The 113,481-nt window shown below is 68.1% G+C and carries 116 protein-coding genes, 3 tRNA genes and 1 pseudogene (2 of these 120 only partly in view); 86 read left to right on the top strand and 34 right to left on the bottom strand.

Going from position 1 to position 113,481, the window contains the following annotated elements; all coding sequences use genetic code 11:
- Together recC and ACIUM1_RS10620 are read right to left on the bottom strand one after the other, a co-directional pair.
- Positions 1-3,128 carry the 5' portion of an exodeoxyribonuclease V subunit gamma gene (gene recC, locus ACIUM1_RS10625; RefSeq protein WP_406817112.1) on the bottom strand. It extends 169 nt beyond the left edge of the window, so the window shows 3,128 of its 3,297 coding nt (coding positions 1-3,128); its start codon is at positions 3,126-3,128; its stop codon lies off the left edge, out of view.
- Positions 3,129-3,211: 83 nt separating this feature from the next.
- The gene (locus tag ACIUM1_RS10620; protein WP_406817111.1) at positions 3,212-4,078 is read right to left on the bottom strand and encodes a cyclopropane mycolic acid synthase family methyltransferase; all 867 of its coding nucleotides are present in this window, start codon (positions 4,076-4,078) and stop codon (positions 3,212-3,214) included.
- 282 nt (positions 4,079-4,360) lie between these two features.
- On the opposite strand from ACIUM1_RS10620, the gene ACIUM1_RS10615 reads away from it, so the two are divergent.
- The 3 genes from ACIUM1_RS10615 to cynS are packed head-to-tail and all read left to right on the top strand — an operon-like array spanning position 4,361 to position 6,157.
- Entirely contained in the window at positions 4,361-4,876 is a 516-nt protein-coding gene (locus ACIUM1_RS10615) for a nitroreductase family protein (RefSeq protein ID WP_406817110.1), read from the top strand.
- A gap of 51 nt (positions 4,877-4,927) precedes the next feature.
- Positions 4,928-5,677 carry a class I SAM-dependent methyltransferase gene (locus tag ACIUM1_RS10610; protein ID WP_406817109.1) on the top strand — a complete coding sequence of 250 codons (750 nt, stop codon included), beginning with the start codon at positions 4,928-4,930 and terminating at the stop codon, positions 5,675-5,677.
- A gap of 12 nt (positions 5,678-5,689) precedes the next feature.
- The gene (gene cynS, locus ACIUM1_RS10605) at positions 5,690-6,157 is read left to right on the top strand and encodes a cyanase (RefSeq protein ID WP_406817108.1); all 468 of its coding nucleotides are present in this window, start codon (positions 5,690-5,692) and stop codon (positions 6,155-6,157) included.
- Between the two features lie 168 nt (positions 6,158-6,325).
- Here cynS and ACIUM1_RS10600 read toward each other — a convergent pair whose 3' ends face one another.
- The 3 genes from ACIUM1_RS10600 to ACIUM1_RS10590 form a co-directional block, all read right to left on the bottom strand.
- Positions 6,326-7,021 (bottom strand): crotonase/enoyl-CoA hydratase family protein, encoded by a 696-nt coding sequence (locus tag ACIUM1_RS10600; RefSeq protein WP_406817107.1) that lies wholly within the window; start codon positions 7,019-7,021, stop codon positions 6,326-6,328.
- Positions 7,022-7,037: 16 nt separating this feature from the next.
- A complete protein-coding gene (locus ACIUM1_RS10595; RefSeq protein WP_406817106.1) occupies positions 7,038-7,871 on the bottom strand; it encodes a hypothetical protein in 834 nt (277 codons plus the stop codon).
- Between the two features lie 70 nt (positions 7,872-7,941).
- On the bottom strand, positions 7,942-8,655 hold the full coding sequence (locus tag ACIUM1_RS10590) for an MBL fold metallo-hydrolase (protein WP_406817105.1): 714 nt from the start codon (positions 8,653-8,655) through the stop codon (positions 7,942-7,944).
- Positions 8,656-8,787: 132 nt separating this feature from the next.
- Here ACIUM1_RS10590 and ACIUM1_RS10585 point away from each other — a divergent pair, with 132 nt between their 5' ends.
- The 12 genes from ACIUM1_RS10585 (at position 8,788) to rplA (ending at position 13,847) form a co-directional block, all read left to right on the top strand.
- The gene (locus ACIUM1_RS10585; RefSeq protein ID WP_406817104.1) at positions 8,788-8,991 is read left to right on the top strand and encodes a type II toxin-antitoxin system VapB family antitoxin; all 204 of its coding nucleotides are present in this window, start codon (positions 8,788-8,790) and stop codon (positions 8,989-8,991) included.
- Between the two features lie 90 nt (positions 8,992-9,081).
- Positions 9,082-9,154 (top strand) — tRNA-Thr (locus tag ACIUM1_RS10580).
- Positions 9,155-9,206: 52 nt separating this feature from the next.
- Positions 9,207-9,280 (top strand) — tRNA-Met (locus tag ACIUM1_RS10575).
- A 41-nt stretch (positions 9,281-9,321) separates the two neighbouring features.
- Positions 9,322-9,489, top strand: coding sequence for a 50S ribosomal protein L33 (rpmG, locus tag ACIUM1_RS10570; RefSeq protein ID WP_003898538.1), 168 nt, complete (start codon positions 9,322-9,324; stop codon positions 9,487-9,489).
- A gap of 75 nt (positions 9,490-9,564) precedes the next feature.
- Positions 9,565-10,017 carry a (3R)-hydroxyacyl-ACP dehydratase subunit HadA gene (gene hadA / locus ACIUM1_RS10565; RefSeq protein ID WP_406817625.1) on the top strand — a complete coding sequence of 151 codons (453 nt, stop codon included), beginning with the start codon at positions 9,565-9,567 and terminating at the stop codon, positions 10,015-10,017.
- A complete protein-coding gene (hadB, locus tag ACIUM1_RS10560) occupies positions 10,004-10,432 on the top strand; it encodes a (3R)-hydroxyacyl-ACP dehydratase subunit HadB (protein WP_067274995.1) in 429 nt (142 codons plus the stop codon). The genes hadA and hadB overlap by 14 nt, the downstream gene beginning before the upstream one ends.
- 3 nt (positions 10,433-10,435) lie before the next feature.
- On the top strand, positions 10,436-10,936 hold the full coding sequence (gene hadC, locus ACIUM1_RS10555; protein ID WP_406817103.1) for a (3R)-hydroxyacyl-ACP dehydratase subunit HadC: 501 nt from the start codon (positions 10,436-10,438) through the stop codon (positions 10,934-10,936).
- A 144-nt stretch (positions 10,937-11,080) separates the two neighbouring features.
- Positions 11,081-11,153, top strand: a tRNA-Trp gene (locus ACIUM1_RS10550).
- A 94-nt stretch (positions 11,154-11,247) separates the two neighbouring features.
- A complete protein-coding gene (secE, locus tag ACIUM1_RS10545) occupies positions 11,248-11,694 on the top strand; it encodes a preprotein translocase subunit SecE (RefSeq protein ID WP_406817102.1) in 447 nt (148 codons plus the stop codon).
- 59 nt (positions 11,695-11,753) lie between these two features.
- Positions 11,754-12,560, top strand: coding sequence for a transcription termination/antitermination protein NusG (gene nusG, locus ACIUM1_RS10540; protein WP_406817101.1), 807 nt, complete (start codon positions 11,754-11,756; stop codon positions 12,558-12,560).
- A gap of 82 nt (positions 12,561-12,642) precedes the next feature.
- Positions 12,643-13,071, top strand: a complete 429-nt coding sequence (gene rplK / locus ACIUM1_RS10535; protein WP_406817100.1) for a 50S ribosomal protein L11 — start codon at positions 12,643-12,645, stop codon at positions 13,069-13,071.
- Between the two features lie 68 nt (positions 13,072-13,139).
- Positions 13,140-13,847 carry a 50S ribosomal protein L1 gene (gene rplA, locus ACIUM1_RS10530; protein WP_406817099.1) on the top strand — a complete coding sequence of 236 codons (708 nt, stop codon included), beginning with the start codon at positions 13,140-13,142 and terminating at the stop codon, positions 13,845-13,847.
- Between the two features lie 167 nt (positions 13,848-14,014).
- Here rplA and ACIUM1_RS10525 read toward each other — a convergent pair whose 3' ends face one another.
- The 7 genes from ACIUM1_RS10525 to ACIUM1_RS10495 form a co-directional block, all read right to left on the bottom strand.
- Positions 14,015-15,241, bottom strand: coding sequence for an RNA polymerase sigma factor (locus ACIUM1_RS10525; protein WP_406817098.1), 1,227 nt, complete (start codon positions 15,239-15,241; stop codon positions 14,015-14,017).
- Between the two features lie 3 nt (positions 15,242-15,244).
- Positions 15,245-15,943, bottom strand: a complete 699-nt coding sequence (locus tag ACIUM1_RS10520; RefSeq protein ID WP_406817097.1) for a YciI family protein — start codon at positions 15,941-15,943, stop codon at positions 15,245-15,247.
- Positions 15,944-16,035: 92 nt separating this feature from the next.
- Positions 16,036-16,932: a hydroxymycolate synthase MmaA4 gene (mmaA4, locus tag ACIUM1_RS10515; RefSeq protein WP_406817096.1), complete on the bottom strand. Its 897-nt coding sequence runs from the start codon at positions 16,930-16,932 to the stop codon at positions 16,036-16,038.
- A 196-nt stretch (positions 16,933-17,128) separates the two neighbouring features.
- Complete coding sequence (locus ACIUM1_RS10510; protein ID WP_406817095.1) at positions 17,129-17,989, bottom strand: cyclopropane mycolic acid synthase family methyltransferase; 861 nt, start codon at positions 17,987-17,989, stop codon at positions 17,129-17,131.
- Between the two features lie 88 nt (positions 17,990-18,077).
- On the bottom strand, positions 18,078-18,926 hold the full coding sequence (locus tag ACIUM1_RS10505; protein WP_406817624.1) for an alpha/beta fold hydrolase: 849 nt from the start codon (positions 18,924-18,926) through the stop codon (positions 18,078-18,080).
- Between the two features lie 68 nt (positions 18,927-18,994).
- Complete coding sequence (locus ACIUM1_RS10500) at positions 18,995-20,341, bottom strand: ABC1 kinase family protein (protein ID WP_406817094.1); 1,347 nt, start codon at positions 20,339-20,341, stop codon at positions 18,995-18,997.
- Positions 20,342-20,381: 40 nt separating this feature from the next.
- Complete coding sequence (locus ACIUM1_RS10495) at positions 20,382-20,996, bottom strand: DinB family protein (RefSeq protein ID WP_406817093.1); 615 nt, start codon at positions 20,994-20,996, stop codon at positions 20,382-20,384.
- A 66-nt stretch (positions 20,997-21,062) separates the two neighbouring features.
- Here ACIUM1_RS10495 and ACIUM1_RS10490 point away from each other — a divergent pair, with 66 nt between their 5' ends.
- The 3 genes and pseudogenes from ACIUM1_RS10490 to ACIUM1_RS10480 all read left to right on the top strand — a co-directional run bounded on the left by ACIUM1_RS10490 (position 21,063) and on the right by ACIUM1_RS10480 (position 26,800).
- A complete protein-coding gene (locus ACIUM1_RS10490) occupies positions 21,063-25,259 on the top strand; it encodes an NEW3 domain-containing protein (protein WP_406817092.1) in 4,197 nt (1,398 codons plus the stop codon).
- A complete protein-coding gene (locus ACIUM1_RS10485; protein WP_406817091.1) occupies positions 25,256-25,873 on the top strand; it encodes a malonyl CoA-ACP transacylase in 618 nt (205 codons plus the stop codon). The genes ACIUM1_RS10490 and ACIUM1_RS10485 overlap by 4 nt, the downstream gene beginning before the upstream one ends.
- 5 nt (positions 25,874-25,878) lie before the next feature.
- Positions 25,879-26,800: pseudogene (locus ACIUM1_RS10480) on the top strand (ROK family protein).
- Here ACIUM1_RS10480 and ACIUM1_RS10475 read toward each other — a convergent pair.
- Positions 26,793-27,122: a winged helix-turn-helix transcriptional regulator gene (locus ACIUM1_RS10475; protein WP_406817090.1), complete on the bottom strand. Its 330-nt coding sequence runs from the start codon at positions 27,120-27,122 to the stop codon at positions 26,793-26,795. The pseudogene ACIUM1_RS10480 and the gene ACIUM1_RS10475 overlap by 8 nt on opposite strands.
- Positions 27,123-27,193: 71 nt before the next feature.
- Between ACIUM1_RS10475 and ACIUM1_RS10470 the strand changes: the two genes are divergently transcribed.
- The 3 genes from ACIUM1_RS10470 (at position 27,194) to rplL (ending at position 28,973) form a co-directional block, all read left to right on the top strand.
- Positions 27,194-27,634, top strand: a complete 441-nt coding sequence (locus tag ACIUM1_RS10470; RefSeq protein ID WP_406817089.1) for a DUF1772 domain-containing protein — start codon at positions 27,194-27,196, stop codon at positions 27,632-27,634.
- 259 nt (positions 27,635-27,893) lie between these two features.
- Positions 27,894-28,535 carry a 50S ribosomal protein L10 gene (gene rplJ, locus ACIUM1_RS10465; protein WP_406817088.1) on the top strand — a complete coding sequence of 214 codons (642 nt, stop codon included), beginning with the start codon at positions 27,894-27,896 and terminating at the stop codon, positions 28,533-28,535.
- Between the two features lie 45 nt (positions 28,536-28,580).
- Positions 28,581-28,973 (top strand): 50S ribosomal protein L7/L12, encoded by a 393-nt coding sequence (gene rplL, locus ACIUM1_RS10460; RefSeq protein WP_406817087.1) that lies wholly within the window; start codon positions 28,581-28,583, stop codon positions 28,971-28,973.
- 49 nt (positions 28,974-29,022) lie between these two features.
- On the opposite strand, the gene ACIUM1_RS10455 is transcribed toward rplL, so the two are convergent.
- Complete coding sequence (locus tag ACIUM1_RS10455) at positions 29,023-29,694, bottom strand: TetR/AcrR family transcriptional regulator (RefSeq protein WP_406817086.1); 672 nt, start codon at positions 29,692-29,694, stop codon at positions 29,023-29,025.
- 71 nt (positions 29,695-29,765) lie between these two features.
- On the opposite strand from ACIUM1_RS10455, the gene ACIUM1_RS10450 reads away from it, so the two are divergent.
- The 9 genes from ACIUM1_RS10450 to ACIUM1_RS10410 all read left to right on the top strand — a co-directional run bounded on the left by ACIUM1_RS10450 (position 29,766) and on the right by ACIUM1_RS10410 (position 45,410).
- Positions 29,766-31,247 (top strand): carotenoid oxygenase family protein, encoded by a 1,482-nt coding sequence (locus ACIUM1_RS10450; RefSeq protein ID WP_406817085.1) that lies wholly within the window; start codon positions 29,766-29,768, stop codon positions 31,245-31,247.
- A 182-nt stretch (positions 31,248-31,429) separates the two neighbouring features.
- Positions 31,430-32,440 (top strand): ABC transporter ATP-binding protein, encoded by a 1,011-nt coding sequence (locus ACIUM1_RS10445; protein ID WP_406817084.1) that lies wholly within the window; start codon positions 31,430-31,432, stop codon positions 32,438-32,440.
- Between the two features lie 391 nt (positions 32,441-32,831).
- Complete coding sequence (locus tag ACIUM1_RS10440; protein ID WP_406817083.1) at positions 32,832-36,353, top strand: DNA-directed RNA polymerase subunit beta; 3,522 nt, start codon at positions 32,832-32,834, stop codon at positions 36,351-36,353.
- A gap of 61 nt (positions 36,354-36,414) precedes the next feature.
- The gene (locus ACIUM1_RS10435; RefSeq protein WP_406817082.1) at positions 36,415-40,365 is read left to right on the top strand and encodes a DNA-directed RNA polymerase subunit beta'; all 3,951 of its coding nucleotides are present in this window, start codon (positions 36,415-36,417) and stop codon (positions 40,363-40,365) included.
- A gap of 183 nt (positions 40,366-40,548) precedes the next feature.
- Positions 40,549-41,304, top strand: coding sequence for a deoxyribonuclease IV (locus tag ACIUM1_RS10430; RefSeq protein WP_406817081.1), 756 nt, complete (start codon positions 40,549-40,551; stop codon positions 41,302-41,304).
- A 56-nt stretch (positions 41,305-41,360) separates the two neighbouring features.
- Positions 41,361-42,989 carry an acyl-CoA dehydrogenase family protein gene (locus tag ACIUM1_RS10425; RefSeq protein ID WP_406817080.1) on the top strand — a complete coding sequence of 543 codons (1,629 nt, stop codon included), beginning with the start codon at positions 41,361-41,363 and terminating at the stop codon, positions 42,987-42,989.
- Positions 42,986-43,924 carry a crotonase/enoyl-CoA hydratase family protein gene (locus ACIUM1_RS10420; protein ID WP_406817079.1) on the top strand — a complete coding sequence of 313 codons (939 nt, stop codon included), beginning with the start codon at positions 42,986-42,988 and terminating at the stop codon, positions 43,922-43,924. The genes ACIUM1_RS10425 and ACIUM1_RS10420 overlap by 4 nt, the downstream gene beginning before the upstream one ends.
- A 2-nt stretch (positions 43,925-43,926) precedes the next feature.
- Positions 43,927-44,646, top strand: a complete 720-nt coding sequence (locus ACIUM1_RS10415) for a PaaX family transcriptional regulator C-terminal domain-containing protein (RefSeq protein WP_406817078.1) — start codon at positions 43,927-43,929, stop codon at positions 44,644-44,646.
- On the top strand, positions 44,643-45,410 hold the full coding sequence (locus ACIUM1_RS10410) for a crotonase/enoyl-CoA hydratase family protein (RefSeq protein WP_406817077.1): 768 nt from the start codon (positions 44,643-44,645) through the stop codon (positions 45,408-45,410). Before ACIUM1_RS10415 ends, ACIUM1_RS10410 begins: the two co-directional genes overlap by 4 nt.
- Positions 45,411-45,437: 27 nt before the next feature.
- Here ACIUM1_RS10410 and ACIUM1_RS10405 read toward each other — a convergent pair whose 3' ends face one another.
- Positions 45,438-45,923, bottom strand: a complete 486-nt coding sequence (locus tag ACIUM1_RS10405; protein ID WP_406817076.1) for a DUF3060 domain-containing protein — start codon at positions 45,921-45,923, stop codon at positions 45,438-45,440.
- 42 nt (positions 45,924-45,965) lie between these two features.
- Entirely contained in the window at positions 45,966-46,340 is a 375-nt protein-coding gene (locus ACIUM1_RS10400; RefSeq protein ID WP_406817075.1) for a DUF3060 domain-containing protein, read from the bottom strand.
- 200 nt (positions 46,341-46,540) lie between these two features.
- On the opposite strand from ACIUM1_RS10400, the gene ACIUM1_RS10395 reads away from it, so the two are divergent.
- From ACIUM1_RS10395 to ACIUM1_RS10355, 9 genes are all read left to right on the top strand, one after another.
- A complete protein-coding gene (locus ACIUM1_RS10395) occupies positions 46,541-47,185 on the top strand; it encodes a TetR/AcrR family transcriptional regulator (protein WP_406817074.1) in 645 nt (214 codons plus the stop codon).
- A gap of 273 nt (positions 47,186-47,458) precedes the next feature.
- Positions 47,459-47,833, top strand: coding sequence for a 30S ribosomal protein S12 (gene rpsL / locus ACIUM1_RS10390; protein ID WP_007767794.1), 375 nt, complete (start codon positions 47,459-47,461; stop codon positions 47,831-47,833).
- Entirely contained in the window at positions 47,833-48,303 is a 471-nt protein-coding gene (rpsG, locus tag ACIUM1_RS10385) for a 30S ribosomal protein S7 (RefSeq protein WP_007767793.1), read from the top strand. Before rpsL ends, rpsG begins: the two co-directional genes overlap by 1 nt.
- A gap of 85 nt (positions 48,304-48,388) precedes the next feature.
- On the top strand, positions 48,389-50,503 hold the full coding sequence (gene fusA, locus ACIUM1_RS10380; protein WP_406817073.1) for an elongation factor G: 2,115 nt from the start codon (positions 48,389-48,391) through the stop codon (positions 50,501-50,503).
- 110 nt (positions 50,504-50,613) lie between these two features.
- Positions 50,614-51,804, top strand: a complete 1,191-nt coding sequence (tuf, locus tag ACIUM1_RS10375; protein ID WP_406817072.1) for an elongation factor Tu — start codon at positions 50,614-50,616, stop codon at positions 51,802-51,804.
- A 163-nt stretch (positions 51,805-51,967) separates the two neighbouring features.
- Positions 51,968-52,726 carry a PE family protein gene (locus tag ACIUM1_RS10370; protein WP_406817071.1) on the top strand — a complete coding sequence of 253 codons (759 nt, stop codon included), beginning with the start codon at positions 51,968-51,970 and terminating at the stop codon, positions 52,724-52,726.
- A gap of 25 nt (positions 52,727-52,751) precedes the next feature.
- A complete protein-coding gene (locus ACIUM1_RS10365) occupies positions 52,752-53,564 on the top strand; it encodes an SHOCT domain-containing protein (RefSeq protein WP_406817070.1) in 813 nt (270 codons plus the stop codon).
- A gap of 91 nt (positions 53,565-53,655) precedes the next feature.
- Positions 53,656-54,483 carry a mycofactocin-coupled SDR family oxidoreductase gene (locus ACIUM1_RS10360; protein WP_406817068.1) on the top strand — a complete coding sequence of 276 codons (828 nt, stop codon included), beginning with the start codon at positions 53,656-53,658 and terminating at the stop codon, positions 54,481-54,483.
- Between the two features lie 25 nt (positions 54,484-54,508).
- Positions 54,509-55,705, top strand: coding sequence for an NAD(P)/FAD-dependent oxidoreductase (locus ACIUM1_RS10355; protein ID WP_406817067.1), 1,197 nt, complete (start codon positions 54,509-54,511; stop codon positions 55,703-55,705).
- 22 nt (positions 55,706-55,727) lie between these two features.
- Here ACIUM1_RS10355 and ACIUM1_RS10350 read toward each other — a convergent pair whose 3' ends face one another.
- The gene (locus ACIUM1_RS10350) at positions 55,728-56,555 is read right to left on the bottom strand and encodes an inositol monophosphatase family protein (protein ID WP_406817066.1); all 828 of its coding nucleotides are present in this window, start codon (positions 56,553-56,555) and stop codon (positions 55,728-55,730) included.
- Between the two features lie 413 nt (positions 56,556-56,968).
- Here ACIUM1_RS10350 and ACIUM1_RS10345 point away from each other — a divergent pair, with 413 nt between their 5' ends.
- Positions 56,969-57,829 (top strand): aldo/keto reductase, encoded by an 861-nt coding sequence (locus tag ACIUM1_RS10345; protein WP_406817065.1) that lies wholly within the window; start codon positions 56,969-56,971, stop codon positions 57,827-57,829.
- Positions 57,830-57,845: 16 nt separating this feature from the next.
- Here ACIUM1_RS10345 and ACIUM1_RS10340 read toward each other — a convergent pair whose 3' ends face one another.
- A complete protein-coding gene (locus ACIUM1_RS10340) occupies positions 57,846-58,892 on the bottom strand; it encodes a DUF2332 domain-containing protein (RefSeq protein WP_406817064.1) in 1,047 nt (348 codons plus the stop codon).
- Complete coding sequence (mftR, locus tag ACIUM1_RS10335) at positions 58,889-59,485, bottom strand: mycofactocin system transcriptional regulator (protein WP_406817063.1); 597 nt, start codon at positions 59,483-59,485, stop codon at positions 58,889-58,891. Before mftR ends, ACIUM1_RS10340 begins: the two co-directional genes overlap by 4 nt.
- A 97-nt stretch (positions 59,486-59,582) precedes the next feature.
- Here mftR and mftA point away from each other — a divergent pair, with 97 nt between their 5' ends.
- The 7 genes from mftA to mftG all read left to right on the top strand — a co-directional run bounded on the left by mftA (position 59,583) and on the right by mftG (position 66,125).
- Positions 59,583-59,672: a mycofactocin precursor MftA gene (gene mftA / locus ACIUM1_RS10330; protein WP_007773607.1), complete on the top strand. Its 90-nt coding sequence runs from the start codon at positions 59,583-59,585 to the stop codon at positions 59,670-59,672.
- On the top strand, positions 59,657-59,983 hold the full coding sequence (mftB, locus tag ACIUM1_RS10325; protein WP_406817062.1) for a mycofactocin biosynthesis chaperone MftB: 327 nt from the start codon (positions 59,657-59,659) through the stop codon (positions 59,981-59,983). Before mftA ends, mftB begins: the two co-directional genes overlap by 16 nt.
- On the top strand, positions 59,980-61,185 hold the full coding sequence (mftC, locus tag ACIUM1_RS10320) for a mycofactocin radical SAM maturase (RefSeq protein ID WP_406817061.1): 1,206 nt from the start codon (positions 59,980-59,982) through the stop codon (positions 61,183-61,185). The genes mftB and mftC overlap by 4 nt, the downstream gene beginning before the upstream one ends.
- Positions 61,186-61,187: 2 nt before the next feature.
- Positions 61,188-62,375, top strand: a complete 1,188-nt coding sequence (gene mftD, locus ACIUM1_RS10315) for a pre-mycofactocin synthase MftD (RefSeq protein ID WP_406817060.1) — start codon at positions 61,188-61,190, stop codon at positions 62,373-62,375.
- A gap of 161 nt (positions 62,376-62,536) precedes the next feature.
- Entirely contained in the window at positions 62,537-63,268 is a 732-nt protein-coding gene (gene mftE, locus ACIUM1_RS10310; RefSeq protein WP_406817059.1) for a mycofactocin biosynthesis peptidyl-dipeptidase MftE, read from the top strand.
- Positions 63,265-64,677 (top strand): mycofactocin biosynthesis glycosyltransferase MftF, encoded by a 1,413-nt coding sequence (mftF, locus tag ACIUM1_RS10305; RefSeq protein WP_406817058.1) that lies wholly within the window; start codon positions 63,265-63,267, stop codon positions 64,675-64,677. The genes mftE and mftF overlap by 4 nt, the downstream gene beginning before the upstream one ends.
- Before the next feature lie 8 nt (positions 64,678-64,685).
- Positions 64,686-66,125: a mycofactocin system GMC family oxidoreductase MftG gene (gene mftG / locus ACIUM1_RS10300; protein WP_406817057.1), complete on the top strand. Its 1,440-nt coding sequence runs from the start codon at positions 64,686-64,688 to the stop codon at positions 66,123-66,125.
- A gap of 684 nt (positions 66,126-66,809) precedes the next feature.
- Here the strand turns inward: mftG and ACIUM1_RS10295 are convergent.
- Entirely contained in the window at positions 66,810-68,399 is a 1,590-nt protein-coding gene (locus ACIUM1_RS10295; RefSeq protein WP_406817056.1) for an MFS transporter, read from the bottom strand.
- Positions 68,400-68,588: 189 nt separating this feature from the next.
- On the opposite strand from ACIUM1_RS10295, the gene ACIUM1_RS10290 reads away from it, so the two are divergent.
- From ACIUM1_RS10290 to ACIUM1_RS10230, 13 genes are all read left to right on the top strand, one after another.
- The gene (locus tag ACIUM1_RS10290; protein WP_406817055.1) at positions 68,589-69,143 is read left to right on the top strand and encodes a TetR/AcrR family transcriptional regulator; all 555 of its coding nucleotides are present in this window, start codon (positions 68,589-68,591) and stop codon (positions 69,141-69,143) included.
- A gap of 431 nt (positions 69,144-69,574) precedes the next feature.
- Positions 69,575-69,880 (top strand): 30S ribosomal protein S10, encoded by a 306-nt coding sequence (gene rpsJ, locus ACIUM1_RS10285; protein WP_003873519.1) that lies wholly within the window; start codon positions 69,575-69,577, stop codon positions 69,878-69,880.
- Between the two features lie 13 nt (positions 69,881-69,893).
- Positions 69,894-70,547, top strand: coding sequence for a 50S ribosomal protein L3 (rplC, locus tag ACIUM1_RS10280; protein WP_406817054.1), 654 nt, complete (start codon positions 69,894-69,896; stop codon positions 70,545-70,547).
- The gene (gene rplD / locus ACIUM1_RS10275; RefSeq protein ID WP_406817053.1) at positions 70,547-71,218 is read left to right on the top strand and encodes a 50S ribosomal protein L4; all 672 of its coding nucleotides are present in this window, start codon (positions 70,547-70,549) and stop codon (positions 71,216-71,218) included. Before rplC ends, rplD begins: the two co-directional genes overlap by 1 nt.
- Positions 71,219-71,521 carry a 50S ribosomal protein L23 gene (rplW, locus tag ACIUM1_RS10270; RefSeq protein WP_007773589.1) on the top strand — a complete coding sequence of 101 codons (303 nt, stop codon included), beginning with the start codon at positions 71,219-71,221 and terminating at the stop codon, positions 71,519-71,521. It begins immediately after the preceding gene.
- 27 nt (positions 71,522-71,548) lie between these two features.
- Positions 71,549-72,391 (top strand): 50S ribosomal protein L2, encoded by an 843-nt coding sequence (rplB, locus tag ACIUM1_RS10265; protein ID WP_007773586.1) that lies wholly within the window; start codon positions 71,549-71,551, stop codon positions 72,389-72,391.
- Between the two features lie 17 nt (positions 72,392-72,408).
- A complete protein-coding gene (gene rpsS, locus ACIUM1_RS10260; RefSeq protein ID WP_007773585.1) occupies positions 72,409-72,690 on the top strand; it encodes a 30S ribosomal protein S19 in 282 nt (93 codons plus the stop codon).
- Positions 72,687-73,253 (top strand): 50S ribosomal protein L22, encoded by a 567-nt coding sequence (gene rplV / locus ACIUM1_RS10255; RefSeq protein WP_406817052.1) that lies wholly within the window; start codon positions 72,687-72,689, stop codon positions 73,251-73,253. Before rpsS ends, rplV begins: the two co-directional genes overlap by 4 nt.
- The gene (rpsC, locus tag ACIUM1_RS10250) at positions 73,253-74,080 is read left to right on the top strand and encodes a 30S ribosomal protein S3 (protein ID WP_406817051.1); all 828 of its coding nucleotides are present in this window, start codon (positions 73,253-73,255) and stop codon (positions 74,078-74,080) included. Before rplV ends, rpsC begins: the two co-directional genes overlap by 1 nt.
- Positions 74,081-74,083: 3 nt before the next feature.
- On the top strand, positions 74,084-74,500 hold the full coding sequence (gene rplP, locus ACIUM1_RS10245) for a 50S ribosomal protein L16 (RefSeq protein WP_007773582.1): 417 nt from the start codon (positions 74,084-74,086) through the stop codon (positions 74,498-74,500).
- Positions 74,500-74,733: a 50S ribosomal protein L29 gene (rpmC, locus tag ACIUM1_RS10240; protein WP_007773580.1), complete on the top strand. Its 234-nt coding sequence runs from the start codon at positions 74,500-74,502 to the stop codon at positions 74,731-74,733. Before rplP ends, rpmC begins: the two co-directional genes overlap by 1 nt.
- Positions 74,733-75,080, top strand: coding sequence for a 30S ribosomal protein S17 (gene rpsQ, locus ACIUM1_RS10235; protein WP_406817050.1), 348 nt, complete (start codon positions 74,733-74,735; stop codon positions 75,078-75,080). Before rpmC ends, rpsQ begins: the two co-directional genes overlap by 1 nt.
- An 89-nt stretch (positions 75,081-75,169) precedes the next feature.
- Complete coding sequence (locus ACIUM1_RS10230; RefSeq protein ID WP_406817049.1) at positions 75,170-77,530, top strand: arylsulfatase; 2,361 nt, start codon at positions 75,170-75,172, stop codon at positions 77,528-77,530.
- 13 nt (positions 77,531-77,543) lie between these two features.
- Here the strand turns inward: ACIUM1_RS10230 and pstS are convergent, their stop codons facing one another.
- Entirely contained in the window at positions 77,544-78,665 is a 1,122-nt protein-coding gene (gene pstS, locus ACIUM1_RS10225; protein WP_406817048.1) for a phosphate ABC transporter substrate-binding protein PstS, read from the bottom strand.
- Positions 78,666-79,013: 348 nt separating this feature from the next.
- Here pstS and ACIUM1_RS10220 point away from each other — a divergent pair, with 348 nt between their 5' ends.
- Positions 79,014-79,904 (top strand): formylglycine-generating enzyme family protein, encoded by an 891-nt coding sequence (locus tag ACIUM1_RS10220; protein ID WP_406817047.1) that lies wholly within the window; start codon positions 79,014-79,016, stop codon positions 79,902-79,904.
- A gap of 253 nt (positions 79,905-80,157) precedes the next feature.
- Complete coding sequence (locus tag ACIUM1_RS10215) at positions 80,158-81,093, top strand: DUF4436 domain-containing protein (protein WP_406817046.1); 936 nt, start codon at positions 80,158-80,160, stop codon at positions 81,091-81,093.
- A 26-nt stretch (positions 81,094-81,119) separates the two neighbouring features.
- Here ACIUM1_RS10215 and ACIUM1_RS10210 read toward each other — a convergent pair whose 3' ends face one another.
- Positions 81,120-82,340 (bottom strand): IS110 family transposase, encoded by a 1,221-nt coding sequence (locus ACIUM1_RS10210; RefSeq protein ID WP_406817045.1) that lies wholly within the window; start codon positions 82,338-82,340, stop codon positions 81,120-81,122.
- A 297-nt stretch (positions 82,341-82,637) separates the two neighbouring features.
- Here ACIUM1_RS10210 and ACIUM1_RS10205 point away from each other — a divergent pair, with 297 nt between their 5' ends.
- The 11 genes from ACIUM1_RS10205 to rplO all read left to right on the top strand — a co-directional run bounded on the left by ACIUM1_RS10205 (position 82,638) and on the right by rplO (position 88,704).
- Positions 82,638-84,158 (top strand): HNH endonuclease signature motif containing protein, encoded by a 1,521-nt coding sequence (locus ACIUM1_RS10205; protein ID WP_406817623.1) that lies wholly within the window; start codon positions 82,638-82,640, stop codon positions 84,156-84,158.
- A 226-nt stretch (positions 84,159-84,384) separates the two neighbouring features.
- On the top strand, positions 84,385-84,753 hold the full coding sequence (gene rplN / locus ACIUM1_RS10200; protein ID WP_003403649.1) for a 50S ribosomal protein L14: 369 nt from the start codon (positions 84,385-84,387) through the stop codon (positions 84,751-84,753).
- Positions 84,754-85,071 carry a 50S ribosomal protein L24 gene (rplX, locus tag ACIUM1_RS10195; RefSeq protein WP_406817044.1) on the top strand — a complete coding sequence of 106 codons (318 nt, stop codon included), beginning with the start codon at positions 84,754-84,756 and terminating at the stop codon, positions 85,069-85,071.
- Positions 85,071-85,634, top strand: a complete 564-nt coding sequence (gene rplE / locus ACIUM1_RS10190; RefSeq protein ID WP_406817043.1) for a 50S ribosomal protein L5 — start codon at positions 85,071-85,073, stop codon at positions 85,632-85,634. The genes rplX and rplE overlap by 1 nt, the downstream gene beginning before the upstream one ends.
- 4 nt (positions 85,635-85,638) lie before the next feature.
- The gene (locus ACIUM1_RS10185; RefSeq protein WP_003873499.1) at positions 85,639-85,824 is read left to right on the top strand and encodes a type Z 30S ribosomal protein S14; all 186 of its coding nucleotides are present in this window, start codon (positions 85,639-85,641) and stop codon (positions 85,822-85,824) included.
- Positions 85,825-85,962: 138 nt separating this feature from the next.
- Positions 85,963-86,361: a 30S ribosomal protein S8 gene (rpsH, locus tag ACIUM1_RS10180; protein ID WP_406817042.1), complete on the top strand. Its 399-nt coding sequence runs from the start codon at positions 85,963-85,965 to the stop codon at positions 86,359-86,361.
- Positions 86,362-86,384: 23 nt separating this feature from the next.
- Entirely contained in the window at positions 86,385-86,924 is a 540-nt protein-coding gene (rplF, locus tag ACIUM1_RS10175) for a 50S ribosomal protein L6 (protein WP_406817041.1), read from the top strand.
- Positions 86,925-86,959: 35 nt separating this feature from the next.
- Complete coding sequence (rplR, locus tag ACIUM1_RS10170; RefSeq protein ID WP_007773555.1) at positions 86,960-87,328, top strand: 50S ribosomal protein L18; 369 nt, start codon at positions 86,960-86,962, stop codon at positions 87,326-87,328.
- 37 nt (positions 87,329-87,365) lie between these two features.
- Positions 87,366-88,049, top strand: coding sequence for a 30S ribosomal protein S5 (rpsE, locus tag ACIUM1_RS10165; protein ID WP_406817040.1), 684 nt, complete (start codon positions 87,366-87,368; stop codon positions 88,047-88,049).
- Positions 88,046-88,264 carry a 50S ribosomal protein L30 gene (gene rpmD, locus ACIUM1_RS10160; protein ID WP_406817039.1) on the top strand — a complete coding sequence of 73 codons (219 nt, stop codon included), beginning with the start codon at positions 88,046-88,048 and terminating at the stop codon, positions 88,262-88,264. Before rpsE ends, rpmD begins: the two co-directional genes overlap by 4 nt.
- Positions 88,261-88,704, top strand: coding sequence for a 50S ribosomal protein L15 (rplO, locus tag ACIUM1_RS10155; RefSeq protein WP_406817038.1), 444 nt, complete (start codon positions 88,261-88,263; stop codon positions 88,702-88,704). The genes rpmD and rplO overlap by 4 nt, the downstream gene beginning before the upstream one ends.
- On the opposite strand, the gene ACIUM1_RS10150 is transcribed toward rplO, so the two are convergent.
- Positions 88,705-89,631 (bottom strand): LLM class flavin-dependent oxidoreductase, encoded by a 927-nt coding sequence (locus ACIUM1_RS10150; protein ID WP_406817037.1) that lies wholly within the window; start codon positions 89,629-89,631, stop codon positions 88,705-88,707.
- A gap of 38 nt (positions 89,632-89,669) precedes the next feature.
- Between ACIUM1_RS10150 and sppA the strand changes: the two genes are divergently transcribed.
- A complete protein-coding gene (gene sppA, locus ACIUM1_RS10145; protein ID WP_406817036.1) occupies positions 89,670-91,457 on the top strand; it encodes a signal peptide peptidase SppA in 1,788 nt (595 codons plus the stop codon).
- On the opposite strand, the gene ACIUM1_RS10140 is transcribed toward sppA, so the two are convergent.
- Genes ACIUM1_RS10140 through ACIUM1_RS10130 form a run of 3 tightly spaced genes read right to left on the bottom strand, consistent with a single transcriptional unit; the run spans position 91,454 to position 94,253 of the window.
- The gene (locus ACIUM1_RS10140; RefSeq protein WP_406817035.1) at positions 91,454-92,365 is read right to left on the bottom strand and encodes a class I SAM-dependent methyltransferase; all 912 of its coding nucleotides are present in this window, start codon (positions 92,363-92,365) and stop codon (positions 91,454-91,456) included. The genes sppA and ACIUM1_RS10140 overlap by 4 nt on opposite strands.
- 11 nt (positions 92,366-92,376) lie before the next feature.
- Positions 92,377-93,291 (bottom strand): class I SAM-dependent methyltransferase, encoded by a 915-nt coding sequence (locus tag ACIUM1_RS10135; protein WP_406817034.1) that lies wholly within the window; start codon positions 93,289-93,291, stop codon positions 92,377-92,379.
- Positions 93,292-93,302: 11 nt separating this feature from the next.
- Positions 93,303-94,253, bottom strand: coding sequence for a class I SAM-dependent methyltransferase (locus tag ACIUM1_RS10130; RefSeq protein ID WP_406817033.1), 951 nt, complete (start codon positions 94,251-94,253; stop codon positions 93,303-93,305).
- 162 nt (positions 94,254-94,415) lie between these two features.
- Between ACIUM1_RS10130 and ACIUM1_RS10125 the strand changes: the two genes are divergently transcribed.
- Positions 94,416-95,648, top strand: a complete 1,233-nt coding sequence (locus ACIUM1_RS10125; protein WP_406817032.1) for a zinc-binding dehydrogenase — start codon at positions 94,416-94,418, stop codon at positions 95,646-95,648.
- Here ACIUM1_RS10125 and ACIUM1_RS10120 read toward each other — a convergent pair.
- From ACIUM1_RS10120 to ACIUM1_RS10110, 3 genes are read right to left on the bottom strand one after another with little or no spacing between them, the layout of a single operon-like run.
- Positions 95,645-96,730 (bottom strand): IS630 family transposase, encoded by a 1,086-nt coding sequence (locus ACIUM1_RS10120; protein WP_406816264.1) that lies wholly within the window; start codon positions 96,728-96,730, stop codon positions 95,645-95,647. The genes ACIUM1_RS10125 and ACIUM1_RS10120 overlap by 4 nt on opposite strands.
- A 43-nt stretch (positions 96,731-96,773) precedes the next feature.
- Positions 96,774-97,427: an L-fuculose-phosphate aldolase gene (locus tag ACIUM1_RS10115; protein WP_406817031.1), complete on the bottom strand. Its 654-nt coding sequence runs from the start codon at positions 97,425-97,427 to the stop codon at positions 96,774-96,776.
- Positions 97,424-98,404 carry an NAD(P)-dependent oxidoreductase gene (locus tag ACIUM1_RS10110; RefSeq protein WP_406817029.1) on the bottom strand — a complete coding sequence of 327 codons (981 nt, stop codon included), beginning with the start codon at positions 98,402-98,404 and terminating at the stop codon, positions 97,424-97,426. The genes ACIUM1_RS10115 and ACIUM1_RS10110 overlap by 4 nt, the downstream gene beginning before the upstream one ends.
- Positions 98,405-98,434: 30 nt before the next feature.
- Here ACIUM1_RS10110 and ACIUM1_RS10105 point away from each other — a divergent pair, with 30 nt between their 5' ends.
- Positions 98,435-99,796 (top strand): FGGY-family carbohydrate kinase, encoded by a 1,362-nt coding sequence (locus tag ACIUM1_RS10105; RefSeq protein ID WP_406817028.1) that lies wholly within the window; start codon positions 98,435-98,437, stop codon positions 99,794-99,796.
- A gap of 9 nt (positions 99,797-99,805) precedes the next feature.
- A complete protein-coding gene (locus ACIUM1_RS10100) occupies positions 99,806-100,471 on the top strand; it encodes a GNAT family N-acetyltransferase (RefSeq protein WP_406817027.1) in 666 nt (221 codons plus the stop codon).
- A gap of 3 nt (positions 100,472-100,474) precedes the next feature.
- Here ACIUM1_RS10100 and ACIUM1_RS10095 read toward each other — a convergent pair whose 3' ends face one another.
- From ACIUM1_RS10095 to ACIUM1_RS10085, 3 genes are read right to left on the bottom strand one after another with little or no spacing between them, the layout of a single operon-like run.
- Positions 100,475-101,407 (bottom strand): class I SAM-dependent methyltransferase, encoded by a 933-nt coding sequence (locus tag ACIUM1_RS10095; protein ID WP_406817026.1) that lies wholly within the window; start codon positions 101,405-101,407, stop codon positions 100,475-100,477.
- On the bottom strand, positions 101,404-102,336 hold the full coding sequence (locus tag ACIUM1_RS10090; protein ID WP_406817025.1) for a class I SAM-dependent methyltransferase: 933 nt from the start codon (positions 102,334-102,336) through the stop codon (positions 101,404-101,406). The genes ACIUM1_RS10095 and ACIUM1_RS10090 overlap by 4 nt, the downstream gene beginning before the upstream one ends.
- A gap of 35 nt (positions 102,337-102,371) precedes the next feature.
- Positions 102,372-103,286 carry a class I SAM-dependent methyltransferase gene (locus tag ACIUM1_RS10085; protein ID WP_406817024.1) on the bottom strand — a complete coding sequence of 305 codons (915 nt, stop codon included), beginning with the start codon at positions 103,284-103,286 and terminating at the stop codon, positions 102,372-102,374.
- 299 nt (positions 103,287-103,585) lie between these two features.
- Here ACIUM1_RS10085 and secY point away from each other — a divergent pair, with 299 nt between their 5' ends.
- From secY to ACIUM1_RS10045, 8 genes are all read left to right on the top strand, one after another.
- Complete coding sequence (secY, locus tag ACIUM1_RS10080) at positions 103,586-104,911, top strand: preprotein translocase subunit SecY (protein WP_406817023.1); 1,326 nt, start codon at positions 103,586-103,588, stop codon at positions 104,909-104,911.
- A complete protein-coding gene (locus ACIUM1_RS10075; protein ID WP_406817022.1) occupies positions 104,908-105,453 on the top strand; it encodes an adenylate kinase in 546 nt (181 codons plus the stop codon). The genes secY and ACIUM1_RS10075 overlap by 4 nt, the downstream gene beginning before the upstream one ends.
- A 2-nt stretch (positions 105,454-105,455) precedes the next feature.
- Positions 105,456-106,259 (top strand): type I methionyl aminopeptidase, encoded by an 804-nt coding sequence (gene map / locus ACIUM1_RS10070; protein WP_406817021.1) that lies wholly within the window; start codon positions 105,456-105,458, stop codon positions 106,257-106,259.
- 223 nt (positions 106,260-106,482) lie between these two features.
- A complete protein-coding gene (locus tag ACIUM1_RS10065; protein WP_406817622.1) occupies positions 106,483-106,974 on the top strand; it encodes a sigma-70 family RNA polymerase sigma factor in 492 nt (163 codons plus the stop codon).
- A 30-nt stretch (positions 106,975-107,004) separates the two neighbouring features.
- Positions 107,005-107,724: an anti-sigma factor family protein gene (locus ACIUM1_RS10060; RefSeq protein WP_406817020.1), complete on the top strand. Its 720-nt coding sequence runs from the start codon at positions 107,005-107,007 to the stop codon at positions 107,722-107,724.
- A 15-nt stretch (positions 107,725-107,739) separates the two neighbouring features.
- A complete protein-coding gene (locus tag ACIUM1_RS10055; RefSeq protein ID WP_406817019.1) occupies positions 107,740-108,954 on the top strand; it encodes an FAD-dependent oxidoreductase in 1,215 nt (404 codons plus the stop codon).
- A gap of 23 nt (positions 108,955-108,977) precedes the next feature.
- Positions 108,978-109,544 (top strand): DUF4389 domain-containing protein, encoded by a 567-nt coding sequence (locus ACIUM1_RS10050; RefSeq protein WP_406817018.1) that lies wholly within the window; start codon positions 108,978-108,980, stop codon positions 109,542-109,544.
- The gene (locus ACIUM1_RS10045; protein ID WP_406817017.1) at positions 109,541-110,167 is read left to right on the top strand and encodes a class I SAM-dependent methyltransferase; all 627 of its coding nucleotides are present in this window, start codon (positions 109,541-109,543) and stop codon (positions 110,165-110,167) included. The genes ACIUM1_RS10050 and ACIUM1_RS10045 overlap by 4 nt, the downstream gene beginning before the upstream one ends.
- Here the strand turns inward: ACIUM1_RS10045 and ACIUM1_RS10040 are convergent.
- Both ACIUM1_RS10040 and ACIUM1_RS10035 read right to left on the bottom strand, forming a co-directional pair.
- Entirely contained in the window at positions 110,154-112,658 is a 2,505-nt protein-coding gene (locus ACIUM1_RS10040) for an FtsX-like permease family protein (RefSeq protein ID WP_406817016.1), read from the bottom strand. The genes ACIUM1_RS10045 and ACIUM1_RS10040 overlap by 14 nt on opposite strands.
- Positions 112,655-113,350, bottom strand: coding sequence for an ABC transporter ATP-binding protein (locus ACIUM1_RS10035; protein ID WP_406817015.1), 696 nt, complete (start codon positions 113,348-113,350; stop codon positions 112,655-112,657). The genes ACIUM1_RS10040 and ACIUM1_RS10035 overlap by 4 nt, the downstream gene beginning before the upstream one ends.
- 80 nt (positions 113,351-113,430) lie before the next feature.
- On the opposite strand from ACIUM1_RS10035, the gene ACIUM1_RS10030 reads away from it, so the two are divergent.
- Positions 113,431-113,481, top strand: partial view of a thiamine pyrophosphate-binding protein gene (locus tag ACIUM1_RS10030; RefSeq protein ID WP_406817014.1) — the start only. Its footprint extends 1,695 nt past the window's final position; 51 of the gene's 1,746 nt are visible here — the first part of the coding sequence; its start codon is at positions 113,431-113,433; its stop codon lies off the right edge, out of view.

The raw sequence follows: 113,481 nt of genomic DNA, 5'->3' as shown, positions 1-113,481 counted from the left end.
TCACCGGGAAAGCGGTCATTGGATTTCCATCGGTACCGCGCCTCGGTCACCGGGTCCTCGCCGCCGTACCGGGCGGCGGCCCAGGCATATGACGTCTTGATGGGCAGCGGAATCGGCTCACGCCGGCCGGCGTCGTAGATCGCCACCAACTCGCGCAGCACCTCGACGGCCTGCGCACCGTCGCGCGGCGGCCCCAGACCCTCCACCCGGGTGCTGGCGCCGCGACGCATCCGGCCGATGCACACCGCCGACCAGTCCCGGCCGGGATCGTGAGCGATCAACGCCAGCAACGGAATCCACGATTCGAGCAGGTGCTTGCCGTCCAGCCGCGAATATGTCACCGATACCAATCGGTCGCCGTACACCGGTGAGACCGTGCCGGTGAGCCGCCGGCCGCCGCCCAGATCGACGTCGACGTCGTAAGCGGCGCCGGTGCGGTGGCTTTCCCTGTGGCGGAGCGCCTCCTGCGCCAACAGGGCGGCCTGGTCGCGAATCTCGGTGACCTTGCGCCAGCCCAGCTGCCCCGGCGGCAGCGTGCCGCGCCGCCACTCGGCTTGCCGCGCGTCGTCCGGAGTCATCCCGCGCAGCATGTCGCCCAGCATCCGGTCGCCGACCGTCCACTCCTCGAGAGCGTCGATGTCGACCGGCATGGCGTCTTGCACGCCGTCGACGTCGTAGGGCAGCGTGAATTCCAGTGCGCGGAAGAAGCCCTTCACCGGGTCTTTGAAGAAGCCGACCAGGTCGGCCAGGATGACGTCAGCGGCCGGCGGTGACGGGAGCGGCGCCGAGATGAATTTCGGTTGTTCGGCGTGTTCGCCGGTGGCCGCCCGCGCCGCGCGCAGCGCCGTCGGGTCGAAACTGAACGGCACGTCCGGGACCAGGCTGCCGGGGATGACGTTGCGAATGTCGAACGGCTGCAACGGATGTACGACGACGATGCGGTCACGTACCTTGTCCCCGGTGGTCACGTCCAGGGTGTCCAGCAATTCGGCCAGCGGCACCGCCGGTGGGCGCGGCTGCCCCGAATACTCGTTGGCGCCGGTGTAGGTGATCACCAGTTTCTCGGTGGCCGCGCCGATCGCGTCGAGCAGCAATTGCCGGTCCTCGGAACGGATGTCGCGCTCCCCGGTCATCGGGCACCGGGCCAGCACGTCGTCGCCGTCGACGATGCCGAGCCGGGGGAACAGCCCGTCGTCCAGGCCGACCAGGCACACCACCCGGTGCGGCACCGAGCGCATCGGCACCATGGTGCACACGGTCAGGGTTCCGGTGCGGAAATTGGCCCGCGTCGGGCGACCGGCAAGGCGTTGGCCCAGCAGGGCGCGAATGTCGGGCAGCCGCAGCGCGGTGTCGCCCCGGGACCCCGCCTGCCCCAGCGTCCGAGCGAACTCGCGTTGCAGCTGACCGGTCTGCCATTGGTCCGCATCGCGGACCTTCGTCAGCAGCGCAATGCCCTCGGTGAGGGCGGCCAGCCACTCGGCCAGCGGCCTGGTGCCGGTGAGCGAGCCGATCACGTGCTGCAGCCGGGCGACGAGTTCGGCGAACTGGCCGGCCAGTTGGACGCGATTGCTGCTGACGTCATCGAGCGGCAGCGTCGCGTCGATCCATGCGTTCGAATCGTCGGACATCGCGACGCCGGCCAGTATCCGGTCGATGCCGAACCGCCATGTGTTGTGCACGAAGTCGACGTGGTAGGGCCGGCGATGTTCCTGATCCAGCCCCCACCGGATGTTCGCCTGCCGCACCCAGCGGGTGATGGCCTCGAGATCGTCGTCGGTGAACCCGAACCGGGCGCGCACCGGCGGGGCCTGGGCCAGGTTGAGCACCTCGCTGGCCGTCACCCGGCCGGCGGCCAGGGCCAGCAGTTCCGCGGCCACCCCCAGCAGCGGATTGGTCTGGATCGGCGAGCGGTCCGCCAGCCGCACCCGTAGCTGGTGGGCGGGATGGGCGCCGTGCACCACGTCGCCCAGGCCGAAATCGGCCATGATCAGCGGCGCATAGGTCTCGATGTCCGGGCACATCACCAGGATGTCGCGCGGCTCGAGCGTCGGGTCGTCCTGTAACAGTCCGAGCAGCACCTCGCGCAGCACGTCGACCTGGCGGGCCGGGCCGTGGCAGTTGTGGACCTGCACCGATCGGTCGTCGGCTTTCAGCGTGCGGCCAAGTGGGCGAACGGCATTGGCGGCGATGTCGGACTGCAACCAGCCGAGCAGCGTGTCCGGGCGCGCTTCGCCGGCCAGGTGGTCGTCGGTCCGCGCATCCGCCGGCAGGGCGCGCTGCAGTTCGCGCAGGTCGCGCCCCAGCGTGGCGAGCAGCGGATGGGATACCGCGCGATGGCTGACGTCGTCGCGGCGGGGAATCGCGCCGTGCGCGCCGGCCAGCGCCCGCCACAGCGCCTCGCTCGGGTGCGGCAGCCACAGATGCAGCTCGTGGTGGGCGGCCACCGCCTCCAGCAGCTCGACATCGGTGCGGGTCAACCGGGTGTGCCCGAACAGCGAAAGCCGGGCCGGCAGCTCGCCGGGCGCCTCCCGCAGCCGCGCGACCGTCTTAGCGTGGCGAATATGCGGCGGGTCGGCGGCGACCCGTGCGACCAGCGCCCGCCACAGCTCGGGCTGCCAGCGCAGGTCCTCGTCGAGATCACCGAGCTCCCCGTTGCCCCAGTGGACGAGCAGTTGCGGGCGTTGCCGCGCGTAGGAGTCGAACAGCCCGGCCAGCCGGCGCGCGACCTGGTAGCGGCGGCCCCGGCGCAGCTCGGCCTCCGCGCCGGTGTGGAAGTGACCCATGTGCACGGCCAGCGTGCGGCACCACGGTTCGTCCAGGGAGCAGTCGATCGCCTCCAGCAGCGGCCAGGCCATGGCGTCCGGCGACCACGGATCGTTGTCGGCGGTGCCGGTGATTTCGGCGATCAGCGAGCCGGGGCTGCGGAAGGCGATCCCGGCGCACACCCCGTCCCCGTCGCGCGCGCCGAGCAGGTGCGACAGCCGCTGGGACAGCCAGCGCTCCACGCCGCGCGCCGGGACCACCACGAGTTCGGTGGCGAACGGGTCGGTCAGCGGGTTGGCCAGTAGAGCGCCGAGACCGTCGGCCAGCAGGTCGGTGCGCTCGGCACGGTGCAGATGAAGCGGCATTGCGCTGTCACGATAAACCCGAACACCGACGCGGGTGGGTGGTTAGGGCCGCGGAGTGTGTCGCCCGGCGGCCGGCCGCGGTGTTACTTCGCCAGGGTGAACTGGTTGACGTCGATGTATCCGACCCGGAACGCGTTGGCGCAGCCGGTCAGATACCGCATGTAGCGCTGGTAGACCTCTTCGGACTGGATCTCGACGGCCTCGCTGTGGTGCTCCCGCAGGGCGTCGGCCCAGTGGTCGAGGGTCCGGGCGTAGTGCAGCTGCAGCGACTGCCTGCGTTTCAGGTTGAACCCCATCTTCGACGCGTGGAACTCCACCATCTCGATCGCCGGCAATTGGCCGCCCGGGAAGATCTCGGTGCCGATGAATTCGTTGAAGCTGGTCTCCTCGTCGGACAGTTTGAGGCCGCGTTCGAGGATCTGTGGCGCGGTGAGCATGGTGATGGTGTGCAGCAGCATCACCCCGTCCTCGGGCAGGGTGCGGTAGGCCATCGCGAAGAAGTCGTCGTAGCGGTCATAACCGAAGTGCTCGAACGCGCCGATGGAGACGATCCGGTCCGCGTGTTCGTCGAACTCTTCCCAGCCGTGCAGCAGTACCCGCTTGCTGCGTTCGGTGTTCATGGCGTCGAACATGCGTTGCACGTGGGCGGCCTGGTGTTCGGACAGGGTCAGCCCGACGACGTTCACGTCGTACTTTTCGATCGCGCGGCGCATCGTGCCACCCCACCCGCACCCCACGTCCAGCAGGGTCATGCCCGGCCGCAGACCCAGCTTGCCCAGCGAGAGGTCCATTTTGCGCAATTGCGCCTCTTCCAGCGAGATGTCCCGGTTGCGATCCCAGTAGGCGCAGCTGTACGTCATGGTGGGGTCGAGGAACAACCGGAAGAAGTCGTCGGACAGGTCGTAATGGGCCTGTACCTCTTCGAAGTGCGGCGTCAGGTTCTCTGCCACGGCGGACACCCGCCTTTCTGAGTTGGGGCCATTCAGTTGTTGACGAGTGGGCCGCCCGGTTGGTTCACCCCGGCTTCCCGCAAAATTGGCAACCAAACCCGCGCGGCCGCCGCGGCCGCGCAGGAAACGCGTATTCAGCTGTGGGACAAGGCGTTTGGTTGCGTTGGCGCCGGCGCTCACATCGATCGGAGCTAGACTATGGACGAACGCGCAACCCCCACCTGGGAGTTCATCAGATCCTACGCCGGTTCAACCGGGAAAACAGTTGCTGGAGGGCACCAGATGGAAGCTTGGGACGCGATCTGCGCACGTCGCAATGTCCGTGAATACCAGCCGAAGCCGATCCCGGCGGAGGACCTGGACCGCATCGCCGAAGCCGGCTGGCGCGCGCCGTCGGCGAAAAACCGCCAGCCGTGGGACTTCGTCATCGTCACCGACCGCGATCAGCTGGCCGAGCTGTCCACGGTCTGGCGCGGTGCGGGCCACATCGCCGGGGCCGCGGCCGCGATCGCCATCGTGGTCCCGGTACCCCCCGACGAACGCCGGCTGGTCACCGACAACTACGACGTCGGGCAGGCCACCATGGCGATGATGATCGCCGCCACCGACCTGGGGATCGGGACCGGTCACTCGTCGGTGGGGGACCAGGACAAGGCGCGCGCGATCCTGGGCGTGCCGGACGATTACCTGGTGGCCTTCCTGTTGGGCGTCGGCTACCCGGCGGATCGCCCGCTCGCCCCGATCCGCAAGCCGAACCGGCGGCCGTTCTCCGAGGTCGTGCACCACGGCCGTTGGTGATCGCCACGACGAAAGGCCTTAGGGGCCTGGTCGAGTCGTAAGCTGGCGGGCGTGCATGACCACCGGGGCGATTACGGGGTCGACGGTTCGTTTCATACCGTTTCGGCGCGCGCGCAGGCGATAGGTATCGGCGCTCAAGCCGCCGGCCTGGCCGTGTACGCGGCGATCAGCTGGGTCCGCGGCAAGCGGCTTCGGGCGGCGCTGGCCGCGGTGTCCGCCGCCGCGGTGGCGGGCGCCGTGGTCCTGTACATGTACGCCACCCGGGCCGGGAAATTCGTTGTGTGGGAACGGGTTCTGCGCGATCTGCGGCTGGCGGGCGACGAAACGCTGCTCGACCTCGGATGCGGTCGCGGTGCGGTGTTGCTGGCGGCGGCCAAGCGGTTGCCCCGCGGCCATGCGATCGGCGTCGACCTCTGGCGGGCCGACCAGACCGACAACTCCGAGCAGGCCACGCTGGCCAACGCGGTGGCCGAAGGCGTCGCCGATCGAGTCGAGTTGCGCACCGCCGACATGACCGCGCTGCCGCTCGCGGACGAGAGCGTCGACGTGATCGTGAGCAACCTGGCGGTCCACAACATCGGCGGCCACGCCGGTCGGCGGCAAGCCCTCGACGAGGCCGTGCGCGTGTTGCGGCCCGGCGGCCGACTCGCCATCGCCGACCTCTGGGAGACGCGTCAACACGCCGACCGGCTGCGCGAACTCGGCTGGCGCAACGTGCGGCGACGCAACCTCGGCTGGCGGATGTGGTACGGCGGCCCCTGGTTCTCCACGCGCTTGGTCACCGCTACCAAGCCCCAGTGATACCCGGCGGGCATGCTTGGGGCTATGAACAGAGCCGAAATCACCGAACAGGTCGTGCTGGCCCGGCTCCGGGAGGGGCTGACGTGGCAACAACTGGCCGACGCGATCGGCAGGCCGCTGATGTGGACCACGGCCGCGTTGCTCGGCCAGCATCCGATTCCGGTTGACCAGGCCAAGGTTCTGGCCGAGAAACTGAAGTTGGATGAGTCGGCGGTCCCGGTGTTGGCCGCAGCTCCGATGCGCGGCGGGCTGCCCACCGCGGTCCCCACCGACCCGACCATCTACCGCTTCTATGAGGCCTTGCAGGTCTACGGCGGCGCCCTCAAAGAGGTGATCGCCGAACAGTTCGGCGACGGCATCATGAGCGCCATCAACTTCAGCCTGGACGTGCAGAAGAAGCCGCACCCGTCGGGCGACCGGGTGGTGGTGACGTTCGACGGGAAATTCCTTCCCTATCAGTGGGGCGCGGCGCCGGACTGACGCCAGGTCGACCGACTGAAGTGACGGCTGGTTTCGCGCGTGCCAGACTGGCGTTGAGGAGGCGACGGGAACGCGGTGGCGGCCAGCGGCGGCCACCGCGTTCGCCGTTTCCGCCGCATGGCCCGGTAGCGGCCGGCGAAACCGGACGGGGTGGACGCCCGCAGCGGCTCACACCCCGAATTCGGCTTCGATCCCGTCGATGCCGGCGCGGATGGCCGCCAGGGCGTCGGCGCGGGTGCGTAACTTGGTGGCGGCGTGCGCGCGCTGATGCAGGCCGGCGAATTCGCGGGCGGCCTCTTCGGCGCGGTCGACCACCACCTCCGGCAGCACGATCTCGTCGATAAATCCTGCGGCAAGCGCGGTTTCACCGAAGAACGTCTTGGCCAGCCCGCCGGCTTGCTGGTAGGCCGACGGGGTCAGCCGCAGCTTGATGATCTCCAGGGCGGCATAGGGGATGACCATCCCGATCGCGACCTCGTTGGCCTGGATGTTGTAGGCGTGCGCCGCGATCCGGTGATCGCCCGCCGACAGCAGGAAGGCCCCCATCGCGATGGCGTGGCCGGTGCACGCCATCACCACCGGCTTGGGAAAGGACAGCAGCCGATACGCCAGCTCGAATCCGCCACGCAGCATGTCGATCGCGGGCTGCACCTCACCGGAGGTCAGGATCTTCAGGTCGAAGCCGCCGCTGAACACCCGGTCGTTCCCGGTGATCACCAGCGCCCCGGCGTTGTCCGCCTCGGCCCGGTCGATCGCGTCGTTGAGGGCCTGCTGCATCGTCGGGCCCAGCGCATTGACCTTGCCGTCATCCATCTTGATGACGGCGATGGAGTCCTTGCTGCTGTAGTGGACCGGGGCGCTCATCGGTTGCTCCTTGCCGTCAGGCGGGCTGGCTGCGGTGTTTACCCAGTTCGTCTTCGGCGTTACTCCAGCGCAGGCTGACGTCGGTGGGTTCGTCGAGTTGGCGGGTACGCCACCTGTCCTGGGTTTCCCGGACCGCGGTGTTGATCCGTTCGATCTCGCTGCGGAAGACTTCGGGGCGGGTTTCCTTGCTGGCGTAATGGAAATAGGTCAGCAGGCCGCGCAGCAGCTCCAGCTTCTCCTTCTCCCGCTTCGCCAGGTCATGGCTGGTCATCAACTCGATGCGCTGCACGGGTGGCAGCGCGTCCCAGTCCAGCACCACCTCGGTGTGCAGCGGGGCACGCTCGCGCTCCCAGAACCGCCGGCCACCCGGCCGCTCGGGCCTGTCGTAGTAGGTCAGGGTGCCGGTGAAGCGGGATTCGATGCCGCTGCCGATCTCCGCGCGGTCCAGGGCGGAATCCCACACCATGCGCCATTCCTGGCCGGGCGCCAGCATCGGCAGCTCCTGGGGCAACCGCAGTTCGACGACGTCGGCGTAGCCGTCGGTGGCGTTCTCGTATTCGGCCACGGTCGGCGGATTCACGAAGGCGAAGCCGATGTCGTAAGCCGCGGTCCGGCCGAAGTTCCGGACCACCAGTTCGATCACGTGCCAGTCGGCGGAATGCGGCTCCATGAACATCGCGACCTGCGGACGGGTCTGCTCGGCCGCCACCCGGCGATTGCGGTTGATCTGGCTGTTGGTGAAGATCAGCGTGATGACGGCCAGGATGATTGCCGCCCATGCCGCCCACGCGATCCACGTGCCGGACCCGACGTGCGTGACATCATGCCAGCTGTCCTGGACCCAACCCATGGAATCCACCCTCCGCTTATATCACAGGGGCGGTCACCGGACGGTCTCGACCGAGCGATCCCCGGGCGGCTCAGCCGCCCATCAGCATCCGCCATTGAGCAAGGTCCGCGGCCCGGTACACGTAGTTGGAACGCTTCACCTCCCAGAGCGAGGCGCTGGGCTCCGCCGAGTACCAATGGCCCGGGAAGACGGTCGGGTCACCGGGCAGGGTCGCGAGCCGCTGCAGGCTGCGGTACATCTCGTCGGAGTCGCCACCGGGGAAGTCGGTACGCCCGCAACCCTCGAGGAACAACGTGTCACCGGCGACGAGGCGGCCGTCGAGCAGAAAGCACTGGCTGCCCGGGGTGTGGCCGGGGGTGTGCAGCAACTCGATCTCGATGTCGCCGATGCTGACCTTGTCGTGGTTCTGGTGGGAGGTCAGGTCGCTTACGCTTATCCCGGTCACTCGCGAAACCCACTGTGCTTCATGGGTATTGACGTGCACCGGCACCGGCGCCCGCTCCAGCAGTTCGGCCAGGCCGGCCAGCGTGAACCCCATCATGGATCCACCCACGTGGTCGGGGTGGTGATGGGTGACCAGCACACCGGACAGGTGCATGCCGTCGGCCTCGAGCGCGTCGAGCAGATCACCGGCGGCGTAGGCCGGGTCGACGACCACGCAGTCACCGGTTTGCCGGTCGCCGATCAGGTAGGCGAAGTTGCGCATTTGCGTCGCGACCATATCGCCGGCGGCGAAGTCGCGACCGGAGAGCAGTTGACGAAAGTACAGCCGGTCCTCTGGCACGTGACCAGACTAGGACCCCGGCCTGAACGTGCCACGAGTAGTCGGGCACCGCATCGGATTCGCTCCGCAGCCGTGCGCGACATCGCCGACGTGGGTCCGCTTACGCCGCAGTCCGGTGGGTACTGTTGCCGCATGAAGAAGAAGGTCGAAATCGAGGTCGACGTCGATCTGATCGATGAGGCGATTCGCCGCTTCCATCTTCTCGACGCGCGCGAGGCCGTCAACCTCGCGCTGCGCACCCTGCTCAACGAGGGCGATTCCGTCGAACAAGACGATGAGTTCGACAAGTTCAGCGACCTCAGCGCCTGGCAGCCGCACCGCAACGGCGACGGCTGACGTTTGCCGCTACCCGTGGTTTGGTTCCGCTGCGAGCCAGGCTGTACCCTCTTTTAGGCCCGCGCGGACTGACATCGCTTCGGGTGAACGGCCCCCTTAGCTCAGTCGGTAGAGCGTTTCCATGGTAAGGAAAAGGTCAACGGTTCGATTCCGTTAGGGGGCTCGGCGGACGCCGAGCAGGCGTGGCGGCCCCGGCCCCAAAAGGGGTGGCCAGAGGCGATGTAGCTCAGTCGGTTAGAGCGAACGACTCATAATCGTTAGGTCGCCGGTTCGAGTCCGGCCATCGCTACAACACAACAGCACAGTCCAGGAATTGAGAGAAGAACCGTCATGGCTTCCAGTACCGACGTACGGCCGAAGATCACCTTGGCATGCGAGGTGTGCAAGCACCGTAACTACATCACCAAGAAAAACCGCCGGAACGACCCGGACCGACTGGAGCTGAAGAAGTTCTGCCCCAACTGCGGTAAGCACCAGGCGCATCGGGAGACACGCTAGCGGCCACCCGCGGGCGTTTACTCCGATTGACTAGGTAGTTTAAGAACTGTGCCGTTAACCGAAAGCATCGTCGGGATGCACTACCGCTACCCCGATCACTACGAGGTGGAGCGGGAGAAGATCCGCGAATACGCCACGGCGGTGCAAAACGACGACCCCTCGTACTTCGAGGAGAAGGCCGCGGCCGAACTCGGTTACAAGGGCCTGCCCGCCCCGTTGACGTTCGTCTGCGTGTTCGGCTATCAGGCGCAGACGGCGTTCTTCAAGCACGCCAACGTCGCCGTCCACGACGCGCAGATCGTCCAGGTCGACCAGGTGCTGAAGTTCTTCGCGCCGCTGGTGGCCGGCGACAAGCTGTACTGCGACGTCTATGTGGACTCGGTGCGGGTATCGCATGGCACCCAGATCATCGTCACCAAGAATGTCATCACCAACGAGGCCGGTGACGTCGTGCAAGAGACCTACACGACCCTGGCGGGCCGTGCCGGCGAGGATGGAGAAGAGGGATTTACTGATGCCACTGCGTGAGTTCAGCTCCGTGAAGGTGGGCGACCAACTGCCGGAGAGGACCTACCCGTTGACCCGGCAGGATCTGGTGAATTACGCGGGCGTCTCCGGCGACTTGAACCCGATCCACTGGGACGACGAAATGGCCAAGGTCGTCGGCCTGGACACCGCGATCGCGCACGGCATGCTCACGATGGGCATCGGCGGCGGCTACGTCACCGCGTGGATCGGTGACCCGGGTGCCGTGACCGAGTACAACGTGCGGTTCACCGCCGTGGTGCCGGTGCCCAACGACGGGAAGGGCGCCGAGCTGGTCTTCAACGGCCGGGTCAAGTCCGCCGACCCCGAGACCAAGTCGGTGACCATCGCGCTCACCGCCACCACCGGCGGCAAGAAGATCTTCGGCAGGGCCATCGCGTCCGCGACCCTCGCGTAGGCCATGGCGCTCAAAACAGACATCAGGGGGATGATCTGGCGCTACCCGGACTACTTCGTGGTTGGTCGGGAACAACTGCGCCAGTTCGCGCTGGCCATCAAGAACCGGCACCCGGCGCACTTCGAGGAAGACGCGGCCGCCGAACTCGGCCACGACGCGATCATCGCCCCACTGACCTTCGGCACCATCTTCGCCAAGCTGGTGCAGCTGGACTTCTTCCGGCACGTCGACATCGGGATGGAGACCCTGGTGATCGTCCAGGTCGACCAGCGGTTCGTGTTTACCAAGCCGATCAAGGCCGGCGACAAGCTGTGGGCTCGGATGGACATCCTGTCGGTGGACGAGCGCTTCGGCGCCGACATCGTCGTCACCAAGAACATCTGCACCAACGACAAAGACGAAGTGGTCCTGGAGGCCTACACCACGCTGATGGGCCAGTACGCCGACAACTCCGCGAACCTGCGCTGGGACCCGGAGTCCGGCCAGGTCGTCAGGACAGCGTGATTAGTATCTGACTCGCGCGCCGATGTACACTCGGTCCTCGGGGTTTTCCCAGCATTAGCGCGCTTTCCGTGAGTCGACCAATCGGAAGGCGCGCGTGTCATGTAAGCCCCGGTAGGTAAGCGCAGGTTGGCCTGCCAACCGCGAAGGGGCGTAGCTCAACTGGCAGAGCAGCGGTCTCCAAAACCGCAGGTTGCAGGTTCAAGTCCTGTCGCCCCTGCTGAAGACGGACGTCCTGGCATGGTGGACACTGGAAGTATGTGCCGCCACAGATGGGACGGCTCTCGGGGTACGAGCAAACAAAGGAGCGTGCGGTGAGCGACGAAGGCGATGTTGCCAACGACGCCGCAAGCGACGGCACTGACAAAGAGGACGGCCGCGCGAGTGGCAGTCGGACGGCGGTGGTGACGCGGCCGCAGCGCCCCACGGGCAAGCGGTCCCGGCAGCGGGTGGCCGGGGCCGGCGAAGACGCCGAGTCGGCGGACGACGTCGAGGCCGCCGCGCCGGAGAAGACCAAGAAGGGCGCCAAAGCCAAGAAGGCCCCGAAGTTAAAGGCCGGCGACCAGCGGGTCAACCCCTTCGTGTTCGTCTACAACTACCTCAAGCAGGTCGTTGCGGAGATGCGGAAGGTCATCTGGCCCAACCGCAAGCAGATGCTCACTTACACCTCCGTTGTGCTGGCTTTCCTGGCCTTCATGGTGGCGCTGGTCGGCCTGGCGGACTTCGGCCTGACCAAGCTGGTGCTGTTGGTGTTCGGCTGAGCGAGCGACGCCGCTTTCGAAAGTGACGCCGCCTTAAAGTGACAGAGAGGACTCAAACCGTGACTACCTTCGACGGTGACCCGTCCGCGGGTGACGCGGTCGACCTGGAAGAGAATGCCGAAGGCGCGCAGGCGCAGGCCGCGGACACCTCCGCGGCCGCCGAGGCCACCGAGGCGACTGCGGACGAGGCCGCCGACGAGACGGTCGAGGCCGCCGAGGCGCCCGACGAGTCGGCCGACGAGGCCGACCCGGCCGCCGCGCTCAAGGCCGAACTGCGCAGCAAGCCCGGCGACTGGTACGTCATCCACTCCTACGCGGGATACGAGAACAAGGTCAAAGCCAACCTCGAGACCCGGGTGCAGAACCTGGACGTCGGTGACTACATCTTCCAGGTGGAGGTGCCCACCGAAGAGGTGACCGAGATCAAGAACGGTCAGCGCAAGCAGGTCAATCGCAAGGTGCTGCCCGGCTACATCCTGGTGCGCATGGATCTGACCGACGACTCGTGGGCCGCGGTGCGCAACACCCCCGGCGTCACCGGGTTCGTCGGGGCGACCTCGCGTCCGTCGGCGCTGACGCTCGACGACGTGGTGAAGTTCCTGCTGCCGCGCGGCGCGACGAAGAAGGCCGCCAAGGGTGCGGCCACCACGGCCGCGGCCGCCGAGGTCGGCGGGCTGGAACGCCCGGCCATCGAGGTCGACTACGAGGTCGGCGAATCGGTGACGGTCATGGACGGCCCGTTTGCGACGCTGCCCGCCACCATCAGCGAGGTCAACGGCGAGCAGCAAAAGCTCAAGGTGCTGGTGTCGATCTTCGGCCGCGAAACCCCGGTCGAACTGACCTTCAGCCAAGTCTCCAAGCTCTAGTAGTGGTGATCGCAAGCGCGGCGAAGCCGGGCGCGGCGGGTCACCACCATCAAACCCAGTCAGGAAGGAACAACACAATCTCATGGCCCCGAAGAAGAAAGTCGTCGGGCTGATCAAGCTTCAGATCCAGGCGGGGCAGGCCAACCCGGCGCCGCCGGTCGGGCCCGCACTCGGTCAGCACGGCGTCAACATCATGGAGTTCTGCAAGGCGTACAACGCTGCCACGGAGAACCAGCGCGGCCAGGTCATCCCGGTGGAGATCACGGTCTACGAGGACCGCAGCTTCACCTTCGCGCTCAAGACCCCGCCCGCCGCCAAGCTGCTGCTCAAGGCCGCCGGCGTGGGCAAGGGGTCGGCCGAGCCGCACAAGACCAAGGTCGCCAAGGTCACCTGGGACCAGGTCAAAGAGATCGCCGAGACCAAGAAGAGCGACCTCAACGCCAACGACATCGACGCCGCCGCCAAGATCATCGCCGGAACCGCCCGGTCGATGGGCATCACCGTCGAATAATCCGCACGACCGTGGGAGGGCCAGCTTCGGCCCGAACAACCACGACCCAACACAGATTGGATGAGCAAGTGAGCAAGAACAGCAAGGCATACCGCGCCGCCGCCGAGAAGGTCGACCGCGACACCCTCTACTCCCCACTGGAGGCGGCCAAGCTCGCCAAGGAGACGTCGTCGACCAAGCAGGACTCGACCGTGGAGGTGGCGATCCGGCTCGGCGTCGACCCGCGCAAGGCCGACCAGATGGTCCGCGGCACGGTCAACCTGCCGCACGGCACCGGCAAGACCGCGCGTGTCGCGGTGTTCGCGGTCGGCGACAAGGCCGAGCAGGCCCAGGCCGCCGGCGCCGACATCGTCGGTAGCGACGACCTGATCGAGAAAATCCAGGGCGGCTTCTTGGACTTCGACGCCGCGATCGCGACCCCGGACCAGATGGCCAAGGTGGGCCGCATCGCCCGCATCCTGGGCCCCCGCGGCCTGATGCCGAACCCCAAGACCGGCACCGTGACCCCCGACGTCGCCAAGGCTGTGTCCGACATCAAGGGCGGCAAGATCAACTTCCGGGTGGACAAGCAGGCCAACCTGCACTTTGTCATCGGCAAGGCCTCGTTCGACGAGAAGGCGCTGGCCGAGAACTACGGCGCCGCGCTGGACGAGGTGCTACGGCTCAAGCCGTCCGCGTCCAAGGGCCGTTACCTGAAGAAGATCGTGGTCTCGACGACGACGGGCCCGGGCATCCCGGTGGACCCGGCCGTCACCCGCAACTTCGCGGAGGCGTAGTGAGTCGGCGCCCCGGGGCGCCGACGAACGCAGCCGACCATCGATCCCGAGGCGTAGTGAGTCGGCGCCCCGGGGCGCCGACGAACGCAGCCGACCATCGATCCCGAGGCGTAGTGAGTCGGCGCCCCGGGGCGCCGACGAACGCAGCCGACCATCGATCCCGAGGCCTAACCGCCGCACTCGACGATGCGTCGCCGCAGAAACTCGCGGCCGGGGTCGGATCCGCCTGCCTGCAACGCCACTCGATACCAGGCGCGGGCGTCGGCGGGCCGGCCGGCGCGCCGTAGCAGGTCGGCGCGCACGGTCGCGACGAGGTTGGAGCGGCGCAGCCGCGGATCGGGTGCCACCCGGTCCAGGGCGGCCAGGCCGGCGTCGGGGCCGTCGCGCAATCCGACCGCCAGCGCCCGGTTGGCGGCCACCACCGGCGAGCCGGTCAATTCGAGCAGCCGGTCGTAGGCGGCGCAGATGGCCGCCCAGTCGGTCTGCTCCCAGGACGGTGCCGTGGCGTGCAGCGCGGCGATGACGGCCTGGGGCAGATAGGCGCCCGTCGAACCCTGGGCGTGCCGCAGCCGCTCGATCCCGCGCGCAATGCGGCCCCGGTCCCATCGGCGCCGGTCCTGGTCCTCGAGCGGCACCAGCATCCCGGCGCCGTCCAGCCGGGTCGCCCGCCGCGAATCGTGCAGCAGCATCAGCGCGGACAAGGCGTGCGCCTCCGGCTCGTCGGGCAGCAGCGTACACAGCTCCGCGCCCAGCCGGATCCCCTCGTCGCACAGGTCGTCCCTGATGGCCGACGGGCCCGCGGTCGACCAGTAGCCCTCGGTGAAGACCGAATAGACGCAGCCGAACACGTGCGGTGTGCGCTCGGGTAGTAACTCCGCGGGTGGCACCCGCAGCGGGATGTTGGCGTGTCGCACCTTGTTCTTGGCGCGGGTGATGCGCTGGCCGATCGCCGCCTCGCTCTGCAGCAGCGCGCGGGCGATCTCACCGACGGTCAAGCCCGACACCAGTCGCAGCGTGAGGGCCAATTGCGATGGCCGGTCCAGCGCCGGGTGGGCACAGGTGAACATCATCCGCAGCTCGTCGTCGCGAACCGGGTGCGGGTCGGTGTGGTCGGTGCGTGCCCTGATGTCGTCCACGTAGCTTCTCCAAGCCGCCAATTCCTTTCCGGGGCGCACGGATTCGCGGCGCAGCCGGTCCCGGGCGCGGTTACGGCCGACGGTCACCAGCCAGCCGCCCGGGTTTTCGGGCATCCCGTCGCGCGGCCAGGTGCGCACCGCTTCCGCGCAGGCCTCCTGGACGGCGTCCTCGGCGACAGTGAGGTCACCCGACCAGCGCGCGAGCGCGGCCACGGCCGGGCCCCATTCCCGGCGGAAGACGCCGTCCAGGTCGGCCATCGGCTACCGGCCGGAGACGCCCGCCAGCTGCCGCACCTGCACGGTCGAGGCGGGGATCATCGACGCGATCTTGACGGCCTCGTCGCGATCGGTGGCGCTGAGCAGATAGATGCCGGTGGCGATCTCGGCGCCCTCGGCATAGGGGCCGTCGGTGATGAGGACCTCGCCGTCGCGCACCCGCACGGTCGTCGCCGTGGAGCGGTCGTGCAAGGCGGCGCCGCCGATCAGGTGATCACCGGCCGCGGCGTGCAGGTCTGCGTGCTTGGCAGCCACCGCCTCCCACTCCGGGGTGCCCGGCGTGTGTGCCGATTCGGCCGGCTCCAACAGCAGGGCCAGCCAGTCGTTGCCGGTCAGCTTGCGGGACGGCTCGATCGAGTGGACCACCGGCCACAACTCCACCGCCCCGAATGCGGCGACCGGGACGTCGCGCGCCAGTGCCAGCGCCTCGTCCAGGTTCTCCGCTTCGAAGACGTAATAGCCGCACGCCACCTCGGCGGCCTCGGCGAACGGCCCGTCGGTGACCGTCGGCGCGTCCGGGCCGCCGGTGATCACCGCCGCGGCCGCGGCGGGTGCCAGCGCGTCACCGGCCTTGATCGCCGATCCCGCCGCGGCGTGAAACCGCTCGAAGGCCGCCATCGCGGCGGCGGCATCGTCGGGGGTACGGTCCTGTTCCTTGCTGATCAACAGGGCGAAGTACTGCATGATCGTCACCTCCGGTAATGAGCGAAGCCGTGTGCCCCACTCTCTACCTACTCGACGAACCGCGCAGCGCTAATCCGACAGCGGCGGGAAAATCAGGCGGCCGCACCCGGCTTCAGGTAAGTCACCAGGCTGACGTCGAGCATCTCGTCGCTGAAGTAGTGCTCGCAGCCACGTAGGTACTTGATGTAGCGGTTGTACACCTCTTCGGAGGTGACCTCGATGGCCTTGTCCCGGTTCGACTCCAGGGTGTCGCCCCAGATGTGCAGCGTCTTGATGTAGTGCGGCCGCAGCGAAAGTGGTTCGGGCACAATAAATCCCGCCTTCTCGCCGTGATCGACCATCATCTGGGTGGACGGCAGCCGGCCGCCCGGGAAAATCTCGGTGACGATGAACTTGATGAACCGCGCCGTCTCGAACGTCAGCTTCTTGCCGCGGGCGTGCAGGTCGCTGGGGTGGTAACTGACACTGCTCTGGACGGTCATCCGGCCGTCGTCGGGCATGATGTCGAACGTCCGCTTGAAGAAATCGTCGTAGTTCTCGTGGCCGAAGTGCTCGAAGGCCTCGATCGACACGATGCGGTCGACGGGCTCGCTGAAGTCCTCCCAGTTCTGCAGGCGGACCTCACGGTTGCGGTCACTGTCGATGGAGCCGAGCAGCGCCTCGGCGCGGGCGTGCTGGTTCTTGGACAGCGTCAGGCCGATCACGTTGACGTCGAACCGCTCGACGGCGCGCTTCATCGTGGTGCCCCACCCGCAGCCGATGTCCAGCAGGGTCATGCCCGGCTTGAGGTCCAGCTTGTCCAGGTTGAGGTCGATCTTGGCGTACTGGGCCTCTTCCAGGCTCATGTCGTCGCGCTCGAAGTAGGCGCAACTGTAGATCCGGCTCGGGTCCTGGAACAGGCCGAAGAAGTCGTCGGAGACGTCGTAGTGCGCCTGGATGTCCTCCGAGCGCGTCCGCGTCTTCGTCGGGCCAGTCGGTTGCTCAGCCATATCCGTCCTGTTCTCCTGGATGAGGTTCACTTCCTACCACCCGCGCACGCATCGGAGGGGTCGCGTGTGACGTGCAACCATACCCAACGTCGGGGCGCAAATTTCGAAAAGGGTGCAAGTGCGCGTCGCGGGCCCGACCGCGGCGACGGAGTCTACTTTTCCAGGGTGGACCGGTTCACGTCCACCCAGCCCGCCGCTACTTGGTGAGCGTGAACTGGGCGACGTTGGAGATGCCCTTGCGGAACAGCCCCGCGCAGCCGGTCAGGTAGCGCATGAAGCGGTCGTAGACCTCTTCGGACTGGATGGCGATGGCGCGGTCGCGATTGGCCGCGAGGTTGGCCGCCCAGGTGTCCAGCGTCCGCGCGTAATGCGACTGCAGATATTGGGTCTGCTCGAGCGAGAATCCGCTGGCCCGGGATTTGTCGACGATATCGGGTTCGCCGCACATGTTCCCGCCCGGGAAGATTTCCTTGCCGAGGAAATGGAGGAAGCGCAGATCTGACATCGTGATCTGGACGCCGCGCTCCGTCCAGGACGACTGCGGGTAGGTGAAAATGCTGTGCATCAGCATTCGGCTGCCTTCGGGGAGGGTCGCATAGGCCCAATCCCAGAACGCGGGCCAGCGTTCTTTTTTGAACGCGTCAAACGCCTCGAAGCTGATGATCCGATCGACCCGCTCGTCGAACTCTTCCCAGCCCTGCAGCCGGGCCTCGGCGCGCCGCGTCGTCGGGATCGCCGCCAGCCTGGCCTTGGTGCGGGCGTAATGATTGCGGCTCAGCGTGATTCCGATGACGTTCACGTCGTATTTCTCGACAGCCCGAACCACCGCGCCACCCCAGCCGCACCCGACGTCGAGCACCGTCATCCCCGGCTCGAGTTGCATCTTGTCCAGCGCCAGATCGATCTTGGCGAGCTGCGCCTCTTCCAGCGTCATGTCGTCGCGCTTGTAGTAGGCGCAGGTATACACCATGTTCGGATCGAGGAACAACGCAAAGAAGTCGTCCGAAATGTCGTAGGTTGCCTGCGACTCTTCGTAATACGGCTTCAGCTTGGCCATTTGAGACACCCACCCTTCTGTGCCAACCGTACAGCCCTGCCACATAGACTGAAAATCGCAGGGATGCGTTTCTACTGAGTGTTTTTGGCTAGCTGGCCTGGCTGAAGTTTTTCGTCAGCACGCCGATCACCTGATCCCACAACTGCTGTGGAAGATCATGGCCCATTCCGTCGAATGTCACCAATCGGGCCCCGTCGATGGCCCGCGCCACCGCGCGCCCACCGAACGGCCGCATCAGCTTGTCGCCCCGGCCGTGGATCACCACGGTGGGCGCGGTGGTCTGACGGTTGTACCGACGCAGGCTGCCGCTGCCCAGCACCGCGCCGAAATGCCTCGCGACGCCCTGGGGATAGTAGCTGCGGTCGTAGCCCTCGGCGGCCTCGGCGCGCGCCTGTTCTTCGGGCACCCGGTAGCGGGGGCCGCCGATGATGTTGCCGACGCGCACCGCATTGTCGATGATCACCTCGCGCGGCGAATCCGGCGGCGGGCCGGTCAGCAGCGCCAGCAACGCGCGCGGGGCCGGCGGCGGCAGCAGCGCCGAATTGTTGCTGGAGAAGATGACCGCCAGGGTCTTGGTCCGCTCGCGGAACCGCGCGGCGAAGATCTGCGCGATCATGCCACCCATCGACGCGCCCACGATGTGGGCGCGGTCGATGCCCAGATGGTCCAGGATGGCCGCCGCGTCGTCGGCCATGTCTTCGAGCCGGTATGCCGCCCGGCTGGGCAGCCCCAACCAGGACCGCAGCAGCTTCGTCACCAGTGGCTGCCCCGAGCTGCGGTGCTGCGTCTTGCTGGACAGGCCGACATCGCGGTTGTCGTACCGGATCACGCGCAGACCGTGGCCGACCAGCTTCTCGCAGAACGCCGTGCGCCACAGCAGTAGCTGGGCCCCCAGTCCCATGATCAGCAGGACGGCCGGGTCGTCGATGTTGCCCATGTCCTCGTAGTACAGCTTCAGATCGCCGGAAATGGCATATCCCGTGCGGACCTGCACCAGAAAAGCTCCTAAACCTCGACGTCGGAGGAGTGCTCGCGGCTGACTTCCACCATGAAGTTCGCGAAGTAGCCCGTCAGCTGCGGATCCGACATCATCTGCCACTTGGGCGCCAGCAGCTTCATGTACCGCTCGACGTAGAGGAACTGCTTGCCGATCAGCACCAGCTCGCGGGGCAGCTTGACGTCGTAGGCGTCGGCCAGCGCCGACAGCTGCCGGCCGATGTCGGCGTAGGACATGTCGCCCAGCGTCTGCATGGTCAGCGGGGTGGCGAACTTCTCCAGGTCCTTGGCGGCCTGCGCCTCCGGCTTCATGGTGCCGACGGCGCCCATCAGCACCACGATCTTGCCCGCCGCGGCGTGGTCCTTCTTGACCAGCAGCGCATACACCAGTTCGCGCAGCAGCCAGCGGGTGCGCGGATCGATGCGGCCCATGATCCCGAAGTCGAAGAAGACGATGCGGCCCGCCTCGTCGACGTAGAGGTTGCCGGCGTGCAGGTCGCCGTGGAACAGGCCGTGCCGCAGCCCACCCTCGAAGAGCGAGAACAGTAGCGCCTTGACCAGCTCGACACCGTCGAACCCGGCCTTGCGGATGGCGGCGACGTCGTCGATGCGGATGCCGTGCACCCGTTCCATGGTCAGCACCCGGTCGCTGGTGAAGTCCCAGAACACCTGCGGCACCCGGATGTTGCGGCCCAGCGGCGAGGCGTGCAGGTGGGACACCCAGGCCTCCATCGACTGCGCCTCCAGCCGGAAGTTCAGCTCCTCGGCCAGGTTGTCGGAGAAGTCGGCGACCACGTCCTGCGCCGAGAGCCGGCGGCCCAGCTTGGCCAGTTCGACGGCCTGGGCGAAACGCTTGAGGATCTGCAGGTCGGCCGCGACCCGGCGCCGGATGCCCGGGCGCTGGATCTTGACGACGACCTCCTCGCCGGTGTGCAGCGTCGCGTAGTGCACCTGCGCGATCGACGCCGATGCGAACGGCGTCTCGTCCCATTCGGCGAACAACTCGGACGGGTCAGCGCCGAGGTCCTCGACGAAGAGCTTGTGCACCTCGCCGGAGTCGGCGGGCGGCACCCGGTCGAGCAGGCCGCGGAACTCCCGGGACAGCGATTCACCGAACGCCCCTGGACTGGACGCGATGATCTGCCCGAACTTGACGTACGTTGGTCCCAGATCGGCGAAGGTCTGCGGCAGCTGCTTGATCACCTTCTGCTGCCACGGACCCCTACCCGGCAGCTTGCTGACGATGCGAGCGGCGGTGCGGGTGACTTGCCAACCTGTCACGGCTACCCGGGCCGCTTCGACCGGCAACGGCACCCGGTCGAGCTTGGCCCCCTCTCGATGTTTGGCAGAGCTCATCTGTGCAGTGTGCCAAATCCGTGCCGAGGAGTCCCAATCCTCAACGCGGATGCCCGGTGCTCTCGCCGGGTTTCCAGGGCTGCACCCAACCTTCGATCGCCCAGTCCTCCCGGGCGGCGATCAGCTCGTACATGGTGGCACCGTCGATCGTCTCCCGGATGATGTCGGCGTGCCCGGCGTGGCGGGCGAGCTCGTTGATCACGTGCAGGATCACCCAGCGCACCGACCAGGCCCGCTGATTCTTGGGAAACCACGGGATGTCCTGCGGAACGGGCACCGCGGCGTTCAGGTCCGCGGTCTTTACCAACCGCAGCGACGTCGCGTTCTGCGCCTCGAACCCGGCCAGCAGCCCGGCCAGCGTCTCGTCCGGGCGCATGACGTGCTGGTCGGCGAACTCCGTGGCGATCTGCTGGAACGGGCGGGGGTCCTTCGGCGGCGCGCCCGGAGCGGCGGCGACGCGGGCCATCCAGCTGCGTTGCATCCCGGTGGCGTGCTTGATCAGGCCGCCGATCGACAACGCGCTGACCGAGGGCGCGGACCGGGCCTGGTCATCGGTGAGCCCGTAGCTGACCGCGAAGTACGCGCTCTGGTGAAACGCCAGGAATTCGCGCAGGGCGCCGCGTTCGTCGGCGACCGGCGGGGCGAGGGCGGGCACTGACGGATGTTAGCTCGATCCTAGGTCTCGTGCGCCGTAAGGTGCGGGGATGCAGGTGGTTTCGGCATGCGAATAACCGAGGCCGAGTCGACCGGGCTCTTCGTCGGGGCGCCGGACGCCCCGCTGCAGGTGGTCCGCGTCACCGTTTCCGAGTGTGTCCGGCCCACGCCGATCCGCATCGGCGGCAACGGCCTGCACGGCCGGGCGGTCGCCGAACCCGGGCGCGAGGTCGTCGAGGTCGCGGTGACGGTCGACGAGGCCGTCGTCGGACAGCGCCGGCCGGCGCGGGCGCACGCCGGCGGTCAGCGGCTGCCGTTCCAGTTCACCGTCGCCGAACCCGGCTGGACCATGTTCATGGTCAGCCACTTCCACTACGACCCGGTGTGGTGGAACACCCAGGGCGCCTACACCAGCGTCTGGACCGAGGACCCGCCCGGGCGGGCCCGCCAACGCAACGGGTTCGACCTGGTGCGCGCGCATCTGGAGATGGTCCGCCGCGACCCCGACTACAAGTTCGTGCTGGCAGAGGTCGACTACCTCAAGCCGTACTGGGACACCCGCCCGGACGACCGGGCCGATCTGCGCCGGTTCATCGAGCAGGGCCGCGTCGAGGTGATGGGCGGCACCTACAACGAACCCAACACCAACCTCACCAGCCCGGAAACCACGATTAGGAACCTGGTGCACGGGATGGGTTTCCAGCGTCATGTGCTGGGAGCGAACCCGGCCACCGCGTGGCAGCTCGACGTGTTCGGTCACGACCCGCAGTTCCCCGGGATGGCCGCCGACGCCGGCCTGACGTCGAGTTCGTGGGCCAGGGGGCCGCACCACCAGTGGGGTCCGGCGCTGGGCGGCGGCTCCGAAACCGGCGATGTCGAGCGCATGCAGTTCGCCAGCGAATTCGAGTGGATCTCGCCGTCGGGCCGCGGCCTGCTCACCCACTACATGCCCGCGCACTACTCGGCGGGCTGGTGGATGGACTCCGCGGCGTCGCTGGCCGAGGCCGAGAACGCCACGTGCGAGCTCTTCGATCAGCTCAAAAAGGTCGCACTCACCCGCAACGTGCTGCTGCCGGTCGGCACCGACTACACGCCGCCCAACAAATGGGTCACCGAGATCCATCGTGACTGGGCCGCCCGCTACACCTGGCCGCGCTTCATGTGTGCCCTGCCGTGTGAGTTCTTCGCGGCGGTGCGTGACGAACTGGCGCAGCGCGGCCTCGCCCCGTCGCCGCAGACCCGGGACATGAATCCGATCTACACCGGCAAGGACGTGTCCTACATCGACACCAAGCAGGCCAACCGGGCCGCCGAGAACGCCGTGCTGCAGGCCGAGCGGTTCGCGGTGTTCGCCGGGCTGCTCACCGGCGCCCCGTACCCGCAGGCCGCCCTGGCCAAGGCGTGGGTGCAGCTGGTCTACGGCGCACACCACGACGCCATCACCGGCTCGGAATCCGACCAGGTGTACCTCGACCTGCTGACCGGCTGGCGCGACGCCTGGGAGCTGGGCCGCGCGGCCCGCGACAACTCGCTGGCGTTGCTGTCCGGCGAGGTCGGCGGCTCCGAGGGCGACGTGATCGTGTGGAATCCGCTGAACTGCCGGCGCACCGACATCATCACCGCGCACCTGGACTCGCCGCCGGCCGCCCGGGTTCGGGTGCTCGACGCCGACGGTGCCGAGCTGGCGGCCCACGTCGAGCGCGACGGCCGGTCGGTCAGCTGGCTGGCGCGCGATGTGCCGTCGCTGGGTTGGCGGGCGTACCGGTTGGTGCCCGCGCCGGACGGCGGCGAACCGGACGGCTGGACACCGGTGACGGGATCGGCGATCGCCAACGAGCACTACCGCCTCGAGGTCGACCCGGCGCGCGGCGGGGGAGTCGCCTCGCTGATGCAGGACGGCCGCGAGCTGATCGCCGACGGGCGGGTGGGCAACGAGCTCGCCGTCTACGAGGAATACCCGGCGCACCCGGGCCAGGGCGAGGGCCCGTGGCATCTGCTGCCCAAGGGGCCGGTGGTGTGCTCGTCGGAAGGGCCCGCGCGGGTGCAGGCCTGGCACGGGCCGCTGGGTCAGCGGGTGGTGGTGCGCGGCCGGATCGGCACGCTGTTGCGCTACACCCAAACGCTGACGCTGTGGCACGGCGTCGCGCGGGTGGACTGCCGCACCACGATCGACGAGTTCAGCGGCGCCGATCAGCTGGTGCGGCTGCGCTGGCCGTGCCCGGTGCCGGGCGCCATGCCGGTCAGCGAAGTGGGCGACGCCGTCATCGGCCGCGGCTTCGCGCTGCTGCACGCCGCCCCCGGTGGCACCCGTTCGGTGGACACCGCCCGGCACCCGTGGACGCTGGACAACCCGGCCTACGGCTGGTTCGGCCTGTCCTCGGCGGCCCGGGTCCGGGTGTCCGGCACCGGCGTGCGGGCGGTGTCTGTCGCGGAGGTGGTGTCGCCGACCGAGGCGGTGTCCGCCCCGCTGGCCCGGGAGTTGCTGGTCGCGCTGGTCCGCGCGGGCGTGACGGCCACCTGCAGCGCCGCGGGCAAGCCACGATACGGCCACCTGGAGGTCGATTCGAACCTGCCCGACGTGCGCATCGCGCTGGGCGGGCCGGCCCGCAACGCCTTCGCCGCGGCCGTGCTGGCCGGTGCCCCGGCGTACGCCGTCGAGCTGGAGCGCCAGTTGGCCGCGACCGGCCGGGCCCGGGTGTGGGTGCCGGCCGAGGCGCCGCTGGAGGCGGTGTGGGTGCCCGACGCCGACCTGCGCCCGTCGCGGGCGCTGCCGGTGCTGGTCATCGACGGCCGCGACGAGGACGATCTGAGGGCCGCGATCGCAGCGCTGGCCGACGACCTCGGCGACGCCGAGATTGCGGTGACACAGCAATCGCCTTCGGGCACAGGCGCTTTCGAAGACCGCACCGTCGCCCTGCTCAACCGCGGGGTGCCCGGCTTCGCCGTCGACATCGAGGGCACCCTGCACACCGCGCTGATGCGGTCCTGCACCGGCTGGCCGTCGGGCATCTGGATCGACGACCCGCGCCGCACCGCGCCGGACGGCTCCAACTTCCAGCTGCAGCACTGGACGCATGCCTTCGACTACGCGCTGGTCAGCGGGTCGGGCGACTGGCGGCGAGCCGGGATTCCCACCCGCAGCGCGCAGTTCTCCCAGCCACTGCTCGCCGTCGCCGCGCGCCGACGAGGGCAAGCGTTGCCGCCGGCCGGTTCGCTGTTGCGCGTGGAACCCGCCGAATCGGTGCAGCTGGCCGCCGTCAAGGCCGCCGGCAATCCACTGGCCTCGGGCAGCGCGGCGCCGCTGGACCCCCACGCGGTGGCCCTGCGCCTGGTGCAGACGACCGGTGCACGCAGCCGCGCGGTCATCGGCTCGGACGTCGCGGTGGTGAGCGACCTGCAACGCGCCGATCTGCTGGAAAACCACCCCGAACCCGTGTCCTCGGTCGAGTTGCACGGCTACCAGGTGGCGACCGTGCTGGCTCGCTTCGACGTGCCCCGGCCCCCGGCCGGTGCCGACGTCCTGGCCCCGCACGCCGAGGCCGCGCAGCCGCTGTACGCGCGGTACTGGCTGCACAATCGCGGTCCCGCGGCACTGGGCGGGCTGCCGGCGGTCGCCCACCTGGACCCGGCGCAGGCGAGCGCCGAGGCCGGCGGCCAGGTGACGCTGCGCCTCACCGCGGCCAGCGACAGCACCGACGCCACGCTGCGCGGCGCGGTCACCGTCGGCTGTCCGCCCGGTTGGACGGCCACGCCCGCCGAGCTGCCCCTCACCCTGCCCAGCGGCGAGCATCTGCACGCCGACGTGGTGGTGGCGGTCCCGGCGGGCGCCGAACCCGGCCTCTACCCGGTCCGCGCCGAACTCCGCGTCACCGGCGACGAGGTCCCGGCGGCCTGGCGCCAACCCGTCGAGGACGTCTGCCTGGTGAGCGTGGGCGGGGCAGCGGGTGAGTTGATCTACCTCGCCGACGGGCCCACCGAGGTGACCCTGGAGCCCGGCGCGGCGGGCGCGCTGACGGTCACGATCGGCAGCCACGCCGGGGCCGACCTGGCGCTGGAGGCGCATCTGATCAGCCCCTGGGGCACCTGGGAATGGATGGGTCCCGGCGCCCTCGGCGCGGTGCTGCCCGCCCGCGGCACCGTCGGCCTACGCTTCCCGGTGATCCCGCCGGCGTGGCTGGAACCCGGCCGGTGGTGGGCGCTGGTGCGGATCGGCTGCGCCGGCCGACTTCTCTACTCGCCGGCGGTGACGGTGACGGTGACATGAGCGTCCACCCGATAGCGACCGTCGCCGGCGTGCCGGTTTCACCAAACGTGCTCGACGCCGCCGAAGCGCGGCTGCGCGCCTCGCGCGCCGCGGTCGCCCTGCCGGTCAGCGGCACCAGCGAGGGCCGCCAACTGCGGCGGTGGCTGACCCAGCTCATCGTCACCGAGCGGGTGGTCGCCGCGGAGGCGCAAGCGCGGGGGTTGAGCGCGCGCGGCGCGCCGGCCGAGGCCGAGCTGCTGCCCGACGCGACCGCCCGGCTGGAGATCGGCAGCGTCACCGCGGCCGTGCTGGCCGATCCGCGGGCCCGCGCCCTGTTCGCCGATGTCACCGCCACGGTGCGGGTGGCCGATACCGAGGTGGCCGCCTACCACGCCCGCAACCCACTACGCTTCGCCGCGCCGCAACAGGGCGAATGCGGTTGGCGCACAACGGCATTGGCGGCGCCGGCGCTGGACGAGGTGCGATCGGCGATCGAGGAGCACCTGCGCGGCGCCGCGCGGCGCCGCGCGTTCCGGCTGTGGCTGGACGCCCGCCGCGCCGCGCTGGTGCGGTTGGCGCCCGGCTACGAGCATCCCGGCGACCCGCGCCAGCCCGACAACACCCACCGGCACTGAACGCCATGCTTACCCTCTGCCTGGACATCGGCGGCACCAAAATCGCTGCCGCGCTGGCCGATTCGGGTGGCGAGCTGGTGTACACCGCCACCCGCCCCACCCCCCGTCACGCCCGCCGCCGACGACGTGTGGGCCGCCGTCGAAGCCATGATCGCCCGGGCGCTGCGGGCCGCGGACGCCCCGGTCGGCGCCGTGGGGATCGCGTCGGCCGGGCCCATCGACCTGCCCAGCGGATCCGTCAGCCCGATCAACATCCACAGCTGGGACCGTTTCCCGTTGCGCGACCGGGTCGCCGCGGCGGTGCCGGGGCTACCGGTGGTGCTGGCCGGTGACGGCGTCTGTATGGCGTTGGCGGAGCAGTGGATCGGGGCGGGCAAACGCGTGGGCCGGGACGCCCGATTCGTGCTGGGCATGGTGGTGTCCACCGGGGTGGGCGGCGGACTGGTGCTCGACGGAGTCCCCTACTCGGGACGCACCGGCAACGCCGGTCACGTCGGGCACGTGGTGGTCGAACTGGACGGCCGGCCCTGCACCTGCGGCGGTCACGGCTGCGTGGAGACCGTCGCGTCCGGGCCGTGGATGGTGCGCCGGGCCCGGGAGGCCGGCTGGTCCGCCCCGCCCGGCGCCGGCGCCCGCGAGCTGGCAGCCGCGGCGGCGCGCGGAGACCCGTTGGCGCAGCGGACCTTTGGTTGCGGAGCCAACGCGCTCGCCGCGATGATCGCCTCGGTCGGCGCGGTGTGCGATCTGGATCTCGTGGTGATCGGGGGAGGCGTCGCCGAATCCGGGCCGCTGCTGTTCGACCCACTGCGGGCGAAGCTCGCCGAATACGCCGGCCTGGACTTCCTGTCCGGGCTGCGGGTGGTGCCGGGCGAGCTCGGCGGGGCGGCGGGCCTGATCGGCGCGGCCCGGCTCGCGGGTCTCAGCTGACCCGCTGCATGTGCTTGCGACCCCAGTCGCACAGGCTGGCCAGCACCGGGACCAGCGTCATGCCGTATTCGGAAATCGAATAGTGCACGCACGGCGGCACCGTGCGCGCATCGTGGCGCTCGATGATCCCGTCGTCCACCAGTTCATGCAGATGCCGGATGAGCATGCGTTCGGTGATGCCGGGGATGCTGCGCCGCAACTCGGCGGTACGCATCGGGCCGTCGCACAACCGCCACAGGATGGTGCCCTTCCAGCGGCCGTCGATGACCGACAGCGCGGCGTCGATCGGGCAGTCGCTGACTTCCTTCTTGGATACGGCCATCGGACGCTCCCCACGCTGACTAATTTGTCAGTACCTTGCTATTTGTCAGCATAACCGTCAGGGTCATTGCCATGAACCACAGCATCGACGCACTCGCGGTCGTCGTCACCGGATTGCTGGTCGGCGTGGAGCTGGCGGTCGCGGTCTTCTTTCACCCGCTCATCGCGCGGCTGCCCGACGACGCCTTCCGCGCGGCGCGCGGCGGCGCCGGCCGGGCGCTCGGCACGACGATGCCGTTCTGGTACGCCGTCGTCCTGCTGTTGCTGGCCTCGCTCGCCATCCAGGAACGCGGTGAGCAGCGCGACTGGCTCTGCGGCGTCGCCGCGGGTCTGATGGCCGCCGTGATACTGCTGACGGTCACCATGCTGGTGCCGATCAACAACCGCATCGCGAAATGGCCGAGCACCGGGGAGGTCTCCCGCGAACTCGCGGCCCGCTGGGACCGACGGCACCGCGTGCGGGTGATCCTGTTGATGGCGGTGTTCGTCCTGCTGGCCCTCGCCGTCACCTGAGCGGTCGCCGAGGCCGCCGTTTTGGCTGATCGGGCGGGCCACGCTATCCTGTTAGCCGATCCACCGAAGACCGTCGGTCACCGAGCAATCGGTTGAAGGTCCGGGAGCATCCCGGCGGCCCACGCAGGAGGACGAGGCATCAGCGCCGGCCCGCGCCGGCGCATCTGCACGCCCCGGCCGCTTCTGCGCCGGGGCGTTCGTCGTTCTGCGGGGGCATCGAGACGACACGTCGCATTGACTTTCACATCAGGAGGTAGGCATGGCCAGGGCTGACAAGGCCACCGCCGTTGCAGACATCGCCGAGCAGTTCAAGGAATCGACCGCGACGCTGATCACGGAGTACCGCGGTCTGACCGTCGCCAACCTGGCCGAGCTGCGGCGCTCGCTCAACGGGGCGGCCACCTACTCGGTGGCCAAGAACACGTTGATCAAGCGGGCGGCTTCGGAGGCCGGGGTCGAGGGGCTCGACGAGCTTTTCGCCGGTCCGACGGCCATCGCATTCGTCACCGGAGAACCGGTCGACGCCGCCAAGGCCATCAAGACCTTCGCCAGGGAACACAAGGCGCTGGTCATCAAGGGCGGCTACATGGACGGCCGTGCGCTCACGGTCGCCGAAGTCGAGCGCATCGCCGACCTCGAGTCGCGCGAGGTGCTGCTGGCCAAGCTGGCCGGCGCGATGAAGGGCAACCTGGCCAAGGCGGCCGGGCTGTTCAACGCCCCGGCCTCGCAGGTCGCCCGGCTGGCGGCCGCCCTGCAAGAGAAGAAGGCCGCTGAAGCTCCGGCAGGCCCCGCCGCTGCTGCGGAACCCGCGGCCGCCGCGGAGCCCGCCGCGGAAGCCACCGCAGAACCCGCTTCGGAAGCGGCCGCCGAGGCGCCGGAAACCCCGGCCGAAGCCGAATAACACCCAACCCCGGAACCTGGGAAACACAAGGAAGGACCCACACCCATGGCAAAGATGTCTACCGACGACCTGCTCGACGCTTTCAAGGAAATGACCCTGCTGGAGCTCTCCGACTTCGTGAAGAAGTTCGAGGAGACCTTCGAGGTCACCGCGGCCGCTCCGGTCGCCGTTGCCGCGGCCGGCCCCGCCGGTGGTGGCGCGCCCGCCGAGGCCGCCGAGGAGCAGTCGGAGTTCGACGTGATCCTCGAGGCCGCCGGTGACAAGAAGATCGGCGTGATCAAGGTGGTCCGCGAGATCGTCTCCGGCCTGGGCCTCAAGGAGGCCAAGGACCTGGTCGACGGCGCGCCCAAGCCGCTGCTGGAGCGGGTGGCCAAGGAGGCCGCCGACGACGCCAGGGCCAAGCTCGAGGCCGCCGGCGCCACCGTCACCGTCAAGTAAGTCACTGCGCGCAAACCCCCGGGATCACCATCCCGGGGGTTTCGTGCGTTCAATCCCTGGCCGACAGCAGCGACTGCGCCAGTCGCTCGGGTGAATCACCAAGGGCGGCAAGCAGATTCATAGTCATCGCACCGAGCACCGGCCCGACCGCCGAGTCGTCGTCACCGTAATAGCCGGCCAACTCCAGCATGACGAACCCGTGGATCAACGCCCAGAACTGGGCCGCGGTGGCCACCACGGACGCATCGTCGTCGGCGGCGCCCACCGTGATCCGGCCGGCCAGCATGCACCGGTGCACACCCCGAACCACGTGCGCGAAGCTGGGGTAGTTCCGCTCGATCTCGGCGACGGTCAGCGTCAGCACATTGTGGACGGGCGCGTTGATGCCGTGCGCGCTGGTGCTGCCGAACATCAGCCGATACATGTGTGGGCGCCTGATCGCGTAGCGGCGGTAGGCCGCGCCGGTGCGAAACAGGTCGGCGACCGGGTCGGCGGTCTGCGGCACCGTCAGTGCCTCGTCGAACTGGCGCAGGCCCTCCTCGGCCACCTCGGCGATCAGCCCCCGCATCCCGCCGAAATGGGTGTAGACCGCCATCGTGGAGGTCCCCGCGGCGCCGGCCACCTTGCGCGTCTGCAGGGCGTCGGGCCCGTGCTCGTCGAGCAGGCCGACCGCAGCGTGCAGCATCTCCGCGCGGACGTCGCGCTGAACACCGGAAGTCATCGTTGCCATCTTCTCATTAAGGGCGTACCGTCCCAATAACGCTGACATAACGATGTTATAGGAGCTCAGCCATGGCGACAACGACTTCCGTCAAGCCCGCTAACCCCTACCTCGAGGACTTCCTGGCGCCGGTGAGCGCGGAAGTCACCGCGCACGATCTGCGCGTCACCGGACGCATCCCCGACCACCTGGACGGGCGCTACCTGCGCAACGGGCCCAACCCGGCCGCCGAGGTGGACCCGGCCGTTTACCACTGGTTCAGCGGCGACGGCATGGTGCACGGCGTGGCGCTGCAGGGCGGGCAGGCCCGCTGGTACCGCAACCGCTGGGTACGCAGCGCATCGGTGTGCCGCACGCTCGGTGAACCGGCGCCAGGACGGCTCGACCCGCGCGCCGGATTGCTGAGCCTGGGGGCCAACACCAGCGTGTTGAGCCATGCCGGGCGGACCCTGGCACTGGTGGAGGGCGGCGTCGCCAACTACGAACTCACCGACGAGTTGGACACCGTTGGAACGTGCGACTTCGACGGCACGCTGGCGGGCGGCTACACCGCGCATCCGCACCGCGACCCACGCACCGGGGAACTGCACGCGATCTCGTACTCGTTCGCGCGCGGACGGACCGTGCAGTACTCGGTGATCGATGCCGCCGGCCGCGCCCGCCGCACGGTGGACATCGAGGTCGGCGGGTCGCCGATGATGCACGACTTCTCGCTGACCGACAAATACGTGGTGATCTACGACCTGCCGGTGACCTTCGATCCGGTGCAGGTGCTACCGCAGAACATGCCGTCCTGGCTGACGCTGCCGGCCCGTCTGGTGCTGCAGTCGCTGATCGGGCGGGTGCGGGTGCCGAGCCCGATCAACGCCAGGATGAACCGTGACGCGCGGCACTCCGACCGGATGCCCTATGCCTGGAACCCGCACTACCCGGCGCGCATCGGGGTCATGCCCCGCGAAGGCGGAAACAAAGACATCCGCTGGTTCGACATTGCGCCCTGCTACGTCTATCACCCACTGAATGCCTACTCCGAGATGCGCGGCGACGCCGAGGTTTTGGTGCTCGACGTGGTGCGCTACGCCCGGATGTTCGACCGCGACCGTCGCGGCCCCGGCGAGAGCACCCCGGTGCTGGACCGCTGGACCATCAACCTCGCCAGCGGTGCGGTCGGCACCGAATGCCGCGACGATCAGTCACAGGAGTTCCCCCGGATCAACGAGGAGTTGCTGGGTGGCCGGCACCGATTCGGCTACACCGTCGGCGCGCAGTTCGCCGGCGGCGGATCCGGACTGTTCAAACACGACTATGCGACGGGCTCGCGCCAGGTTGCGGCCCTCGACCCCGGCCTGTTGCTCGGCGAGATGTGCTTTGTGCCCAACTTCACGGCCCGCGCCGAGGACGACGGCATCCTGATGGGCTTCGGCTATCACCGCGACCTCGACGAAGGCCAATTGCTTTTGCTGGACGCCCAGACGCTCGAACAGGTGGCCACCGTCCATCTGCCGCAGCGGGTGCCGATGGGCTTCCACGGCAACTGGGCGCCCACTGGCTAACCTTCGGCCGGAACGTGCGTCGAATAAGCGGTGCCGCGCGGCCTGGCGGGTGATCTCAACCCGGCCAATTTTTGCCCGCCGTGCTCCGCATCCCTGATGCCGTGTGGCAGGCGTGCGCTACAGTGACTCATGCCACACAAAAGGGCAGGTGGCGGGCACGAGTGTCAACGGAAGGATTTCCCATGGGCGTCGCTATCGAGGTGAATGGACTGACGAAGTCCTTCGGCTCCTCGAGGATTTGGGAAGACGTGACGTTGGAAATCCCCGCCGGGGAAGTCAGCGTCCTGCTGGGGCCATCGGGTACCGGCAAATCGGTCTTCCTGAAGTCCTTGATCGGTTTGTTGCGGCCTGAGCGCGGCTCGGTGGTCATCGACGGCACCGACATCCTGCAGTGCACGGCCAAGGAGCTCTACGAGATCCGCACGCTGTTCGGGGTGATGTTCCAGGATGGCGCCCTGTTCGGTTCGATGAACTTGTTCGACAACGCGGCCTTCCCGCTGCGCGAGCACACCAAGAAGAAGGAAAGCGAGATCCGTGACATCGTCATGGAGAAGCTGACCCTGGTCGGTCTCGGTGGCGACGAGAAGAAGTTCCCCGGCGAGATCTCCGGCGGTATGCGCAAGCGCGCCAGCCTGGCCCGCGCCCTGGTGATGGACCCGCAGATCATCCTGTGCGACGAGCCGGACTCCGGTCTGGACCCGGTCCGTACCGCCTACCTGAGCCAGTTGATCCTCGACATCAACGCCCAGATCGACGCCACGGTGCTGATCGTGACGCACAACATCAACATCGCGCGCACCGTGCCGGACAACATGGGCATGCTGTTCCGCCGCAAGCTGGTCATGTTCGGGCCCCGCGAGGTGCTGCTGACCAGCGACGAGCCCGTGGTGCGGCAGTTCCTCAACGGCCGCCGGATCGGTCCGATCGGCATGTCCGAGGAAAAGGACGAGGCCACCATGGCCGAAGAGCAGGCCGCCCTGGACGCCGGGCAGCATGCCGGCGGTGTCGAGGAGATCGAGGGCGTGCCCCCGCAGATCGTCGCGTCGCCGGGCATGCCGGAGCGCAAGGCCGTCGCCCGCCGCCAGGCCAGGGTGCGCGAGATCTTGCACACCCTGCCGCAGAAGGCGCAAGCCGCGATCATCGACGACATGGAAGGCACCCACAAGTACCGCGCGCACGAGGTCGGCGAGTAGGGCGCGGCGCCGAGTGGGTTTCGCGATAACTCCGCGTAACACACGGCCCGCCCTCTTGACGACGGGCCCTAAACGGGCCAGTCTGTTGGGCAGCATGTATCCAGCGGAAAGTCGAGATGCCAGCCAGCGCCGATGTCCCTGGACCGCTCATGCTGGGGTGTTGAGGAATGCGCCGTCCTGCGCTATTGTTGGACGTTGCGCTGGCTACCTCCTGCCCACCTCACCCGCCACCTGACACCGTGGTCTAAGCCTGAGCCCGATTGCGTGGCTTAGTTCTAGTTGCGCGTGAGATCCGGACAGATCGTCCGCCAGCCGAACCGACAAAATTCGCGGCGAGCTGGCCGGTGGTCCCGGCCTTGGTGAGTCGCACGAGGTGCTGGAAGGATGCATCTTGGCAGATTTCCGCCAGAGCAAGACGGATCGCCCACAAAGTTCCTCTAACGGAAGTTCCTCAAACGGCTCCGTGCCTGGAGCGCCCAACCGAGTTTCCTTCGCCAAGCTCCGCGAACCGCTCGAGGTTCCCGGCCTGCTTGACGTGCAGATCGACTCCTTCGAGTGGTTGATCGGCGCGCCGCGGTGGCGTGAGGCCGCCGCCGCCCGCGGGGACGTGACTCCGGTGGGTGGCCTGGAAGAGGTGCTCTACGAGCTCTCGCCGATCGAGGACTTTTCCGGCTCGATGTCGCTGTCGTTCTCCGACCCGCGTTTCGACGAGGTCAAGGCGCCGGTCGACGAGTGCAAAGACAAGGACATGACGTACGCGGCCCCGCTGTTCGTCACGGCCGAGTTCATCAACAACAACACCGGTGAGATCAAGAGCCAGACGGTCTTCATGGGTGACTTCCCGATGATGACCGAGAAGGGCACCTTCATCATCAACGGGACCGAGCGTGTGGTGGTCAGCCAGCTGGTCCGCTCGCCGGGTGTGTACTTCGACGAGACCATCGACAAGTCCACCGAGAAGCTGCTGCACAGCGTCAAGGTGATTCCGAGCCGCGGTGCGTGGCTGGAGTTCGACGTCGACAAGCGCGACACCGTCGGTGTCCGCATCGACCGCAAGCGCCGCCAGCCGGTCACCGTGCTGCTCAAGGCGCTGGGCTGGACCAACGAGCAGATCACCGAGCGGTTCGGCTTCTCCGAGATCATGATGTCGACGCTGGAGAAGGACAACACCGCCGGCACCGACGAGGCGCTGCTGGACATCTACCGCAAGCTGCGTCCGGGCGAGCCGCCGACCAAGGAGTCCGCGCAGACCCTGCTGGAGAACCTGTTCTTCAAGGAGAAGCGCTACGACCTGGCCCGCGTCGGCCGCTACAAGGTCAACAAGAAGCTGGGCCTGCACACGGGCGAGCCGATCACGTCGTCGACGCTGACCGAGGAAGACGTCGTCGCCACCATCGAATACCTGGTGCGCCTGCACCACGCCCGCACGGATGGCCAGCCCGCTGTCATGACTGTCCCCGGCGGCACCGAGGTGCCGGTGGAGACCGACGACATCGACCACTTCGGCAACCGCCGGCTGCGCACCGTGGGCGAGCTGATCCAGAACCAGATCCGGGTCGGCATGTCGCGGATGGAGCGCGTGGTCCGGGAGCGGATGACCACTCAGGACGTCGAGGCCATCACGCCGCAGACCCTGATCAACATCCGGCCGGTGGTCGCCGCGATTAAGGAGTTCTTCGGCACCAGCCAGCTGTCGCAGTTCATGGACCAGAACAACCCGCTGTCCGGGCTCACCCACAAGCGTCGCCTGTCGGCGCTGGGCCCCGGCGGTCTGTCCCGTGAGCGCGCCGGCCTGGAGGTCCGTGACGTCCACCCGTCGCACTACGGCCGGATGTGCCCGATCGAGACCCCGGAGGGTCCGAACATCGGTCTGATCGGCTCGCTGTCGGTGTACGCCCGGGTCAACCCGTTCGGGTTCATCGAGACGCCCTACCGCAAGGTGGTCGACGGTGTGGTCTCCGACGAGATCCACTACCTGACCGCCGACGAGGAGGACCGCCACGTCGTGGCGCAGGCCAACTCGCCGATCGACGCCGAGGGCCGGTTCGAAGAGTCCCGCGTCCTGGTCCGCCGGAAGGCGGGCGAGGTCGAGTACGTGCCTTCGTCCGAGGTGGACTACATGGACGTGTCGCCGCGCCAGATGGTGTCGGTGGCCACGGCCATGATCCCGTTCCTCGAGCACGACGACGCCAACCGTGCCCTGATGGGCGCCAACATGCAGCGCCAGGCGGTTCCGCTGGTGCGCAGCGAGGCGCCGCTGGTGGGTACCGGCATGGAGCTGCGCGCGGCGATCGACGCCGGCGACGTGGTGGTGGCCGACAAGGCCGGGGTGATCGAGGAGGTCTCCGCCGACTACATCACCGTGATGGCCGACGACGGCACCCGGCACACCTACCGGATGCGCAAGTTCGAGCGGTCCAACCACGGAACCTGCGCCAACCAGTCACCGATCGTCGACGCGGGGGAGCGGGTCGAGGCCGGCCAGGTCATCGCCGACGGTCCCTGCACCGAGAACGGTGAGATGGCCCTGGGCAAGAACCTGCTGGTGGCGATCATGCCGTGGGAAGGTCACAACTACGAGGACGCGATCATCCTGTCCAACCGGCTGGTTGAGGAGGACGTGCTCACCTCGATCCACATCGAGGAGCACGAGATCGACGCCCGCGACACCAAGCTGGGCGCCGAGGAGATCACCCGGGACATCCCGAACGTCTCCGACGAGGTGCTCGCCGACCTGGACGAGCGTGGCATCGTGCGGATCGGCGCCGAGGTTCGCGACGGCGACATCCTGGTCGGCAAGGTCACCCCGAAGGGGGAGACCGAGCTGACCCCGGAGGAGCGGCTGCTGCGCGCGATCTTCGGCGAGAAGGCCCGCGAGGTCCGCGACACCTCACTGAAGGTGCCGCACGGCGAGTCCGGCAAGGTCATCGGCATCCGGGTGTTCTCCCGCGAGGACGACGACGAGCTGCCGGCCGGTGTGAACGAGCTGGTGCGCGTCTATGTGGCCCAGAAGCGCAAGATCTCCGACGGTGACAAGCTCGCCGGACGCCACGGCAACAAGGGCGTCATCGGCAAGATCCTGCCGCAGGAGGACATGCCGTTCCTGCCGGACGGCACGCCGGTGGACATCATCCTGAACACCCACGGTGTGCCGCGACGGATGAACATCGGTCAGATCCTGGAGACCCACCTGGGGTGGGTGGCCAAGTCCGGCTGGAACATCGACGGCTCACCCGAGTGGGCGGCCAACCTGCCCGAGCAGCTGCTGCACGCGCAGCCGAACCAGATCGTGTCGACGCCGGTGTTCGACGGCGCCAAGGAGGAGGAGCTGCAGGGCATGCTGTCCTGCACGCTGCCCAACCGCGACGGCGAAGTCATGGTCGACGGAGACGGCAAGGCGGTGCTGTTCGACGGCCGCAGCGGCGAGCCGTTCCCGTACCCGGTGACCGTCGGCTACATGTACATCATGAAGCTGCACCACCTGGTGGACGACAAGATCCACGCCCGCTCCACCGGTCCGTACTCGATGATCACGCAGCAGCCGCTGGGTGGTAAGGCGCAGTTCGGTGGCCAGCGCTTCGGTGAGATGGAGTGCTGGGCCATGCAGGCCTACGGCGCGGCGTACACGCTGCAGGAGCTGTTGACCATCAAGTCCGACGACACCGTCGGCCGGGTCAAGGTGTACGAGGCGATCGTCAAGGGCGAGAACATCCCGGAGCCGGGCATTCCCGAGTCCTTCAAGGTGTTGCTCAAGGAACTGCAGTCGCTCTGCCTCAACGTCGAGGTGCTCTCCTCGGACGGTGCGGCGATCGAGCTGCGCGAAGGCGAGGACGAAGACCTTGAGCGGGCAGCGGCGAACCTGGGAATCAACCTGTCCCGCAACGAATCCGCGTCTGTTGAGGACCTGGCTTAGCGACAACGCCGCAGCCAGCCTCTTTATTGGTAACTAAACCCGCAAGGGGAAAGGGAGTTACGTGCTCGACGTCAACTTCTTCGATGAACTCCGCATCGGCCTGGCCACCGCGGAGGACATCAGGCAATGGTCTTACGGCGAGGTCAAGAAGCCGGAGACGATCAACTACCGCACGCTGAAGCCGGAGAAGGACGGCCTGTTCTGCGAGAAGATCTTCGGACCGACTCGCGACTGGGAGTGCTACTGCGGCAAGTACAAGCGTGTCCGGTTCAAGGGCATCATCTGTGAGCGCTGTGGCGTCGAGGTGACCCGGGCCAAGGTGCGCCGCGAGCGGATGGGTCACATCGAGCTGGCGGCGCCGGTCACGCACATCTGGTACTTCAAGGGTGTGCCGAGCCGGCTGGGCTACCTGCTCGACCTGGCGCCGAAGGATCTCGAGAAGATCATCTACTTCGCCGCCTACGTCATCACCTCCGTCGACGAGGAGATGCGCCACAACGAGCTCTCCACGCTCGAGGCCGAAATGATGGTGGAGCGCAAGGCCATTGAGGACCAGCGCGACGCCGACCTGGAGGCTCGCGCGCAGAAGCTGGAGGCCGACCTGGCCGAGCTGGAGGCCGAGGGCGCCAAGGCCGACGCGCGCCGCAAGGTCCGTGACGGCGGTGAGCGCGAGATGCGTCAGCTGCGGGACCGGGCCCAGCGCGAGCTGGACCGGCTCGAGGAGATCTGGACCACCTTCACCAAGCTGGCTCCCAAGCAGCTGATCGTGGACGAGAACCTCTACCGCGAGCTGATCGACCGGTTCGGTGAGTACTTCACCGGCGCCATGGGTGCGGAGTCGATCCAGAAGCTGATCGAGAACTTCGACATCGACGCCGAGGCCGAGTCGCTGCGTGACGTCATCAAGAACGGCAAGGGGCAGAAGAAGCTTCGCGCCCTCAAGCGTCTGAAGGTCGTCGCGGCGTTCCAGCAGTCCGGCAACTCCCCGATGGGCATGGTGCTCGACGCGGTGCCGGTGATTCCGCCGGAGCTGCGCCCGATGGTGCAGCTCGACGGTGGCCGGTTCGCCACGTCGGACCTGAACGACCTGTACCGCCGGGTGATCAACCGGAACAACCGCCTCAAGAGGCTGATCGACCTCGGCGCGCCCGAGATCATCGTCAACAACGAGAAGCGGATGCTGCAGGAGTCGGTGGATGCGCTGTTCGACAACGGCCGCCGCGGCCGCCCGGTCACCGGGCCGGGTAACCGCCCGCTGAAGTCGCTGAGCGACCTGCTCAAGGGTAAGCAGGGCCGGTTCCGCCAGAACCTGCTCGGTAAGCGTGTCGACTACTCGGGCCGTTCGGTCATCGTGGTCGGTCCGCAGCTCAAGCTGCACCAGTGCGGTCTGCCCAAGCTGATGGCGCTGGAGCTGTTCAAGCCGTTCGTGATGAAGCGGCTGGTCGACCTCAACCACGCGCAGAACATCAAGAGCGCCAAGCGGATGGTGGAGCGTCAGCGTCCCCAGGTGTGGGATGTCCTCGAAGAGGTCATCGCCGAGCACCCGGTGCTGCTGAACCGCGCGCCCACCCTGCACCGGCTGGGTATCCAGGCCTTCGAACCAATGCTGGTGGAAGGCAAGGCGATCCAGCTGCACCCGCTGGTGTGTGAGGCGTTCAACGCCGACTTCGACGGTGACCAGATGGCGGTGCATCTGCCGCTGAGCGCCGAGGCGCAGGCCGAGGCCCGCATCCTGATGCTGTCGTCCAACAACATCCTGTCGCCCGCGTCGGGCCGCCCGCTGGCCATGCCGCGTCTGGACATGGTGACCGGTCTGTACTACCTCACCACCGAGGTTGACGGCGACAAGGGTGAGTTCAAGCCGGCCGCCAAGGACGAGCCTGAGGTCGGGGTGTACTCCTCGCCGGCCGAGGCGATCATGGCGTCCGACCGTGGCGTGCTGTCGGTGCGGGCCAAGATCAAGGTGCGGCTGACCCAGTTGCGCCCGCCCGCCGACATCGAGGCCGAGCTGTTCGGCGCCAACGGCTGGCAGCCGGGCGACGCCTGGATGGCCGAGACCACTTTGGGTCGTGTGCTTTTCAACGAACTGCTGCCGGTGGGCTACCCGTTCGTGAACAAGCAGATGCACAAGAAGGTGCAGGCGTCGATCATCAACGATCTGGCCGAGCGCTACCCGATGATCGTGGTCGCGCAGACCGTGGACAAGCTCAAGGACGCCGGTTTCTACTGGGCGACCCGCAGCGGTGTCACGGTCTCGATGGCCGACGTGCTCGTCCCGCCGCGGAAGAAGGAGATCCTCGATCAGTACGAGGAGCGGGCCGAGAAGGTCGAAAAGCAGTTCCAGCGTGGTGCTTTGAACCACGACGAGCGCAACGAGGCGCTGGTGGAGATCTGGAAGGAAGCCACCGACGAGGTCGGTCAGGCGCTGCGTGAGCACTACCCGGCCGACAACCCGATCATCACGATCGTGGACTCGGGCGCCACGGGTAACTTCACTCAGACCCGGACGCTGGCCGGCATGAAGGGTCTGGTGACCAACCCGAAGGGTGAGTTCATCCCGCGTCCGGTCAAGTCCTCGTTCCGTGAGGGCCTGACCGTGCTGGAGTACTTCATCAACACGCACGGCGCTCGAAAAGGCTTGGCCGACACCGCGTTGCGTACCGCTGACTCGGGTTACCTGACCCGTCGTCTGGTGGACGTCAGCCAGGACGTCATCGTCCGCGAGCACGACTGCGAGACCGAGCGGGGCATCATCGTCGAGCTGGCCGAGCGTCAGCCGGACGGCACCGTGATCCGCGACCCGTACATCGAAACCTCGGCGTACGCACGGACGCTGGGGGCCGACGCGGTCGACGAGGCCGGCAACGTTGTGGTTCCGCGTGGCGAGGACCTGGGTGACCCGGAGATCGAGGCCCTGCTGGCCGCGGGCATCACCTCGGTCAAGGTGCGCTCGGTGCTGACGTGCACCACCGGTACCGGTGTGTGTGCGACCTGTTACGGACGCTCCATGGCCACCGGGAAGCTGGTCGACATCGGCGAGGCCGTCGGTATCGTCGCGGCGCAGTCCATCGGTGAGCCCGGTACCCAGCTGACCATGCGTACCTTCCACCAGGGTGGTGTCGGTGAGGACATCACCGGCGGTCTGCCCCGCGTGCAGGAGCTGTTCGAGGCCCGCATCCCGCGCGGCAAGGCGCCGATCGCCGACGTCACCGGGCGGGTGCAGCTCGAGGAGGGCGAGCGCTTCTACAAGATCACCATCGTTCCCGACGACGGGAGCGAAGAGGTCGTGTACGACAAGCTCTCCAAGCGGCAGCGGCTGCGGGTCTTCAAGCACGAAGACGGTTCCGAGCGGGTGCTGTCCGACGGCGACCACGTCGAGGTGGGCCAGCAGCTGATGGAAGGCTCGGCCGACCCGCACGAGGTGCTGCGCGTGCAGGGCCCCCGCGAGGTGCAGATCCACCTGGTCCGCGAGGTCCAGGAGGTCTACCGCGCTCAGGGTGTGTCGATCCACGACAAGCACATCGAGGTGATCGTTCGCCAGATGCTGCGCCGCGTCACCATCATCGACTCGGGCTCGACGGAGTTCCTGCCCGGCTCGCTGATCGACCGTGCGGAGTTCGAGGCGGAGAACCGCCGGGTGGTGGCCGAGGGTGGCGAGCCCGCCGCCGGCCGTCCGGTACTGATGGGCATCACGAAGGCGAGCCTCGCCACCGATTCGTGGTTGAGTGCGGCGTCGTTCCAGGAGACCACGCGAGTGCTGACCGATGCGGCGATCAACTGCCGCAGCGACAAGCTCAACGGTCTGAAGGAGAACGTGATCATCGGAAAGCTGATCCCGGCCGGTACCGGTATCAACCGGTACCGCAACATCCAGGTGCAGCCGACCGAGGAGGCCCGGGCCGCCGCGTACACGATCCCGTCCTACGAGGATCAGTACTACAGCCCGGACTTCGGCCAGGCCACCGGCGCCGCGGTGCCGCTGGACGACTACGGCTACTCGGATTACCGGTAGTAAGCAACGAAAAAGCCCCGGGTTTTCGCCCGGGGCTTTTTCATGCCCGGCGCTCCCCGTGCTTGCCCCGCACTTACCGCGCCGAACGTGAAGGTAACTGCCCACTCGGCGACGAGCGTGAAACTAACTTCACGCCCGCGGTCGACGCTCGCGGCGTCGGCGCCCGTCACTAGACTGGCCGACGTGCTCATCGGTTCACACGTCCGCAACGACGACCCGCTGGCCGCCGCGCAAGCCGACGGCGCCGACGTGGTGCAGTTCTTCCTCGGCAACCCGCAGAGCTGGAAGAAGCCCAAACCCCGCGACGATGCCGAGGCGCTCAAGGCGGCTACCGTGCCGCTCTACGTCCATGCGCCGTACCTCATCAACGTCGCCTCGGCGAACAACCGCATCCGGATCCCGTCCCGCAAAATCTTGCAGGACACCTGCGATGCGGCCTCGGACATCAACGCGACGGCGGTCATCGTGCACGGCGGCCACGCCGACGACGACGACATGGAAGCCGGCTTCCAGCGGTGGGTCAAGGCACTGGACTACCTGGACACGGACGTGCCCGTGTATCTGGAAAACACCGCCGGCGGCGACCATGCAATGGCCCGCCATTTCGACACCATCGGCAAACTGTGGGACCACATCGGCGACAAGGGAATTGGCTTCTGCCTGGACACCTGTCACGCCTGGGCCGCCGGTGAGGCCCTGATCGATGCGGTCGATCGGATCAGGGCGATCACCGGACGCATCGATCTGGTGCACTGCAACGACTCGCGGGACGCGGCAGGCTCCGGGGCCGACCGGCACGCCAACTTCGGCACCGGCCAGATCGACCCGCAGCTGCTCGCCGCGGTAGTCAGGGCCGCCGATGCGCCGGTGATCTGCGAGACGGCCGACGAGGGCCGCAAGGACGACATCGCGTTTCTCCGCGAGCACGCCGAGGGCTGACCCACCCGACTGTTACACCTCTTGTGCAACCGTCGTGGAAATGTAACATTGGTGGCATGCCGGATACCCACGTCGTCACCAACCAGGTCCCGCCCCTGGACAACCACAACCCCGCCAGCTCCGCGGTGCTCATCGAGGCCCTGATCCGCGAGGGCGGACAGTGGGGCCTGGACGAGGTGAACGAGGTGGGCGCGCTGTCGGCCACCCAACAGGCGCAGCGGTGGGGCGAGCTCGCCGATCGCAACCGGCCTGTCCTGCACACCCACGACCGCAACGGACACCGCATCGACGAGGTCGAATACGACCCCGCCTACCACGAACTGATGCGCGCGGCGATCGCCCACGGCATGCACGCCGCGCCGTGGGCCGACGAGCGCCCGGGCGCGCACGTCGTCCGCGCCGCCAAAACATCGGTGTGGACCGTCGAGCCCGGCCACATCTGCCCGATCTCGATGACGTATGCCGTCGTTCCGGCGCTGCGGTTCAACCCGGAGCTGGCCAAGGTGTACGAGCCGCTGCTGACCAGCCGCGAATACGACCCGGAGCTCAGGCCGGCCACCACCAAGCCCGGCATCACCGCCGGCATGTCGATGACCGAGAAACAGGGCGGCTCCGACGTGCGTGCCGGCACCACCGAGGCGACCCCCAACGCCGACGGCACCTACAGCCTGACCGGTCACAAGTGGTTCACCTCGGCGCCGATGTGCGACATCTTCCTGGTGCTGGCCCAGGCGCCGGGCGGGCTGTCCTGCTTCCTGCTGCCCCGGGTGCTGCCCGACGGCACCCGCAACCGGATGTTCCTGCAGCGGCTCAAGGACAAGCTCGGCAACCACGCCAACGCGTCCAGCGAGGTCGAATACGACGGCGCGATCGCGTGGCTGGTGGGCGAGGAAGGGCGCGGCGTGCCCACCATCATCGAGATGGTGAATCTCACCCGGCTGGATTGCACGCTGGGCAGCGCCACCAGCATGCGCACCGGCCTGACCCGGGCGGTCTATCACGCCCAGCATCGAAAGGCGTTCGGCGCCTACCTGATCGACCAACCGCTGATGCGTAACGTGCTGGCCGACCTGGCCGTCGAGGCGGAGGCGGCAACCATGGTCGCGATGCGGATGGCCGGCGCCACCGACAAGGCGGTGCGCGGCGACCAACGAGAGGCGCTGCTGCGCCGGATCGGCCTGGCGGCGAGCAAGTACTGGGTGTGCAAGCGTTCCACGCCGCACGCCGCCGAGGCGCTGGAATGCCTGGGCGGCAACGGCTATGTGGAGGACTCCGGGATGCCGCGGCTGTACCGCGAGGCGCCGCTGATGGGGATCTGGGAGGGATCGGGCAACGTCAGCGCATTGGACACTTTGCGTGCCATGGCAACTCGCCCCGAATGCATCGAGGTGCTGTTCGACGAACTCGCCGAGGGCGCGGGTCAGGACCCGCGGCTGGCCGGCCATGTCGGTCGGCTGCGCGATCAGTTGGGCGACCTGGCGACCATCGCCTACCGCGGCCGCAAGGTGGCCGAAGACATCTGCCTGGCGCTGCAGGGCGCGCTGCTGGTTCGCCACGGCCACCCCGCCGTCGCGGAGGCCTTCCTGACCACCCGCCTCGACCGCCGCTGGGGCGGTGCGTTCGGCACCATGCCGGACGGTCTGGATCTCGCACCGATTCTCGAGCGTGCTCTAGTTAAGGGATGACCCACGCGATCAGGCCGGTCGACTTCGACAACCTCAAAACGATGACCTACCAGGTCACCGATCGGGTTGCGCGGATCACCTTCAACCGGCCGGACAAGGGCAACGCGATCGTCGCGGACACCCCGCTGGAGCTGTCGGCGTTGGTGGAACGCGCCGACCTCGACCCGAATGTGCACGTCATCCTGGTGTCCGGTCGCGGCGAGGGTTTCTGCGCGGGCTTCGACCTGAGTGCCTACGCCGATCGCACCGGCTCGGCCGGCGGCACCGGTGCGTATCAGGGCACCGTGCTGGACGGCAAGACCCAGGCGGTCAACCATCTTGCGGATCAGCCGTGGGACCCGATGATCGACTACCAGATGATGAGTCGCTTCGTGCGAGGCTTCTCCAGCCTCATGCACGCCGACAAGCCGACGGTGGTCAAGATCCACGGCTACTGCGTGGCCGGCGGCACCGACATCGCGCTGCACGCCGACCAGGTGATCGCGGCCGCCGACGCCAAGATCGGCTACCCGCCGACCCGAGTGTGGGGTGTGCCCGCGGCCGGCCTGTGGGCGCATCGGCTGGGCGACCAGCGCGCGAAAAGGCTGTTGTTCACCGGGGATTGCATCACCGGAAAACAGGCCGCCGAGTGGGGTTGGGCGGTCGAGGCGCCGGACCCGGCGGACCTGGACGAGCGCACCGAACGGCTGGTCCAGCGCATCGCCGCGGTGCCGGTCAACCAGCTGATCATGGTCAAACTCGCGCTGAATTCCGCTCTGCTGCAACAGGGTGTGGCGACCAGCCGGATGGTCAGCACGGTGTTCGACGGCGTGGCCCGGCACACGCCCGAGGGCCACGCCTTCGTCGCCGACGCGGTCGAGCACGGCTTCCGAGAGGCGGTGCGGCATCGCGACGAACCGTTCGGTGACCACGGCCGCCGCGCGTCCGGAGTGTAGCTATGCCGGACATGACGGCGCGGTCGGTGGTGCTCAGCGTGCTGCTCGGTGCGCACCCCGCGCACGCGCGCGCCAACGAATTGATCAGGCTCACTTCCGATTTCGGTATCAAGGAGTCGACGCTGCGGGTGGCGCTGACCCGCATGGTCGGTGCCGGTGACCTGATCCGCAGCGCCGACGGCTACCGGCTCTCGGATCGCCTGCTGGCCCGTCAGCGGCGCCAGGACGATGCCATCGACCCGCGCCTGCATCCGTGGAACGGCGAGTGGGTCACGCTCGTGGTGACCGGCGTGGGAAAGGACGCCCGCACCCGCGCGGCGCTGCGAACCACCTTGCACGACAAGCGTTTCGGCGAACTCCGCGAAGGGGTGTGGATGCGCCCCGACAACATCGAGGGCGAGCCCGGCCCCGAGGTCACCGCGCAGGCCAGGGTGCTGCGGGCGCGCGACGACGACCCAGCCGAGCTGGCCGCGCAGCTGTGGGACCTGCCCGCCTGGGCCCAGACCGGCCAGCGGCTGCTCGACGAGATGGCCGCAGCGCCAGACATTCCCGGCCGTTTCCTGGTGGCAGCGGCGACGGTGCGCCACCTGCTCACCGATCCGGTGCTGCCCGACGAGCTGCTGCCGGACGACTGGCCGGGCGCCCGGTTGCGGGCGGCCTATCACGACTTCGCCGCTGAGCTGCTGGCGCGGCGCGAACCACTATTTGCGGAGGCGACATGACTGCACCGGTGCGTATCGAGCGCAACGGCCCGGTGACGACGGTGATCATCGACCGGCCGGCCGCGCGCAACGCGGTCAACCGCCCGACCGCCGCCGCGCTGCACGCCGCGTTCGAGGAGTTCGACCGCGACGACACCGCGTCGGTGGCCGTGCTGTGGGGCGAGGGCGGAACCTTCTGTGCCGGAGCGGATTTGAAGGCCTTCGGCACACCCGACGCCAACGCCGTGCATCGCACCGGCCCCGGGCCGATGGGCCCGACACGGATGGTGCTGTCCAAACCCGTCATCGCCGCGGTCAGCGGCTATGCCGTCGCCGGCGGCCTGGAACTGGCCGTCTGGTGCGACCTGCGGGTGGCCGAGGAGGACGCCGTGTTCGGCGTGTTCTGCCGGCGCTGGGGCGTCCCCCTGATCGACGGCGGCACCGTCCGGCTGCCGCGGCTGATCGGGCACAGCCGCGCGATGGACATGATCCTCACCGGCCGCGCGGTGGCCGCGGACGAAGCTCTGGCCATCGGATTGGCGAATCGGGTTGTCCCCAAAGGGCAGGCGCGCCAAGCCGCCGAGGAACTCGCGGCGCAGTTGGCGGCCCTGCCCCAGCAGTGCCTGCGTTCCGACCGGCTCTCGGCGCTACACCAATGGGGCACAACGGAATCCGACGCGCTCGATTTCGAATTCGCCAGCATCTCCCGGGTGGCGGCGGAGGCGAACGAAGGAGCCGGACGCTTCGCGGCGGGCGCGGGACGGCACGGGGCGCCGGCCGGCTAGTTGCGGGACGGCGCCGGCCGCGTCCGGTCAGCTGCCCTTGTTGATCGTGTTGCTCTGGCCGATCTTGTCGACCTTGGGGTCACCGTCCTTGTAGGTGATGGTGTTGTTCATCCCCAGCACGGTGATTCGGGTGTTGACCTTGTCGAGGGTGATCTTGTTGTTGGTGCCGGTGACGGTGGCCGTCTCGCAGGTACCGGTGATGGTCAGGGTGTTGTCCGAGCCGCCGACGTTCAGCGACTTGCCGCTGGCGCAGTCAAGGGTGGTGGTGGTGCCCATCGATCCGTAATTGATCGTGTTCCCGATCTCGATGGACGCGGTGGTGCTCGCCCCGCCGGTCGTCGGCGCGGCGCCGGCGCTGGTCGTCGCGCTGCTCTTGGTCGTGGTGGTGGTCGTCGAAGATCCCGCCGGCGGGTTGGCCGTCGAGCTGCAGCCGGCCAGCATCAGGGCTGCGGCGGCCGGCGCCACGGCCAGCACGGCCAGGCGCAGCGAGCGGTCACGAAGGTAGGCGGGCATGGTTCCTCGATTCTGGATCGGATGATGTTGTGCTGCGGTGGTTTAGCCCGGCACCTGCTGGAGCCGGTTGGTCATGCCGAGCTCGCGGCCGCGGTCCCACAGGGCCGGCTGACCGCTCTTGTAGAACACCGTCTGGTTGTAGCCGTACACGGTGATGTCGTGCGATACGGAGTCGGCGATGACGGTGTTCGACGAGCCCATCACCGTCACGGCGTAGCAGTTGCCCAGCGCGGTGACGTTGATTCCGGTGCCGTTGACCATCAGCGTGGCGTCGTTGCAGTCGATCGTCTGCTCGATGTCCTGCCCGACGATGTGGGTGTCGCCGTTCTTGGCCCGCGCAACCGGCGGTGCGGCGGCGGTGGCGACGAGGGCGACGACGCAGGTGGCCAGGGACCCGGCGACAGTCGTCCACTTCACTGCGGGGCCCCCTTTGGACGGGTCGGCTGCTCGAAACGAGGCAAGCATGACATTACGTGCATTTGCCACCCCGGTGGGGAGAGTTTATTTCCCTTTGCCGGACGGTCAGACCCCCGCCGGGGCGATTAATTCGCCGGCGGGCGTCAACTAGAGTCATTAGTCAACCGCAACCCGTTCAAGCAATCGAAGGGCGACCTGCCATGGCAGCTCCACCGGACCCGCCATCGGCGGCCGGACGCCAACGCGCGGGGCGGCCCGCCTCCCGTCCGGCCAAGCTGAGCCGGGACGCGATCATCGACGGCGCCCTGACGTTCCTCGATCGCGAGGGCTGGGACGCCCTGACCATCAATGCGCTGGCGATGCAGTTGGGCACCAAGGGACCGTCGCTGTACAACCACGTCGACAGCCTGGAAGACCTGCGGCGCGCGGTGCGGATCCGCGTGATCGACGACATCATCACGATGCTCAACCGGGTCGGCGAGGGCCGCGCCCGCGACGACGCGGTGCTGGTGATGGCGGGCGCCTATCGCAGCTACGCCCACCACCACCCCGGTCGCTACTCGGCCTTCACCCGGATGCCGTTCGGCGGTGACGATCCCGAGTACACGGCCGCGACCCGCGGCGCGGCCGCACCGGTGATCGCCGTGTTGTCCTCGTACGGGCTGGACGGCGAGGCGGCCTTCCACGCGTCGCTGGAGTTCTGGTCCGCCCTGCACGGCTTCGTGTTGCTGGAGATGACCGGGGTGATGGACGACATCGACACCGACGCGTTGTTCTCCGAGATGGTGCTGCGGCTGGCGGCGGGTATGGAAAGGCGCACCGCCGCCGACGGTGCCCGCTACTAATGCAACGTGGCGACCCACTACCAGCGCCGCCGTCGCTTTGACCTGCGAGACCGGCGGCGGGTATTGTGGTTCCTCGTGCCTGGCGGCTTACGGCGCCTGACCGTAAGGAAGTGGATGCCGGGCGAATCCGCGTGTCCACGAAGCATCGGACCTTCTCCGGTGCGCAGCGCATGCGACACACCCGGACGCGGGGTGAAGCGGCCGGACATAACTGCAGTACACAGACTTGAGAACGCTAGAAGTATGCCGAACACGAACACAGAAAGCCGGTAGATGCCAACCATTCAGCAGCTGGTCCGCAAGGGTCGCCGCGACAAGGTCGCCAAGGTCAAGACCGCGGCCCTGAAGGGCAGCCCGCAGCGCCGTGGCGTATGCACCCGCGTGTACACCACCACCCCGAAAAAGCCGAACTCGGCGCTTCGGAAGGTCGCCCGCGTGAAGCTGACGAGCCAGGTTGAGGTCACCGCCTACATCCCCGGCGAGGGCCACAACCTGCAGGAGCACTCGATGGTGCTGGTGCGTGGTGGTCGAGTCAAGGACCTGCCCGGTGTCCGGTACAAGATCATCCGCGGTTCGCTCGACACCCAGGGTGTCAAGAACCGCAAGCAGGCTCGCAGCCGTTACGGCGCCAAGAAGGAGAAGAGCTGATGCCGCGCAAGGGGCCCGCGCCGAAGCGTCCGTTGGTCAACGACCCGGTCTATGGGTCGCAGCTGGTGACGCAGCTGGTGAACAAAGTTCTGCTGGACGGGAAGAAATCGTTGGCCGAACGCATTGTTTATGGAGCGCTTGAAAACGCCCGGGAAAAGACAGGTACCGACCCGGTGATCACGCTCAAGCGCGCAATGGACAACGTCAAGCCCTCCCTCGAGGTGCGCAGCCGCCGCGTCGGTGGCGCTACGTACCAGGTCCCCGTCGAGGTGCGTCCGGATCGCTCCGTGACGCTGGCCCTGCGTTGGTTGGTCAGCTTTTCCAAGCAGCGCCGCGAAAAGACCATGGTCGAGCGGCTGGCCAACGAGATCCTGGACGCCAGCAATGGCCTCGGCGCCGCCGTCAAGCGGCGCGAGGACACCCACAAGATGGCCGAGGCCAACCGCGCCTTCGCGCACTATCGCTGGTAGGGGCCGCAACGGCGCCGTCGGCAGAGTGGCCGGGCGCAAACCGACAGCGAACTAATCAAGCAATCGAAAGAGTGGGAAGACTTCTGTGGCACAGAAGGACGTTCTGACCGACCTGACCAAGGTCCGCAACATCGGCATCATGGCGCACATCGATGCCGGCAAGACGACGACGACCGAGCGCATCCTCTACTACACCGGTATCAGCTACAAGATCGGTGAGGTGCACGACGGCGCTGCCACCATGGACTGGATGGAGCAGGAGCAGGAGCGGGGGATCACCATCACCTCCGCCGCCACCACCTGCTTCTGGAACGACAACCAGATCAACATCATCGACACCCCGGGCCACGTCGACTTCACCGTCGAGGTGGAGCGCAGCCTGCGCGTGCTCGACGGCGCCGTCGCCGTGTTCGACGGCAAGGAAGGTGTCGAGCCGCAGTCCGAGCAGGTGTGGCGGCAGGCCGACAAGTACGACGTCCCCCGCATCTGCTTCGTCAACAAGATGGACAAGATCGGCGCGGACTTCTACTTCTCGGTGCGCACCATGGAGGAGCGCCTGGGCGCCAACGTCATCCCGATCCAGATCCCCGTCGGCTCCGAGGGTGACTTCGAGGGCGTCGTCGACCTGGTCGAGATGAAGGCCAAGGTCTGGAGCGCGGAGGCCAAGCTCGGCGAGAAGTACGACGTCTTGGACTTATCTAGCCTCCCGGCCGACCTGCAGGAGAAGGCCGACGAGTACCGCACCAAGCTGCTCGAGGCCGTCGCCGAGACGGACGAGGCCCTGCTGGACAAGTACCTCGGTGGGGAAGAACTGTCCGTCGACGAGATCAAGGGCGCGATCCGCAAGCTGACCATCAGCTCCGAGGCGTACCCGGTGCTGTGCGGCAGCGCGTTCAAGAACAAGGGCGTTCAGCCCATGCTCGACGCGGTCATCGACTACCTGCCGTCGCCGCTGGACGTTCCGCCCGCTGAGGGTCACGTCCCCGGCAAGGAGGACGAGCTGATCACGCGCAAGCCGTCGACGGACGAGCCGTTCTCGGCGCTGGCGTTCAAGGTCGCCACGCACCCGTTCTTCGGCAAGCTGACCTACGTCCGGGTGTACTCGGGCAAGGTTGACTCCGGCTCGCAGGTCATCAACTCCACGAAGGGCAAGAAGGAGCGGCTGGGCAAGCTGTTCCAGATGCACTCCAACAAGGAGAACCCGGTGGAGACGGCGTCGGCCGGCCACATCTACGCGGTGATCGGGCTCAAGGACACCACCACCGGTGACACCCTGAGCGACCCGAACCAGCAGATCGTGCTGGAGTCGATGACCTTCCCCGACCCGGTCATCGAGGTGGCCATCGAGCCCAAGACCAAGAGCGACCAGGAGAAGCTGTCCCTGTCGATCCAGAAACTGGCCGAAGAGGACCCGACGTTCAAGGTGCACTTGGATCAGGAGACCGGCCAGACCGTGATCGGCGGCATGGGCGAGCTGCACCTGGACATCCTGGTGGACCGGATGCGCCGCGAGTTCAAGGTCGAGGCCAACGTCGGCAAGCCGCAGGTGGCCTACAAGGAGACCATCAAGCGGGCCGCGCAGAACGTCGAGTTCACCCACAAGAAGCAGACGGGCGGCTCTGGCCAGTTCGCCAAGGTGATCATCAACCTGGAACCGTTCGTCGGTGAAGACGGCGCGACCTACGAGTTCGAGAACAAGGTCACCGGTGGACGCATCCCGCGTGAGTACATCCCGTCGGTGGACGCCGGGGCCCAGGACGCGATGCAGTACGGCGTGCTGGCCGGCTATCCGCTGGTGAACTTGAAGGTCACCTTGCTCGACGGCGCCTTCCACGAGGTCGACTCGTCGGAGATGGCGTTCAAGATCGCCGGATCCCAGGTGCTGAAAAAGGCTGCGCAGCAAGCACAGCCGGTCATTCTGGAACCGATCATGGCCGTCGAGGTCACCACGCCCGAGGACTACATGGGCGACGTGATCGGCGACTTGAACTCCCGCCGTGGCCAGATCCAGGCCATGGAGGAGCGGAGCGGTGCGCGCGTGGTCAAGGCGCACGTGCCGCTGTCGGAGATGTTCGGCTACGTCGGCGACCTGCGGTCCAAGACCCAAGGCCGGGCGAACTACTCCATGGTCTTCGACTCCTACGCCGAAGTGCCGGCGAACGTGTCCAAGGAGATCATCGCGAAGGCGACGGGCCAGTAAGCCTCAGGCCGGAGTAATCTTGCCGGGTCATTGGCATGCCTTGGGCGCGGCACAACTGAAAACACCAACACTGCTTTAACAAGCACCAACTAGTCCAGGAGGACACAGAAGTGGCGAAGGCGAAGTTCGAGCGGACGAAGCCGCACGTCAACATCGGGACCATTGGTCACGTTGACCACGGCAAGACCACGCTGACCGCGGCTATCACCAAGGTTCTGCATGACAAGTACCCCAACCTGAACGAGTCCCGCGCGTTCGATCAGATCGACAACGCTCCCGAGGAGCGTCAGCGCGGTATCACGATCAACATCTCCCACGTGGAGTACCAGACCGAGAAGCGTCACTACGCCCACGTGGACGCCCCGGGTCACGCCGACTACATCAAGAACATGATCACCGGTGCGGCCCAGATGGACGGCGCCATCCTGGTGGTCGCCGCCACCGACGGCCCGATGCCGCAGACCCGTGAGCACGTGCTGCTGGCCCGTCAGGTCGGCGTGCCCTACATCCTGGTCGCGCTGAACAAGGCCGACATGGTCGACGACGAGGAGCTGCTCGAGCTCGTCGAGATGGAGGTCCGCGAACTGCTGGCCGCCCAGGAGTTCGACGAGGACGCCCCGGTCGTGCGCGTCTCGGCGCTCAAGGCGCTCGAGGGCGACGCCAAGTGGGTCGAGTCCGTCGAGCAGCTGATGGATGCCGTCGACGAGTCGATCCCGGACCCGGTCCGCGAGACGGAGAAGCCGTTCCTGATGCCCGTCGAGGACGTCTTCACCATCACCGGTCGTGGCACCGTGGTGACCGGTCGCGTCGAGCGCGGCATCATCAACGTCAACGAAGAGGTCGAGATCGTCGGTATCAAGCCGACCAGCACCAAGACCACCGTCACCGGTGTGGAGATGTTCCGCAAGCTGCTCGACCAGGGTCAGGCCGGCGACAACGTCGGGCTGTTGCTGCGCGGTATCAAGCGTGAGGACGTCGAGCGCGGTCAGGTCGTGACCAAGCCCGGCACCACCACCCCGCACACCGAGTTCGAGGGCCAGGTCTACATCCTGTCCAAGGACGAGGGTGGCCGGCACACGCCGTTCTTCAACAACTACCGTCCGCAGTTCTACTTCCGGACCACCGACGTGACCGGTGTGGTGACGCTGCCGGAGGGCACCGAAATGGTGATGCCCGGTGACAACACCAACATCTCGGTGAAGCTGATCCAGCCCGTCGCCATGGACGACGGTCTGCGGTTCGCGATCCGTGAGGGTGGCCGCACCGTCGGCGCCGGCCGGGTCGTCAAGATCATCAAGTAGTTCGAACCACCGCAAAGCCCGGATTGCCGACTCGGCAATCCGGGCTTTGTGTTCGGGCCCGCCCCCGCCCGGAGCAACGCGCGGAGAAAACATGCGGCGGCGGCGACGCCTGGTTTAGGATTTACTCACAATTCTCCTGACCGTCGCGTTGCGGGAGGTGCCGATGTCGTTCGTTCAAGCGACGCCCGAATTCGTCGCGGCTGCCGCCGGGGATTTAGCCAGGATCGGGTCGACGATCAGTTCTGCCAACACCGCCGCATTCGGTCCGACATCGAGCGTGCTGGCCCCCGGCGCCGACGAGGTGTCCGTGAGCATCGCCGCACTTTTCGACGCACACTCCCAGGTCTATCAGGCGCTCAGCGCCCAGGCGGCCGCGTTCCACAGCCAGTTCGTGCAGCTGATGAACGGCGGCGCGGCGCAATATGCCTTCGCCGAGGCCGCCAACACGTCGCCGCTGCAGACCGCGGCGGGCCCGGCGTCGATGGCCGCGCAGGTGCCGGCGGTGAGCGCCGGCGCCGTGGGTACATCCGCTCCGACCGCGCCCGCGGGACCGCTGGCCGCGGCGGTGGCACCTGCCGCGGCCGCGGTGACTCCCGCACCGGCCGGCACGCCGGTCGCGGCGGCGCCGGCGGGATCGGCGACGCTGGCCTCGGCCACCACGCCGGCCGGCGCGGCGCGGGTGGCGATGCCGGCCTATGCTCCGGCCAGTTCGCCGGCCCCCGTCCAACCGCTGCCTTCGACGCCGGGCGGCACCCCCGTGGCGCCGATGCAGACCGCGGTGCCGACGCAGACCGCTCCGGCCCCGACGATGCCGGTGTCGGCGCGAACCGCTCCACCCGCCGCGGCGCAGCCGGCACACCCGGCACAACCGGCCGGCGCCCCGGTCAAGCGGGTGCCGATCGTGCCTTCCGAACCGGTATAGGCGACCGGACCCCGAGGAGGGGCAGGTGTTAGCGCGCTACCTGAAGGCTCAGTTGGTCGTCTTGCTGTGCGGCGGGCTGGTCGGACCGATCTTCTTGATCGTGTACTTCACGCTCGGGCTCGACAGTCTGCTGCGGTGGATGTTCTACGCCGGCCTGCTGATCACCGTTGCCGACGTGTTGGTCGCGCTGGCGTTGGCGAATTACGGGGCCAAGTCGTCGGCCAAGGTGGCCGCGCTCGAGCAGAACGGGGTGCTGGCGCTCGCCGGAATCACCGGGATCACCGAGACGGGGACATGGGTGAACAACCAGCAGGTGGTCAAGGTGCACCTGCACATCGCCGGTCCCGGGCTGCTGCCGTTCGACAGCGAGGACCGGGTGATCGCCAGCGTCACCCGGCTGGGTAACCTCAACGCCCGCAAGGTGGTGGTCCTGGTCAACCCCACCACCAGTGAATACCGGATCGACTGGGAGCGAAGCGCTTTGGTCAACGGCCTGGTGCCCGCGCAGTTCACGGTGGCCGAGGACAACAAGACCTATGACCTCAGCGGGCAGGCGGGCCCGTTGATGGAGATCCTGCAGATCCTCAAGGCCAACAACATCGCGCTCAACCAGATGGTCGACATCCGGTCGAACCCGGCGCTGCGGGCCCAGATCCAGGCGGTGGTGCGCCGGGCGGTCGACCAGCAGGCCCCGGCCGCGCAGCCGGCCCAGGTCGTCACCTCGCCGGAAGCGTCGATCGCGACGCGACTGCAGGAGCTGACGAACCTGCACGCCAGCGGGGCGTTGACCGACGCCGAGTACACCAGCCGGCGGGCGGCGATCATCGCCGAAATCTGACCAGCCCGGTCACCAACACCGGGTGAATTAGAACACGTTTCAGTTGCGCTGCTAGCCTGGCTTGGTCTATCGGCGGTCGAAGGGGTTACAGGTGGCTGGACAGGCCGGATCACTGCAGGGACGGGTCGCATTCATCACCGGGGCCGCCCGTGGACAGGGGCGCTCGCACGCCGTGCGGCTGGCCCGGGAGGGCGCCGACATCATCGCGCTGGACATCTGCGCCGCGGCGTCGGCCAGCGTGACGTACCCGCCGGCCAGCCGCGAAGACCTCGACGAGACCGCCCGCCTGGTGGAGAACGAGGGACGCAAGGTCCTGACCCGCGAGGTCGACGTCCGCGACGACGCCGCGTTGCGGGATTTGGTGGCCGACGGGATCGAGCAGTTCGGCCGGCTCGACATCGTGGTGGCCAACGCCGGGGTGCTGAGCTGGGGCCGCGTCTGGGAGCTCACCGACGAGCAGTGGGACACGGTCATCGGCGTCAATCTGACCGGCACCTGGCGCACGCTGCGCGCCGCCGTCCCCGCCATGATCGAGGCGGGCAACGGCGGATCCATCGTGGTGGTCAGCTCGTCGGCTGGGATCAAGGCCACGCCGGGCAACGGCCACTACTCGGCCAGCAAACACGGACTCACCGCGCTGACCAACACGCTCGCCATCGAGCTCGGCGAATTCGGCATCCGGGTCAACTCCATCCACCCGTATTCGGTGGACACCCCGATGATCGAACCCGAGGCGATGATGGAGATTTTCGCCAAACACCCCAGCTTCGTGCACAGCTTTCCGCCAATGCCGGTGCAGCCCAACGGTTTTATGACGGCCGACGAAGTGGCCGACGTGGTGGCCTGGCTCGCCGGCGACGGTTCGGGCACGCTGACGGGCACCCAGATCCCGGTGGATAAGGGCGCCCTAAAGTACTGACCGGCCATCGTGCTATGAACTCCACGTGAGTAGTGACGAAAGCGCCACCAACGGAATCGTGATCGTCGGCGGCGGACTGGCCGCCGCCCGCACCGCCGAGCAGCTGCGGCGCTCGGAGTACTCCGGGCCCATCACGATCGTGAGCGACGAGGTGCATCTGCCCTACGACCGCCCGCCACTGTCCAAAGAGGTGTTGCGCAAGGAGGTCGACGACACCGCGCTCAAACCGCGCGAGTGGTACGACGAGAACGGCATCACCCTGCGACTGGGGTCGGCCGCCACCAGCCTGGACACCGCGGCGCAGACGGTGACCCTCGACGACGGGACGACGCTGGGCTACGACGAACTCGTCATCGCCACCGGCCTGCTGCCGCGGCGCATCCCGGCGATCCCGGACCTCGAGGGCATCCGCGTGCTGCGGTCCTTCGACGAAAGCTTGGCGCTGCGCGAGCATGCGTCCGCGGCGCAGCGCGCCGTCGTCATCGGCGCCGGGTTCATCGGCTGCGAGGTGGCGGCCAGCCTGCGCAGCCTGGGCGTGGACGTGGTGCTGGTGGAGCCGCAGCCGACACCGCTGGCCGCGGTGCTCGGCGAGCAGATCGGCGAGCTGGTGGCCCGGCTGCACCGCGCCGAGGGTGTCGACGTCCGCCTCGGGGTCGGGGTGGCGGAGGTGCGCGGTGACTCCCGCGTCGAAACCGTGGTGTTGAGCGACGGCACCGAGCTGCCGGCCGACATCGTGGTCGTCGGCATCGGGTCGCGCCCGGCCACCGACTGGCTCGAGGGCAGCGGGGTCGAGGTCGACAGTGCCGATAGAGGCGTCATCTGCGACGAGGCCGGCCGCACCAGCGCACCGAACGTGTGGGCGCTCGGCGACGTCGCTTCGTGGCGCGACGCGACGGGACATCAAGGGCGCGTGGAACATTGGAGCAACGTGGCCGACCAGGCGCGTGCCGTGGTACCGGCGATGCTGGGCCAGGACGCACCTTCGGCGGTGGTCGTCCCGTACTTCTGGAGCGACCAGTACGACGTCAAGATCCAGTGCCTGGGCGAGCCGGCGGCCGGCGACATCGTCCACGTCGTCGAGGACGACGGCCGCAAGTTCCTGGCCTACTACGAACGCGACGGGGCCCTGGTCGGGGTGGTCGGTGGTGGAATGCCCGGCAAGGTCATGAAGGTCCGCGCCAAGATCGCCGCGGCGGTGCCCATCGCCGAAATACTGGGCTGAGGACGGCCTTTCCCGCCCGCTGCTAGCCGACTGCGGCCGCGTGCCGGTCGCTGGGGATCTCGGTATTGCGGATCACCGTGGCGAGCTGCTCGGCGATGCCCCGGGCGGTGACGATCGTCGACGCGGATCGGTGGGTGTGCGGGTTGCCCTGCGCGTCGGTGACCTGCGCTCCGGCCTCGCGGGCGATCAGGGTCCCAGCGGCGGTGTCCCACGGCTTGTTGGACATCATCACGCAGGCGTCCAGCGCGCCCTCGGCGACGAAGGCGAGGTCGAGGGTCGCCGCCCCGATCATCCGGATGCGCTCGACGCGGGGAACCAGCTCGGTGGTGAGCGCCAGCCGATGCTGATTGAGCCGGCCGGCGTCGTGGCCGACGGCGTAGTCGCCGAGGGACACGATGGCCCCGCTGAGGCTGTCGGTGGTGCTGGCGGCGATCCGTTGTCCGTTGACGAACGCCCCTTTGCCTTCGATGGCGTGGTAGGTCCTACCGAGCAGGGGAGCGTGGGTGATCGCCAGCACGGTGCGCCCGGCGTGCAGCAGGGCCAGCGATACCGCGCACAGCGGCAGGCCATGGACGAAATTGGACGTTCCGTCGATGGGGTCAAGAACCCAGAGCCACTCGGATGTTTCGATCTGCGGCTGTTGGTCGGACTCTTCGGCCAGCAGCGCGATATCGGGTGTGGTCTGGGCGAGGTAGTCGGCGATGTCGCGCTGAATTGCCAGGTCGACGTCGCTGACCGTGTCGCGGTCACCCTTGTGCTGCACCGAGCCCGGCTGCGATTTCTTGAGCATGGAGGAGCCGAGTTGTGTTGCTTGCCAAGCGATTTCGAAAAGTTCTTGCATTGTCTTCATGGGACAGGTCTGCCTCGCTTCCGGTGTTGGCGTGCGGTCGGCGTTTGTCGAGCATAAGGGATAAGTGATTTCGCGTCGCGCGCGCCCCGTCGCATGGATAAGCGAAAGAACTTAGACCATCAAGGGTTTCGCTCGGGCACCGCCGTATTCCCGCAGCGGCGCGGGCACTGTAGTCGGTGTCACAAAGTTGCCATCACCAGCAACGCCAAAGGCATTGCGCTGGAAACACGTAACTTCGAAACACAACGAATTTTGCTGTGCCGACATGTATCGGCGGCTCCTGTGCACCGCTTGCCGAGCTTGGCTACTGTCTGCAAGCGAACGACGTTGGGGCACCGCTACGGGCCGCCGCTGAATCGTCGTTCTCTCCCAGATAATTCCGGTAACCAACTTGAGCAGGCAGGTGATTGCACGTGACAGTGATCGATGAGATTTACAGCTCGCCCGGCGCGATTCCGACCGTCGCACTCAATGACGAGGCAAAGATGCCCGTACTCGGCTTGGGGGTGGCCAAGTTGTCCGATGAGGAAACGGAAAGCTCGGTGGTCGCGGCGCTGGAGGCCGGCTGTCGCCTCATCGACACCGCCGCCTCGTACGGCAATGAGGAAGCCGTCGGGCGCGCTATCGCCGCCTCCGGCATCCCTCGCGAGGAGTTGTTCGTCGCCACCAAGCTGGGTACCTCGAAGCAGGGCTTCCACACCGCCCAGGAGTCATGCAAGGCGAGCCTGGACCGACTCGGGCTGGACTACCTCGACCTCTACCTGATCCACTGGCCGGCGCCGAAGCTGGGCAAGTATGTGGAGAGTTTCGAGGGCATGAAGGTGGCCCGCGACGAGGGGCACGTCCGCTCGATCGGCGTCTGCAACTTCACCGAGGAGCTGCTGGCCACGGTCATCGAGGAAACCGACGAGGTGCCCGCGGTGAATCAGGTCGAGCTGCACCCGCGGCTGAACCAGGCCGAGTTGCGCCAGGCCCACGCCCAGCACGACGTGACCACGCAGTCCTACAGCCCGCTGGGCGTCGGGCGACTGATCGAGGAGCCGGTGGTGACGTCGATCGCCGCCGAGTACGGCCGCACGCCCGCGCAGGTGCTGGTCCGGTGGAACCTGCAGTTGGACAACGTCGTGGTCTCGCGGTCGTCCAAGCCCGAACGTGTCGCGCAGAACCTGGACGTGTTCGACTTCACCCTCGAGCCCGAGCACATGGAGGCCATCGAAGGATTGCACGACGGCACCCGGGTGCTGCACGATCCGATGACCTTCATGGGCACCTGATCTCGGAATCGCCGGTTTACCGCCAGTCCACCGGCGGACCGTGCGGATGGCATTCGCCCAGCGTCCGCGGATCGCCGCCCGGCCAGCTGCGGGCCCGCACCGCGAACCTGATCGGTGCGCCGGGTCCGTCTCGCTCGGGCTCCATGGTCAGGTGGGCGAACGGCGCGCGCGCATCGGCCCGGGCGGCCAGGGCGTCCACGTGAGCGCGCACCGCGTCGCGTTCGTCGGCGGACAGATACTGCCAGGTGATCGAATGCCACAGGACGGTCAACGCCCCGTCGGCCGGCGTCAGGCCGGCGACGGCGTCGGCCGCCGTCCGGCGTTCCAGTGCCGCCGGGACCCGGCGGGCGACCTCGATGGCGCCGCGCAGTCGCGCCAGCCGGGCACCCTGGTCGGGCCAGACATAGCTCAGCACGGTCGTCTCCCCGTCGGCCTCGCCGACGTCGATGGGCGCGATGTCGTACCCGTGGCGCGCCACGATGCGCAACTCGCGCCGGGGCGGCAGCGCGCCGCGCCAGGCGTCGTCGATGGCCACCGGTGAGTCGGGCGGCCCCCACTGCCCACCGGCGAAGCCGTAGCGGTAGTGATCCGCGCGCAGGTTCAGCCCCGCACTTGATCCGATCTCGAAAAGCCTTATCGGCAAGCCTAATTCGCGGTTGATGTGCAACAGTCCGCCGATCAGGGCGGCCGATCGGCCCACCTCGTTGGTCTGCGGTGGCTGACCGAGCGCCGCTTGCAGCATGTCGACATGACCGGCGGCCACGTCCAGGATTTCCGGCCAGGCGGATTCGGCATGCCAGACACCCCCGGTGCTGGGGTAGTAGCGGCGCAGCTGCGCCGCCCGGCCGTCCAGCACCAGCCGGTGCAGACCGCCCAGCAACCGCAGCGGCACCGCGTCGCGCGACGGCGCGTCCTCGCGTCCGGACAAGACCGTCGCGAAGACACCGCCGGCTTCGACGTCGCGGGCCACCAGCTCGAACAGCTCGCCATACATCGGCGAGCCCGAGGAGGCGCAGAACCTGCCCTGTGACCGCAGGGTGTGCACCAGGTGCTGGGCGCTCACCTGTGCAGCCCGTCCAGCCCGGCGCCCACCACGTCGAACGCGTTGCCCAGGGCAACCGGCAACGGGACGGATTCATCGCTCAGCCAGTGTTCGTATGCCGACAACGCCACCCCCAGCATCGTCCAGGCGACGGTCTGAGGCAGCAGATCCGTCGTCTTGCAATCCAGCCGACGGGCCACGAACCCGGCGATCACCTCACGCCAGCCGGCATACATCGTCATCGAATACGCTTGCAGCTCAGCGGTTTGCAGGATCACTCGCATTCGCTGGCGGTGCCGCGCCATTTCGGATTCGTCAAAGGTGTTGAACGCCAACAGTGCAGCGCGCAGCGCATCACCGAGGCCCACGCCGGCGTCGACGGCCTCGAGCAGATCGCGCAGGTGGGCAAGGTGATTGTCGAAGTCGCCCCAGGGGATGGCGTTCTTGGACGCGTAATAACGGAACAGGGTGCGCCGCGAGATGCCGGCGGCCTGGGCGACATCGTCGACGCTCACGTCGGCGAAACCGCGGGCCGTGAACATGTCGATGGCGACGTCGGTGATGTGGTGCGGGGTGGTCGAGCGGCGCCTGCCCACCCGCGGCTGCGGCATCATCGGACCCGCCCTTCCATTTCGGCACTCGATGCCATATTCTGACGGCGAGTGTGACCCAGACCCCATCGTTGTCAAGACCGGACGAAAGGCAAGGCCCGTGGACCACGAGACCGAAACTGACACCCAACTCGTCACCGAGACCCTGGTCGAAGAGGTGTCCATCGACGGCATGTGCGGGGTCTACTGACCGTGCCCGCGCCCGCGCAGGCTCGGACGGCACCCCCCTTCGATCCTGATCGCGGCTGGCGACTGCACCCGCAGGTGGCGGTTCGGCCGGAACCGTTCGGCGCGCTGCTCTACCACTTCGGGACCCGAAAGCTGTCGTTTTTGAAGAACCGCACCATCCTCACCGTGGTGCAATCGCTGGCCGACCACCCCGACATCCGGTCCGCCTGCCGCGCGGCCGGGGTGGACGACGCCGCGCAGGCGCCCTATCTGCATGCGCTGGGGGTGCTCGTCGAGTCCAACATGTTGGTGCCCCGGAAGGACGATCAATGACAACAGCGGCCCCCGTCCCGCGGCTCATCGAGCAGTTCGAGCACGGGCTCGACGCGCCCATCTGCCTCACCTGGGAGCTGACGTACGCCTGCAACCTGGCCTGCGTGCACTGCCTGTCGTCGTCGGGCAAGCGGGACCCGCGCGAGCTGTCCACCCGCCAATGCATGGACATCATCGATGAGCTGGAACGCATGCAGGTGTTCTACGTCAACATCGGTGGCGGGGAACCCACTGTGCGCCCGGACTTTTGGGAACTGGTCGACTACGCGACCGCACACCACGTCGGTGTGAAGTTTTCCACCAACGGCGTCCGGATCACGCCCGAGGTCGCCGCGCGGCTGGCGGCCAGCGATTACGTCGACGTCCAGATCTCGCTGGACGGCGCCACCGCCGAGGTGAACGACGCCGTCCGCGGGCCAGGCTCGTTCGACATGGCGGTGCGCGCACTGCAGAATCTGTCCGCGGCCGGATTCAAAGACGCCAAGATCTCCGTGGTCGTCACCCGGCACAATGTCGACCAGCTCGACGAATTCGCCGCGCTGGCAAGCCGTTACGGCGCCACGTTGCGGATCACCCGGCTCCGCCCGTCCGGGCGCGGCGCCGACGTTTGGGAAGAGCTGCACCCCACCGCCGAGCAGCAGGTCCAGCTGTATGACTGGTTGGTCGCCAAGGGCGAGCGGGTGCTCACCGGCGACTCCTTCTTCCACCTGGCCCCGCTCGGCCAATCCGGCGCCCTGGCCGGCCTGAACATGTGCGGCGCGGGCCGCGTCGTGTGCCTGATCGACCCGGTGGGTGACGTCTACGCCTGCCCGTTCGCCATCCACGACCGCTTCCTGGCCGGAAATGTGTTGTCAGGTGGAGGGTTTGACAACGTGTGGAAAAACGCCCCGCTGTTCCGCGAGCTGCGCGAACCCCAGTCGGCGGGCGCCTGCGGCAGCTGCGGGCACTACGACAGCTGCCGGGGTGGATGCATGGCCGCCAAATTCTTCACCGGCCTGCCGCTGGACGGACCGGACCCCGAATGCGTCCAGGGCCACAGCGCGACCGCGCTGGCGCGCGACCGCGAGACGCCGCGCCCCCGGGCCGATCACTCCCGCGGCAAGCGCATCCGCCAACCGGTGCCGCTCACCCTGTCGCCGCGGCCGCCGGCGGTCACGCCGGCAATGCCGCCGGCCCGAATGTGCAACGAAAGCCCGGTGTAGCAATGGCCGACGCATGGTTTGAGACCGTCGCCATCGCCCAGCAACGCGCCAAGCGGCGGCTGCCGAAATCGGCCTATTCGTCGCTCATTTCGGCCAGCGAAAAGGGAGTCACCGTCTCCGACAACGTGGCGGCCTTCAGCGAACTAGGATTCGCCCCGCACGTAATCGGCGCGCAGGAGAAGCGCGACTTGTCCACAAGTGTTATGGGGCAGGACATTTCGCTGCCGGTACTGATCTCACCGACCGGCGTGCAGGCGGTGCATCCCGAAGGCGAGGTCGCCGTGGCGCGGGCTGCCGCCGCCCGCGGCACCGCCATGGGGCTGTCGTCGTTCGCCAGCAAGCCGATCGAAGAGGTCATCGCGGCGAACCCCAAGGTGTTCTTCCAGCTGTACTGGCTGGGTGACCGCGACGCGATCGCCGCCCGGGTCGAGCGTGCCCGCGCGGCCGGGGCGGTGGGGCTGATCGTCACCACCGACTGGAGTTTCTCGCACGGCCGGGACTGGGGCAGCCCGTCCATCCCGGAGCAGATGAACCTCAAAACGATCGTCAAGATGAGCCCGGAGGTCATCACCAAGCCGCGGTGGTTCCTGCAGTGGGCGAAGACCATGCGCCCGCCGGAGCTGCGGGTGCCCAACCAGGGCCGCCGCGGCGAGCCCGGGCCCCCCTTCTTCCAGGCGTACGGGGAGTGGATGGGCACGCCGCCGCCGACCTGGGAGGACATCGCCTGGCTCCGCGGACTGTGGGACGGGCCGTTCATGCTCAAGGGCGTGATGCGCGTCGATGACGCCAAAAGGGCGGTGGATGCCGGGGTTTCGGCCATCTCGGTGTCCAACCACGGAGGCAACAATCTGGACGGCACACCGGCCTCGATCCGCGCCCTGCCCGCGGTGGCCGCGGCCGTCGGCGATCAGATCGAGGTGCTCCTCGACGGTGGCATCCGGCGGGGGAGCGACGTCGTCAAGGCGGTGGCGCTGGGAGCGCGCGCGGTGATGATCGGCCGGGCCTACCTGTGGGGGCTGGCCGCGGCCGGCCAGCCGGGCGTGGAGAACGTGCTCGACATCTTGCGCGGCGGTATCGACTCGGCGCTGATGGGTTTGGGGCTCTCGTCGGTCCACGACCTCGGGCCGGACCACATTCTGGTGCCGCCCGGCTTCACCCGAGCGCTCGGCGTGCCGTCGGGCAACGCATAGCAAAAGCCCACCATCCAGGGCGAATATCTCCGGATTAAGTGACGCCTGCGCAAATCGTGATACGGGCGGTATAACCGTGACGGACGAGCCCATAATCCGAACGCCCAGTGAACGCCCTAAAAAAAACTTTTTTTCAAGCCTCAACAATTGGTGCACGCCAGGTGAATTCGTCCTACCATCACCGAGTGCCCGTACTCGGCGAATTGGGAGCCGCGACGTCGAGCCAGCTATCCAGCACGGCGGCGTCGGTATTGGTTCCATTGGGGTCGACCGAGCAACACGGCCCGCACCTGCCGCTGGACACCGACACCCGGATCGCGACCGCGGTCGCCGGCGGCGCGGCACCGCGCCTCGGGCACGACTGGCTGGTGGCACCGGCGATCGCCTACGGCGCCAGCGGCGAGCACCAGAGCTTCGCCGGAACGATCTCGCTCGGCACCGAGGCCTTGACACTGCTGCTGGTCGAGTACGGCAGGTCAGCGGCCGGCTGGGCCCGGCGCCTCGTGTTCGTCAACGGCCACGGCGGCAACGTCGCGGCGCTGAACAGCGCGGTGGCCCAGTTGCGCACCGAGGGCCGCGACGCCGGCTGGTCCCCCTGCCTGACCGCCGGCGGTGACGCCCACGCCGGCCATACCGAAACATCGGTGTTGCTGCACATCTCGCCGGCCGTCGTCCGGACCGATCAGTGGGTGGCCGGCAACACCGCCCCCCTGCCCGAGTTGCTCGGGTCGATGCGCCGCGGCGGAGTCGCGGCGGTCAGCGCGGTCGGCGTGCTGGGCGACCCGACCACCGCCACCGCCGCCGAGGGCAAGCGGATCTTCGCCGACATGGTCGACGGCTGTGTCCGCCGGGTGTCCCGGTGGCGCCCCGGGCCGGACGGGATGCTGAGGTGACCGCGCCCCGGCTGCCGGACGGGTTCGCCGTTCAGGTCGACCGCCGGGTGCGGGTGCTCGGCGACGGCTCGGCGCTGCTCGGCGGTTCGCCGACCCGGCTGCTGAAGCTGGCGCCCGCCGCCCGTGTCATGCTCTCCGATGGCCGGCTGAAGGTGCGTGACGACCTGTCCGCCCAGCTCGCCCGTACCCTGCTGGACGCCACCGTGGCGCATCCGCGACCCGCGGGCGGCCCGTCGCACCGTGACGTCACGGTGGTAATCCCGGTGCGGGACAACCTTTCTGGTGTGCGACGCCTGGTGAGCTCACTGCGCGGCCTGCGCGTCGTCGTGGTGGACGACGGCTCGTTCCCGCCGATCGAACCGGAAGACTTCGTCGGCGCGCACTGCGACATCGAGGTGCTGCGCCACCACCGCAGCAAGGGCCCGGCGGCGGCCCGCAACACCGGGCTGGCCGCTTGCCGGACGGACTTCGTCGCGTTCCTGGACTCCGACGTCGCACCGCGCCGGGGCTGGCTGGAAGCCCTCCTCGGCCACTTCTGCGATCCCACCGTCGCCCTGGTCGCGCCGCGCATCGTCGGCCTGTCGCACAGCGAGAACGTGGTGGCCCGCTACGAGGCGGTGCACTCGTCGCTGGACCTGGGGGAGCGCGAGGCTCCGGTGCTGCCGCACAGCACGGTGTCCTACGTGCCCAGCGCGGCGATCATCTGCCGGTGCTCGGCGATCCGCGAGGTCGGCGGGTTCGACGAGACCCTGCAGTCCGGCGAGGACGTCGACCTGTGCTGGCGGCTGATCGAGACGGGCGCTCGGCTGCGGTACGAGCCGATCGCGCTGGTCGCGCACGATCACCGCACCGAGTTGCGGGATTGGCTTGCGCGCAAAGCGTTTTACGGTGGTTCGGCGGCACCGCTGTCGGTGCGTCACCCGGACAAGACGGCGCCGGTGGTGATCTCCGGTTGGGCGCTGATGACGTGGATTCTGATGGCGTTCGGGTCCACGCTCTCGCGGCTGGCGTCCCTCGTGCTGGCCGTCCTGACCGGTCGCCGGATCGCCCGGGCCATGCGCAGCGCCGAGACGTCGATGACCGACGTCGCGATGATCGCGGGCCGTGGCCTGTGGTCGGCGGCGCTGCAGCTGGCGTCCGCGCTGTGCCGGCACTACTGGCCGCTGGCGCTGGTGGCCGCCACCATGTCGCGGCATTTCCGGCGGGTGGTGCTGGTCGCGGCCGTGATGGACGGGGTGGTCGACTGGCTTCGCCGGCGCGACGCCGTCAGTGACGACATCGAACCGATCGGGCTGCCGACCTACCTGGTGCTGAAGCGCGTCGACGACCTGGCGTACGGGCTCGGGTTGTGGTGGGGTGTGCTACGGGAGCGCAACGCGCGCGCCCTCAAACCCCAGATCCGGAGTTAACCACCACCTTGACCGCAGCCGCCTCGCACAGCGATGTGCTGATCGTCGGCGCCGGAAGTGCAGGATCGGTTGTCGCGGAACGTCTCTCCGCCGACCCGCGGTGCTTGGTGACCGTCCTGGAGGCGGGGCCGGCGCTCGACGACCCGGGGCTGCTCGCCCAGACCGCCAACGGGCTGCAATTGCCGATAGGCGTCGGCAGTCCGCTGGTCCGGCGCTATCAGACCCGCCTCACCGACGAGCCGGCCCGGCGGCATCCGCTGGTACGCGGGGCGACGGTGGGCGGATCGGGCGCGATCAACGGCGGTTACTTCTGCCGCGGGTTGCCGCGCGACTTCGACCGCCTGGCCGTGCCGGGCTGGGGCTGGTCCGACGTGCTGGACAGCTACCGCGCCATCGAGACCGACCTGGACTTCGACGGCCCCGCGCACGGCGACAGCGGTCCCATCCGGGTGCGCCGCACCCACGAGATGACCGGGACCACCGAGCGATTCATCGCTGCCGCCGAGCGCGCCGGATTCGGCTGGATCGCCGACCTCAACGACACTGCGCCAGAAGAAGTTTCGGGAATCGGCGCCGTCCCGCTCAACATCGTCGACGGCGTGCGGCGGGGCTCCGGCGCCGGATACCTGATCCCGGCGCTGGGCCGGCCGAACCTGGACCTACGTGCGCGGACCCGGGTGGCCCGGCTGCGCTTTGCCGGCACCGCCGCAGTAGGCGTCGACACGGTCGGCCCGCACGGTCGGACAACATTGACCGCCGACCGAATCGTGTTGTGTGCCGGCGCGATCGAAACTGCGCACCTGCTCATGGCCTCGGGTATCGGCGACGCGCCGATGCTGTCCGCCGCCGGTGTGCCGGTGGTGGCGCCGCTGCCGGTGGGCGCGTCGTTCAGCGATCATCCCGAGTGGGTGCTGCCCACCGACTGGACGGTGGCGCCCGCACGGCCGGTGCTCGAGGTGGTGCTCAGTACGGCCGATGACCTCGAGATACGGCCGTACACAGGCGGATTCGTGGCGATGACCGGCGACGGCACCGCCGGGCACGCCGACTGGCCGCACATCGGGGTGGCGCTGATGCGGCCACGCGCCCGGGGGCGGATGACGCTGGTTTCGGCCGATCCCGGCGTGGCGCCGCGCATCGAGCACCGCTACGACAGCGAGCCCGACGATGTCGCGGCGCTGCGCCGGGGCACCGAGCTGGCCCGCGAGTTGGCAGGCGGCACAACGGATGCCGCGTCGGCCGGGTGGTCGACCTCGCAACATCTGTGCGGCACCGCGCCGATGGGCGCCGACGGCGACCCGCACGCCGTCGTCGACTCCCGGTGCCGGGTGCTCGGCATCGACAACCTGTGGGTGATCGACGGCTCGATCCTGCCCGCGATCACCAGCCGCGGCCCGCACGCCACCATCGTGATGATCGGGCACCGGGCGGCGGAGTTCGTTCGGTGAACGGTGAACGCAGACAGTGGGCGGGCCGATGCGGTAACCGAAAGCATCGGTCCCGCAGCGGCCCGCCCGACGAGACGGCGGATATCATGCGGTCCACGTAGATGGCCACGACAAGTGGCTGTGCGCGCGCAGATCTGCGTCGCGCGAACAATGCGTCGCAATATTCGCGGACCGCACGACCGCCATCTCATTCTCCGATAGCCCGTGCTTGTCTGTTGTCCGTCACCTCCTTCCACCGAACTACGAAAGACGTTGGCACCGCGGAGGTGAGCGCTGCCGCGCCCACACGAGGGAGACCGGCCATCGGCCTCTGATGGCATGCTCGCGCGTCGAGCAGCCGATACGCGACGGCCTGGTGGAGACCAGGGTGGTCGCCCGGCGCCGGGCTCGCCGCGCCGCGGGCAACTCGTAGCCGGGGTAGCGAACCGGCACGCTCGGTCGCCGCAGGCGCATCCATTCGGCCTCCACGATCGCCGCCGCCGCACTGATCGCCGCGCATGCCGGCTCGACCACGCTCGTAATGCCCATCAACGCCACATCCACCTCGGGAGACAGAGATGATCTGTATCTGTCGATATACATCTCTGATACCAGAAACGACGGGCGGTTGCAAGCTCTCTCGGCGTCGTGGTGCGCGTTGAATGCTCTGTCGGGCAACGGCATTGGTCTTGGTTCGGGTGGCGCTCAGCGTCGCGACAGCAGCCGCCGCACCGGGCGTAGCTGGCGGCCGTCGCGGCCCGGGGCCCACAACCCGATCGCCACGGCGGCGACGGCGACGATCGCGGCCATCGTGACGGTGGAGGCGTGCAGGGCCGCCAGGAACGCCGACTTACTGATGTCGGCCAGCTGCCGCCCCTGCGGGCCGAGCCGGCCGGCGATCTCGACGGCCTTGGCCAGCGAGTCGGTGGCCTGGCCGCGGACCGGTGCGGGAAAGCCGGCCAGCCGGGGCGCAAGCTCGTGCGAGTAGCGGCCGGCCAGGATCGATCCGGCCACCGCGATGCCCAGCGCGCCGCCCATTTCGCGTGATGTGTCGTTCACGGCGGAGGCGACACCCTGCTTCTCGTCGGGAACCGCGCCCATGATCGCCGAAGTCGTCGGCGCGGTGCACATCCCGATGCCGGTGGCGAGAATCAGGGTGGGCCATGCGAATTCGAGATACGTCGAGTGCAGGTCCAGCCCGTACATGCACCCGAATCCGACCGCCATCAGCAGTGTGCCGACGAATAACACCAGCCGCAGGCCCAGTTTGGGCACGTACCAGAAGGACAGGGCCGAGAAGATGCCCAGCGGCACCATGAACGGTCCGAAGGCGATCGCCGTCGACAGCGCGGAGTAGCCCATGATCTGCTGCACGTATTGCATGCCGACATAGAAGAAGCCGAAGGTGGCGCCGAACAGGATGACGATCGCGGTCACCCCGGTGGCGAAATTGGGGTCGGCGAACAGCCGGACATCCAGCAGTGGTTGCCGGCCGCGCCGGGCCAGGCGGAACTCGAGGGCACCGAACGCCGCGGCGATCACCGCGCCGGCGACCAGCCCGCCCCACACCACCGGGTCGCTCCAGCCGCGCCCGGGCGCTTCCAGGATGGCGGCCACCGCGATGGCGACCGCCGCGCCGATCAGCACCGCCCCCAGCGCATCGACCCGTGGAGCTCCGGCGTCGCGTGACGAGGCGACGGTGCACGCGAGGACGAAAATCACCAGCCCGGCGATGCCCAGCGTCCAGAAGATGGCGTGCCAATCCCAAAAGCGAAGCAGCAAGCCAGAACCGAGCATGCCCAGCACGCCGCCGCAACCCGCCGTCCCGGCCCAGATGCCAACGGCCTTGGTGCGGTCGTCCTTGGGATAGGCCACCGTCAGCAGCGACAGTGTGGCGGGCATGACGAACGCGGCGCCGATCCCGGCCACCGCCCGGGCCGCGATGATCTGGGATGGGTTGTGCAGCAGCGCCGGTGCCATCGAGCCGACGGAGAACACCAGCAGCCCGATCAGCAGCGCGCCACGCCGCCCGTAGCGGTCACCGATCGCGCCGGCCGGCAGCAGCAGGCACGCCAGTGCCACGGTGTAGCCGTCGACGACCCAGTTCAGCTGCGATGCGGTGGCCGAGGTGGCCACCGCGAGGTCGCCCAGCGCGGTGTTCAGCGCGGTCATCGACGCCACCACCAGGGCCACGCCCATGCAGGCGACGGCCAGCGTCCAGTTTCGCGCCCGGAAGCTATCGCCGATGCCGATCCCGTCAGTACGCTGGTCAGTCCGGACCAGGGTTTCGATCATGCGGAGCGCCTCCTCGGGAGCGTGCGGATTTTCGAGACCATTAGTCTCGTAGGTAGACCAATAGTCTCGCTTTCAAACACGAGGAGGGGCGCAATTACCGCCGGAACATCCGATCCGCGCCCCGCGAGGTCGCGGGCCAGGCTGCTGGAAGCCGCCGTCACGCTGCTGCGTAGCGGAGGTCCCAGCGCGGTGACGGTCGACGCCGTCACCCGCACCGCCAACGTGGCCAGGGCGACCCTGTATCGACACTTCCCGAGCGGAAACGACTTACTGGCAGCGGCGTTCAACAGCCTGATCCCGGCGTCGCCTACCCCGCCGGCCGAGGGTTCGCTGCGCGACCGCCTGGTCGCGGTGGTGCTCGCCCAGGCCGAGTCCGTGGCCCAGGCCCCCACCATGATGACGGCCATGTCCTGGCTGGCGCTGGGGCGTGACCTGGACGGCCTGCCCGAGCCGCGGCACAGCCACAACGCCGACAGCGCGGCGATCATCACCCTGCGCGAGCGCATCGCCCAGCAGTACGCGGAGCCCTTCGACGCCATCTTCGACAGCCCGGAGGCCGCCGAGCTGGGGGAGGTGGACCGGTCGCGGGCGATCGCCCTGCTCATCGGGCCCCTGGTGCTGGGCCGGCTGTCCACGCTGCCCGATTTCGACTACCGCCAATGCGCGCTGGCGGCCGTCGACGGCTTCTTACATGTGCAGTGCGGCAGAGCCGGCGCAGACGATATCGAATCGGCGGGGGCCTAAGGCCCCGGCGACCCCGTCTCAAGGGCTTCCACCAGCGCGTTTACCCCGCGCCGGTACCGTCGGCAGCTCGGCCGCGGCGGATTCGGCCCCAGATCGCGGCCTAATTTTGTTGAGGCACGATCTTCAGGCATACTGTTCAGGTTGCCTTGAGCCGGGTTTGCGCCTGGTCGGGCATACGACCAGCGTTCAAACGAGCGCGTCCGGTCCCATCCTTTGAGAGCGACGAATTTCGATCGCGGATGAGGCTGCGTGAGGGTGACACACCCGACCGCGGGGGCCGGTGGACCACGACAGGTAAACAGCGGCGCAATATCCGGCGCAACGCTCGATCGGCCCAGAGTTGGCCGCCCGATCGGCGCGCCGGTGGCACTGAGGACATCGATTGATTGAGCCCGTTACCGGGCCTCAACAGGAGTGAGGGTAGGAGAAGCGTGGCGGGACAAAAGATCCGCATCAGGCTTAAGGCCTACGACCATGAGGCTATTGACGCGTCGGCGCGCAAGATCGTCGAGACCGTCGTCCGCACGGGTGCCAGTGTCGTAGGTCCGGTGCCGCTGCCGACTGAGAAGAACGTGTATTGCGTCATCCGCTCACCGCACAAGTACAAGGACTCGCGGGAGCACTTCGAGATGCGCACTCACAAGCGGCTGATCGACATCCTCGACCCGACGCCGAAGACCGTCGACGCGCTGATGCGCATCGACCTTCCGGCCAGTGTCGACGTCAACATCCAGTAGGAGATCCAGACTCATGGCAAGAAAAGGCATTCTGGGTACCAAGCTGGGCATGACGCAGGTGTTCGACGAGAACAACCGGGTTGTGCCGGTGACGGTCGTCAAGGCCGGCCCGAACGTGGTGACCCGGATTCGTACCCCCGAGCAGGACGGCTACAGCGCCGTGCAGCTGGCCTACGGCGAGATCAGTCCCCGCAAGGTCAACAAGCCGGTGACCGGTCAGTACGCCGCCGCGGGGGTTAACCCGCGCCGGTTCCTGGCCGAGCTGCGGCTGGACAACCCCGAGGCGGCCGCCGAGTACCAGGTCGGGCAGGAGCTGACGGCGGAGATCTTCGCCGACGGCGCCTACGTCGACGTCACGGGCACCTCCAAGGGCAAGGGTTTCGCCGGCACCATGAAGCGGCACGGCTTCCGTGGTCAGGGCGCCAGCCACGGTGCCCAGGCGGTGCACCGCCGCCCGGGTTCGATCGGTGGTTGCGCCACCCCCGCCCGGGTGTTCAAGGGCACCCGGATGTCGGGCCGGATGGGTAGCGATCGCGTGACCGTCCAGAACCTGTTGGTGCACAAGGTCGATACCGAGAACGGCGTGCTGCTGATCAAGGGCGCGGTCCCCGGCCGCACCGGTGGACTCGTCGTGGTCCGCAGCGCGGTCAAACGAGGTGAGAAGTGATGGCAGAAGGCTCCAAGACGCTCAAGATCGACGTCAAGACGCCGGACGGAAAGGTCGACGGCTCCATTGAGCTGCCGGCCGAATTGTTCGACGCCCCGGCCAATATCGCGCTGATGCACCAGGTCGTCACCGCGCAGCGGGCGGCGGCGCGTCAGGGCACGCACTCGACCAAGACGCGCGGCGACGTCAGCGGTGGTGGCCGTAAGCCGTACCGGCAGAAGGGAACCGGCCGGGCCCGACAGGGTTCGACGCGCGCCCCGCAGTTCACCGGCGGTGGCGTCGTGCACGGCCCCAAGCCGCGCGACTACAGCCAGCGCACCCCCAAGAAGATGATCGCCGCGGCATTGCGCGGCGCACTGTCCGACCGGGCGCGCAACGGTCGCATCCACGCGATCACCGAGCTGGTGTCGGGTCAGACTCCGTCCACCAAGAATGCCAAGGCGTTCCTGGGCACGCTGACCGACCGCAAGCAGCTGCTGGTCGTCATCGGCCGCAGCGACGAGGCCGGCGCCAAGAGCGTGCGCAACCTGCCCGGTGTGCACATCCTGGCCCCCGACCAGCTCAACACCTATGACGTGCTGCGCTCCGACGACGTGGTGTTCAGCGTTGAGGCGCTCAACGCCTACATCGCCGGTGCCAGCACCAGTTCTGCCGAGGAGGTTTCGGCGTAGATGGCGACCATCACTGACCCCCGCGACATCATTTTGGGCCCGGTCATCTCGGAGAAGTCCTATTCGCTGCTCGACGACAACGTGTACACGTTTGTGGTGCACCCCGATTCGAACAAGACGCAGATCAAGATCGCCATTGAGAAGATCTTCTCCGTCAAGGTCGCGTCGGTGAACACCGCCAACCGGCAAGGGAAGCGGAAGCGCACCAGGACCGGATTCGGCAAGCGCAAGAGCACCAAGCGGGCCATCGTCACGTTGGCGCCGGGTAGCAAGCCGATCGATCTGTTCGGGGCACCGGCGTAGCCGCCGCGAGAGGAAACCTGATTAGACATGGCAATTCGTAAGTACAAGCCGACGAGCCCGGGCCGTCGCGGCTCGAGCGTGTCCGATTTCTCCGAGGTGACTCGTTCCACCCCGGAGAAGTCGCTGGTGCGCCCGCTGCATGGTCACGGCGGGCGAAACGCGCACGGCCGCATCACCACCCGCCACAAGGGTGGCGGCCACAAGCGCGCCTACCGGGTGATCGACTTCCGGCGCAACGACAAAGACGGTGTGAACGCCAAGGTCGCGCACATCGAATACGACCCCAACCGCACCGCCAACATCGCGCTGCTGCACTTCCTGGACGGCGAGAAGCGCTACATCATTGCGCCGCAGGGACTTTCGCAGGGCGACGTGGTGGAGTGCGGCCCGAACGCGGACATCAAGCCGGGCAACAACCTGCCGTTGCGCAACATCCCGGCCGGTACCGTGATCCACGCCGTGGAACTGCGGCCGGGCGGCGGCGCCAAGCTGGCGCGGTCGGCCGGGTCGAGCATCCAGCTGCTCGGTAAAGAGGGCACCTACGCGTCGCTGCGCATGCCCAGCGGTGAGATCCGCCGCGTCGACGTGCGCTGCCGCGCCACCGTCGGCGAGGTGGGCAACGCCGAGCAGGCGAACATCAACTGGGGCAAGGCCGGCCGGATGCGGTGGAAGGGCAAGCGCCCTTCGGTCCGTGGTGTGGTGATGAACCCGGTGGACCACCCGCACGGTGGTGGTGAGGGTAAGACCTCCGGTGGTCGCCACCCGGTGAGCCCGTGGGGCAAGCCCGAGGGCCGCACCCGCCACCCGAACAAGGCCAGTAACAAGCTCATTGTCCGACGCCGGCGCACCGGCAAGAAGCACGGTCGCTAGGAAGTCAGGAGTAGCACATGCCACGCAGCCTGAAGAAGGGCCCGTTCGTCGACGGCCACCTGCTCAAGAAGGTGGACACGCAGAACGAGAAGAACACCAAACAGGTGATCAAGACATGGTCGCGGCGTTCGACGATCATTCCTGACTTCATCGGCCACACCTTCGCCGTCCACGACGGGCGCAAGCACGTCCCGGTGTTCGTCACCGAGGCGATGGTCGGCCACAAGCTTGGTGAATTCGCGCCCACCCGCACCTTCAAGGGACACATCAAGGACGACCGGAAGGCCAAACGGCGATGACCACAACGGAATTCCCCTCGGCGGTGGCCAAAGCACGTTTCGTGCGGGTGTCGCCGAGAAAGGCGCGCCGGGTGATCGACCTGGTGCGCGGCCGCTCGGTGGCCGACGCGCTGGACATCTTGCGCTGGGCGCCGCAGGCGGCCAGTGAGCCGGTGGCCAAGGTGATCGCCAGCGCCGCGGCCAACGCGCAGAACAACAACGGACTGGACCCGGCGACCCTGGTGGTCGCCACCGTCTACGCCGACGAGGGCCCCACCGCCAAACGCATCCGTCCGCGCGCCCAGGGCCGCGCGTTCCGGATCCGCAAGCGCACCAGCCACATCACGGTCGTGGTGGAAAGCCGGCCGGGCAAGGACCAGGGGTCGGCGAAGTCGACCCGGGCCCGTCGCGCCGAGGCCAGCAAGGCCGCCGCGAAGGCTGGACCCGGTTCGGGCGCCAAGAAAGCGCCGGCCAACAAGGCGCCCGCCAAGAAGGCCGCCACCAAGGCACCCGCGACGAAGGCCGCCCCGAAGGCCGAAGCCGAGACGTCTGAGACCTCTGACGCGAAGGGAGGCTCAGACTAGTGGGCCAGAAGATCAATCCGCACGGCTTCCGGCTGGGCATCACCACCGACTGGAAGTCACGCTGGTACGCCGACAAGCAGTACGCGGACTACGTGAAGGAAGACGTCGCGATCCGGCGGCTGCTCTCGACCGGCCTGGAGCGGGCCGGGATCGCCGACGTGGAGATCGAGCGCACCCGCGACCGGGTGCGGGTCGACATCCACACCGCGCGGCCCGGCATCGTCATCGGCCGTCGCGGCACCGAGGCCGACCGGATCCGTGCCGACCTGGAGAAGCTGACCGGCAAGCAGGTGCAGCTCAACATCCTCGAGGTCCGCAACCCGGAGTCGCAGGCGCAATTGGTGGCCCAGGGGGTCGCCGAGCAGCTGAGCAACCGCGTGGCGTTCCGCCGGGCGATGCGTAAGGCCATCCAGTCGGCGATGCGTCAGCCCAACGTCAAAGGCATCCGGGTGCAGTGCTCCGGCCGTCTCGGTGGTGCCGAGATGAGCCGCTCGGAGTTCTACCGCGAGGGCCGGGTGCCGCTGCACACCCTGCGTGCCGACATCGACTACGGCCTGTACGAAGCCAAGACCACCTTCGGCCGGATCGGCGTGAAGGTGTGGATCTACAAGGGCGACATCGTCGGCGGCAAGCGCGAATTGGCCGCCGCCGCTCCGGCGGGCGCCGAGCGTTCGCGCCGCGAGCGTCCGTCGGGCACCCGCCCGCGTCGTAGTGGCGCGTCGGGCACCACGGCCACCAGCACCGAAGCCGGCCGGGCGGCCGCGAGCGCCGAGGAGGCCGCACCCGCCGCCGCACCCGCTGCAGAACCACAAAGCACGGAGAGCTGAATCATGTTGATTCCCCGCAGGGTTAAACACCGTAAGCAACACCACCCCCGCCAGCGCGGTATCGCCAGCGGCGGCACGGCGGTGAACTTCGGCGACTACGGCATCCAGGCGCTCGAGCACGCCTACGTCACCAACCGGCAGATCGAGTCCGCTCGTATCGCCATCAACCGGCACATCAAGCGTGGCGGCAAGGTGTGGATCAACGTCTTCCCCGACCGCCCGCTGACCAAGAAGCCCGCCGAAACCCGCATGGGTTCGGGTAAGGGCTCGCCGGAGTGGTGGGTCGTCAACGTCAAGCCGGGCCGGGTGCTGTTCGAACTCAGCTACCCCAACGAGCAGACCGCCCGCGCGGCGCTGACCCGCGCGATCCACAAGTTGCCGATCAAGGCACGCATCGTGACCCGAGAGGATCAGTTCTGATGGCAGTGGGAATTTCGCCTGGCGAACTGCGTGAGCTCACCGAAGAGGAGCTGGCCGAGCGGCTGCGCGAATCCAAGGAAGAGCTGTTCAATCTGCGTTTCCAGATGGCCACCGGGCAGTTGACCAACAACCGCCGGCTCCGCACGGTGCGTCAGGAGATCGCGCGCGTCTACACCGTGCTGCGCGAACGAGAACTGGGCTTGGCTAGTGGGCCCGACGGTAAGGAATCGTGATGGCAGAAGCCAAGAAGGCCGCCCCCAAGAAGGCCGCCGCAACCGAGGCCGAGTCCAAGGACAAGGGCCCCAAGCACACTCCGGCCAAGCCGAAGGTGCGCGGCCGCCGCAAGGTGCGCATCGGCTACGTGGTGAGCGACAAGATGCAGAAGACTATCGTGGTCGAGCTGGAAGACCGGGTGCGTCACCCGCTGTACGGCAAGATCATCCGGACCACCACGAAGGTCAAGGCCCACGACGAGAACAGCACCGCCGGAATCGGCGACCGGGTCTCGCTGATGGAGACCCGGCCGACTTCGGCGACCAAGCGTTGGCGACTCGTCGAAATTCTGGAAAAGGCGAAGTAAGCGCTTTTAAGTACCAGCACCTGAACGCCCGGTCGCGGGTGTAGTCTTCACGCACGTTCGGCGAGTCCGCTACGGAAGTGAGGCTGACGATGGTGGCTGGGTCGGGGCAATTTAACGGCAAGATCGAGCTCGACATACGGGATTCCGAACCGGACTGGGGGCCCTACGCCGCGCCGACCGCGTCACCGAACGCGCCCAACGTGCTGTACCTGGTGTGGGATGACACGGGCATCGCGACCTGGGACTGCTTCGGCGGTCTGGTCGAGATGCCCGCCATGTCGCGGATCGCCGAGCGCGGCGTGCGGCTCTCGCAATTCCACACCACCGCGCTGTGCTCGCCGACCCGGGCGTCGTTGCTCACCGGCCGCAACGCCACGACGGTCGGCATGGCCACCATCGAGGAGTTCACCGAGGGCTTCCCCAACGCCAACGGCCGCATCCCGTTCGAAACCGGCCTGCTCTCCGAGGCGCTCGCCGAACAGGGCTACAACACCTATTGCGTGGGCAAGTGGCACCTGACGCCGCTTGAGGAATCGAACCTGGCCTCGACGAAGCGGCACTGGCCGACCTCGCGCGGCTTCGAACGGTTCTACGGGTTCCTGGGCGGGGAAACCGATCAGTGGTACCCGGACCTGGTGTACGACAATCACCCGGTGACTCCGCCGGGCACACCGGAGGACGGCTACCACCTGTCGAAGGACCTCGCCGACAAGACGATCGAGTTCATCCGCGACGCCAAAGTGATTGCGCCCGAAAAGCCTTGGTTCTCCTATGTGTGCCCCGGCGCCGGTCACGCGCCGCATCACGTCTTCAAAGAGTGGGCGGACCGCTACGCCGGAAAGTTCGACATGGGCTACGAGCGTTACCGCGAGGTGGTGCTGGAGCGGCAGAAGGCGCTGGGAATCGTGCCGCCCGATACCGAATTGTCGCCGGTCAACCCGTATCTCGACGTGAAGGGCCCGGGCGGCGAACCGTGGCCGCTGCAGGACACGGTGCGACCATGGGAATCGCTGAATGACGAAGAGAAGCGGTTGTTCTCGCGGATGGCCGAGGTGTTCGCCGGGTTCCTGAGCTACACCGACGCTCAGATCGGCCGGATCCTGGACTATCTGGAGGAATCGGGCCAGCTGGACAACACCATCATCGTGGTCATCTCCGACAACGGCGCCAGCGGTGAGGGCGGCCCGAACGGCTCGGTCAACGAGGGCAAGTTCTTCAACGGCTACATCGACACCGTCGAAGAGAGCATGAAGCTGTTCGATCACCTGGGCGGCCCCGAGACCTACAACCATTACCCGATCGGTTGGGCGATGGCGTTCAACACGCCCTACAAGCTGTACAAGCGCTACGCCTCCCATGAAGGTGGCATCGCCGACACGGCAATCATCTCGTGGCCCAATGGAATTGCCGCACACGGGGAAATTCGCGACAACTACGTCAACGTCTGCGACATCACCCCGACCGTCTACGACCTGCTGGGTATGACGCCGCCGGAAACCGTCAAGGGCATCGCCCAGAAGCCGCTGGACGGCGTGAGTTTCAAAGCGGCCCTTGCTGATCCGGGTGCCGACACCGGAAAGACGACCCAGTTCTACACCATGCTGGGCACCCGCGGGATCTGGCACCAGGGCTGGTTCGCCAACACCGTGCACGCGGCGACGCCGGCCGGCTGGTCACACTTCGACGCCGACCGCTGGGAACTGTTCCACATCGAGGCCGACCGCAGCCAGTGCCACGACCTGGCCGCCGAGCTGCCCGACAAGCTCGAAGAACTCAAGGCGCTGTGGTTTTCGGAGGCCGCCAAGTACAACGGGCTGCCGCTCTCGGACCTCAACATCATCGAGACCATGATGCGGTCGCGGCCCTACCTGGTCGGCGAACGAGCAAGCTACGTCTACTATCCCAACTGCGCGGACGTCGGCATCGGCGCCGCCGCAGAGATTCGCGGCCGCTCGTTCTCGGTGCTGGCCGAGGTGATGGTCGACACCACCGGCGCCGAAGGCGTGCTGTTCAAGCAGGGCGGCGCCCACGGCGGGCATGTGCTGTTCATTCAGGACGGCCGGTTGCACTACGTGTACAACTTCCTCGGCGAGCGACAGCAGGAGGTCTCCTCGTCCGAGGCCGTGCCGCTGGGCAGGCATCTGTTCGGCGCCAGCTATTCGCGCACCGGAACGGTCGAGAACAGTCACACGCCGCTGGGCGACGTCACGCTGTTCGTCGACGACAAGGTGGTCGGCTCGCTGGCGGGGGTGACCACGCACCCCGGCACCTTCGGGCTGGCCGGTGCCGGTATCACGGTCGGGCGCAACGGCGGATCGGGAGTGTCCAGCCGCTACAAGGCGCCGTTCACGTTCACCGGCGGCACCATCACCCAGGTCACCGTCGACCTGTCCGGCCGCCCCTACGTCGACGTGGAAAACGAGATCGCGCTTGCCTTTTCGCGCGACTGACCCCTGAATTCGGTCATTCGGGCTTCGGTGCGTCCGCCGAGCTGATCGCGTCGACCGCGCTGGACACCCTTGCCTGGAAGTCGGCCGACAACGGGATGTAACCGTTTTTGGCCAGTTCCATCTGGCCGGGGCCGATGGCCGCCTGCAGAAAAGCCTTGACCGCCTTGGCCACATCGTAGGTCGGGTACTTCGAGCACACGATCTCGTAGGTGGCCAGCACGATCGGGTAGACGTCGGGCTGCGCGGGGTTGTAGAACGACGACAGATCGAGCACCAGATCGTTGCCGGCGCCGGTGATCTTGGCGCCCTTGATGGTCTTGCCGACCGTGTCGGTGCCGATCCGGACCGGACGCAATGACCTACGGCTGGCCGGCGTCTTGATCTCGGCGGCGAACAGGCCTTGCTGCAGCGCGAAGGACAGCTCGGTGTAGCCGATCGCCCCCTCGGTGCCCTTCACGGCCGCCGCGATCCCGGTGTTGCCCACGGCGCCGGTGCCGACACCGCCGTTGAAGGTCTTGCCCGCGCCCTTGCCCCAGGCCCCACCGGACGCGGACTGCAGGTACTCCTGGAAGTTGTCGGTGGTGCCCGAGCCGTCGCTGCGGTAGATGACGTGGATGTCCTCGGCCGGCATGGAGGCGTTGAGCAAGGCCAGGGCGGGGTCATCCCAGCGGGTGATGGTGCCGTTGAAGATCTTGGCCAGCGTCGGCGCGTCGAGCACCAGGGAGTCGACGGCGGCGAGGTTGTAGGTAATGGCGAGCGGGCCGAATACCACCGGCAGGTTCCAGGCGTCGGCGCCGCCGCACCGCCGCCTGGCGGCGGCGTATTGGTCACCCGACAGCGGGGTGTCCGATCCGGCGAAATCGGTTTTGCCCGCGAGGAATTCGGTGATGCCGTTGCCGGACCCGTTGGGGGTGTAGTCGAGGGTTTGTCCGGGGCAGGCCTGGCGATAGGCGTCGACGAACCGCGTCATGGCGTTGGCCTGCGCAGTCGAGCCGCTGGCCGCCAGGGTCTGCTTGCCGCCGCAGTCAACCTTGGCCCCGGCGGTGTACGGCAGGCTCGCGGGGGAGTTGCTGCAGGCCGAGACCAACGTGGCGGCGGCGGCCAGGACGCTGACGGCCGAACGATAGCGCTTCACTCCACGACATTTACCGTTACCGAATTAACAGGCAAACAAATTTCGGATGAACTGGTGCGCGGGTGCGACGGCGAAAATCGCCTCGGTATGGCATGTATTCAGACCCGCACCGCGGCGCGAGGGAGTTCGCCAGCATCCGTCCTCGACTGCTCGATATCCCCCGGGGGTGTTCACTGATGTCCCATCAAGCGCCACCCTCGCCACCGCCTCCGGCGCCATCGGAGCAACCGGCCGCGACGCCTCCTGCCACTGCCGCCATTCGTGACATGGTTCGCCGCGCTGCTGTTCGCCCTGTGCATGCTCACCTGGTACCGACAATCCGAGTAGGCGCCGTCATACCCTGAAGGGGTGCGCAGCGAACTGGTCGACCTCCCGGGCGGGTCATTCCGCATGGGTTCGACCAGCTTCTACCCCGAAGAGGCGCCGATCCACACCGCCACCGTGGGGCCGTTTGCGGTGGAACGACACCCGGTGACCAACGCGCAGTTCGCCGAATTCGTCGACGCCACCGGGTACGTGACGGTGGCCGAGCAGCCGATTGAGCCGACGCTGTACCCGGGAGCGAATCCCGACGACTTAGCTCCGGGCGCAATGGTTTTCCGTCCGACGGCCGGGCCGGTCGACCTGCGCGACTGGCGGCAGTGGTGGCAGTGGGTGCCGGGGGCGAGCTGGCGGCACCCGTTCGGGCCGGACAGCGATGTCGCGGACCGCGCCGATCACCCGGTGGTGCAGGTGGCGTATCCGGATGCAGCGGCCTATGCGCGGTGGGCCGGGCGGCGGCTGCCGACCGAGGCCGAGTGGGAGTATGCCGCCCGGGCCGGATCGACGACGACGTATGCGTGGGGTGAGGAGGCCACCCGCGATGGCCGGTTGATGGCCAACACCTGGCAGGGCAGCTTCCCGTACCGCAACGAGGGGGCGCTCGGCTGGGTGGGCACGTCACCCGTTGGCACGTTCGCTCCCAACGCATTTGGGCTTGTCGACATGATCGGAAACGTGTGGGAGTGGACGGCCACCGAGTTCGCCGCGCATCACCGGCTCGACCAGCCACCCAAGTCCTGCTGCACCCCGTCGGGTCCCGCCGATCCGTCCGTCAGCCAGACGTTGAAGGGCGGCAGCCACTTGTGCGCGCCGGAGTACTGCCACCGCTACCGCCCGGCGGCCCGGTCACCGCAATCGCAGGACTCCGCGACGACGCACATCGGGTTTCGCTGCGTGACGGACTCGTCGGCCGGCTAGCAAAGCCGTAGCGACGTGGCCGTCCGGTCGCTTCCGGGGGATGCCGGCCGGTGAGGTTAACGGGGCATGTACGGCGAATGTCAGGCACCCATTATGCTTCTGGACATGGGATTTCGCCGCGCGGCCGGTCTCGTCATTCGCTAACATCTGACGACGTGTCACCCCGCCCCGGCCGGATTCCGCCCGCGGTGCCGACCGGATGCCAGCAAGCCCCACGGCGCATCCGGCGCACCATTGGTCGCGGCGGCGGCCGATGACCACCGAGGCCCCGACGCCGGTCGCCCCGGCTGTGGTGCCGCCCCCGAAGAAGAAGCGCGAGGCGCCGCGGATCGCCATCGGGGTGTGCGTTCTCGCGGCCGTCATCATCATCTATGTCCTGTCGCTTTTCGGTGTGCACTTTCTGCAGCGGTCAGAGGGTCCGCTGCCGCCACTGGACCTGAGCCAGGGCGGCGGCGACGCCACCATCGTGCAGCTGCGCCTGGAAGAGTTGAAGCCGGTGGCGAACCGTCTGTCCGTCGAGGTGCTCGCCTATCCCGGAGTTGCCCAGTACGACAACCGTTTTGACGTGCTGGCCAATGACGTCGCGGTGCGTCTGTATCCCACAAGCGATCTGGGCGATCTGCAATACCCGAAGGGCAAGGCGCCGGCCCAACTCAGCACCACCATCGAGGCGCACGGCGATCCCGGTAACTGGCCGTTCGACTCCTACCGGACCGAGCCGATCGCGGCCGACGCGTTCGTCGGTACCGGCGACAACCGCAAGAAGGTGCCCGCCCGCGTCGAAGTGACCGGCGCCTTGGACGGCTGGGATATCAGCGTCAACCGCGTGCACGACCCCAGCGCGCTGCCCACCTCCCGCGCGACCGACAACGGCAACGTGGTGATCACGCTGAAGCGGGCCAAGGGTCCGCTCATCTTCGACCTCGGGATCTGCCTGGTGCTGATCAGCCTGCCCACCCTGGCCCTGTTGGTCGCCATCCCGATGGCGCTGGGCCGGCGGAAGTTCCTGCCGCCGTTCGCCACCTGGTACGCCGCGAATCTGTTCGCGATCGTCCCGCTGCGCAACATCCTGCCGGGGGCGCCGCCGCCCGGGTCGTGGATCGATCAGGCGATCGTGCAGTGGGTGCTGATCGCGCTGGTCGCGGCGATGACCCTGTACATCGTGGCCTGGATTCGCCAAGGCGATTGAGTGATGCTCCTATCTGTGTTACGACGTCAAGCGGCGTCGATGTGGTGGGTGTTGAGCCAGTGGCGGTAGTTGGCGGCGAGGGTGTCGTGGCGTTGGACTCCTCGTTCGAGTCGTGAGATGACGGTGGGCCAGACGCCGAGGTGGTGTGCGGCGCTGGTCAGGGTGATGTTGCGGGCTTGCCGTGCTGGTCTGAGATCGCTGTAGTCATCGATGGGGCAGGGTGCGGTGAGGTGTTTGAACATCTCGCGGGCGATGGCGCGTTTGAGTAGTCGCAGGACGTCTTTTTTGGATCGTCCGGCGGCGAGTTGGCGGGCGGCGTAGTCGCGGGTGCGTTCGTCGTGAGACCAGCGGACCAGTGCGATGCGGTGCAGGGCGTTGTTGGCGGCGCGGTCCCCACCGCGCGAGAGCCGATGGCGGGTGATTTTTCCTGAGGAAGCCGGGATCGGTGCGACACCGGCCAGGCGGGCGAAGGCGGCTTCTGAGCGCAGGCGGTCGGTGTTGGTTCCGGCCGTGATGAGCAGCTGTGCGGCGGTGTCGGGGCCGACGCCAAAGGCGGCTCGCAGCGCAGGGTTCAAAGCGCGGGTCAAGGTGTCGAGTTGGGTGGTCAGCTCACCGATTTGGTGGTCGAGGAACTCGATGCGCTGGGCCAGGGCTTTGCAGGCGGTCAGCACCGCCCCGGCGGTGATGGGGTCGTCGTGGGTGCACGGCTGGGACCGGGCCAAGGCCTCGACTAGGCGCAGGGTGGTGGCGTAGCGGCGGTAGCGCTCCCGCAGCTCTGCTGGCGCGGTGACGAGGAGGTCTTTGATCTGCTGAATGGCCGCGGTGCGGGCCTTAACTGCGCCGCGGCGGGCGATCAGCAGGGCTTTGAGTGCGCCGGTGTTGGGGTCTTTGGGCACGGCCAGGCCGTGGCCGGCCAGCACGGCGCGAGCGGCGCTGTAGGCGTCCAGTGGGTCGGATTTACCCTGGCGACGCCGGGTAGAGCGGTCGGGTCGGTTGACCTCGACAACGTGAATCCCGTTGACCTGCAATGCTTGGGTGAACCCAGCCCCATAGCTGCTCGTGCCCTCGACGCCGGCGATGAACACCTCTCCAAAGCTTTGCGCCCAGCGCCGGGCGACGTAGTAACCGGTCGGGTTGGTGCGAAACTCGGCATCGCCAAGCAGTTGACCGGTGTCGGTGATGGCCGCGAGGTGAATGGTGTCGAGATGAGTATCGACGCCGATGACGACCCGGCGTGGGGATGTCACGATGGTTGGTGTCCTCTCTGTGCAATGAACCGTGCGGTGGGTGACACCCCGGTGGGGCGGGCAGACAAGACATTGACGAGGGAACTGCCAGGCTCCTGATTAGGTCATGCCCGCCGCACTGGGGCTCTCGTGGTGGTGCTTGCCCGCACGGCGCTGGTGAGACAAATCAATTGGAAGACAACCCAGCAGGGCATCAGTCGGTGCGAGGGTCATCACCAGCAGCGAGCGGGCAAGACCATCCTCACCCGAACCGGCTTAACAGAATCAATGTCAGGGGCTTTTGGCATACTCGAACTCATGTTCGAAAAAGAGTCGGGTTATCGGTCACCGCCGGAGGTGATCGCGTACTTCGACGAGTTGTTCGAGCGGCATTATCCGTCGCGAACGCCGGTGTCGGCGGAACTGCTGGAACGGATCGGAGCGGGCGCGCGGGCGGAGAACCGGGCGGCGGCCGCGCAGCTCGCGGCCATCGGCGAGTTATTCGGCTATCGGTTGTCACGCTGCGCGGAGACTGAAAGCTGGGCCGTCGACACCGAGGCGGCGGTCAGTGCCGAGATCGCCGCCGAGCTGAGGATCAGTCAGGGCCTGGCCGGCAGCAAGGTCCGCTACGCCCGGGCGATGCGGGAGCGGTTGCCGAAGGTCGGCGCGGTGTTCGCGGCCGGGGACATCGACTTTCGCCTGTTCGCCACGGTGGTGTACCGCACGGACCTGATCACCGACCCGCAGGTGCTGGCGGCGGTCGATGCCCGGTTGGCGGCCAATGTGGCGCGCTGGCCGTCGATGACGCCGGGACGGCTGGCCGCCCAGGTGGACAAGATCGTCGCGCTGGCCGACGCGGACGCGGTGCGACGCCGCAAGGAGCGGGTGACCGACCGCGAGATCTGGATCGCCGATGCGGGCGATGGCATCTCGCATATTGAAGGCAGCCTGTTGAGCCCGGACGCACATGCGCTGGATCAACGGTTGAATGCATTGGCGGCCACGGTGTGTGAGAAGGACCCGCGCAGCCGCGACCAGCGCCGCGCCGATGCGCTGGGCGCGTTGGCCGCCGGTGCGGACCGGTTGGGGTGCCGGTGCGGACGATCGGAGTGCACCGCGGGGAACCGACCCGCATCGGGCCCGGTGGTGGTCCATGTGATCGCCGAGCAGTCCACGCTGGGCGGCGGCCAGGCGCCGGGCGTCGAGATGGGTGCTGGCGGGCTGATCCCGCCGGAGCTGCTCGCCGAAGTGGCCGCCTCGGCCAAGCTGGTGCCGCTGGTCCATCCCGGTGATGCGCCTGCCGAGCCCGGTTACCTGCCGTCCAAGGCGCTGGCCGATTTCGTGCGCTGCCGGGATCTGACGTGTCGTTGGCCGGGCTGCGACCGCCCGGCCACCGACTGCGACCTCGACCACACGATCCCGTACGCCGACGGCGGCCCCACGCACGCGTCCAACCTGAAGTTACTTTGCCGCACACATCATCTGGTGAAAACCTTCTGGGGATGGCGTGACCAGCAATTACCCGACGGCACGTTGATCCTGACCTCCACGGCGGGGCACACCTACGTCACCACCCCCGGCAGCGCACTGCTGTTTCCCAGTCTGTGCCATGCCACCGGCGCGATACCCGCCGTCGAAGCCGACCCGCCCCTGGATTACTGCGCCGACCGGACCGCGATGATGCCCCGACGCAGGCGCACCCGCGCCCAAAACCGCGCCCATCGCATCGCCACCGAACGCCGGCAAAACCGCGACGCCCGGGCTGCCCGGGCGGCCCCGTCGGCGAGCTACGCCTGGCCCGCCACCCACGGATGCGACGAGGATTCACCGCCGTTTTAGGTGCAGAATTTCCCCATCTCGCTCGCCTTCGCGCAGAATTTGGCTCTGAGCTGGTCGTCCCCTAGACTCTAGGGGTTGCCTTGGGCAGACCTCGGCCGGTGTGAATCGGCCCCGCGTGCCCTTCGGTGACAAAGACCGCGCACGTCAGGTTGGTGGGTCATGCCCGCTGAATGCCCATCCAGGTGGGTTCTCCTGCCGTGCACACGCAACCAGGTCAGGAGATCGAGTGATTCAGCAGGAATCGCGACTGAAGGTCGCCGACAACACCGGCGCCAAGGAGATCTTGTGCATCCGTGTGCTCGGCGGTTCGTCGCGACGCTACGCCGGCATCGGTGATGTCATCGTCGCCACCGTCAAGGACGCCATCCCCGGCGGCAACGTCAAGCGGGGGGACGTCGTCAAGGCCGTCGTGGTGCGCACGGTCAAGGAGCGGCGCCGTCCCGACGGCAGCTACATCAAGTTCGACGAGAACGCCGCGGTGATCATCAAGCCCGACAATGACCCGCGCGGGACGCGCATCTTCGGGCCGGTCGGCCGCGAACTGCGCGAGAAGCGGTTCATGAAGATCATCTCGCTGGCCCCGGAGGTTTTGTAAATGAAGGTCAAGAAGGACGACACCGTCCTGGTGATCGCGGGTAAGGACAAGGGCGCCAAAGGCAAAGTGCTGAAGGTCTACCCGGACCGCGAACGCGTGCTGGTCGAGGGCGTCAACGCGATCAAGAAGCACACCGCGGTTTCGACCAACCAGCGCGGAGCGCAGTCGGGCGGCATCGTCACCCAGGAAGCGCCGATCCACGTCTCCAACGTGATGGTGGTCGACTCGGACGGTAAGCCCACCCGCGTCGGTTACCGGGTCGACGAGGAGACCGGCAAGCGGGTCCGTATCTCCAAGCGCAACGGCAAGGACATCTGATGAGTACTGCAGAAAAAGTTCAGCCGCGCCTGAAAGAGCGCTACCGCAACGAGATTCGTGACTCGCTGCAGCAGCAGTTCGGCTACGCCAACGTCATGCAGATCCCGACGGTGACCAAGGTCGTGGTCAACATGGGTGTGGGCGACGCGGCGCGGGACGCGAAACTGATCAACGGCGCGGTCAACGACCTGAGCCTGATCACCGGGCAGCGCCCCGAGATCCGCCGCGCGCGCAAGTCCATCGCGCAGTTCAAACTGCGTGAGGGCATGCCGATCGGCGCGCGGGTCACCCTGCGTGGGGACCGGATGTGGGAATTCCTGGACCGGCTCACCTCGATCGCGCTGCCCCGTATCCGCGACTTCCGCGGGCTTTCGCCCAAGCAGTTCGACGGCGTGGGCAACTACACCTTCGGGCTCGCCGAGCAGTCGGTGTTCCACGAGATCGACGTGGACAAGATCGACCGGGTCCGCGGCATGGACATCAACGTCGTCACCTCGGCGACGACTGACGACGAAGGACGAGCGCTGTTGCGGGCCCTCGGCTTTCCCTTCAAGGAGAACTGAGTAGATGGCAAAGAAGGCACTGGTCAACAAGGCCGCACGCAAGCCGAAGTTCGCGGTGCGCGGCTACACCCGTTGCAACAAGTGCGGCCGCCCGCGCGCGGTCTTCCGCAAGTTCGGCCTGTGCCGGATCTGCCTGCGCGAGATGGCGCACGCGGGCGAACTGCCCGGCGTGCAGAAGAGCAGCTGGTAACAGCCCAAACCCCAAGACCAACCCACACAAGGTGCGCGACAGGCCCGGACCGGGAACCACCGCGAGGAAGGTGACAGACACTGTCATGACTGCGACAACGACGATGCAGAGCGCAGCGATGAAGAGGAGTGGCGCTCGATGACCATGACGGACCCGATCGCAGACTTCTTGACACGTCTGCGCAACGCCAATTCGGCGTATCACGACGAGGTGACGTTGCCGCACTCGAAACTGAAGGCAAACATCGCCCAGATCCTCAAGAGCGAGGGTTACATCACCGACTACCGGACCGAGGATGCTCGGGTCGGCAAGTCGCTGGTCGTTCAGCTCAAGTACGGTCCGAGCCGGGAGCGAAGCATCGCCGGCCTGCGCCGCGTGTCCAAGCCCGGTTTGCGGGTGTACGCGAAATCCACCAATCTGCCGCGCGTGCTCGGCGGCCTGGGTGTGGCGATCATCTCCACCTCCTCGGGCCTGCTCACCGACCGCCAGGCAGCCCGACAGGGCGTGGGCGGCGAAGTCCTCGCGTACGTCTGGTAAGGGCGGGGAGGTAACGAAAGACTATGTCTCGCATTGGTAAGCAGCCGGTTCCGGTCCCGTCCGGAGTCGACGTGACGATCGAGGGTCAGAAGGTGTCGGTGAAGGGCCCCAAGGGCGTCCTGGATCTGACGGTGGCCGAGCCGATCACCGTGTCGCGCAACGACGATGGCGCGATCGTGGTCACCCGTCCAAACGACGAGCGGCGCAACCGCTCGTTGCACGGACTGTCCCGCACTCTGGTCTCCAACCTGGTGACCGGAGTGACGCAGGGCTACACCACCAAGATGGAGATCTTCGGCGTCGGTTACCGGGTGCAGCTCAAGGGCGCCAACCTCGAGTTCGCGCTGGGCTACAGCCACCCCGTGGTGATCGAGGCCCCGGACGGCATCACGTTCGCCGTCCAGTCGCCGACGAAGTTCTCCATCACCGGGATCGACAAGCAGAAGGTCGGCCAGGTCTCGGCGAACATCCGCCGCCTGCGCCGCCCCGACCCGTACAAGGGCAAGGGCGTGCGCTACGAGGGTGAGCAGATCCGCCGCAAGGTCGGAAAGACAGGTAAGTAATCATGGCGCAAACAAACACCGCCTCGCGAAAGCCGGTGGGGCAGAGCGTTTCCGCGACTCGGCGGGTTTCCCGGCTGCGCAGGCACGCACGACTGCGCAAGAAGATCGCCGGTACCCCGCAACGTCCGCGGCTGGTGATCAACCGGTCCGCGCGACACATCCACGTGCAACTGGTCAACGACGAGAACGGGACCACGGTGGCCGCCGCGTCGTCGATCGAGGACGACGTGCGCAGCCTGCAGGGCGATAAGAAAGCCCGCAGCGTGCGGGTGGGCCAGCTGATCGCCGAGCGTGCCAAGGCCGCCGGCATCGACAGCGTGGTCTTCGACCGTGGCGGATACACCTACGGCGGACGGATCGCGGCGCTGGCCGATGCCGCACGCGAGAACGGATTGCAATTCTGATGACTGAAAGCGTGAACACGACTGGAAGGACCGCATAATGGCGGAGCAGCCGGCCGGCGGACAAGGCGCCGGCGACAGCCGCGACTCGCGCGGTGACCGCGACAGCCGCGGTCGTCGTGGCGACGGCGGCCGTGGTGGCCGCGACCGCGACGGCGACAAGAGCAACTACCTGGAGCGGGTTGTCGCGATCAACCGTGTCTCCAAGGTGGTCAAGGGTGGTCGGCGATTCAGCTTCACCGCGCTGGTGATTGTCGGCGACGGCAACGGCATGGTCGGTGTCGGCTACGGCAAGGCCAAGGAAGTTCCCGCGGCCATCGCCAAGGGTGTCGAGGAGGCCCGCAAGGGCTTCTTCCGGGTGCCGCTGATCCGCGGGACCATCACGCACCCGGTGCAGGGCGAGGCGGCCGCCGGCGTGGTGCTGCTGCGCCCGGCCAGCCCCGGTACCGGTGTGATCGCCGGTGGCGCCGCCCGCGCGGTGCTGGAATGCGCCGGCGTGCGCGACATCCTGGCCAAGTCGCTGGGTAGCGACAACGCGATCAACGTGGTGCACGCGACCGTCGCCGCGCTCAAGCTGCTGCAGCGTCCCGAGGAAGTGGCCGCCCGCCGCGGCCTGCCCATCGAGGACGTCGCGCCGGCCGGAATGCTCAAGGCGCGCCGCGAAAGTGACGCGATGGCCAGTGCGGCCGCACGAGAGGCCCAGACTTCGGGGGCACAACCATGAGTAGTCAACTGAAAATCACCCAGGTGCGCAGCACCATCGGCGCCCGCTGGAAGCAGCGTGAGTCCCTGCGCACCCTGGGTCTGCGGCGGATTCGCCACTCGGTGATCCGCGAGGACAACGCGCAGACCCGCGGCCTGATCGCGGTGGTCAGCCACCTGGTCGAGGTGGAGCCCGCCCAGGCGACGGCCACGGGCACCGGAGGTAGCACGAAATGACGATCAAACTGCACGATCTCAAGCCGGCGCGCGGGTCGAAGACGGCCCGCACGCGGGTCGGTCGCGGTGAGGGCTCCAAGGGCAAGACCGCCGGTCGCGGCACCAAGGGCACCAAGGCACGCAAGAACGTGCCGGCGACCTTCGAGGGTGGCCAGATGCCGATCCACATGCGGCTGCCCAAGCTGAAGGGCTTCCGTAACCGGTTCCGCACCGAGTACGAGATCGTCAACGTCGGCGACCTCAATCGGCTTTTCCCGCAGGGCGGTTCGATCGGCGTGGACGACCTGGTGGCCAAGGGCGCGGTGCGCCGCAACTCGCTGGTCAAGGTTCTCGGCGACGGCAAGCTGACGGTCAAGGTCGAGGTGACCGCGCACAAGTTCAGCGGCAGCGCGCGCGAGAAGATCACCGCCGCAGGCGGTTCGGCGACCGAGCTGTCCTAGCTAGCTCAGCTGCGGAATCACTTCTGCGGCAAGGCGTTCCATCTGCTCGCGGTTCTCTCCCGTGTCGATGCCGACCGGATTCAGTAGCACCATCTGCGCCCCGGCGTCGATGACCTCACGTAACCCGCGCGCCACGTCGTCGGGCGTGCCGGACACCGGCACGTCCTGCACGCCGGGCATCTTCCCGTAGATGCGCTCCAGCCCGTCGAGCACGCGTTCCCGGGCCTTGGCGGCGTCGTCGTCGACCATCAGGTAGACGCGTTTGCCGATGGTGAAATTCGCGGGATCCTTGTGTTGCTCGTCCAGCTCGCGGCGCACCACGGTCACGGCGCCGGCGAACGCCTCGGTGGTCGACGAGCCGGCGCCCATGAACGAGTCGCCGTGCCGCACCGCGCGGGCCAGCGCCTTGGGCGCCAGGCCACCGAACCAGATCGGTGGGTGCGGCCGCTGCACCGGCTTGGGCTGGATCGGCAGGTCGTCGACGTCGCGGAACCGGCCGTGAAACGTCACCCTCGGCTCGTCGGACCAGGCCGCCTTCATCAGCTCCAGGCCCTCGGTGAAGTACGAGATGAAGGTGTCCTTGTCCACGCCGAAGGCGGCGAATTGCCGTCTACCGCCGCCCGGCGCGACACCGATGTCCAGCCGGCCGTGGCTGAGCCGGTCGACGGCGGTGGCGGCCGACGCCAACTGCAGTGGGTCGTGCAACGACGTCACCAGGACCGCGACGCCCAGGCGCAGCCGTTCGGTGCAGGCCGCGCAATACGCCAGCAGCTCCAGCGGTGCCAGCAGCGGTGTGGGCCCGATGATCTGCTCGAGCAGCCAGCCACCCTCGAACTCGAGCTCTTCGGCGCGCGCGAGAAAAGCGCGCAAGCCGGCTCCGTCGAAGCCGTCGTAGTCGAGCTGCGGGATCGCGATGGAAAACCTCACCCGACCACCGTACGGCCGCGCATCGGTAGTCTGCAGAGATGTTCGCTTTCCTGCCTTCGATCCCCGGCCTGTCAAAAGGGGTCGACGAGGTCCGGGCGCTGGCCGGCCGGGTCGATACCGCCCGCCATCACGGCGTGCCCGACGGTTGCGTGCTCGAAATGGACCTGCGCTCGATGCCGCCGGAGACGTCGGGCTTCGATCCGCTGGCCATCATCAGCGGGGCCAACCGGCCGGTCGCGCTGCGCGACATGGTGGCGGCCATCTACCGGGCTGCCGAGGATCCGCGGGTGGCCGGGCTGATCGCGCGCGTGCAACTCACCGCGTCGCCGTCGGCCGCGGTGCAGGAGCTGCGCGAGGCCGTCGTCGCGTTCACCGCCACCAAGCCGTCACTGGCCTGGGCCGAGACCTACCCGGGCACCCTGTCGTACTACCTGGCTTCGGCGTTCGGCGAGGTCTGGATGCAGCCCGCCGGAAGCCTCGGACTGATCGGCTTCGCCAGCAATGCCACCTTCCTGCGCGACGCGTTCGACAAGGCCGGGATCGAAGCCCAATTCGTCGCGCGCGGCGAATACAAGTCGGCCGCAAACCGTTTCACCGAGCACGGCTTCACCGAGGCCCACCGTGAGGCCGTCACCCGGATGCTGCAGAGCCTGCAGGAGCAGGTGTGGGAAGCGGTGGCACAATCGCGCAAGCTCGACGCCGGTGTGCTCGACGCGCTGGCCGATCGCGCCCCGCTGCTGCGTGCCGAGGCCGTGTCCTCCGGCCTTGTCGACCGCATCGGCTTCCGCGACGAGGCCTACGACCGCATCGCGGAACTGGTTGGGGTGCAAGATGTTTCAGAGAAGAACGCACCGCCGCGGCTGTACCTGTCGCGCTATGCCGGTGCGACCCGCTCCCGGCTCACCCCGCCGGTGCCCGCGGTTCCCGGACGCCGATCCAAGCCGACGGTGGCCGTCATCAACATCAACGGCACGATCGTCGACGGGCGTGGCGGACCGCAGTTCCTGCCGTTCGGCGGCTCCACCGTCGGAAGCGACACCATCGCCCCGGCGCTGCGAGAGGCCGCCGCCGACGAATCGGTGTCCGCGATCGTGCTGCGGGTGAACAGCCCCGGAGGGTCGGTGACCGCATCCGAAACCCTGTGGCGCGAGGTGAAAAAGGCCCGCAAACGCGGCAAGCCCGTGGTGGCGTCGATGGGTGCCGTCGCCGCGTCCGGCGGCTACTACATCGCGGTGGCCGCCGACACGATCGTGGCCAGCCCCGCGACCATCACCGGTTCGATCGGCGTGATCACCGGCAAGCTGGTGATTCGTGATCTCCTGGAGCGCCTCGGCGTCGGGCTGGATGCCGTGCGCACCAACGCCAATGCCGATGCCTGGTCGATCGAGACACCGTTCACCCCCGAGCAGCGCGCCCACCGGGAGGCCGAGGCCGACCTGGTGTACGCCGACTTCTTGGAGCGGGTCGCCGAAGGCCGCAATCTGACCACCGAGGCCGTCGATCGCGTCGCCCGGGGGCGGGTGTGGACGGGCGCCGACGCACACGAGCGAGGCCTGGTCGACGAATTGGGCGGCTTCCGAACCGCGCTGCGCCGCGCGAAAATCCTTGCCGGACTTGACGAAGACGCCGACGTGCGCGTCGTGACCTACCCGGGCGGCTCGCTAATGGACATGCTGCGACCGCGGGCCTCCTCGCAACCGGCCGCCGCGTCGGTGCCCGACGCGCTGGGTGCGCTGCTGGGCCGCACCCTTGGCGGAATGCTGGACGACGTGCAACGGTCCTACAGCGGGGCCAGCGCGTTGTGGCCGGGGTCCTGGCGGCTCTAGTCCAGCTTGGCGCTGATGAAGACGATCTCGCCAAGGGGGTCGTCGTTCTCCGGCGCGGGCGGCTCGATGCCGTTGCGCGCGAACAGTTCCGTTCGCGTCACGCCCTCGGCCCGCCATCCGATACCGGACAGATAGTCGATGACGTGGTTGCGTTCGCCGGCGTAGACCAGCGAGGCCATGTCGATGTCGACGCCGTGCTCGCGAAACGAGCCGGATAGCTCGCGCACCCGCTCGGCATCGAAATCCACGATGCCGGGCACGAATTCGGTGGCGATGGTGCTGCCCGGTGCGCTGAGCGCGGTGATGTTGTCGAACAGCCGATCCTGGGCGTCGGGCGGCAGATAGATCAGCAGACCCTCGGCCAGCCAGGCCGTCGGCGCCGCCGTGTCGAATCCCGCCGCCTTCAGCGCGGTCGGCCAGTCCGCGCGCAGATCGATCGGTATGGTGCGCCGCGACGCGGTCGGCTCGGCGCCCACATCGGCCAGCGTGGTGCTCTTGAACTCGATCACCCGCGGCTGGTCGATCTCGTAGACCACCGTGCCGGCCGGCCACGGCAACCGGTAGGCCCGCGAGTCCAGTCCGGAGGCCAGGATCACCACCTGCCGCACCCCGGCGCCGGTGGCGCCGACGAAGTAGTCGTCAAAGTACTTGGTGCGCACGGCCATTCCGTCGACCATCGACTGGATGCGCACCGGCGAGGCGTTCTCGATCGCATCCACATCGAGGTCGCCGTCCATCATCTTGGTGAAGAAGTCCACCCCGACCGCGCGCACCAGCGGCTCGGCGAACGGATCGTTGATCAGACCCCGGGGATCCTTGCTGGCCAGCGCCCGGGCGGCCGCGACCATGGTCGCGGTCGCGCCGACGCTGGACGCCAAATCCCACTCATCGTTGTGAGTGCGTGACATAGCCGACAACCCTACTTGAGGGTGGCGGCGACGTAGCTCAGCTCACCGAAGGTGGCCGCCATTTCGTCCTCGGGGAACTGGAACCCGTTGCGGGTATACAACTCCCGAGCGGGCGACGGGGTGACCTGCCAGCCCTTGCGGGTCAGGTAGTCGACCACGACGTTGCGCTCACCCCGGTAGAACAGGTCGGCCGCGTTCAGGTTGAAACCAAAGCGCTGCCAACGTTCGGAGATGCGCGCCAGGCGCTCATCGGAGAACGCGTGCGGGTCGGAGACGTGTTCGGTCGCCAGCCGGCTACCCGGCGCGCTGAGCGCGGTGATGTTGTCGAACAGCCTGTCCTGCGCTTCCGGCGGCAGGTAGGGCAGCAGCCCCTCGGCGCTCCACGCCGTCGGTTGGGTGACGTCAAATCCCGCCTCCCGCAGCGCCGCCGGCCAGTCCTCGCGCAGGTCGATGCTGACGGTGCGGCGCTCGGCGGTGGGAGCCGCGCCGAGACCGGCCAGCGTGTCGGTCTTGAAGGCGATGACGTCCGGCTGGTCGATCTCGTAGACCACGGTGCCGGCCGGCCAGGGCAACCGGTAGGCCCTGGTGTCCAACCCGGACGCCAGGATAACCGCCTGCCGCACACCGTCTTTGGTGGCGCCGATGAAGAAGTCGTCGAAAAACCTGGTGCGCACCGTGATCTGCTCGGCCCGCGACCTACGGTTGAAAAGCGGGTCGTCCTCGAAGTCGATCTCGCCGTCGATGACGCGGATGAACGGGTCCAGCCCGACCGCACGCACCAGCGGGTCGGCCAGTGGGTCATCAAGCAGGGGGTTGGGTCCCTGTGACGCCACGGCGCGGGAGGCGGCGACCATGGTGGCCGTCGCTCCCACGCTGTGTGCCGGACCCCAGCTGTCGCCGTCGGTGCGTCCCGCCTCGGTGGTCATTGCGCTGGCTCCTATTTCTCGCCGAGCGTGCCGCTGGTGTACAGCATCTCGCCCATGCGCATGTCGTCGTCGGTAAGAGGGTCAAGTCCATTGGCCGCGAACAGTTCTGTGATGCTGGCGCTGTTCAACCGCCAACCGCGGTCGGCCAGGTACGGGGCCGCTTCGTTGCGGTCGCCGAAGTAGACCAGTCCCGCCATGTCCAGCTCGAATCCGTGCGCGCGCCAGCGTTCGGAGATCGCCTGCATGCGCTCCTTCATCTTCTCCTCATCGCCGGGCTCGGGATTGGGCGCGCTTTCGGTGGCCAGCCGGCTGCCCGGCGCGCTGAGCTCGGTGATGGTGTCCAGCAGGCGGTCCTGCGCCTCGGGCGGCAGGTAACCGAGCAGACCCTCGGCGCTCCACGCCGTCGGCTGCGCGGGGTCGAACCCCGCGCTGCGCAACGCGGTGGGCCAGTCGTCGCGCAGGTCGACGGCGACCACCCGCCGTTCGGCGGAGGGTGCGGCGCCCAGATCCGCCAGCGCGCGGGTCTTGAATTCGATGACCTGCGGCTGGTCCACCTCGTAGACCACCGTCCCGGCCGGCCACGCCAACCGGTACGGGCGGGCGTCCAGCCCGGAAGCCAGGATCACCGCCTGCTTGATGCCCGCATTGGTGGCATCCAGGAAGAACTCGTCGAAGAACTTGGTGCGGACCGCCATGTTGTCGGCCATCCGCGACATCGCCCCGGCGGACCCGGTGGCGCCGTCGTGAACGTCGTTCAACTCGGCAGGATCCAGCTCGCCGCCGGCCAGCCGGGAGAGCAGGTCCACGCCGACCAGCTTGACCAGCGGCTCGGCGAAGGGGTCGTTGATCAGCGGTTGGTCGGCCCGGGTGGCCATGGCACGGGCGGCCGCGACCATGGTCGCGGTCACGCCGACGCTGGACGCCAGGTCCCAGGTGTCGCCGTCGTACCTGGTGGAAATCATTTGTGTGCCCCTATCGGAGGTAGTCAATCTAATACTTAGCCGATATAACAAGCTTCCCCCACTGTACGCTTCCCGCGATTCGCGGCAACCTTTACTGATGGCGTACGCGGCGACGGGTAAACGGGTGTTCATCACGGGCGGGGCGGCGGGGATGGCGTCGCGGTGAGGGCGCTCGTCTACGGCGTGCCGCCGGAGCCCTTCGAGGTACCCGATGACGCCAATCCACTGACCCAGAACCTGGCCCGCACCCCGACCGCCCTGCGCGATCTGCCGGATCCACAACTGCCGCACCAGGATTGGGTGATCACCCGGCCGCGGCTGACCGGCATCTGCGGGTCGGATTCCAAGCAGATCCTGATGGACTTCGGCGAAGGCGACGCGGACAACGCCATGGCCGCGTTCTGTTCGTTCCCGCAAGTCATGGGCCACGAGGTGGTCGCCGACGTGGTGGCGCTGGGCCCCAAGGCCCGGGGACTGCAGGTGGGCGCGCGGGTGGTGCTCAACCCCTGGCTGTCCTGTGGACCCCGCGGCATCCAACCGCCCTGCCCCGCATGCGAAGACGGCGATTACAGCCTGTGTTGGAGCTTCACCGACGGCGACATCAGGCCCGGCATCCATACCGGGGTCTCGGCCGACGTGACGGGCGGTTACGCCGAGCTGATGCCCGCCCACGACAGCATGTTGTTCGCCGTGCCGGAGTCGATCCCCGACGAGACGGCCGTGTTCGCCGACCCGTTCTCGGTGTCGCTGCACTCGATCACCCGGCACCCGCCGCCGCGCTCCGGTGCCGCACTGGTGTACGGGGCCGGTTCGCTGGGGCTGTGTGCGGTCGCGATCCTGCGGGCGCTGTATCCCGACGTCGCCGTCGCGGTGGTGGCGCGCTTCGCCGCGCAGGCCGAACTGGCCCACCGGTTCGGCGCCGCGAAAGTCCTTGTGCACGAACCGCGTACGAGCCTCATCGAAGAGATCGTCGGGTGGGGCGGTGGCCGGCTGCGCCAGCCGCTGCGGGGCCTGCCGATGGCGCACCCCGGCGCCGTCGACGTCGTCTACGACACCGTCGGCAAGCCCGAGACTTTCGAGGTCGGCGTGCGGGTGCTGCGGTCGCGAGGGACGTTGGTGAAGGCCGGCGTTCATGCCCCCGGCCGGTGGGAGGACAGCCCGCTCTACTTCAAAGAGCTCTCGTTCGTCGGCTCCAATGCCTTCGGCGTCGAAGAGGTGGACGGGCAGCGCAAGCACGCCATCGCCCACTACCTCGACCTGGCAGCCGCGGGCCGGGTGGACCTGCGCCCCATGCTCACCCACACCTTCCGGCTGCAGCAGTGGCGTGAGGCGTTCCACGCGATCGCCAATCAGGGCGAAAGCGGCGCGGTGAAAGTGGGGATCGACCAGCGCTAGTGTTGTGAGTCGTTAATTCGCTTGCAGTAGTTGGCGATGGATTCGAGGATTTGATCGGCGGTCTTGGTCCAGACGTAGGGGCGCGGGTTGTCGTTCCAGGTGTCGATCCAGGCGCGGATGTCGGTGTTGAGTTGGCGCACCGAGGTGTGGGTGCCACGGCGCAGTTTTTTGGTGGTCAGTTCGGCGAACCAGCGCTCGACGAGGTTGAGCCAGCTTGAGCTGGTCGGGGTGAAGTGCAACACGAAGCGTGGGTGAGCGTTCAGCCAGCGTTTGACCTGCGGTGTTTTGTGCGTGGAGGCATTGTCCAAGACGACATGGCAGTCCAAGTCGGCAGGCACCGCGGTGTCGATCTTCTTGAGGAAGGCCAGAAATTCCTGGGCGCGGTGACGCGAGTGCAGGGCACCGATGACCTGGCCGGTGGCCAGATCCAGGGCGGCATACAAGCTCGAGGTGCCATGGCGGACGTAGTCGTGGCTGGCTCGCGCCGGCGTGCCGGGCAGCATCGGGAACACCGGTGCGGTGCGGTTGAGGGCCTGGATCTGGGTTTTCTCATCCACGCACAACACCACCGCCCGCTCGGGTGGGTTCAGATACAACCCGACGACGTCACGGACCTTCTGGACAAACAGCGGGTCTTTGGACAGCTTCCACGAATCCTGTTTGTGCGGAGCCAATCCGAACGCCCGCCACACCCGCGAGACCATCGACTGGCTCAAACCCAGATGCTCGGCCATCGACCGCGTCGACCAGTGCGTGGCATCGGGGGGCGTGGTCTCTAGCGTCGCGGTGATCAACGCTTCAATCCGCTCATCACCGACCACCCGGGGCCGGCCCGGGCGCGGCTCGTCGAGCAATCCCTCCAGGCGGTCAGCGGCAAAGCGATTACGCCACTTGGTCACCATTCCCCGCGTGATACCCAGATCGCGTGCTACCGCGGTATTACTCGAATCCCCTTCGCAGGCAAGCACAATCCGCGAGCGCAAGGCCAACGCCTGGGCGCTCTTGGGGCGGCGCGCCCACCCCTGCAACTGCTCACGTTCCTCATCGGTCAACACCACGGGCACAGCAATCGGACTCGGCACACCCCAAGTCTACCCAGTGATCGCGAATTAACGACTCGCGACACTAGGTGTTGGCGCGCAGATAGCCGTAGACCGACGCGAAGTTGCGATTGACCTCCTCGGGGATCGGCACCGGCCCACCGAGCGCCCGTGCACCCCAGACAATTTGGGCTGTCCGCTCGACCAGTGCGGTGATGTGCAGCACCTTGTCGGGCCGCGGCCCCACCGCCACCAGGCCATGGTTGGCGATCAGCGCGGCGCCGCGGCCCTCTAGCGCCTTCACGGCGTTGGCGCCGACCTCCGGCGTGCCGGACGCCGCGTAGTCGGTGCAGCGGACGTCGCCGCCGCAGTACACCGCGAACTCGTCGATGCACGCCGGGATCGCTTGGTGGGCGATGGCGAACATGGTCGCCCACACCGGATGGCTGTGGATGACGCTGCCGATGTCGGCGAAGGCGGAAAAGCAGGCCAGGTGCAGCTGCATCTCCGACGACGGGGAGCGGCCGTCGGCCGCCTGCAGCACCGAGCCGTCCGCGTCGACGAGCACCAGGTCGTCGAGCTGCATGTCGCGGTAGTCCACCGACGACGGGGTGATGACGATGTTGCCGTCGGCGCGGCGCGCCGAGATGTTGCCGGCCGTCCCCTCCACCAGGCCGCGGCGCAGCATGTCCTTGGCGGCGTCCAGCACCGCGGTTTCCGGGTCGTCGACGAACTTCATGGCCCCAGCACCTCCGGGTTGACGATATGAGCGGGGGCCCTGCCGGCCAGCAGCGCTTCCAGGTCGTCGGCCACCATCTGCGCCTGCCGCGCCTCGGTGTTGAACGTGGCGCCCCCGATGTGCGGCGTCAGCACGACGTTTCCCATTCCCACCAGCGGGTGATCGGCCGGCAGCCATTCGCCGGCGAAGTGGTCGAGCCCCGCGGCGCCCACCTTGCCCCCGACCAGGGCGTCGACCAGTGCATCGGTGTCGTGCAGCTGGGCGCGGGCGGTGTTGAGGAAGACCACGCCGTCGCGCATGGCCGCGAACTCGCGCGCGCCGATCATGCCGGCCGTGTCGTCGGTGACCGGGGCGTGCAGCGAGACCACGTCGGCCTCGCCGAGCAGCTCCGCGAGGCTGTGCCGGGCCTCGGCGTTATACGGGTCGTGCGCGATGACCCGCAGGCCCAGCCCGGACAACCGCCACCGCGTCGCGCGGCCGACGGCGCCCAGGCCCACCAGCCCGGCGGTGAGCCCGGCGATCTCGGCGGCGCGGAACCGTTGATAGGGGATGGTGCCGTCCCGAAAGATGTTGCCGCTGCGCACATCCGCGTCCGCGGGCAGCACGTGCCGAGTGGCGGCCAGCAGCAGGGCCACCGTCATCTCGGCGACCGCATCGGCGTTGCGGGCCGGGGTGTTCAGCACCGGAATGCCGGCCGCGGTGGCCGCCGCGATGTCGACATTGTTGGGATCGCCGCGGGTGGACGCGATCGCCCGCAAATCCAGGTCGAACACCGGGCCGCGCACCGAATCGCTTTCCACCACCACGATTTCGGCGGCCTCGCGGGTGATCCGCTCGGCCAGCTGCTCGGCGTCGTAGATGCGCAGCGGGGTCTGCTCGAGCCAGGGGTCGTACACCACGTCGGCCAGCTCCCGCAGTTTGGCGAAGCCCGGCCCCCGCATGGGGGCGGTCACCAGGGCGCGTGGTTTAGCCGTCACGAGTGCCAATGCTGGCGTACGGTGACGCCCGTGTCACGCAACGACGTCACAATCGGCATCGACGTCGGCAGCACCGCGGTCAAGGCGATATCCGCCGACGCCGACGGCAACGTCACCGCGCGCGTGCGCATCCCGCACGAGCTACGGGTACCGGCACCCGACCGGCTGGAGCACGACGCCGAGGCGGCGTGGCTGCGGGGGCCCTCGGCGGCCCTGAACGAGCTGGCCCACCAACCCGGCATCGCGGCGGCGGCGGTCTCGGCGATGGTGCCGTCGATGACGGCCGTCGATGACACCGGCACACCGATCACGCCGGGACTGCTGTACGGCGACGGCCGGGGCCGCACGCCCGGGGGTGACGCGCAGCCGCTGCCCGCGCTGGGCGAGGCCGCCGAGTTCTTGCGCTGGACGGCCGCCCACGCGCCCGGCGCCGCCGGCTACTGGCCGGCGCCGGCCGTGGCCAACCACGCGCTGTCGGGCCAGGCGGTGATCGACGTCGCCACCGCGGCCACGGCGTTTCCCTTGTTCGACGGCACCGGCTGGAATCCCGACGCATGCGCCGAGCACGGCGCGGCCGTCGGGCAGCTGCCGCGGGTTCAGAGCATGGGAGCCGCCATCGGGCAGCTGCGCGGCACCGATGCCGTACTGGCCACCGGCGCCATCGACGCGCTGTGCGAACAGATCGTCGCCGGCGCCGACCGCGAGGGCGACGTGCTGGTGATGTGCGGCACCACGCTGATCGTGTGGACGACCATTTCCGAGGCCCGGCAGATGCCCGGTCTGTGGACCATTCCGCACACCGCGCCCGGCAAGAGCCAGATCGGCGGGGCCAGCAACGCCGGCGGGATGTTCCTGGGCTGGGTGGATGGCGTTGTGGCACCGGCGGATCCGACCGACGTCGAACCCGGGCGCGTCCCGGTGTGGGCGCCCTATCTGCGCGGCGAGCGCACGCCGTTCCACGACCGGGACCGCCGGGGCGTGCTCGAGGACCTTGACCTGACCCACGACGCCGCCGCGCTGCGGCGGGCCGCCTACGAGGCGTCAGGCTTCGTGGTCCGCCGGCTCATCGAACTGTCCGGGGCGCCGGTGTCGCGCATCGTGGCCACCGGCGGCGGCACCCGGGTGGGGCCGTGGCTGCAGGCCATCGCGGACGCCACCGGACGGCCGGTCGAGGTATCCGGGGTGGCGGAAGGGGCCGCCCTGGGGGCGGCGTTCCTGGCGCGGATGGCGGTCGGGCTCGAGACGAGCGTCGGCGATGCCGCCCGATGGGCGCGCACCGAGCGCATCGTCGAGCCCGATCCCGCCTGGGCGGGCGCGGTCGACGATCGGTATCAGCGCTTCCAGGAGCTGGGAAACCGTAGATCTAGCGCGGTGACACCACCGGCGTTCTAGGCTGGTGACATGACCGACCAGGACCGCAAAGCCGCCCGCCGCGAAATCGCCGACGCACTGTTGAAAGCCCTTGAACGACGGCACGAAATCGCCGACGTCGTGGTGGAATCGGAGAACAAAGCGGCGGCGGTGGAGGCGATCGTCCGCTTGCTGGACACCTCGCACGTCGCCGCGGAAGCGGTGATGGGCATGTCGTTCGATCAGCTCACCATCGACTCGCGCCGCAAGATCCTCGCCGAACTCGAAGACCTGAACAAGCAGCTGAGCTTCACCCTGGGGGAGCGGCCGGCGAGCCTGGGGGAGACGCTGGAGCTGCGGCCGTTCTCCGCCGCGGCCGACCGCGACATCTTCGCCGTGCGCTGCCAGGACATCGGCTTCGCCGGTGACGGTTCCGGTGGGCCGGCCGGGACGGTGGACGACGAGATCAGCGCCGCGCTGCGCCGGGTGGACGACGAAGAGGCCGCGTGGTTCGTGGCCGTCGATTCCGGGCAGAAGGTCGGCATGGTGTTCGGCGAGCTGGTCCGCGGTGAGGTCGACGTGCGGATCTGGATTCACCCCGAACACCGCAAGCGGGGTTACGGCACCGCCGCGCTGCGCAAGTCGCGCTCGGAGATGGCGTGGTGTTTCCCCGCGGTGCCGATGGTGGTGCGCGCGCCGGCGGCCAACCCCGGCTGAGCCTCAGCGCAGAACGGCGTCGACCGCGATGCTGTTGCGCAGCGACTCCAGGCTGTCACCCGGCGGGACGGGCAGCCCGGCCTCGGCGAACATGTCGGCGCGGGTGCGCGTGCAGACCTGCCAGCCATGGTCGGTCAGATACTGCGCCGCCGGAGTGCGCTCGCCGCGGTAGACCAGTGTCGACACGTCGACGTCGAAGCCGAATTGCCCCCAGCGCTTGGCCATCGCCTTCGCGCGTCTTTCCAGCAGGTGCGGCGTGCCGCCGTCGTGGTATTCGGTGGCCAGCCGGCTGCCCGGGGCGCTGAGCGCGGTGATGGCATCGAACAGCCTGTCCTGCGCCTCCGGCGGCAGATACATCAACAGGCCCTCGGCGCTCCATGCGCTGGGTCGCGACTCGTCGAACCCCTTGTCCCGCAATGCGCTGCCCCAGTCATCGCGCAGGTCGACCGACACCGTGCGCCGCTGGGCGGTGGGCTGGGCGCCCAACTTGGCCAGCGTCGTGGACTTGAAGTCGATGACGGCGGGCTGGTCGACCTCGTACACCACGGTGCCCGCCGGCCAGGCCAGCCGGTACGGGCGTGAGTCCAGGCCGGACGCCAGGATGACGACCTGACGGATGCCGGAAGCGGTTGCGTCGGTGAAGAAGTCGTCGAAGTAGCGGGTGCGCACGGCCATCATGTTGACCATCCGCTGCAGGTTGAACTCCGCGTCCGGGTCGGCGTCGGCATCGAGACCGCCCGTCTCGTCGGTGATTTCACCGTCGAGCACCCGGATGAAGAACTCGGCACCCACCGCGCGGACCAGCGGGTCGGCGAACGGATCGTCGATCAGCGCGCCGGGCTGCTCACCGGCCAGCGCCCGGCAGGCGGCGACCCAGGTCGCCGTGGCGCCCACGCTCGACGCAAGGTCCCAGGTGTCCTGATCGGTGCGCGTCACTTGGCCTCCTTGGTCAATGTCGCGGTGACGTATCGAATGTCGCCGAAGGCGGCCATCGACGATTGATCGGGGAAATCGAAGCCGTTGGCCGCGTAGAGTTCGGCAGTGCTGTGCACCGACGCCTGCCAGCCCTGTCCGGACAGGTAGGTCACCACGTCGTTGCGTTCGCCGGGATAGACCAGGTCGGCCCAGTTGAGGTCCAGCCCCATGCGCCGCCAGCGCTCGCTGATCTCGCGGCCACGCTTCTCGATGCGGCCGCGGATGTCGGGCACGTAGCCGGTGCCGATCCTGCTGCCGTTGGCCGACAGCGCGGTGATGTTGTCGAACAACCGGTCCTGTGCATCCGGCGGCAGATAACCCAGCAGCCCCTCGGCGCTCCACGCCGCCGGTGCACCCGCGTCAAACCCGCTGTCGGCCAACGCGGCCGGCCAGTCGTCGCGCAGGTCGACGCCCACCGCCCGCCGGTCGGCGCTCGGTGTGGCGCCCAGCTCCGCCAGGGTGCGGGTCTTGAACTCGATCACCCGGGGCTGGTCGATTTCGTAGACCACGGTCCCGGGTGGCCAGGCCAGCCGGTAGGCCCGGGTGTCCAGCCCCGAGGCCAGGATGACGGCCTGGCGGATACCGGAGTCGGCGGCGGCGAGGAAGAACGAGTCGAAGAACCGGGTGCGCACCGCCATGCCCTCGCCAAGGCGCCGCGGGGTGAACGCCGGATCATCCTCGGGTGTGTCGATCTCGCCGTTCATCATCCGGATGAAGGCTTCGACCCCGACCGCCCGCACCAGCGGCTCGGCGAAGGGATCGTCGATCAACGGGTCGGGGCCCCTGGCGGCCAGCGCCCGCCGGGCGGCCACCGCGGTGGCGGTGGCGCCCACGCTGGACGCCAGATCCCAACTGTCGCCGTCTGATCGCTTGCTGTCGGTTTGCGGCATGGCGGTCTCCTCGGTTGATGGTGCCCCTAACGCCCCTAACGGAGAGTTGCGGTGACGGCGACGATGTTGCGGAACTGCGCCATCGCCTCGTCGTCGTGGAATTGCAGGCCGTACTCGCCGAACAGTTCGCGGCGCGGCCGGGCCGCCACCTCCCAGCCCTTGCCGGTCAGGTAGTCGACGACGTTGCTGCGCTCGCCGTCGAAGAACAGCCCCGACAGGTCGATGTCGCAGCCGACCTTGGCCCAGCGGTCGTTGAACTCCTGAGCGCGTTGCGACATCGTCGTGCCCGCGGTGTCGGGGTGGTACTCGGTGGCCAGCGAGCTGCCGGGGGCGCTGAGTTCGGTGATGTTGTCGAAGAGCCGGTCCTGGGCGTCGGGCGGCAGGTACATCAGCAAGCCTTCGGCGCTCCACGACGTCGGCTGTGTCGCGTCAAAGCCGCTGGCGCGCAACGCGGCCGGCCAGTCATCCCGGAGATCGATGCTGACCGTGCGCCGTTCGGCGGTCGGTGCGGCGCCCAGACTGGACATCGTGGTGCTCTTGAACTCGACGACGGCGGGCTGGTCGACCTCGTAGACCACGCTGCCGGGCGGCCAGCTCAGCCGGTAGGCGCGGGCGTCCAGGCCGGCCGCCAGGATCACCGCCTGGCGCACCCCGTCGCGGGCGGCGTTGAGGAAGAAGTCGTCGAAGAAGCGGGTGCGCACGGCGATGGAGTCGGTCTCCAGCCCAAGATCCTTGCCGCTGCCCTCGTACCCGTCGGAGTCGGCGACCTCACCGTCGACCAGCCGCCGGAAGAAATCCAGGCCGACGGCGCGCACCAGCGGGGCGGCGAACGGGTCGTGGATGATCGGGTTGGCGGCCTCGCTGGCCAGTGCTCGGGCCGCGGCGACCATCGTGGCGGTGGCGCCGACGCTCGAGGCCAGGTCCCAGCTGTCTTGGTCAGTGCGTGTCATGCTGCCCCTAAGTTACTTAGCAAATGCAACGAGTCAGCTGAACTCTACGCCTCGCGGCTTACGGGTTCCTGTGTTTTTCTCCGGTGTTGCGGCGGCGGCGTGAACACCCGCTGAACGGGGCCGCGCGGGGCGGGAAAACGGCCCGCCAAGGCGCCGAGCAAAGGCCCTCACCGGACCTGCCCGGACCAGCTGTTAGTCTCGTACACGGTTTGACGCGCTGTAGATTAGTCGGCCGTACGTCCTGGCCTGCGGGTGTTGGGCGCGTGATGTAGGAAACCCCGGCTGCGCAGGAGGAAGAGTTGCTTTCCGCTTTCATCTCATCGCTGCGGACAGTCGACCTGAGACGGAAGATCCTCTTCACGCTTGGCATCGTCGTCTTGTACCGGGTCGGCGCCGCCCTACCGTCCCCTGGCGTCAACTATCCGAACGTCCAGCAGTGCATCAAAGAGGCCAGCGGCGGCGCGGCCGGCCAGATCTACTCGCTGATCAACCTGTTCTCCGGCGGTGCGCTGCTCAAACTCACCGTGTTCGCGGTGGGGGTGATGCCCTACATCACCGCCAGCATCATCGTGCAGCTGCTCACGGTGGTCATCCCGCGGTTCGAGGAGCTGCGCAAGGAAGGCCAATCCGGCCAGGCCAAGATGACGCAGTACACCCGTTACCTGGCCATCGCGCTGGCCATCCTGCAGGCCACCAGCATCGTGGCCCTGGCGGCCAACGGCGGGCTGCTGCAGGGCTGCTCGCTGGACATCATCGCCGACCAGAGCATCTTCACCCTGGTGGTCATCGTGCTGGTGATGACCAGCGGGGCGGCGCTGGTGATGTGGATGGGTGAGCTGATCACCGAGCGCGGCATCGGCAACGGCATGTCCTTGCTGATCTTCGTGGGCATCGCCGCGCGGATCCCCGCCGAGGGCAAGACGATCCTGGACAGCCGCGGCGGGATGATCTTCGCCGCCGTCCTGGTCGCCGCGCTGGTCATCATCGTCGGCGTGGTGTTCGTCGAGCAGGGCCAGCGCCGGATCCCGGTCCAGTACGCCAAGCGGATGGTCGGCCGGCGCATGTACGGCGGAACCTCGACCTATCTGCCGCTCAAGGTGAACCAGGCCGGTGTTATCCCGGTGATCTTCGCGTCCTCGCTGATCTACATACCGCACCTGATCACCCAGCTGATCCGCAGCGGCAGCGGCGGGGTGGGCAACACCTGGTGGGACAAGTTCGTCGGCACCTACCTGTCCGACCCGAGCGATCCGGTCTACATCGCCATCTACTTCGGCCTGATCATCTTCTTCACGTACTTCTACGTGTCGATCACGTTCAACCCCGACGAGCGCGCCGACGAGATGAAGAAGTTCGGCGGGTTCATTCCCGGCATCCGGCCGGGCAAGCCGACCGCCGACTACCTGCGTTTCGTGCTGAGCCGGATCACCCTGCCGGGCTCGATCTACCTGGGTGCGATTTCGGTGCTGCCCAACTTGTTCGTGCAGATCGGCAACGGCGGAGCGGTGCAGAATCTGCCGTTCGGCGGTACCGCGGTGTTGATCATGATCGGCGTGGGCTTGGATACGGTCAAGCAGATCGAGAGTCAGCTCATGCAGCGCAACTATGAAGGGTTCCTCAAGTGAGAGTCGTTTTGCTGGGACCGCCGGGGGCGGGCAAGGGAACGCAGGCCCAGAAGCTCTCGGAAAAGCTGGGGATTCCGCATCTGTCCACCGGTGATCTGTTCCGCAGCAACATCGAGAACGGCACCGAGCTGGGCCTGGAGGCCAAGCGCTACCTGGACGCGGGCGACCTGGTGCCCTCCGAGTTGACCAACCAGCTCGTCGACGACCGGCTGAACAACCCGGACACCGCGAACGGCTTCATCCTGGACGGCTACCCACGCTCGATCGAGCAGGCCAAGGCGCTGCACGAGATGCTGGGTCGCCGGGGCACCGACATCGACGCGGTGCTGGAATTCCGGGTCTCGGAGGACGAGTTGCTGCAGCGGCTGAAGGGCCGCGGGCGCGCCGACGACACCGACGACGTCATCCTGAACCGGATGAAGATCTACCGCGACGAGACCGCGCCGCTGCTGGACTACTACAGCCACCAGCTCAAGACGGTCGACGCCATCGGCAGCATGGACGAAGTGTTCGCCCGCGCGCTGCGGGCGCTGGGCAAGTAGGGATGAGCCCGCTGGCGCGGCTGCGGAGTCGCAAGGTGGTGCCGCAGCGCAGTGCCGGCGAACTCGACGCCATGGCCGCGGCGGGCGCGGTGGTCGCGGCAGCGCTGCAGGCGGTCCGCGCGGCCGCGGTTGCCGGGGTGTCGACGCTGAGCCTGGACGACGTCGCCGAGTCGGTGATCCGCGACGCCGGCGCGGTGCCGTCGTTCCTCGGTTATCACGGCTACCCCGCGTCGATCTGCTCGTCGGTCAACGAGCGGGTGGTGCACGGGATCCCGTCGGCCGCCGAGATTCTGGTGCCCGGTGACCTGGTGTCGATCGACTGCGGCGCGGTGCTGGACGGCTGGCACGGTGACGCCGCGATCAGCTTCGGTGTCGGGGCGCTGGATACGGCCGACGAAGCGCTGTCGCAGGCCACCAGGGAATCGCTGGAGGCCGGGATCGCGGCGATGGTGCCCGGTAACCGGCTGACCGACGTGTCGCACGCCATCGAGATGGGCACCCGCGACGCCGAGGCCCGCCACGGGCGGGCCTTCGGCATCGTCGAGGGCTACGGCGGCCACGGCATCGGCCGCCAGATGCACATGGACCCGTTTTTGCCCAACGAGGGCTCGCCCGGGCGCGGCCCGCTGTTGGCCGCCGGATCGGTGCTGGCCATCGAACCCATGCTGACACTGGGAACCGGCAAGACCGTGGTGCTCGACGACCAGTGGACGGTGATAACCACCGACGGGTCGCGCGCGGCGCACTGGGAGCACACGGTCGCGGTCACCGACGCCGGTCCGCGCATCCTGACCTCGGCTTCTTAGCACGGCTAGCCTTGAACTCGCCGCGATCGCAAGCGCGGCGAAGCCGGGCGCAGCGGGTCGGGGCCATTGAACTCGCCGCGATCGCAAGCGCGGCGAAGCCGGGCGCAGCGGGTCGGGGCCATTGAACCCAGCGTCCACTCGCCTCGTTTCAGTAGTCGGAGGTGATCGAGTGGCTCGGGTTGCTGGCACTGGAAGGGCGTCCGGGGCTGCCGAGGCCGCTCTGATGAAGGCGCTGTACGACGAACACGCCGCGGTGCTGTGGCGCTACGCGCTGCGGCTGACGGGGGACGCCAGCCAGTCCGAGGACGTGGTCCAGGAGACGCTGTTGCGGGCCTGGCAGCACCCGGAGGTCGTCGGCGACACCGAGCGGTCGGCGCGCGCGTGGTTGTTCACCGTGGCCCGCAACATGATCATCGACGACAGGCGCAGCGCGCGGTACCGCAATGTCGTCGGCTCCACGGACGTGTCGGGGGCGCCCGAACAGTCCACGCCGGATGAGGTCAATGCGGCGCTGGACCGGTTGCTGATAGCGGACGCGATGGCCCAGTTGTCCGCCGAGCACCGAGCGGTGATCGAACGGTCCTACTACCGCGGCTGGACCACCACACAAACCGCTGCAGACCTCGGCATCGCTGAGGGAACGGTGAAGTCGCGACTACACTATGCCGTGCGGGCGTTGCGACTCACTCTGCAGGAACTTGGGGTCACCCGATGAGGGGCTCCAGCTGCTTGAGGGGTGAGAAGAATGGATGAAATGAGAACGCCGGTGCAGGATATCGGCCCTCCTGAAGACCGCTACACGATGTGGGATGCCGCATACGTGCTGGGATCTTTGTCGGCCGCGCAACGCCGCGAGTTCGAGGCGCACATGGCGCACTGCCCGGACTGCCGGGCCGCCGTCGCCGATCTCAGTGGTGTGCCGGCCCTGCTGTCCCAGCTCGACCACGAAGAAGTGGCCGCGATCGACCGATCCGGTCCGGCCCCGGAGATGTCTCCGGAATTGCTGCCGTCCCTGCTGGCGACGGTGCGCTGGCGGCGGCGCCGCACCCGGGTAGTGACCTGGGTGGCGTCGACGGCCGCGGCCGCGGTGCTGGCCATCGGCGTGTTGCTCGGCCTGCAGGGGTGGTCGTCGACTCCGGCCCAGCAGGTGAGCGCGTCCGCCGAGCCGATGGCACAGGTGAGCACCAGCCTGCTCACGTCCACGGTCGCGGTCAGCAGCCAGCACTGGGGTACCTCCATCAACCTGAACTGCGTGTGCCTGGCCCCGCTGAACGCGCACCACGACACGCTGGCGATGGTCGTGGTGGGGCGCGACGGCAGCCAGACCCGGCTCGCGACATGGGTGGCCGTGCCCGGCCACACCGCGACGCCCGCGGGCGCCATCTCGACCCCGCTCGACCAGATCGCCGCCGTGCAGGTGGTCGCCGCCGACAGCGGCCAGGTCCTGCTGCAACGCTCGCTGTAGCGGATCGAAGCCAGCGTGTCCGGCTACGCGCGTCCGCTTCGGGTGCTCGTCGTGGGCGCCGGCGTCGCCGGCATCTCCATCGCCCGGGGACTGCTGCGCGACGGACACGACGTCACCGTCTTCGAGCGACGGCCCGACGTACGGGCGGCCGGCGGCGCGGTGACGATCTGGTCCAACGGCGAGACGGTCCTCAAGCAGCTGGGCGTCGAGATGGCCGGCGCCGGCCAGCCGTTGGCCACCGTGCGGGCCGTGACGTGCACGGGCCGCCGGGTCGCCACCCTCGACGTGGCCACGATGGCGCGCCGGCTGGGCGCGCCCGTCCGGATGGTTCCGCGTCGGGTGCTGCTGGACCGACTGCTCGAGGGCTTTCCGGCCGAGCGCATCCGGTGCAATTCCCGGGTGACCTCGATCGGCACCGATACTGGGGTGCGGGCCGAATTCGCCGACGGCACGGTGGCCGACGGGGACGTGTTGATCGGCGCCGACGGGCTGCACTCGGTGGTGCGGGATTGTGTTGCGGCGCAAGGCGCGCAGCCCACCGGCTGGTGCAGTTGGCAGGGCCTGGCCACCGTCGCGGAGATCGAGGAGCCCGATGCCGCGCTCATCGTCATCGGTGCGCGCGGGAATCTCGGCCTGTGGCCGGCCGGTGGTTCCGACGTGCAGTGGTGGTTCGACTTGCCGTGGTCGTATGACTTCGTCAGACCGCAGCGCCCGATCGAGATGATCCGGTCGCAATTCTGCGGATGGTCCGACTCGGTGGACCGGGTGCTCGCGACGTTGACCGACGACGATCTGACCCACTCGCCGTTTCCGCATTTTCGGCATCCGATCCCGCGCGCCGGCCACGGTCCGGTCACGTTGCTCGGCGATGCCGCGCACACGATGCCGCCCACCCTGGCGCAGGGGACCAACCAGGCGTTGCTCGACACGATGGTGCTGTGCAAGGCGCTGGCGGATTCACCTCGCGGGACAACCGGCAGTGGCGCCGATGTTTCGCGCGCGCTGCGGTGGTACGAGAAGACCCGGCGCCGCAAGGTGATGGCCGTGTCATGGGCGGCGTCGTTGCCAGTGTCGCATGGCGAGTGGGTGCTGCGACCGGCCGCGCTGATCTCGGACCGGCTACAGGCGTCGGCGCTGACCACGTTTCTGCGCGTCACCAGCCACCGCCGGATGTCCGCTGAAATCAGCCGAAACTTGGGGGTACCGGCGAAGATTCCGACAAGCCCATGACCAGCCCGGCCGACTCTGTAAGAGTGCGAGGCGATTTCGACTCGCCATCCCGCTGGCTGTGGCTGTTCAAGTGGTGCGTGCTGGCTGTGCCGCACTACCCGGTTTTGATCCTGCTGTACCTGGTGTATCCGCTCTCGACCGTCGCCGCCGGCGTGGCGATCCTGTGCACCGGGCAATACCCGCGGCCGCTCTTCGAGTTCAACGTCGGGGTGTTGCGCTGGTCATGGCGGGTGATGAACTACCGGTTCCCGATGAACAGCACGGACAAATATCCGCCCTTCACCCTCGCGTCTCGGCCCGATTACCCCGGCGATCTGCACGTCGATTATCCGGACCGGCTGAAAAACCGGGCGGTGCTGGTGAAGTGGCTGCTGGTGATCCCTCAGGTTCTGCTGTGCTGGTCGATGGAGGCGCCGCTGCAGGTGCTGTGCGTCATCGCCGCGCTGACGCTGTTGTTCACCGGCACCATCCCGCAGGGAATCTCCGATCTGCTCATGGGCATGGTGCGCTGGCGATACCGGGTGGCGGCGTACGTGTCATTGATGCGCGACGAATATCCGCCGTTCCGAATGGATTTGGGTGCCCGATGACCCTCCGCAACTTCGTGTTTCCATATGTCTACCGATTCGGCCAGCCGGTTTTCGACCGGTTCTTCTACCACCGGTATCGGCGGGCCGCCCTGAGCAATGCGACCGGCCGGCTGCTGATGCTCGGCCTGGGGCCGGGGACCGACCTGATGTTTCTGCCCACGGCGGTGACGTCGGTCACCGCCGTGGAACCCGACGCGTCATTCCGGCGGATGGCCGCACGGCTCGCTTTCCGCCGCGGCATCGCGGTCGACATCGTCGAGGGGACCGGCGAGTCGATTCCCTTCCAGGACAGCCGGTTCGACTCCGTGCACATCGGTCTGGTGTTGTGCTCGGTCGACGACGTGGCCACCACCCTCGGCGAAATCCGGCGGGTGTTGGCCCCCGGGGGCAGGCTGGTGGTGCTCGAGCACGTGCGCGGCGACGGCGTGACGGGCCGGTTCCAGGACCTGATCGCCAAGCCGTGGTCGTGGCTGGCCGGCGGCTGTGAGCCGAACCGGCGAACCCTCGACGCGATTGCCGCGGCGGGATTCGATACCACAGCGCTGCACAGCATTCCGCGAACGCCGGTGCCCTTTCCGTGCAAACCCCATCTCCAGGGATTCGCCGTCCTCACTCGACGCTGACCGCCTCGATGATGTTCAGGCGTGCGGCGCGCCGTGCCGGTGGGATGCAGCCGAGCAAGCTGATGGCCAGCGCCCCGAGCGTGAAGGCGAACGCCAGCGGGCTCAGCCGAAAGCCGACGTCGAAATTCATCATGTCCTCGCTGACCCGGCTGAACAGCCACTGGTCCGTCAGCCCGACCGTGAACCCCAAAACGCCACCGACGACACCGATTCCGGCCGCCTCGGCCAGGACCATCCGCAACGCGAACCGCCGGCTGGCTCCCATCGCCCGCAGCACACCGATCTCGCGCCGGCGTTCCAGCACCGACAACGTCAGCGTGTTGAGCAGGGCGACCGCGGCCACCGCCACGACGATGACCCAGACCGCGTTGGCAATGAACATGCTCTGCTGCAGCGGAGCCTGAAGCCCGGCCAGGGCCGTGGGACCGTCGTACACGTGGATCGGTGCCGGCACCGCGTCGCGGACGCCGGCCAGCAGCCGCTGCCGATTCACCCCGGGTGCCGCGGCGATCTGCAGCGTGGTTGCCGCCGGGCGATCGAACCACGCCCGCAGGTGACCGAGGTCGATTCCGACGGTGCCGATCACGGTGGAGAAGAACGGCACCAAGGCCAGCACGGTTGCCTCGCGCGGGCCGTGCGGCGTCTGCAATCGCAGTTGGTCGCCGGTCCGGACGTGCAGGATCGCGCCCAGATTCTGGGTGAGCACCACGCCCCCGCCGGCGAGCACCGCGGCGCGCACTCGCTCGTCGAGCGCGCGGAACAGCGCGTCGTGGCTGCCGGTGGAGAACCCGTCGAGCAGGACGCGGGTACCGCCGACGACGGCGAACCCGAACGCGCCCTCGGTCACCCGTGCCACGCCCGGGAGTGCGGCGACCTTCTCGGAAAGGCCTTGTGGCAGAACGTCGGTGGGGTAACTGTCCGGCGGGTCCGCGCTCACCCAGACGTCGGCATCGGCGACCGGGGAGAAAATGCCGCGGGCCGAGCGGATCATGTCGGCGTTCGTGCCGGTGATCACGACGGTGGTGAGCACCCCGATGAGCACGGTCATCACCGTCGCCCAGACCCGCCGCGGCGCACGCTGGATGGTGGCCGCCGCGAGCGCCCCGGACGACCCGAACATCCGCGCCGTCGCCGCCGTCGCGTTGACGATGGGCACGGTGAGGGTGAAGCCCAGCGCGATCTCGGCGCCCAACAGGGCGGCCATCGCGACGACGGCGTAGCTGCCGCGCTGGCCGGTGACCACGAACGCAGCCACGGCGAACACCGCGACGGCACCGACGCCGCAGGCGACGCGCAGCCAGCGGGGCACCACATCGGCCGCCGAAGCCCCCACCGGAGCCAGCGCCTCGATCGGTGCGACCTTGTACACCTGCCGTGCCGCCATCGCCGACGCCGCCACGCTGGTGAGCGCGCTCACCGCCAGCGCCAGGGGTATCGCATAACCGGGCAGCCAATACTCCACTCGGGCTTCGAGCCCCTGTGTCACCGCCGGAGGCAACCGGCCAATCGCGATGCGGCCCGCCACAATTCCCGCGCCGGACCCGATCGCCCCGCCGATCAGGCCGAGGATCGCGGCCTCCGCGAGCATGTCGCCGACGATGGTGGCGCGCCGGCCACCGATCGCGCGCAGCATCGAGATGACCGGCCGCCGCTGGGTGATCGCCATCGTCATCGTGGTGTAGATCAGAAACGCGCCGACCACCAACGCGACCGCGGCGCCCAGCAGGGCCATGTAGTTCATCAGCTTGACGCCGTCACCGGCCCGGGCCGCCCGGAAGCTGGGGGGCGCGACGATCGCGCGGCCGTTCACGGCACCGCTGACCGCCGCGCGAACGGCGCCGGGTTCGGCGCCGGGCTTCGTGGTGATCAGGATCGAGTCCAGTTGGCCGATACGGCCGGTGGCCTGCTGCGCCAAGGCCAGTGGCGCGAGCACGTAGTGCCCGCCGTTGAGGTCCGCATATTGCTTGCCCGCCAGCACATCGGTGACCGTGACCGACGCCGAACCCAATGGGAAAGCCTGGCCTTTCGCGTAGCCGACACGGGGTCCGACCTGAACTCCGGACGGTGTCGAGGACAGCGCCCGCACCGGGCGGGTGACCGCGTCCTTGAGGGCACCGCCCAACGCGGCGGTGCTGGCATCCGCGCCCAGCAGCAACACCGGCCCCGACGGGGTGGACGCCGACGTCCGGATCATCGGTGCCGCGGTGGCGACGCCCGGGACCGCGGCCACCTGGGCCAGTATCGAGTCGGGGAACCCGGCATCGGTGATGCCGGACACCTCGAGCGCGGCGACACCGGCGATGCCGTCGGCGAGCCGGCTGACCGAGCCGGTGATCGACCCGAAGATGCCGAAGATCGCCACCAAATAGGTTGCGGCGAGCGCCATTACGGCGATCGAGGCGAACGTGCGGCGACGATGCGTGGCGAGCTCACGCAGGCTGAACACCCGCAGCCTGCTCGCCGTGGCCGTGATCGTCTGCCCGGTTTTCACCCGGCGACCGCCAGAACGTCCGAACCGACCCGGCCGTCCTGCAACGTGATCACCCGGTCGGTGGCGGCGGCCGCGTCGGCGTTGTGGGTGACCATCACCACCAGCCGGGCCTGACCGTCCTCGTGCGCGACCTCGGCAAGCAACGCCAGAATGGACGCGCCCGTGCCGGAATCCAGGTTTCCGGTCGGCTCGTCGGCGAGAATCAGCGGCGGGTTCATCATCAACGCGCGGGCCACCGCCACCCGCTGCATCTGGCCGCCGGACAGCTCCGCCGGGCGGTGCTCGGTCCGGCTGCCCAGCCCGACCCGGTCCAGCAGCGCGATCGCGTCCGGTTTGGCCCGGCCCAGCCGGACGCCGTCGAGCAGTTTGGGGATCGCCACGTTCTCCCACGCCGACAGCGTCGGCAACAGGTTGAAGAACTGGAAGATGAATCCCACCCGGTGATGGCGGAACCGCGACTGTTCTTCGTCGCGCAGCCGGCCGATCTCTTCACCGTCGAACGCGATCGATCCGGAATCCGGAGTGTCCAGGGCACCGAGCAGATGCAGCAGCGTGCTTTTGCCCGCCCCGGAGGGCCCGACGACCGACACGAACTGCCCGTCCGCCAGCCGCAGGCTGACCTCGTCGAGCGCCCGCACCGATTGACCGCCGACCGTGTACTCGCGCACCACGTTGCGCAGTTCGATGGTCACCTAGACACCACGAGGGCCACCGGCAAACGGTTCACCGCCGGCAACTGAACCGACCGGGCTGCTACCCCGTTTCCTCAGGCATGCCCGGCAGGTATCGGGTGGTCGACCATATCGTCGGGCACCTGGCGGCA

Source organism: Mycobacterium sp. M23085 (assembly GCF_045343915.1).
In the GTDB taxonomy this organism is placed as follows: Bacteria; Actinomycetota; Actinomycetes; order Mycobacteriales; family Mycobacteriaceae; genus Mycobacterium.
This window is presented reverse-complemented; position numbering and strand designations above follow the sequence as displayed.

Coding starts and splice junctions, on each gene's coding strand:
- ACIUM1_RS10615 (WP_406817110.1), top strand. CDS start 4,361: ATGGAAGCTTGGGACGCGATCTGCGCACGTCGCAATGTCCGTGAATAC.
- cynS (WP_406817108.1), top strand. CDS start 5,690: ATGCTTGGGGCTATGAACAGAGCCGAAATCACCGAACAGGTCGTGCTG.
- ACIUM1_RS10600 (WP_406817107.1), bottom strand. CDS start 7,021: ATGAGCGCCCCGGTCCACTACAGCAGCAAGGACTCCATCGCCGTCATC.
- ACIUM1_RS10595 (WP_406817106.1), bottom strand. CDS start 7,871: ATGGGTTGGGTCCAGGACAGCTGGCATGATGTCACGCACGTCGGGTCC.
- ACIUM1_RS10585 (WP_406817104.1), top strand. CDS start 8,788: ATGAAGAAGAAGGTCGAAATCGAGGTCGACGTCGATCTGATCGATGAG.
- rpmG (WP_003898538.1), top strand. CDS start 9,322: ATGGCTTCCAGTACCGACGTACGGCCGAAGATCACCTTGGCATGCGAG.
- hadA (WP_406817625.1), top strand. CDS start 9,565: ATGCACTACCGCTACCCCGATCACTACGAGGTGGAGCGGGAGAAGATC.
- hadB (WP_067274995.1), top strand. CDS start 10,004: ATGCCACTGCGTGAGTTCAGCTCCGTGAAGGTGGGCGACCAACTGCCG.
- hadC (WP_406817103.1), top strand. CDS start 10,436: ATGGCGCTCAAAACAGACATCAGGGGGATGATCTGGCGCTACCCGGAC.
- rplK (WP_406817100.1), top strand. CDS start 12,643: ATGGCCCCGAAGAAGAAAGTCGTCGGGCTGATCAAGCTTCAGATCCAG.
- ACIUM1_RS10525 (WP_406817098.1), bottom strand. CDS start 15,241: ATGGCCGACCTGGACGGCGTCTTCCGCCGGGAATGGGGCCCGGCCGTG.
- ACIUM1_RS10520 (WP_406817097.1), bottom strand. CDS start 15,943: ATGCAGTACTTCGCCCTGTTGATCAGCAAGGAACAGGACCGTACCCCC.
- mmaA4 (WP_406817096.1), bottom strand. CDS start 16,932: ATGGCTGAGCAACCGACTGGCCCGACGAAGACGCGGACGCGCTCGGAG.
- ACIUM1_RS10510 (WP_406817095.1), bottom strand. CDS start 17,989: ATGGCCAAGCTGAAGCCGTATTACGAAGAGTCGCAGGCAACCTACGAC.
- ACIUM1_RS10505 (WP_406817624.1), bottom strand. CDS start 18,926: ATGGGCAACATCGACGACCCGGCCGTCCTGCTGATCATGGGACTGGGG.
- ACIUM1_RS10500 (WP_406817094.1), bottom strand. CDS start 20,341: ATGAGCTCTGCCAAACATCGAGAGGGGGCCAAGCTCGACCGGGTGCCG.
- ACIUM1_RS10490 (WP_406817092.1), top strand. CDS start 21,063: ATGCGAATAACCGAGGCCGAGTCGACCGGGCTCTTCGTCGGGGCGCCG.
- ACIUM1_RS10485 (WP_406817091.1), top strand. CDS start 25,256: ATGAGCGTCCACCCGATAGCGACCGTCGCCGGCGTGCCGGTTTCACCA.
- ACIUM1_RS10475 (WP_406817090.1), bottom strand. CDS start 27,122: ATGGCCGTATCCAAGAAGGAAGTCAGCGACTGCCCGATCGACGCCGCG.
- ACIUM1_RS10470 (WP_406817089.1), top strand. CDS start 27,194: ATGAACCACAGCATCGACGCACTCGCGGTCGTCGTCACCGGATTGCTG.
- rplJ (WP_406817088.1), top strand. CDS start 27,894: ATGGCCAGGGCTGACAAGGCCACCGCCGTTGCAGACATCGCCGAGCAG.
- rplL (WP_406817087.1), top strand. CDS start 28,581: ATGGCAAAGATGTCTACCGACGACCTGCTCGACGCTTTCAAGGAAATG.
- ACIUM1_RS10455 (WP_406817086.1), bottom strand. CDS start 29,694: ATGACTTCCGGTGTTCAGCGCGACGTCCGCGCGGAGATGCTGCACGCT.
- ACIUM1_RS10450 (WP_406817085.1), top strand. CDS start 29,766: ATGGCGACAACGACTTCCGTCAAGCCCGCTAACCCCTACCTCGAGGAC.
- ACIUM1_RS10445 (WP_406817084.1), top strand. CDS start 31,430: ATGGGCGTCGCTATCGAGGTGAATGGACTGACGAAGTCCTTCGGCTCC.
- ACIUM1_RS10425 (WP_406817080.1), top strand. CDS start 41,361: ATGCCGGATACCCACGTCGTCACCAACCAGGTCCCGCCCCTGGACAAC.
- ACIUM1_RS10420 (WP_406817079.1), top strand. CDS start 42,986: ATGACCCACGCGATCAGGCCGGTCGACTTCGACAACCTCAAAACGATG.
- ACIUM1_RS10415 (WP_406817078.1), top strand. CDS start 43,927: ATGCCGGACATGACGGCGCGGTCGGTGGTGCTCAGCGTGCTGCTCGGT.
- ACIUM1_RS10410 (WP_406817077.1), top strand. CDS start 44,643: ATGACTGCACCGGTGCGTATCGAGCGCAACGGCCCGGTGACGACGGTG.
- ACIUM1_RS10405 (WP_406817076.1), bottom strand. CDS start 45,923: ATGCCCGCCTACCTTCGTGACCGCTCGCTGCGCCTGGCCGTGCTGGCC.
- ACIUM1_RS10395 (WP_406817074.1), top strand. CDS start 46,541: ATGGCAGCTCCACCGGACCCGCCATCGGCGGCCGGACGCCAACGCGCG.
- rpsL (WP_007767794.1), top strand. CDS start 47,459: ATGCCAACCATTCAGCAGCTGGTCCGCAAGGGTCGCCGCGACAAGGTC.
- rpsG (WP_007767793.1), top strand. CDS start 47,833: ATGCCGCGCAAGGGGCCCGCGCCGAAGCGTCCGTTGGTCAACGACCCG.
- ACIUM1_RS10370 (WP_406817071.1), top strand. CDS start 51,968: ATGTCGTTCGTTCAAGCGACGCCCGAATTCGTCGCGGCTGCCGCCGGG.
- ACIUM1_RS10350 (WP_406817066.1), bottom strand. CDS start 56,555: ATGAAGACAATGCAAGAACTTTTCGAAATCGCTTGGCAAGCAACACAA.
- mftR (WP_406817063.1), bottom strand. CDS start 59,485: ATGATGCCGCAGCCGCGGGTGGGCAGGCGCCGCTCGACCACCCCGCAC.
- mftC (WP_406817061.1), top strand. CDS start 59,980: ATGACAACAGCGGCCCCCGTCCCGCGGCTCATCGAGCAGTTCGAGCAC.
- mftD (WP_406817060.1), top strand. CDS start 61,188: ATGGCCGACGCATGGTTTGAGACCGTCGCCATCGCCCAGCAACGCGCC.
- ACIUM1_RS10295 (WP_406817056.1), bottom strand. CDS start 68,399: ATGATCGAAACCCTGGTCCGGACTGACCAGCGTACTGACGGGATCGGC.
- rplC (WP_406817054.1), top strand. CDS start 69,894: ATGGCAAGAAAAGGCATTCTGGGTACCAAGCTGGGCATGACGCAGGTG.
- rplD (WP_406817053.1), top strand. CDS start 70,547: ATGGCAGAAGGCTCCAAGACGCTCAAGATCGACGTCAAGACGCCGGAC.
- rplW (WP_007773589.1), top strand. CDS start 71,219: ATGGCGACCATCACTGACCCCCGCGACATCATTTTGGGCCCGGTCATC.
- rplB (WP_007773586.1), top strand. CDS start 71,549: ATGGCAATTCGTAAGTACAAGCCGACGAGCCCGGGCCGTCGCGGCTCG.
- rpsS (WP_007773585.1), top strand. CDS start 72,409: ATGCCACGCAGCCTGAAGAAGGGCCCGTTCGTCGACGGCCACCTGCTC.
- rplV (WP_406817052.1), top strand. CDS start 72,687: ATGACCACAACGGAATTCCCCTCGGCGGTGGCCAAAGCACGTTTCGTG.
- rplP (WP_007773582.1), top strand. CDS start 74,084: ATGTTGATTCCCCGCAGGGTTAAACACCGTAAGCAACACCACCCCCGC.
- rpmC (WP_007773580.1), top strand. CDS start 74,500: ATGGCAGTGGGAATTTCGCCTGGCGAACTGCGTGAGCTCACCGAAGAG.
- rpsQ (WP_406817050.1), top strand. CDS start 74,733: ATGGCAGAAGCCAAGAAGGCCGCCCCCAAGAAGGCCGCCGCAACCGAG.
- ACIUM1_RS10230 (WP_406817049.1), top strand. CDS start 75,170: ATGGTGGCTGGGTCGGGGCAATTTAACGGCAAGATCGAGCTCGACATA.
- ACIUM1_RS10215 (WP_406817046.1), top strand. CDS start 80,158: ATGACCACCGAGGCCCCGACGCCGGTCGCCCCGGCTGTGGTGCCGCCC.
- ACIUM1_RS10205 (WP_406817623.1), top strand. CDS start 82,638: ATGTTCGAAAAAGAGTCGGGTTATCGGTCACCGCCGGAGGTGATCGCG.
- rplX (WP_406817044.1), top strand. CDS start 84,754: ATGAAGGTCAAGAAGGACGACACCGTCCTGGTGATCGCGGGTAAGGAC.
- rplE (WP_406817043.1), top strand. CDS start 85,071: ATGAGTACTGCAGAAAAAGTTCAGCCGCGCCTGAAAGAGCGCTACCGC.
- ACIUM1_RS10185 (WP_003873499.1), top strand. CDS start 85,639: ATGGCAAAGAAGGCACTGGTCAACAAGGCCGCACGCAAGCCGAAGTTC.
- rpsH (WP_406817042.1), top strand. CDS start 85,963: ATGACCATGACGGACCCGATCGCAGACTTCTTGACACGTCTGCGCAAC.
- rplF (WP_406817041.1), top strand. CDS start 86,385: ATGTCTCGCATTGGTAAGCAGCCGGTTCCGGTCCCGTCCGGAGTCGAC.
- rpsE (WP_406817040.1), top strand. CDS start 87,366: ATGGCGGAGCAGCCGGCCGGCGGACAAGGCGCCGGCGACAGCCGCGAC.
- rpmD (WP_406817039.1), top strand. CDS start 88,046: ATGAGTAGTCAACTGAAAATCACCCAGGTGCGCAGCACCATCGGCGCC.
- rplO (WP_406817038.1), top strand. CDS start 88,261: ATGACGATCAAACTGCACGATCTCAAGCCGGCGCGCGGGTCGAAGACG.
- sppA (WP_406817036.1), top strand. CDS start 89,670: ATGTTCGCTTTCCTGCCTTCGATCCCCGGCCTGTCAAAAGGGGTCGAC.
- ACIUM1_RS10140 (WP_406817035.1), bottom strand. CDS start 92,365: ATGTCACGCACTCACAACGATGAGTGGGATTTGGCGTCCAGCGTCGGC.
- ACIUM1_RS10135 (WP_406817034.1), bottom strand. CDS start 93,291: ATGACCACCGAGGCGGGACGCACCGACGGCGACAGCTGGGGTCCGGCA.
- ACIUM1_RS10130 (WP_406817033.1), bottom strand. CDS start 94,253: ATGATTTCCACCAGGTACGACGGCGACACCTGGGACCTGGCGTCCAGC.
- ACIUM1_RS10115 (WP_406817031.1), bottom strand. CDS start 97,427: ATGAAGTTCGTCGACGACCCGGAAACCGCGGTGCTGGACGCCGCCAAG.
- ACIUM1_RS10100 (WP_406817027.1), top strand. CDS start 99,806: ATGACCGACCAGGACCGCAAAGCCGCCCGCCGCGAAATCGCCGACGCA.
- ACIUM1_RS10090 (WP_406817025.1), bottom strand. CDS start 102,336: ATGCCGCAAACCGACAGCAAGCGATCAGACGGCGACAGTTGGGATCTG.
- ACIUM1_RS10085 (WP_406817024.1), bottom strand. CDS start 103,286: ATGACACGCACTGACCAAGACAGCTGGGACCTGGCCTCGAGCGTCGGC.
- map (WP_406817021.1), top strand. CDS start 105,456: ATGAGCCCGCTGGCGCGGCTGCGGAGTCGCAAGGTGGTGCCGCAGCGC.
- ACIUM1_RS10065 (WP_406817622.1), top strand. CDS start 106,483: ATGAAGGCGCTGTACGACGAACACGCCGCGGTGCTGTGGCGCTACGCG.
- ACIUM1_RS10060 (WP_406817020.1), top strand. CDS start 107,005: ATGGATGAAATGAGAACGCCGGTGCAGGATATCGGCCCTCCTGAAGAC.
- ACIUM1_RS10045 (WP_406817017.1), top strand. CDS start 109,541: ATGACCCTCCGCAACTTCGTGTTTCCATATGTCTACCGATTCGGCCAG.